At 37.0% G+C, this 115343-nt stretch carries 120 protein-coding genes, 1 pseudogene and 1 other annotated feature (2 of these 122 only partly in view); of the genes and pseudogenes, 92 read left to right on the forward strand and 29 right to left on the reverse strand.

Going from position 1 to position 115343, the window contains the following annotated elements; genetic code table 11:
• The 5 genes from ACOZIR_RS10060 to ACOZIR_RS10080 all read left to right on the forward strand — a co-directional run.
• Positions 1 to 661, forward strand: the 3' end of a protein-coding gene (locus ACOZIR_RS10060; RefSeq protein ID WP_045295042.1) for an FAD-linked oxidase C-terminal domain-containing protein. It extends 791 nt beyond the left edge of the window; the window shows 661 of its 1452 coding nt (coding positions 792-1452); the start codon falls outside the window, past its left edge; it ends in the stop codon at positions 659 to 661.
• 170 nt (positions 662 to 831) lie between these two features.
• Entirely contained in the window at positions 832 to 3009 is a 2178-nt protein-coding gene (locus ACOZIR_RS10065; RefSeq protein ID WP_045295040.1) for a malate synthase G, read from the forward strand.
• A gap of 108 nt (positions 3010 to 3117) precedes the next feature.
• Positions 3118 to 3894 carry a fumarylacetoacetate hydrolase family protein gene (locus ACOZIR_RS10070; RefSeq protein ID WP_421535561.1) on the forward strand — a complete coding sequence of 259 codons (777 nt, stop codon included), beginning with the start codon at positions 3118 to 3120 and terminating at the stop codon, positions 3892 to 3894.
• Between the two features lie 53 nt (positions 3895 to 3947).
• Entirely contained in the window at positions 3948 to 4742 is a 795-nt protein-coding gene (locus ACOZIR_RS10075) for an IclR family transcriptional regulator (protein ID WP_034268928.1), read from the forward strand.
• 143 nt (positions 4743 to 4885) lie between these two features.
• Positions 4886 to 6118 carry an aminopeptidase gene (locus tag ACOZIR_RS10080; RefSeq protein WP_045295036.1) on the forward strand — a complete coding sequence of 411 codons (1233 nt, stop codon included), beginning with the start codon at positions 4886 to 4888 and terminating at the stop codon, positions 6116 to 6118.
• A 60-nt stretch (positions 6119 to 6178) separates the two neighbouring features.
• On the opposite strand, the gene ACOZIR_RS10085 is transcribed toward ACOZIR_RS10080, so the two are convergent.
• Positions 6179 to 7303, reverse strand: a complete 1125-nt coding sequence (locus tag ACOZIR_RS10085) for a tyrosine-type recombinase/integrase (protein WP_409405288.1) — start codon at positions 7301 to 7303, stop codon at positions 6179 to 6181.
• Between the two features lie 980 nt (positions 7304 to 8283).
• Between ACOZIR_RS10085 and ACOZIR_RS10090 the strand changes: the two genes are divergently transcribed.
• Together ACOZIR_RS10090 and ACOZIR_RS10095 are read left to right on the forward strand one after the other, a co-directional pair.
• Positions 8284 to 8568, forward strand: a complete 285-nt coding sequence (locus tag ACOZIR_RS10090; RefSeq protein WP_421535562.1) for an HNH endonuclease — start codon at positions 8284 to 8286, stop codon at positions 8566 to 8568.
• On the forward strand, positions 8555 to 9901 hold the full coding sequence (locus ACOZIR_RS10095; protein ID WP_409405286.1) for a recombinase family protein: 1347 nt from the start codon (positions 8555 to 8557) through the stop codon (positions 9899 to 9901). Before ACOZIR_RS10090 ends, ACOZIR_RS10095 begins: the two co-directional genes overlap by 14 nt.
• A 98-nt stretch (positions 9902 to 9999) precedes the next feature.
• On the opposite strand, the gene ACOZIR_RS10100 is transcribed toward ACOZIR_RS10095, so the two are convergent.
• Entirely contained in the window at positions 10000 to 10644 is a 645-nt protein-coding gene (locus tag ACOZIR_RS10100; RefSeq protein ID WP_409405285.1) for a helix-turn-helix domain-containing protein, read from the reverse strand.
• A 444-nt stretch (positions 10645 to 11088) separates the two neighbouring features.
• Here ACOZIR_RS10100 and ACOZIR_RS10105 point away from each other — a divergent pair, with 444 nt between their 5' ends.
• Entirely contained in the window at positions 11089 to 11460 is a 372-nt protein-coding gene (locus ACOZIR_RS10105; RefSeq protein WP_409405284.1) for a hypothetical protein, read from the forward strand.
• 279 nt (positions 11461 to 11739) lie between these two features.
• Entirely contained in the window at positions 11740 to 12537 is a 798-nt protein-coding gene (locus tag ACOZIR_RS10110; RefSeq protein ID WP_421535563.1) for a helix-turn-helix domain-containing protein, read from the forward strand.
• A 322-nt stretch (positions 12538 to 12859) separates the two neighbouring features.
• Here ACOZIR_RS10110 and ACOZIR_RS10115 read toward each other — a convergent pair whose 3' ends face one another.
• Positions 12860 to 13426 (reverse strand): restriction endonuclease, encoded by a 567-nt coding sequence (locus ACOZIR_RS10115; protein ID WP_409405282.1) that lies wholly within the window; start codon positions 13424 to 13426, stop codon positions 12860 to 12862.
• 416 nt (positions 13427 to 13842) lie between these two features.
• Here ACOZIR_RS10115 and ACOZIR_RS10120 point away from each other — a divergent pair, with 416 nt between their 5' ends.
• The 6 genes from ACOZIR_RS10120 (at position 13843) to ACOZIR_RS10145 (ending at position 19825) form a co-directional block, all read left to right on the forward strand.
• Complete coding sequence (locus ACOZIR_RS10120) at positions 13843 to 14208, forward strand: hypothetical protein (RefSeq protein ID WP_409405281.1); 366 nt, start codon at positions 13843 to 13845, stop codon at positions 14206 to 14208.
• 222 nt (positions 14209 to 14430) lie between these two features.
• On the forward strand, positions 14431 to 15675 hold the full coding sequence (locus ACOZIR_RS10125) for a DUF4365 domain-containing protein (protein WP_409405280.1): 1245 nt from the start codon (positions 14431 to 14433) through the stop codon (positions 15673 to 15675).
• Between the two features lie 339 nt (positions 15676 to 16014).
• Positions 16015 to 17271 (forward strand): hypothetical protein, encoded by a 1257-nt coding sequence (locus tag ACOZIR_RS10130; protein WP_409405279.1) that lies wholly within the window; start codon positions 16015 to 16017, stop codon positions 17269 to 17271.
• A gap of 386 nt (positions 17272 to 17657) precedes the next feature.
• Positions 17658 to 18509 (forward strand): hypothetical protein, encoded by an 852-nt coding sequence (locus ACOZIR_RS10135; protein ID WP_409405278.1) that lies wholly within the window; start codon positions 17658 to 17660, stop codon positions 18507 to 18509.
• 40 nt (positions 18510 to 18549) lie between these two features.
• Positions 18550 to 19401 carry a hypothetical protein gene (locus ACOZIR_RS10140; RefSeq protein WP_409405277.1) on the forward strand — a complete coding sequence of 284 codons (852 nt, stop codon included), beginning with the start codon at positions 18550 to 18552 and terminating at the stop codon, positions 19399 to 19401.
• A gap of 76 nt (positions 19402 to 19477) precedes the next feature.
• Positions 19478 to 19825, forward strand: a complete 348-nt coding sequence (locus ACOZIR_RS10145; protein WP_409405276.1) for a DUF2513 domain-containing protein — start codon at positions 19478 to 19480, stop codon at positions 19823 to 19825.
• A 461-nt stretch (positions 19826 to 20286) separates the two neighbouring features.
• On the opposite strand, the gene ACOZIR_RS10150 is transcribed toward ACOZIR_RS10145, so the two are convergent.
• Positions 20287 to 22347 carry a hypothetical protein gene (locus ACOZIR_RS10150; RefSeq protein WP_409405275.1) on the reverse strand — a complete coding sequence of 687 codons (2061 nt, stop codon included), beginning with the start codon at positions 22345 to 22347 and terminating at the stop codon, positions 20287 to 20289.
• 491 nt (positions 22348 to 22838) lie between these two features.
• Between ACOZIR_RS10150 and ACOZIR_RS10155 the strand changes: the two are divergent.
• Positions 22839 to 22955, forward strand: a pseudogene (locus ACOZIR_RS10155) (aminopeptidase); the annotation flags it as partial.
• 140 nt (positions 22956 to 23095) lie between these two features.
• Here the strand turns inward: ACOZIR_RS10155 and ACOZIR_RS10160 are convergent.
• Positions 23096 to 23476: a DUF4183 domain-containing protein gene (locus tag ACOZIR_RS10160; protein ID WP_045292351.1), complete on the reverse strand. Its 381-nt coding sequence runs from the start codon at positions 23474 to 23476 to the stop codon at positions 23096 to 23098.
• A 134-nt stretch (positions 23477 to 23610) separates the two neighbouring features.
• Between ACOZIR_RS10160 and ACOZIR_RS10165 the strand changes: the two genes are divergently transcribed.
• Positions 23611 to 23973, forward strand: a complete 363-nt coding sequence (locus ACOZIR_RS10165; RefSeq protein WP_421535564.1) for a DUF4183 domain-containing protein — start codon at positions 23611 to 23613, stop codon at positions 23971 to 23973.
• 57 nt (positions 23974 to 24030) lie between these two features.
• Here ACOZIR_RS10165 and ACOZIR_RS10170 read toward each other — a convergent pair whose 3' ends face one another.
• Both ACOZIR_RS10170 and ACOZIR_RS10175 read right to left on the reverse strand, forming a co-directional pair.
• Positions 24031 to 24165 (reverse strand): hypothetical protein, encoded by a 135-nt coding sequence (locus ACOZIR_RS10170; RefSeq protein ID WP_013083673.1) that lies wholly within the window; start codon positions 24163 to 24165, stop codon positions 24031 to 24033.
• An 80-nt stretch (positions 24166 to 24245) separates the two neighbouring features.
• Positions 24246 to 24737, reverse strand: coding sequence for a hypothetical protein (locus ACOZIR_RS10175; RefSeq protein WP_028409022.1), 492 nt, complete (start codon positions 24735 to 24737; stop codon positions 24246 to 24248).
• Between the two features lie 407 nt (positions 24738 to 25144).
• On the opposite strand from ACOZIR_RS10175, the gene ACOZIR_RS10180 reads away from it, so the two are divergent.
• The 3 genes from ACOZIR_RS10180 to ACOZIR_RS10190 all read left to right on the forward strand — a co-directional run bounded on the left by ACOZIR_RS10180 (position 25145) and on the right by ACOZIR_RS10190 (position 27340).
• Positions 25145 to 25564: a hypothetical protein gene (locus tag ACOZIR_RS10180; RefSeq protein WP_014459592.1), complete on the forward strand. Its 420-nt coding sequence runs from the start codon at positions 25145 to 25147 to the stop codon at positions 25562 to 25564.
• A gap of 72 nt (positions 25565 to 25636) precedes the next feature.
• On the forward strand, positions 25637 to 26635 hold the full coding sequence (locus ACOZIR_RS10185; protein ID WP_045292350.1) for a hypothetical protein: 999 nt from the start codon (positions 25637 to 25639) through the stop codon (positions 26633 to 26635).
• A gap of 126 nt (positions 26636 to 26761) precedes the next feature.
• A complete protein-coding gene (locus ACOZIR_RS10190) occupies positions 26762 to 27340 on the forward strand; it encodes an HAD-IA family hydrolase (RefSeq protein ID WP_045292348.1) in 579 nt (192 codons plus the stop codon).
• Between the two features lie 2 nt (positions 27341 to 27342).
• On the opposite strand, the gene ACOZIR_RS10195 is transcribed toward ACOZIR_RS10190, so the two are convergent.
• The 3 genes from ACOZIR_RS10195 to ACOZIR_RS10205 form a co-directional block, all read right to left on the reverse strand.
• Positions 27343 to 27939, reverse strand: a complete 597-nt coding sequence (locus tag ACOZIR_RS10195) for a mechanosensitive ion channel family protein (RefSeq protein WP_310878547.1) — start codon at positions 27937 to 27939, stop codon at positions 27343 to 27345.
• 846 nt (positions 27940 to 28785) lie between these two features.
• Positions 28786 to 29808 (reverse strand): hypothetical protein, encoded by a 1023-nt coding sequence (locus ACOZIR_RS10200; protein WP_045292346.1) that lies wholly within the window; start codon positions 29806 to 29808, stop codon positions 28786 to 28788.
• A 969-nt stretch (positions 29809 to 30777) separates the two neighbouring features.
• Entirely contained in the window at positions 30778 to 32241 is a 1464-nt protein-coding gene (locus ACOZIR_RS10205) for a hypothetical protein (protein WP_045292344.1), read from the reverse strand.
• Between the two features lie 327 nt (positions 32242 to 32568).
• Here ACOZIR_RS10205 and ACOZIR_RS10210 point away from each other — a divergent pair, with 327 nt between their 5' ends.
• From ACOZIR_RS10210 to ACOZIR_RS10230, 5 genes are all read left to right on the forward strand, one after another.
• The gene (locus tag ACOZIR_RS10210; RefSeq protein ID WP_045292341.1) at positions 32569 to 33450 is read left to right on the forward strand and encodes an HAD family hydrolase; all 882 of its coding nucleotides are present in this window, start codon (positions 32569 to 32571) and stop codon (positions 33448 to 33450) included.
• A 591-nt stretch (positions 33451 to 34041) separates the two neighbouring features.
• Positions 34042 to 34866, forward strand: a complete 825-nt coding sequence (locus ACOZIR_RS10215) for a pyruvate, water dikinase regulatory protein (RefSeq protein WP_045292339.1) — start codon at positions 34042 to 34044, stop codon at positions 34864 to 34866.
• Positions 34867 to 34986: 120 nt separating this feature from the next.
• Positions 34987 to 36489 (forward strand): malate:quinone oxidoreductase, encoded by a 1503-nt coding sequence (locus ACOZIR_RS10220; protein WP_310878551.1) that lies wholly within the window; start codon positions 34987 to 34989, stop codon positions 36487 to 36489.
• A 250-nt stretch (positions 36490 to 36739) separates the two neighbouring features.
• A complete protein-coding gene (locus ACOZIR_RS10225; RefSeq protein WP_045292335.1) occupies positions 36740 to 37399 on the forward strand; it encodes a 2OG-Fe(II) oxygenase in 660 nt (219 codons plus the stop codon).
• Between the two features lie 417 nt (positions 37400 to 37816).
• A complete protein-coding gene (locus ACOZIR_RS10230) occupies positions 37817 to 38641 on the forward strand; it encodes a thermonuclease family protein (protein WP_421535565.1) in 825 nt (274 codons plus the stop codon).
• Between the two features lie 66 nt (positions 38642 to 38707).
• Here the strand turns inward: ACOZIR_RS10230 and ACOZIR_RS10235 are convergent, their stop codons facing one another.
• Positions 38708 to 38851, reverse strand: coding sequence for a hypothetical protein (locus ACOZIR_RS10235; protein ID WP_170836760.1), 144 nt, complete (start codon positions 38849 to 38851; stop codon positions 38708 to 38710).
• A gap of 159 nt (positions 38852 to 39010) precedes the next feature.
• On the opposite strand from ACOZIR_RS10235, the gene ACOZIR_RS10240 reads away from it, so the two are divergent.
• From ACOZIR_RS10240 to ACOZIR_RS10280, 9 genes are all read left to right on the forward strand, one after another.
• Positions 39011 to 39565 carry a GNAT family N-acetyltransferase gene (locus ACOZIR_RS10240; protein WP_013057535.1) on the forward strand — a complete coding sequence of 185 codons (555 nt, stop codon included), beginning with the start codon at positions 39011 to 39013 and terminating at the stop codon, positions 39563 to 39565.
• A 197-nt stretch (positions 39566 to 39762) separates the two neighbouring features.
• Entirely contained in the window at positions 39763 to 40323 is a 561-nt protein-coding gene (locus ACOZIR_RS10245; protein ID WP_045292331.1) for a hypothetical protein, read from the forward strand.
• Between the two features lie 199 nt (positions 40324 to 40522).
• Positions 40523 to 41353, forward strand: coding sequence for a YitT family protein (locus ACOZIR_RS10250; protein WP_045292330.1), 831 nt, complete (start codon positions 40523 to 40525; stop codon positions 41351 to 41353).
• Positions 41354 to 41631: 278 nt separating this feature from the next.
• Positions 41632 to 42042: a DUF4395 domain-containing protein gene (locus tag ACOZIR_RS10255; protein WP_340142135.1), complete on the forward strand. Its 411-nt coding sequence runs from the start codon at positions 41632 to 41634 to the stop codon at positions 42040 to 42042.
• A gap of 234 nt (positions 42043 to 42276) precedes the next feature.
• The gene (nikA, locus tag ACOZIR_RS10260) at positions 42277 to 43800 is read left to right on the forward strand and encodes a nickel ABC transporter substrate-binding protein (RefSeq protein WP_340141983.1); all 1524 of its coding nucleotides are present in this window, start codon (positions 42277 to 42279) and stop codon (positions 43798 to 43800) included.
• A gap of 2 nt (positions 43801 to 43802) precedes the next feature.
• Positions 43803 to 44744, forward strand: a complete 942-nt coding sequence (gene nikB / locus ACOZIR_RS10265; RefSeq protein WP_045292326.1) for a nickel ABC transporter permease — start codon at positions 43803 to 43805, stop codon at positions 44742 to 44744.
• A complete protein-coding gene (nikC, locus tag ACOZIR_RS10270) occupies positions 44741 to 45547 on the forward strand; it encodes a nickel transporter permease (protein WP_045292324.1) in 807 nt (268 codons plus the stop codon). The genes nikB and nikC overlap by 4 nt, the downstream gene beginning before the upstream one ends.
• Before the next feature lie 5 nt (positions 45548 to 45552).
• Positions 45553 to 46350: an ABC transporter ATP-binding protein gene (locus tag ACOZIR_RS10275; RefSeq protein WP_045292322.1), complete on the forward strand. Its 798-nt coding sequence runs from the start codon at positions 45553 to 45555 to the stop codon at positions 46348 to 46350.
• Positions 46351 to 46359: 9 nt separating this feature from the next.
• Positions 46360 to 47130, forward strand: a complete 771-nt coding sequence (locus ACOZIR_RS10280) for an ABC transporter ATP-binding protein (protein WP_045292320.1) — start codon at positions 46360 to 46362, stop codon at positions 47128 to 47130.
• Positions 47131 to 47174: 44 nt separating this feature from the next.
• On the opposite strand, the gene ACOZIR_RS10285 is transcribed toward ACOZIR_RS10280, so the two are convergent.
• Positions 47175 to 47471, reverse strand: a complete 297-nt coding sequence (locus tag ACOZIR_RS10285; protein WP_045292318.1) for a hypothetical protein — start codon at positions 47469 to 47471, stop codon at positions 47175 to 47177.
• A gap of 133 nt (positions 47472 to 47604) precedes the next feature.
• Here ACOZIR_RS10285 and ACOZIR_RS10290 point away from each other — a divergent pair, with 133 nt between their 5' ends.
• On the forward strand, positions 47605 to 48120 hold the full coding sequence (locus ACOZIR_RS10290) for a hypothetical protein (RefSeq protein ID WP_045292316.1): 516 nt from the start codon (positions 47605 to 47607) through the stop codon (positions 48118 to 48120).
• Between the two features lie 38 nt (positions 48121 to 48158).
• Here the strand turns inward: ACOZIR_RS10290 and ACOZIR_RS10295 are convergent, their stop codons facing one another.
• Entirely contained in the window at positions 48159 to 49478 is a 1320-nt protein-coding gene (locus ACOZIR_RS10295; protein WP_237758453.1) for a DUF2254 domain-containing protein, read from the reverse strand.
• A 173-nt stretch (positions 49479 to 49651) separates the two neighbouring features.
• Here ACOZIR_RS10295 and ACOZIR_RS10300 point away from each other — a divergent pair, with 173 nt between their 5' ends.
• Positions 49652 to 50098, forward strand: coding sequence for a DUF4385 domain-containing protein (locus ACOZIR_RS10300; protein WP_045292313.1), 447 nt, complete (start codon positions 49652 to 49654; stop codon positions 50096 to 50098).
• Here ACOZIR_RS10300 and ACOZIR_RS10305 read toward each other — a convergent pair whose 3' ends face one another.
• The gene (locus ACOZIR_RS10305; protein WP_045292312.1) at positions 50099 to 51412 is read right to left on the reverse strand and encodes a hemolysin family protein; all 1314 of its coding nucleotides are present in this window, start codon (positions 51410 to 51412) and stop codon (positions 50099 to 50101) included.
• Positions 51413 to 51681: 269 nt separating this feature from the next.
• Between ACOZIR_RS10305 and ACOZIR_RS10310 the strand changes: the two genes are divergently transcribed.
• From ACOZIR_RS10310 to ACOZIR_RS10320, 3 genes are all read left to right on the forward strand, one after another.
• On the forward strand, positions 51682 to 53715 hold the full coding sequence (locus ACOZIR_RS10310) for a Na+/H+ antiporter (RefSeq protein WP_045292311.1): 2034 nt from the start codon (positions 51682 to 51684) through the stop codon (positions 53713 to 53715).
• A gap of 193 nt (positions 53716 to 53908) precedes the next feature.
• Positions 53909 to 54109, forward strand: a complete 201-nt coding sequence (locus ACOZIR_RS10315; RefSeq protein ID WP_045292309.1) for a hypothetical protein — start codon at positions 53909 to 53911, stop codon at positions 54107 to 54109.
• A gap of 92 nt (positions 54110 to 54201) precedes the next feature.
• Positions 54202 to 54747: a spore coat protein gene (locus ACOZIR_RS10320; protein WP_237758452.1), complete on the forward strand. Its 546-nt coding sequence runs from the start codon at positions 54202 to 54204 to the stop codon at positions 54745 to 54747.
• A gap of 117 nt (positions 54748 to 54864) precedes the next feature.
• On the opposite strand, the gene ACOZIR_RS10325 is transcribed toward ACOZIR_RS10320, so the two are convergent.
• Positions 54865 to 55401 carry a histidine phosphatase family protein gene (locus ACOZIR_RS10325; protein ID WP_045292307.1) on the reverse strand — a complete coding sequence of 179 codons (537 nt, stop codon included), beginning with the start codon at positions 55399 to 55401 and terminating at the stop codon, positions 54865 to 54867.
• 263 nt (positions 55402 to 55664) lie between these two features.
• On the opposite strand from ACOZIR_RS10325, the gene ACOZIR_RS10330 reads away from it, so the two are divergent.
• Positions 55665 to 56546 carry a M23 family metallopeptidase gene (locus ACOZIR_RS10330; RefSeq protein WP_045292305.1) on the forward strand — a complete coding sequence of 294 codons (882 nt, stop codon included), beginning with the start codon at positions 55665 to 55667 and terminating at the stop codon, positions 56544 to 56546.
• Positions 56547 to 56575: 29 nt separating this feature from the next.
• Here ACOZIR_RS10330 and ACOZIR_RS10335 read toward each other — a convergent pair whose 3' ends face one another.
• Positions 56576 to 57034: a hypothetical protein gene (locus ACOZIR_RS10335; protein WP_045292303.1), complete on the reverse strand. Its 459-nt coding sequence runs from the start codon at positions 57032 to 57034 to the stop codon at positions 56576 to 56578.
• Between the two features lie 199 nt (positions 57035 to 57233).
• Between ACOZIR_RS10335 and ACOZIR_RS10340 the strand changes: the two genes are divergently transcribed.
• The 4 genes from ACOZIR_RS10340 to ACOZIR_RS10355 all read left to right on the forward strand — a co-directional run bounded on the left by ACOZIR_RS10340 (position 57234) and on the right by ACOZIR_RS10355 (position 60169).
• A complete protein-coding gene (locus ACOZIR_RS10340; RefSeq protein ID WP_272946327.1) occupies positions 57234 to 57878 on the forward strand; it encodes a GntR family transcriptional regulator in 645 nt (214 codons plus the stop codon).
• Positions 57879 to 57957: 79 nt separating this feature from the next.
• Entirely contained in the window at positions 57958 to 58989 is a 1032-nt protein-coding gene (locus ACOZIR_RS10345) for a zinc-dependent alcohol dehydrogenase (protein ID WP_045292299.1), read from the forward strand.
• Positions 58986 to 59747 (forward strand): glucose 1-dehydrogenase, encoded by a 762-nt coding sequence (locus ACOZIR_RS10350; RefSeq protein ID WP_034268851.1) that lies wholly within the window; start codon positions 58986 to 58988, stop codon positions 59745 to 59747. The genes ACOZIR_RS10345 and ACOZIR_RS10350 overlap by 4 nt, the downstream gene beginning before the upstream one ends.
• 62 nt (positions 59748 to 59809) lie before the next feature.
• Complete coding sequence (locus ACOZIR_RS10355; protein WP_045292294.1) at positions 59810 to 60169, forward strand: hypothetical protein; 360 nt, start codon at positions 59810 to 59812, stop codon at positions 60167 to 60169.
• Between the two features lie 43 nt (positions 60170 to 60212).
• Here the strand turns inward: ACOZIR_RS10355 and ACOZIR_RS10360 are convergent, their stop codons facing one another.
• Positions 60213 to 60443 (reverse strand): hypothetical protein, encoded by a 231-nt coding sequence (locus ACOZIR_RS10360; RefSeq protein WP_013057513.1) that lies wholly within the window; start codon positions 60441 to 60443, stop codon positions 60213 to 60215.
• 254 nt (positions 60444 to 60697) lie between these two features.
• Between ACOZIR_RS10360 and ACOZIR_RS10365 the strand changes: the two genes are divergently transcribed.
• Positions 60698 to 61210, forward strand: a complete 513-nt coding sequence (locus tag ACOZIR_RS10365) for a topology modulation protein (RefSeq protein WP_045292292.1) — start codon at positions 60698 to 60700, stop codon at positions 61208 to 61210.
• Between the two features lie 78 nt (positions 61211 to 61288).
• Here the strand turns inward: ACOZIR_RS10365 and ACOZIR_RS10370 are convergent, their stop codons facing one another.
• Both ACOZIR_RS10370 and ACOZIR_RS10375 read right to left on the reverse strand, forming a co-directional pair.
• Positions 61289 to 61960: a VOC family protein gene (locus ACOZIR_RS10370; protein ID WP_045292290.1), complete on the reverse strand. Its 672-nt coding sequence runs from the start codon at positions 61958 to 61960 to the stop codon at positions 61289 to 61291.
• A 39-nt stretch (positions 61961 to 61999) separates the two neighbouring features.
• Positions 62000 to 62401 carry a hypothetical protein gene (locus ACOZIR_RS10375; RefSeq protein WP_045292288.1) on the reverse strand — a complete coding sequence of 134 codons (402 nt, stop codon included), beginning with the start codon at positions 62399 to 62401 and terminating at the stop codon, positions 62000 to 62002.
• Between the two features lie 129 nt (positions 62402 to 62530).
• Between ACOZIR_RS10375 and ACOZIR_RS10380 the strand changes: the two genes are divergently transcribed.
• Positions 62531 to 63763 carry an MFS transporter gene (locus ACOZIR_RS10380; RefSeq protein WP_045292286.1) on the forward strand — a complete coding sequence of 411 codons (1233 nt, stop codon included), beginning with the start codon at positions 62531 to 62533 and terminating at the stop codon, positions 63761 to 63763.
• A gap of 201 nt (positions 63764 to 63964) precedes the next feature.
• Here ACOZIR_RS10380 and ACOZIR_RS10385 read toward each other — a convergent pair whose 3' ends face one another.
• Both ACOZIR_RS10385 and ACOZIR_RS10390 read right to left on the reverse strand, forming a co-directional pair.
• Positions 63965 to 64876, reverse strand: a complete 912-nt coding sequence (locus tag ACOZIR_RS10385) for a DMT family transporter (protein WP_045292285.1) — start codon at positions 64874 to 64876, stop codon at positions 63965 to 63967.
• 167 nt (positions 64877 to 65043) lie between these two features.
• Positions 65044 to 65190, reverse strand: coding sequence for a hypothetical protein (locus ACOZIR_RS10390; RefSeq protein WP_169746664.1), 147 nt, complete (start codon positions 65188 to 65190; stop codon positions 65044 to 65046).
• A 216-nt stretch (positions 65191 to 65406) separates the two neighbouring features.
• On the opposite strand from ACOZIR_RS10390, the gene ACOZIR_RS10395 reads away from it, so the two are divergent.
• Together ACOZIR_RS10395 and ACOZIR_RS10400 are read left to right on the forward strand one after the other, a co-directional pair.
• Positions 65407 to 66297 carry a LysR family transcriptional regulator gene (locus ACOZIR_RS10395; RefSeq protein ID WP_045292284.1) on the forward strand — a complete coding sequence of 297 codons (891 nt, stop codon included), beginning with the start codon at positions 65407 to 65409 and terminating at the stop codon, positions 66295 to 66297.
• A gap of 85 nt (positions 66298 to 66382) precedes the next feature.
• Positions 66383 to 67555, forward strand: a complete 1173-nt coding sequence (locus ACOZIR_RS10400) for an iron-containing alcohol dehydrogenase (protein ID WP_045292283.1) — start codon at positions 66383 to 66385, stop codon at positions 67553 to 67555.
• A 36-nt stretch (positions 67556 to 67591) separates the two neighbouring features.
• Here the strand turns inward: ACOZIR_RS10400 and ACOZIR_RS10405 are convergent, their stop codons facing one another.
• The gene (locus ACOZIR_RS10405) at positions 67592 to 67924 is read right to left on the reverse strand and encodes a hypothetical protein (RefSeq protein ID WP_045292281.1); all 333 of its coding nucleotides are present in this window, start codon (positions 67922 to 67924) and stop codon (positions 67592 to 67594) included.
• Positions 67925 to 68122: 198 nt separating this feature from the next.
• On the opposite strand from ACOZIR_RS10405, the gene ACOZIR_RS10410 reads away from it, so the two are divergent.
• The 7 genes from ACOZIR_RS10410 (at position 68123) to ACOZIR_RS10440 (ending at position 74659) form a co-directional block, all read left to right on the forward strand.
• The gene (locus ACOZIR_RS10410; RefSeq protein ID WP_421535566.1) at positions 68123 to 69160 is read left to right on the forward strand and encodes an EAL domain-containing protein; all 1038 of its coding nucleotides are present in this window, start codon (positions 68123 to 68125) and stop codon (positions 69158 to 69160) included.
• Positions 69161 to 69332: 172 nt separating this feature from the next.
• Positions 69333 to 70577: a YeeE/YedE family protein gene (locus tag ACOZIR_RS10415; RefSeq protein ID WP_045292280.1), complete on the forward strand. Its 1245-nt coding sequence runs from the start codon at positions 69333 to 69335 to the stop codon at positions 70575 to 70577.
• A 313-nt stretch (positions 70578 to 70890) separates the two neighbouring features.
• Positions 70891 to 71997, forward strand: coding sequence for a CapA family protein (locus tag ACOZIR_RS10420; RefSeq protein WP_045292279.1), 1107 nt, complete (start codon positions 70891 to 70893; stop codon positions 71995 to 71997).
• 92 nt (positions 71998 to 72089) lie between these two features.
• Entirely contained in the window at positions 72090 to 72275 is a 186-nt protein-coding gene (locus ACOZIR_RS10425; protein WP_045292278.1) for a DUF4083 family protein, read from the forward strand.
• 101 nt (positions 72276 to 72376) lie between these two features.
• Positions 72377 to 72610, forward strand: a complete 234-nt coding sequence (locus tag ACOZIR_RS10430; RefSeq protein ID WP_045292277.1) for a hypothetical protein — start codon at positions 72377 to 72379, stop codon at positions 72608 to 72610.
• Positions 72611 to 72714: 104 nt separating this feature from the next.
• On the forward strand, positions 72715 to 73200 hold the full coding sequence (locus ACOZIR_RS10435) for a GNAT family N-acetyltransferase (protein ID WP_034651113.1): 486 nt from the start codon (positions 72715 to 72717) through the stop codon (positions 73198 to 73200).
• Positions 73201 to 73327: 127 nt separating this feature from the next.
• Positions 73328 to 74659: a TIGR00366 family protein gene (locus tag ACOZIR_RS10440; RefSeq protein ID WP_045292275.1), complete on the forward strand. Its 1332-nt coding sequence runs from the start codon at positions 73328 to 73330 to the stop codon at positions 74657 to 74659.
• A 60-nt stretch (positions 74660 to 74719) separates the two neighbouring features.
• On the opposite strand, the gene ACOZIR_RS10445 is transcribed toward ACOZIR_RS10440, so the two are convergent.
• Positions 74720 to 75568 (reverse strand): SDR family oxidoreductase, encoded by an 849-nt coding sequence (locus ACOZIR_RS10445; protein ID WP_045292273.1) that lies wholly within the window; start codon positions 75566 to 75568, stop codon positions 74720 to 74722.
• Between the two features lie 224 nt (positions 75569 to 75792).
• Here ACOZIR_RS10445 and ACOZIR_RS10450 point away from each other — a divergent pair, with 224 nt between their 5' ends.
• The 3 genes from ACOZIR_RS10450 to ACOZIR_RS10460 all read left to right on the forward strand — a co-directional run bounded on the left by ACOZIR_RS10450 (position 75793) and on the right by ACOZIR_RS10460 (position 78936).
• Complete coding sequence (locus ACOZIR_RS10450; protein WP_013057494.1) at positions 75793 to 76755, forward strand: carbohydrate ABC transporter permease; 963 nt, start codon at positions 75793 to 75795, stop codon at positions 76753 to 76755.
• On the forward strand, positions 76755 to 77582 hold the full coding sequence (locus ACOZIR_RS10455) for a carbohydrate ABC transporter permease (RefSeq protein ID WP_013057493.1): 828 nt from the start codon (positions 76755 to 76757) through the stop codon (positions 77580 to 77582). The genes ACOZIR_RS10450 and ACOZIR_RS10455 overlap by 1 nt, the downstream gene beginning before the upstream one ends.
• 70 nt (positions 77583 to 77652) lie before the next feature.
• Positions 77653 to 78936 carry an ABC transporter substrate-binding protein gene (locus ACOZIR_RS10460; protein WP_045292271.1) on the forward strand — a complete coding sequence of 428 codons (1284 nt, stop codon included), beginning with the start codon at positions 77653 to 77655 and terminating at the stop codon, positions 78934 to 78936.
• 82 nt (positions 78937 to 79018) lie between these two features.
• Here ACOZIR_RS10460 and ACOZIR_RS10465 read toward each other — a convergent pair whose 3' ends face one another.
• A complete protein-coding gene (locus tag ACOZIR_RS10465; protein WP_014459650.1) occupies positions 79019 to 79342 on the reverse strand; it encodes a YnfA family protein in 324 nt (107 codons plus the stop codon).
• A 308-nt stretch (positions 79343 to 79650) separates the two neighbouring features.
• Between ACOZIR_RS10465 and ACOZIR_RS10470 the strand changes: the two genes are divergently transcribed.
• Entirely contained in the window at positions 79651 to 80637 is a 987-nt protein-coding gene (locus ACOZIR_RS10470; protein ID WP_045292269.1) for an MBL fold metallo-hydrolase, read from the forward strand.
• Between the two features lie 43 nt (positions 80638 to 80680).
• Here ACOZIR_RS10470 and htpX read toward each other — a convergent pair whose 3' ends face one another.
• Complete coding sequence (htpX, locus tag ACOZIR_RS10475; RefSeq protein ID WP_045292267.1) at positions 80681 to 81553, reverse strand: protease HtpX; 873 nt, start codon at positions 81551 to 81553, stop codon at positions 80681 to 80683.
• A gap of 252 nt (positions 81554 to 81805) precedes the next feature.
• Between htpX and ACOZIR_RS10480 the strand changes: the two genes are divergently transcribed.
• Together ACOZIR_RS10480 and ACOZIR_RS10485 are read left to right on the forward strand one after the other, a co-directional pair.
• Entirely contained in the window at positions 81806 to 82144 is a 339-nt protein-coding gene (locus ACOZIR_RS10480) for a PadR family transcriptional regulator (protein ID WP_028408974.1), read from the forward strand.
• Positions 82134 to 82811 carry a DUF1129 family protein gene (locus ACOZIR_RS10485; RefSeq protein ID WP_045292264.1) on the forward strand — a complete coding sequence of 226 codons (678 nt, stop codon included), beginning with the start codon at positions 82134 to 82136 and terminating at the stop codon, positions 82809 to 82811. The genes ACOZIR_RS10480 and ACOZIR_RS10485 overlap by 11 nt, the downstream gene beginning before the upstream one ends.
• Positions 82812 to 82991: 180 nt before the next feature.
• Here ACOZIR_RS10485 and plsY read toward each other — a convergent pair whose 3' ends face one another.
• Positions 82992 to 83579, reverse strand: coding sequence for a glycerol-3-phosphate 1-O-acyltransferase PlsY (plsY, locus tag ACOZIR_RS10490; RefSeq protein ID WP_045292261.1), 588 nt, complete (start codon positions 83577 to 83579; stop codon positions 82992 to 82994).
• 466 nt (positions 83580 to 84045) lie between these two features.
• Here plsY and ACOZIR_RS10495 point away from each other — a divergent pair, with 466 nt between their 5' ends.
• From ACOZIR_RS10495 to ACOZIR_RS10565, 15 genes are all read left to right on the forward strand, one after another.
• On the forward strand, positions 84046 to 84234 hold the full coding sequence (locus ACOZIR_RS10495) for a hypothetical protein (protein WP_225049418.1): 189 nt from the start codon (positions 84046 to 84048) through the stop codon (positions 84232 to 84234).
• A 305-nt stretch (positions 84235 to 84539) separates the two neighbouring features.
• Positions 84540 to 84851 (forward strand): hypothetical protein, encoded by a 312-nt coding sequence (locus ACOZIR_RS10500; protein WP_013057484.1) that lies wholly within the window; start codon positions 84540 to 84542, stop codon positions 84849 to 84851.
• A gap of 365 nt (positions 84852 to 85216) precedes the next feature.
• Positions 85217 to 85543: a nucleoside triphosphate pyrophosphohydrolase gene (locus ACOZIR_RS10505; RefSeq protein ID WP_045292260.1), complete on the forward strand. Its 327-nt coding sequence runs from the start codon at positions 85217 to 85219 to the stop codon at positions 85541 to 85543.
• Positions 85544 to 85581: 38 nt separating this feature from the next.
• Positions 85582 to 86556, forward strand: a complete 975-nt coding sequence (locus ACOZIR_RS10510) for an HNH endonuclease (protein ID WP_045292259.1) — start codon at positions 85582 to 85584, stop codon at positions 86554 to 86556.
• Between the two features lie 132 nt (positions 86557 to 86688).
• Positions 86689 to 87639: a sugar-binding transcriptional regulator gene (locus tag ACOZIR_RS10515; protein WP_045292257.1), complete on the forward strand. Its 951-nt coding sequence runs from the start codon at positions 86689 to 86691 to the stop codon at positions 87637 to 87639.
• A gap of 5 nt (positions 87640 to 87644) precedes the next feature.
• Positions 87645 to 87857 carry a hypothetical protein gene (locus ACOZIR_RS10520; RefSeq protein ID WP_237758449.1) on the forward strand — a complete coding sequence of 71 codons (213 nt, stop codon included), beginning with the start codon at positions 87645 to 87647 and terminating at the stop codon, positions 87855 to 87857.
• Between the two features lie 250 nt (positions 87858 to 88107).
• The gene (locus ACOZIR_RS10525) at positions 88108 to 89409 is read left to right on the forward strand and encodes a pyrimidine-nucleoside phosphorylase (protein WP_016764541.1); all 1302 of its coding nucleotides are present in this window, start codon (positions 88108 to 88110) and stop codon (positions 89407 to 89409) included.
• Positions 89410 to 89430: 21 nt separating this feature from the next.
• A complete protein-coding gene (deoC, locus tag ACOZIR_RS10530; protein ID WP_045292255.1) occupies positions 89431 to 90105 on the forward strand; it encodes a deoxyribose-phosphate aldolase in 675 nt (224 codons plus the stop codon).
• A 59-nt stretch (positions 90106 to 90164) separates the two neighbouring features.
• Positions 90165 to 90563, forward strand: coding sequence for a cytidine deaminase (locus tag ACOZIR_RS10535; RefSeq protein WP_013057475.1), 399 nt, complete (start codon positions 90165 to 90167; stop codon positions 90561 to 90563).
• Positions 90564 to 90582: 19 nt separating this feature from the next.
• Positions 90583 to 91764, forward strand: coding sequence for a NupC/NupG family nucleoside CNT transporter (locus ACOZIR_RS10540; protein ID WP_028408959.1), 1182 nt, complete (start codon positions 90583 to 90585; stop codon positions 91762 to 91764).
• A gap of 148 nt (positions 91765 to 91912) precedes the next feature.
• On the forward strand, positions 91913 to 92527 hold the full coding sequence (locus ACOZIR_RS10545; RefSeq protein WP_025751370.1) for an AmiS/UreI family transporter: 615 nt from the start codon (positions 91913 to 91915) through the stop codon (positions 92525 to 92527).
• A gap of 41 nt (positions 92528 to 92568) precedes the next feature.
• Positions 92569 to 92813 (forward strand) — a binding site (T-box leader).
• A 67-nt stretch (positions 92814 to 92880) separates the two neighbouring features.
• A complete protein-coding gene (locus ACOZIR_RS10550; RefSeq protein ID WP_421535567.1) occupies positions 92881 to 94110 on the forward strand; it encodes an MFS transporter in 1230 nt (409 codons plus the stop codon).
• 84 nt (positions 94111 to 94194) lie between these two features.
• Positions 94195 to 94611, forward strand: coding sequence for a DUF4275 family protein (locus ACOZIR_RS10555; protein ID WP_328120558.1), 417 nt, complete (start codon positions 94195 to 94197; stop codon positions 94609 to 94611).
• Positions 94612 to 94883: 272 nt separating this feature from the next.
• Positions 94884 to 95231 carry a DUF805 domain-containing protein gene (locus ACOZIR_RS10560; RefSeq protein WP_028408956.1) on the forward strand — a complete coding sequence of 116 codons (348 nt, stop codon included), beginning with the start codon at positions 94884 to 94886 and terminating at the stop codon, positions 95229 to 95231.
• A gap of 51 nt (positions 95232 to 95282) precedes the next feature.
• A complete protein-coding gene (locus tag ACOZIR_RS10565; protein ID WP_328120528.1) occupies positions 95283 to 95639 on the forward strand; it encodes a DUF805 domain-containing protein in 357 nt (118 codons plus the stop codon).
• A 330-nt stretch (positions 95640 to 95969) separates the two neighbouring features.
• Here ACOZIR_RS10565 and ACOZIR_RS10570 read toward each other — a convergent pair whose 3' ends face one another.
• Positions 95970 to 97034 carry an LLM class flavin-dependent oxidoreductase gene (locus tag ACOZIR_RS10570; RefSeq protein WP_045292246.1) on the reverse strand — a complete coding sequence of 355 codons (1065 nt, stop codon included), beginning with the start codon at positions 97032 to 97034 and terminating at the stop codon, positions 95970 to 95972.
• 319 nt (positions 97035 to 97353) lie between these two features.
• Here ACOZIR_RS10570 and ACOZIR_RS10575 point away from each other — a divergent pair, with 319 nt between their 5' ends.
• From ACOZIR_RS10575 to ACOZIR_RS10600, 6 genes are all read left to right on the forward strand, one after another.
• Positions 97354 to 98166 (forward strand): amino acid ABC transporter substrate-binding protein, encoded by an 813-nt coding sequence (locus tag ACOZIR_RS10575; protein WP_045292244.1) that lies wholly within the window; start codon positions 97354 to 97356, stop codon positions 98164 to 98166.
• A 150-nt stretch (positions 98167 to 98316) separates the two neighbouring features.
• A complete protein-coding gene (locus ACOZIR_RS10580) occupies positions 98317 to 99126 on the forward strand; it encodes a hypothetical protein (RefSeq protein WP_045292243.1) in 810 nt (269 codons plus the stop codon).
• Between the two features lie 181 nt (positions 99127 to 99307).
• Positions 99308 to 100219 (forward strand): NAD(P)/FAD-dependent oxidoreductase, encoded by a 912-nt coding sequence (locus ACOZIR_RS10585; protein WP_045292241.1) that lies wholly within the window; start codon positions 99308 to 99310, stop codon positions 100217 to 100219.
• 116 nt (positions 100220 to 100335) lie between these two features.
• Positions 100336 to 100614 (forward strand): hypothetical protein, encoded by a 279-nt coding sequence (locus ACOZIR_RS10590; protein ID WP_028412968.1) that lies wholly within the window; start codon positions 100336 to 100338, stop codon positions 100612 to 100614.
• A 252-nt stretch (positions 100615 to 100866) separates the two neighbouring features.
• Entirely contained in the window at positions 100867 to 101868 is a 1002-nt protein-coding gene (locus ACOZIR_RS10595) for a DUF3231 family protein (RefSeq protein WP_045292238.1), read from the forward strand.
• 161 nt (positions 101869 to 102029) lie between these two features.
• Positions 102030 to 102377 carry a DUF805 domain-containing protein gene (locus ACOZIR_RS10600; RefSeq protein WP_045292237.1) on the forward strand — a complete coding sequence of 116 codons (348 nt, stop codon included), beginning with the start codon at positions 102030 to 102032 and terminating at the stop codon, positions 102375 to 102377.
• A gap of 32 nt (positions 102378 to 102409) precedes the next feature.
• Here the strand turns inward: ACOZIR_RS10600 and ACOZIR_RS10605 are convergent, their stop codons facing one another.
• Positions 102410 to 103594, reverse strand: coding sequence for an iron-containing alcohol dehydrogenase (locus tag ACOZIR_RS10605; protein ID WP_421535568.1), 1185 nt, complete (start codon positions 103592 to 103594; stop codon positions 102410 to 102412).
• A gap of 157 nt (positions 103595 to 103751) precedes the next feature.
• Between ACOZIR_RS10605 and ACOZIR_RS10610 the strand changes: the two genes are divergently transcribed.
• The 5 genes from ACOZIR_RS10610 (at position 103752) to ACOZIR_RS10630 (ending at position 109050) form a co-directional block, all read left to right on the forward strand.
• Positions 103752 to 104852: a sugar diacid recognition domain-containing protein gene (locus ACOZIR_RS10610; RefSeq protein ID WP_340142000.1), complete on the forward strand. Its 1101-nt coding sequence runs from the start codon at positions 103752 to 103754 to the stop codon at positions 104850 to 104852.
• Between the two features lie 126 nt (positions 104853 to 104978).
• Complete coding sequence (locus ACOZIR_RS10615) at positions 104979 to 106247, forward strand: GntP family permease (protein WP_045292233.1); 1269 nt, start codon at positions 104979 to 104981, stop codon at positions 106245 to 106247.
• 20 nt (positions 106248 to 106267) lie between these two features.
• Positions 106268 to 107404 carry a glycerate kinase gene (locus ACOZIR_RS10620; RefSeq protein ID WP_421535569.1) on the forward strand — a complete coding sequence of 379 codons (1137 nt, stop codon included), beginning with the start codon at positions 106268 to 106270 and terminating at the stop codon, positions 107402 to 107404.
• Between the two features lie 369 nt (positions 107405 to 107773).
• Complete coding sequence (locus ACOZIR_RS10625) at positions 107774 to 108334, forward strand: LPXTG cell wall anchor domain-containing protein (protein WP_310878582.1); 561 nt, start codon at positions 107774 to 107776, stop codon at positions 108332 to 108334.
• Positions 108335 to 108396: 62 nt separating this feature from the next.
• On the forward strand, positions 108397 to 109050 hold the full coding sequence (locus ACOZIR_RS10630) for a class D sortase (protein ID WP_310878583.1): 654 nt from the start codon (positions 108397 to 108399) through the stop codon (positions 109048 to 109050).
• A gap of 261 nt (positions 109051 to 109311) precedes the next feature.
• Here the strand turns inward: ACOZIR_RS10630 and ACOZIR_RS10635 are convergent, their stop codons facing one another.
• Positions 109312 to 110067, reverse strand: coding sequence for a hypothetical protein (locus ACOZIR_RS10635; RefSeq protein WP_421535570.1), 756 nt, complete (start codon positions 110065 to 110067; stop codon positions 109312 to 109314).
• 333 nt (positions 110068 to 110400) lie between these two features.
• Here ACOZIR_RS10635 and ACOZIR_RS10640 point away from each other — a divergent pair, with 333 nt between their 5' ends.
• The 5 genes from ACOZIR_RS10640 to ACOZIR_RS10660 all read left to right on the forward strand — a co-directional run.
• Positions 110401 to 111435: a LacI family DNA-binding transcriptional regulator gene (locus tag ACOZIR_RS10640; protein ID WP_310878585.1), complete on the forward strand. Its 1035-nt coding sequence runs from the start codon at positions 110401 to 110403 to the stop codon at positions 111433 to 111435.
• A 311-nt stretch (positions 111436 to 111746) separates the two neighbouring features.
• Complete coding sequence (locus tag ACOZIR_RS10645) at positions 111747 to 113006, forward strand: ABC transporter substrate-binding protein (RefSeq protein WP_025751562.1); 1260 nt, start codon at positions 111747 to 111749, stop codon at positions 113004 to 113006.
• A gap of 89 nt (positions 113007 to 113095) precedes the next feature.
• Positions 113096 to 114028: a carbohydrate ABC transporter permease gene (locus tag ACOZIR_RS10650; RefSeq protein ID WP_016766148.1), complete on the forward strand. Its 933-nt coding sequence runs from the start codon at positions 113096 to 113098 to the stop codon at positions 114026 to 114028.
• Positions 114028 to 114858 carry a carbohydrate ABC transporter permease gene (locus ACOZIR_RS10655; protein ID WP_045292225.1) on the forward strand — a complete coding sequence of 277 codons (831 nt, stop codon included), beginning with the start codon at positions 114028 to 114030 and terminating at the stop codon, positions 114856 to 114858. Before ACOZIR_RS10650 ends, ACOZIR_RS10655 begins: the two co-directional genes overlap by 1 nt.
• Positions 114859 to 114884: 26 nt before the next feature.
• A protein-coding gene (locus ACOZIR_RS10660; RefSeq protein ID WP_045292224.1) for an alpha-glucosidase/alpha-galactosidase crosses the window boundary here: on the forward strand, positions 114885 to 115343 show its start. The gene runs 864 nt beyond the window's last position; the window shows 459 of its 1323 coding nt (coding positions 1-459); it begins with the start codon at positions 114885 to 114887; its stop codon lies off the right edge, out of view.

Raw genomic sequence — 115343 nt, forward strand, 5'->3', positions numbered from 1 at the left:
AGGAGTGGAAGCTGCTGCGTTTCCAGTCGGACACCCTAGAGATATTGAAGCTCTTTTATTAATTGAAGTAGACGGCATTTCAGCCGGTATCGAAGAGCAAATCCTTCGTATTTTAGACGTATGCAAAAAACAAAACGTACGGGAAGTGAAAGTAGCTGAAAGTGAAGAAGAGCGCGCCAGATGGTGGGCAAATCGGAAGACAGGATTTGGGGCGATGGGAGCTATATCCCCTGACTACCTCGTACAAGACGGGGTTATTCCAAGAAGTAAACTGCCTCAAGTGCTGAAGCGAATCAACAAAATTAGCGAAGAAGCAGGTCTTCGTATTGCCAATATTTTTCACGCTGGAGACGGGAACTTGCATCCGCTTGTATTATTTGATGCTAGAAAGCCAGGGGAAACTGAAAAAGCACTCGAAGCCGGAAGCGCATGTTTGCAAGTATGTGCAGAAGTAGGAGGAACGATTACCGGGGAACACGGTGTGGGCATTGAAAAAAAAGAAGAAATGCGATTTGTTTTTAATGAAGATGAAATTCAAGCACAAACGAATATACGAGAAGTATTTAATCCTAAAAATCTATTAAATGCAGGAAAGCTTTTTCCAAGTCCGAGCCGCTGCGCTGAAGTCAAAAAAGAAAAGAAAAAAGTGGGATATTTTTAGAAAATTCTTGAAAATATATTCGCTCGATGATATGATTTTTTTAACAAAAATAAAACGCTGTTTTGTAATAAGAAACAGCACCGCATATGTTCGTCTTAACCATTGTGGCAAAAAGAATTGAAAGCGCGTCCAAATTTAAAATGTAAAAGAATAAGAGGAGGAAACAGACGGTGACAAACTACAAACAAGTTGGAAATCTGAAAGTAGCTCCAGTTCTCTATCAATTTATTAATGAGGAAGCTCTTCCGGGCAGCGGCCTAAGTACAGAACAGTTTTGGTCTGATTTTGAAGCGTTAGTAACCGAGTTAACACCCGTAAATAAACGTTTGTTAGAAAAGCGTGATCAGCTGCAAGCTCAAATTAATGCGTGGCATCAAGAAAATCCTGACGGTGACTTTAACGAATACAAGTCGTTTTTAACGAAAATTGGCTATTTAGAAGACAAGGCAGAAGATTTTCTTATTGGTACAGAAGGAGTAGATAGCGAAATTGCCTATCAAGCGGGACCGCAGCTTGTTGTACCAGTGAATAACGCTCGGTATGCTATCAACGCTGCTAATGCACGCTGGGGAAGTCTCTATGATGCACTTTACGGCACTGATGCAATCAGTGAAGAAAATGGAGCTTCGCGCACAAGTTCTTATAATCCAATTCGAGGAGAAAAAGTTATTGCGTTTGCGAAGAGTTTTCTTGATGAAGTTATTCCGCTCGTTCAGTCTTCTCATGCAGAAGTGGTTCAGTACAGTCTTGAAAATGGAAAGCTTGTCGCTCAATTAAACGATGGCAGTTTAACAGAGTTACAGGAAGAAGATAAATTTGTAGGGTATCAAGGAGAAGAAAAAAGCCCTGATGCTCTTTTATTCAAAAACAACGGCCTGCATTTTGAAGTTCAAATTGATCGTACGGATTCGATTGGTAAAACAGACGATGCGGGTGTAAAAGATATTTTAATGGAAGCAGCTCTTACGACGATTATGGACTGTGAAGATTCAGTAGCGGCAGTAGACGCAGAAGACAAAGTAGATGTTTACCGCAACTGGCTGGGATTAATGAAAGGTGATTTGACGTCTACTTTTAAAAAAGGAAGTCAAAACATGACAAGGCGTTTAAATCCAGACCGTACCTATATTTCTCCCGACAAGGAAAAGATTTCACTGTCTGGCCGTTCACTTATGTTTGTTCGAAACGTTGGGCATTTAATGACAAACAGCGCTGTTTTAGATCGAAATGGCAACGAAATCTATGAAGGTATTTTAGACAGCGTAATTACTAGTTTAATTGCCAAACACACTTTGCTTAAAAACGGTACGTATCAAAATTCTAAAAAGAGCTCTATCTATATCGTTAAACCGAAAATGCACGGCTCCAAAGAAGTAGCTTTTGCCAACACGTTATTTAATTCAATTGAAGATATGCTAGGGCTTGAGCGTCATACAATTAAAATCGGCGTAATGGATGAAGAGCGCCGTACAACGCTTAATTTAAAAGCGTGCATCAAAGAAGTAAAAGACCGAGTGGCGTTTATTAATACTGGATTCTTGGATCGAACAGGTGACGAAATTCACACTTCTATGGAAGCAGGCGCCGTTATCCGTAAAAATGATATGAAGGCGTCTAAATGGCTTCAAGGCTACGAACAGTCTAATGTAAATGTAGGGTTAGCAAGCGGGTTCCAAGGCCGCGCTCAAATCGGAAAAGGCATGTGGGCAATGCCGGATATGATGGCCGAAATGCTTAAGCAAAAAGTGGGGCATTTAAAAGCAGGAGCGAATACGGCATGGGTGCCTTCACCGACTGCAGCGACGCTCCATGCTCTTCACTACCATCAAATTGATGTAAGAGATGTTCAAAATGAATTGCTTACTCAGTCTACCGATCTACGAGATGATATTTTGCAAATTCCTGTGGCAGAAAAACCAAATTGGAGCAAAGATGAAATCCAGCAGGAGCTAGACAACAACGCTCAAGGAATACTTGGCTATGTAGTAAGATGGGTCGACCAAGGAGTAGGGTGCTCAAAAGTACCGGATATTAATAATGTAGGGCTGATGGAAGACCGGGCAACGCTTCGTATTTCCAGTCAGCACGTAGCCAACTGGCTTCATCATGGAATTTGTACAAAAGAACAAGTAACGGAAACGCTAAAGCGAATGGCAAAAGTAGTAGATCAACAAAATGAAAATGATCCTCTGTATCAGCCAATGTCATCGAACTACAGCACATCTATTGCTTTTCAGGCAGCCTGCGATTTAGTATTTCAAGGCTATGATCAGCCAAACGGCTATACGGAGCCGATTTTACACCGCCGCCGTATCGAAGCAAAGGCAAAAGCAGCTATAAAACAGTAAAAAAAAACGGCCTGTCAGCATAGAGATGGCAGGCTGTACTTACATCTTAAGAACCTGACTACCTACGATCCTTATTAAAACACAGCAAATGGGAAAAGGAGTTATGTCATGAAATTTGTAAGGTTCGCTGTACAAGATAGCCGTCATACAGGTGTACTAAAAGAGGATGCGATCAGCGTTATTGAAGGAAATATATTTGAGAAATGGAACTATACAGGACAGACTTTTTCAGTAAATGAAGTAAAGCTTTTGGCTCCTTTAGAGCCGAATCAAATTATTGGAATAGGCGCAAATTATGCAGCCGCAAAGTCGGAGCTTCCAAAGGAAATGCCTTCTATTCCTGTCTTCTTTTTTAAGCCCACATCTTCTGTGATTGGTCCAAACGAAGACATTGTTATTCCAACTGCCATTAAGCACGTTAAGTTTGAATCCGAGCTTGCGGTTGTTATTGGAAAAGAGGCAAAGAACATCGCAAAAGAAGACGTACGGGATTATATATTTGGGTATACAATTGGAAACGATGTAACGGCTCCGGATTATTTTCATGAAGACGGGCACTGGACCATTGGAAAATCCTTTGATTCGTTTACGCCTCTTGGACCCGTAATCGAAACGGAGCTTGATTTTAAGTCAATTCACGTAAAAGCGTTTTTAAATGGCGTTGAAAAACAAAACAGCTCGACAGATTTAATGATTATTTCTGTTGGAGAAATGATCGCTTACCTATCTACTGTTATGACCCATAAGCCGGGAGATGTGGTTTTAACAGGAAGTCCGGTCGGCGCGGAACTGGTGAGCGCAAACGATGTTATTGAATGCACCATCGGAGAAATTGGAACTCTCCAAAATCCATTTGTTGCAGAGAAAGAACGTGTAAACGTATAAAAGTGATAAAAAAATGCCCGGCAGTAAAATGACACATAGAGGAGAGAAGAAAAATGGAGAGAGAAAATATGGTTAAGTCTGTAAGCCGGGCATTGGATATTGTCACAATTGTCAGCATGGAAAGAGAAGGGGTAGGAGTCACAGAAATTGCAAAGCAAATGGACATTAATAAAAGCTCCGTATACCGTATTCTAACTACTCTTGCTCAGTATGGGTATATTGAACAAGATCAAGAAAGCGGGCGGTACAAGCTTGGGTATAAGTTTTTAGAAGTAAGTTCAAAGCTTTTAGATTCTATTGATTTACGGACAGAAGCAAAGCCGTTTTTGCAAGAACTTGAAAGTGAAACAAATGAAGTTATTCATCTTGTTGTCTACGATCAAGGTGAAGTAGTGTATATTGAAAAATTAGAAGGAAATCAGACGCTGCGCATGCATTCAAAAGTGGGGAAAAGAGCACCAATGCATTGCACCTCCGTTGGTAAAGCTATCCTAGCTTTTTTACCGCTTAACACGGTAACAAGCATTCTTGAAAGAAAAGGCTTACCAGCTCATACCGATCACACCATTACAGATGAAGAAAGCTTTCTTCGAGAACTTTCAGAAGTGAAACAAAAGGGATATGCGCTGGATTTAGAAGAAAATGAATATGGAATTACCTGCATTGCAGCGCCTATTTTTGATCACCTTGGTCAAGTCGTCGCTGCAGTCAGTATTTCTGGTGCTACGATGCGTATGACAAATGAGCGCTTAACATATCTTCAAGAACGCATGGTTGATATAGGCAAGAACATTTCGGAGCGGCTCGGCTACAAAACTGAATCTGTGAAAGACAAAAGTTTGTTCTGATTCTTAGAGAACAAACTTTTGCTATATAATAATCTATAAAATAACGTAATTATATTATGTAAACTATAAGTTAGGATTTTTAATTGGCGTTTTATTCATGATACAATGAAGTTGTTAGAATATATACGTAAAGGAGATAAATTATGGAACAGTTTGAGCGCAATATTGAAAAGTACGCCGAGCTGGCTGTAAAAGTCGGTGTAAACATTCAAAAAGGGCAAGTATTAAATATTAATGCCGATATTTCTTCCGCTGATTTTGTTCGTGAAATTGCGAAAAAAGCGTACGAAGCTGGAGCAAAGTCTGTTGATGTAGACTGGCATGACGATCATTTAGTTCGTTTGAAATATGAAAAAGCGGATGAATCTGTATTTAATGAATTTCCTGCTTGGAAAGCTCAAGCAAGAGAAGAGCTTGTGAAAAACGGAGGCGCTGTTTTATCTGTAATTTCAAGCGGTCCTGACTTACTAAAAGGAGTAGACGGCAAACGTATTGCTGCGTTCCAAAAAGTAAGCGGAAAAGCAATGAAAAAATTCCGTGAAGCAATCCAATCCGATAAAATCAGCTGGTCCATTGTAGCTGTTCCTTCAAAAGACTGGGCAGCTAAAGTATTTCCTGACGTTCCAGAAGAACAGCAGCAAGAAAAACTGTGGGAAGCTATTTTTAAATCCGTGCGCGTAGACCAGGAAGATCCAGTGGCCGCATGGGAAGAGCATAATGCTTCATTACATACAAAAGTAGACATTTTAAATGAAAAGAAATTTTCTAAGCTTCACTATAAAGCGCCAGGAACAGATTTAACAATTGAGCTTCCTGACAAACATATTTGGGTTGGCGCAGGCAGTGTGAATGAAGACGGCAACTCGTTCATGGCCAATATGCCAACAGAAGAAGTATTCACACTTCCGAAAAAAGACGGCGTAAATGGTCAAGTAACGAGCACAAAACCGCTTAGCTACGCAGGAAACTTAATTGAAAACTTCACGCTAACATTTGAAAACGGAAAAATTGTTGATGTAAAAGCAGAAGAAGGCGAAGAAACGTTAAAGCACTTAATTGAAACAGATGAAGGTGCCAAATACTTAGGCGAAGTAGCCTTAGTACCGCATCAATCGCCAATCTCTCAGTCAAACATCATTTTCTACAACACGCTGTTTGACGAAAATGCATCCAACCATTTAGCCATCGGCAGCTCGTATTCCTTCTGTTTAGAAGGCGGAAAAACGATGTCTAAAGAAGAGCTATCACAAAACGGAGCAAACGACAGCATCACCCACGTTGACTTCATGATTGGCTCAGCTGAAATGGACATCGACGGCATCAAAGCTGACGGTACAAGCGAGCCTGTGTTTAGAAAAGGGAACTGGGCGTTTTGATTTAAACCTTGATGTAATAGGGTTTTAACCACCTTAACCTTCTGATTGGTCACAAGCTGGTCACATATTAACGAATAAGGTATTCAATTTATCAGCCACTTCTTGTTGCATACTCGGCAAGACGTGGCTGTATTGATTTAATGTGATTTGAATGGAAGAGTGTCCAACACGTTCAGAGATAACTTTCACATTCACATTTTGCTGAATCAACATGGTTACATGCGTATGACGTAAATCATGAAATCGTATCACAGGTAGTCCAAGTTTTTTAGCATGATTCTTAAACCTCTTCGATAAAGTAGATGAATCTAAAGGGTTACCGAACTTTGTACAGTTTACTAAGTCATAATCGTTATAATCCGTACCTTGTTTAAGTTTGTTAGATAATACTTTCTTACGTTCTTTTTTCAATTGATTAACGAGCATATCAGGAATATGAATAGAACGTACACCAGACGCTGTTTTAGCCCCTACCTTAAGTTCTTTTGCATACCCGTCATAGATTTGTCTAATGTAGATAACTTGTTTTTCAAAATCAATATCTCTCCATCGTAGCCCTAGGATTTCTCCTTTTCGCATTCCAGTGAGCAAAGCCATAAGAACAATTGTGTAATATCTATTTTGCTTAGCATGAGCAATGTAGTAATTTACTTGCTTCAAGTCCCAAATGCTCATTTCAGACTTTACTTCTCTTGGTATATTCACGTGTATTAATGGATTCTCAGAGATGAGCTTTAAACCATGTGCCTTCTTCATAAGCTGATTCATTAAGAATAAAAGCTTCCGAATAGAATTGTGACTAAGAGAAGAATCTGCTACCAAACTGTTAGTGAACTTTTGAAGAACGATTGGATTTAAATCTTGTAGCTTATAATGACCTAACTTAGGTTTAAGGTGATTTCGATATAAGCACTGATGGTTCTTTAGTGTACTTTTAGCTAGCTGAGTCTGTCTTTCTATAAACCATTCCTTTATAAAGCTGTCTAAATCAATAAGCTGTGGCTCTATAAAAGTACCTAAGTTCAACTCATTTAGTACAACCGCTAAAGCTTTTTCTGCTTCTTTTTTCGTTGTAAAACCACGTTTTTTCTTTTGTCTTCGTTTACCTGTTAGTTCGTCTCTACCAATATCTACTATGAAATAATATTTACCTGTTATTTTATCTTTTTTTATACTTCCTTGCATCTTAAGAGCCTCCTGTATTGCTCTTAAGCTTATAAAATTAAAGGCTTTCTACTAGTATTTTATCATATATGTACTAGAAATAGAAAAAGAGAAAGAGAAGCGGTTAATCAATGAAGTATTATCTTGGCTCTAAGTGAAGATACGGAGGGAATAAGCAAGAGTAATGAATACTAACTTTATAAAGTACCAAATATAAAAATCATCGTAGCATTTCTTTTCCTGTAAATAGGGACAGAGGGGGGGTGTTTTCCACATTTTTGAGATGCTCTTTAGACGTAGAAAGGTATAGCACCTATATCTACACGGTATGACATAAAAGCATAATCCGACACGATAAGTAATCTTAACACATTCACATATATAATCTATTTATTTTATCCATAACACCCTAAATAGTAATTCTAAATAAATAATTAGGTTAAAGAATATTCGCTATTGCATTATTAGAAACGGAAAGATGACTAAAGAAGAAAACGATAGAAATTAGATTAATATCCAATTTAGGGTTAGAAATGGAAAGAGGTTTCCTTTACTCATAATAGTATATTATAATAATTTTATCCAACAGAGACATTTTTAAAATAATAAGATATGTTAAACATAATTATTGACATAAAAGTTATTGCAATAATTATGTTTAACTGTTATATTTTGACATTTTGTACACTTATGTTATTATAATATATGAATTCGAATTCGACTTTTATTATGGAGAGTGATAGTTTATCAATGAATATTGTAAATTATATAAAACTTGTTCTATTTGTAGAAGAGTGAGGTATCACTCAAGGTTTGTTTCTAACGGTCGAGATAAAAGCCATAGAAAGTCTTATTGTCACGATTGTAAATACTTTAAAAAAATTGGCTCTAAGGATATCTTCAATACTAATAAATTAAGAAAGTCTAACATAAAAGTTACAGTAAAAATCAGATCAAAAAAAAGGGTATTTTATAACGTTACGTATGAGCAAGCTATAAACATGGTAAAAGAAAAAAAAGCTGGAATTGTAAATGATACATGTATTCACCAATTTGATTTGAGAGATGTCGTACTAAAAAAGTATAAGCATATTTGTCAGTATTGTGGTGTAAAGGGAAATACCATAGATCATGTAGTTCCTCGTTCAAAGGGGGGTAAGACTGAATTAGAAAACTTAGTGTGTGCTTGTGATAATTGTAACAAAGAAAAAGGAAATCTTTATTTAGAAGATTTTCTGAATATTAAGAATGTATTATTAGGAGTAGAGGGAAATGAAGAAAATTGAATTTACTGAGCAAATTTTAAACCAAATCCAAATTGATTATAATTCTGGTAAAAGTGTTCAAGAGATTGCCTCGTCTCTGAGTTGTTCCAAAAAACTTATCTATAAAAAACTTCACGACATGAATATTACTCTATCAGGAAGAAGAATAAACTTACCCTACGAATTATTAGAGAAGATAAAGAGAGATTATCATTTAGAAAACAAAACTATAAAGGAGATTGCTGAAGAAAATAATTTATCTATGAAGGTTGTAATAACTAGGTTAAAGGAAATGAATGTCCCCCTTCGAAAAGGCGGAGCAAAAATAAAATATACTTGTAACGAGAGCTATTTTGATATTATTGATACTTCGGAGAAAGCATATTGGCTAGGGTTCATTTATGCTGATGGATGCGTAAGTAGAAATCATGGAAACTATATCTTTCAACTTTCTTTGAAAGCTAGTGATTATGGACATTTAAAGAAATTTTTAAAACATATTGAGTCAAATCACTTAATTTATGAAGGGATGAGTGTAAGTGAAAAAATAGGCAATTTTCCGTATGCCAGATTTCAATTCTATAGCAGTCCAAAATTGTGTAAACGTTTAATAGAATTAGGAGCTACAGAAAGAAAATCATTAACACTTCAATTCCCTTCGAATGATATCTTGCCAAATAAGTTTCTTAGTCATTTCATTAGAGGTTTTTATGATGGTGATGGATGTATAAGTTCAACTAAAAGAGGCACACACAGCACTCCAAGTGACAACATTTATGTGGTTACATTTACAGGAACAGCTGATATGTTAGTGGCAATAAAAAGACATTTGCCACTTACTAGAGAAATTGAAGTTAAACCACACGGTGATAATGTATACGAATTAAGAATAAACGGTCAGCAGCAAATTAAGAAGGTGTTAGAGTACCTATATACAGATGCAGAAGTATTTCTTGATAGAAAAAAAGAATCTTTTGAAGAATTTTTAAAATATTTGAAGCAAGTGGAATTGTATAAAAACTATGTAGTTCTTACAAGAGAACAAGCTGAGATAATTAATTTGATTTTTGAAAAATATTTAACTCTTAACACTATAAGTAACGTTAAAAAATTTTTAAATCAGAATGGTTATCGTACATTTAGGGGCAATCTATTTTCACAGCGAGGGATATGCAATATATTAAGAAATAAATCATATAAAGGAGAAGTTCTTGTCCAAGGAAAACTTAAAAATATAGTAAAGACTAATGTTTTTGATAGTGTTCAAAATCAACTGGATAAAAATAGAGATGATGTCGTACTTCGAACCAGAAATATGGTGCAATACATGAAAAATAAAAAGAAACATATCTAAAGATTGTACTGTGTATGAAAAGAGAAAATGAAGAGCAGTTAACATAACTGCTCTTTCAAATGAAAAAGGAAAATATATCACCCTAATTTAGTTTTGTTTCATATAATTTCTTCTTTGGCTATTTTTAGTATTTTTTCTTTACTTTCCTTACTTAGTGTACTTAAATCATTCTCGAGCAACCCTACAAAAAAGTTGAAATTTTCTCTATTCTTCCGCATTGATATTAGTAAAAAATGTAAATTTTGAATAACAGGTTCAAAAGTCTGTGCATTATTATTTATATTAAATGAAAGTTCCATCTTAATTTCTTCATTTTTCTTCTCAAGATTTTTAATTAATTCTATCATCCATTCGCTCTCAAATATCTTTTCATTATAAGCTAATTTGTTTTCTTTATCTTCTTGATCACTACCTGGAGTTTTTTGTTTCTGCGATAACAATTCTTCAATTTCTGCCGCCCTCTTTTCCTCCCAATTAGCAACTTCTTGTGCTTCAGATTCAATTCTTTTTGGAGATTTGATCTGATAAAAATTGTATAAAAAGTCCTCAATATTGCCCTCTGTAAATTCTAAATGCTTCAGTATGTCGTAAGCTGTATTATAATCTGGTTTTTTAATTAATCCTCTCTCCAATTGAGAAATATATGTTTCTGCTTTTCCAATCAGGCGAGATAACTCTCTAGAACCGATGTTTTTCTTTGTTCTCAATGCTTTAATATCTTTACCAAAATTATTAACATTCATATCTATAGCTCCTCAAATAAACAAATTGAATTGTAATATACGTAAATTATAACAAAAAAATGTAATATAAAACTGTCTTTTGTAAATTAAATAAGAATAAATCATTTACACTGTAGCATAAACATGCTACACTTCTTAAGTAAAGAAATTAAGCAACCCTATCTACACCTATACAGTATTAAAAATTCCGATACGATAAGAATAAAAGCCGCATTACTTATAGGTGAAAATAGTTATTACCCTTACTTTATATATATTTTGTCGATAAGTAAAAGTCATTAATCGAAATAAGCAAAGAGTCTTAAAAATGTATAAAGTATATTTTAAACTACAAAAATCACTTTAAAATGTATTGTGAATTCAATATAAAACGTGAAAAAACATGCATGCTACAAAATAAAACTAATAAAAGCTCATAGGCATGAATGAGTAAAAGGAGACTATATGAAACTATTAGAAGAACTTACTACTATGGAAGAAATGGTGCAAGCATTACAAGAGAACAGTATTAAGTATAACTGTAAAATAACAGGCTTTGAAGTTCAAAAAGACACCTATATAAAGAACGATGTTTGTGTAACGTGGTGGGACTACCGTGGTCGTCAAGAGCCAGCAGATATGGTGATAACTTGTTCTAGTCAAGAAGAGCAAGAACATGTTTATGCTAATTGGTGGCTAGCGATTGAGAAAGCTGGTGGCAAGACAAGAAAGGCTTACGAAGAAGAGAAAGAAGAAGCGGCTAAACGTCATATTGAGTGGAAAGAGAGTACAGAGAAAAAGGAACTTGATGAATGGTTTAGGGCTTTGGGAATATAATTAATAATTAATTATAAAAGTAGTAGTGCAGAATAATCACCACCTTAGTGAAAAAGTTGCACTAGGAGTAGTGAAAAAAATGTAAAAGGGTAGTGTGAAATTTGCCCAATATAAGAGAAATTAAATTAGAGGAATAGATAAGAGGATAACTAAACAGGGTCGCTAACGCTTCTAGTCGCTTCGCTCCTTTCTCTTTTATCTCTCTATTTCAAACATGGCATTATTAAGGGAGGCATTCGTTATGACTCAATAAAACTTAGCAGAAATGAGGTCATAACAATGGGAAAATCAACAGTAGGATTTATTAAGTTTAACGTGAGTTTAATGAATGATTATGGGTTAAAGGTAGGAGAAACACTTGTATACGGCGCATTAGTTTCGTTTAGAAATATGAGTATTCAATCCAATACGAAAGATGAACAAGGTCACGTATACGCTTATCCTCCTATCTCAAGTATTGCGAACATTACAGGGCAATCAGAAAGAAGCGTTAAGAGTCATATTCAAGTATTAGAACAAAAAGAATTGATGACTGTCAAAAGGTCATACAAAAAAGGTAGTAAAGAGAAAAATGTAAATCATTACTATCTTAATACTGAGGTTTTAAAAGCCTATTCCTCGGCTGATGCAGCTGCGTTGGTCAAAACTACTAAAGTAAAAAATATTAATACAAAAGAAACATCTAAAAAAACAAGACAAGAAGTGTCCATCGCTGATGCTGAAATTGAAAAATGGTTCACTCATTATCAAGGTGAACACAATAGTAATTCAGCCAAGAAACTAAATCAATTAACTGAGAAATATGGATCAAAAACCGTTGTAAAAGCTATTCATAATGCAATGGAAAATGTTAATATTAACACTCTACTTCAAGGTTCAACAGGTCTTATATTAAGTAGGTTAAATTATGAAAACTTAGAAGATGCAAGGCTACAATTAAAGAATGAGAAAGAAAAGCAAGAACAGTTTTTAAACCAGCCGCTTCCACCCAAACTTGATTATACAGCAGGCTTAAAACGTAAAGAGAGAGAGCGCCCGAAGAATAACGGCATTCATATAACTGAATTGCTTGGATAGTTATTATAAGAAGTAATGACCAGAGATAACTCAGACTTGGGTTATCTCATTTTTTATATTTTAGGCTGTCTTTTACGATAAACATCAAACACAATTTCTCTCTTTCCAAACGTAGCATATGCATTTAGGTGTAGGTTACTGCACAAATACTATCACAATGCTGAAGGCGAATATTTCTGTATCAATTTTTCACTTCGTAGCAGATGGCTTCTTACACATTAGAATTCCAAATATAGTCTCACAGCTCTTAATATGTCTGCTACTTTAAGTACAAAAGCATCGAATGAGGATGCTTTTAGTAGTTTCATTATGTAATTATAGGCTAACCGATCTGTGTTCTATTTTTCTCTTTCACCATCCAATTAACTAACTGGTCTCTGTCGATTAACTTAACATCATTGGAAATTGCTAAATTTATAGCTGGGGCAGTAAAATAATTATTAGTAATAACCCAACATTCATTAACACCATAATAATTTTTTGCTGACGAAATTTCCTGTACTGCTTTTATCCCAACTTTTTTACTATAGCGTTTTGCTTGTACTGCTATCTTAATGCCATTGGCAGCTAAAATAAGGTCTGCCCCATAATCTCCAGATGCTTGTGTTTGTTGTACATTATAGCCCATAGCTTTTAGTAATATTGCTAAGTAGTCTTCGAATGCTCTGCCATTCATTAAATCGACTTGGTAAATGCCAGATTGTAAGAGTTCTTTTTCATATTCGCTTTGTCTTTTATTATTAGCTTTAATTCTAAAGTCTATTGTTATGATAGCGATAATTGCCAATGGGATAAGGAATATTATATTGTCAGGGTCAAACAATATGACATTTACAGTAAAAATAAATGTTATAAATGCAAGAAATATAAGCACAACTTTCCATACCATAAAACTCAGCCTCCTTCATATAGTTTTTAAGTCAAGTTTTAATTATAGCACATATAAACCTGGTCAAAAGTAGTATGATTAATACTTGCGTATCTGCAACAAGAAAAACTGTTTTTTATTGCAATAAGGAATAAGATTAAAGTACGAAAATATAGCTGATACAAGCTCACAGACACTCAGAATTGCTCTGGGTTGCTCGTGTTGGTGTAAGATAATGAAGATCGGTAAACTACTAGATGCGTTATTAATAATAGGAAATATATTGGAGAGAGTTGGAGAGAGCAAAGAAAGAATAGCTAAAAAAAGACGAAGCTGTTCTTACATAATGGGAAATATATGAAGAATTAGTCTATAATATGGAGAGAGTCACGCTTAGAGACTTGCAAAGTTATAATAAATATCGGAGGTCATTTAAAATGGTTAATTATATATTTGATGGAAAGAAGTCTACGTTTAAAAATGACATTGGAGAAGCAATAATTGATTTTAAAAAGGTAAGCAAAAGTCGAGTTGATATAAAAGTTGAAATGAAGCACTACTCGACAAACACTAATGCAACTTATAAAAAATATATTGCGTTAAAAGATGACAAAAATTTGCAGCACTATCCAATTAAAGAATTTGTAGTACAAGGCATAAATGTAGGTGAGTACAATACTATCAAGAAATATTTTACATATCTATTAGGAGAAGAAGGTTACAAGAAATTCAAAGATAACTTTTTAAATGAATACTCAATACGCAAGGCTATGGAGCTGAACAGATTTATGGGAAGAGACTAATAACAGAGATTATAATATTATAGCTGTCTATCTATTAATTATAAAATTTATGTAAACTAAAAGTATTTACAGTGAATAAATCCTATAAACGCTTTATGTTTATCTTATTGAGTGATAACTAATAAAATTTCGATTTTATTAGTTAAAGGAATTATTTATGAATATATCAATGAAAAAATGTTGTACAATTAATTAAAGAAACTTAGGAGAAGAGGTAAAAAGATGTTATCACAGTATACAGACGAGCAGCAAATGGAGGATTTGTCTAGAAATTATATAGAAAGGTTTTTTATTAAGAAAGGATGGAAGTTTAGAAAAAATGATTTGGATAATGATATTGACTTTGAAGTAGAAATTTTTAATAACAATATAACAACTGTAAAGTTTTTCAAAGCTCAATTAAAGTCTGAGAAAGATCCAGATATATCAGTTCATAAAAAAATTGTAAGATATGATTGTCCTGTGAAATTTTTGCGTTTTGCAGAAATATGTGACTTTCCAGTATTTATTTTTCTTTATGATGGTAGCGGGAATGAGAAAGGATATTGGTTATGGGTTCAAGATTATATATTTAAGCACCTAGATAGTGATAGTCCTAATTGGAGAAATCAAACAAAAGCCAGATTAAAGTTCAAACTTGTAGATGAAGTAACAGAGGATCGGAGCTTTTATGATCAACTGGAAGATATAAGCAATAAGGGTATTAACGAAATGATTCAAAGAGGGAAAATTGGGAATGTTAAAGATTTTTACTATACTATGAAAGAGGATGAGGATTCTAGAAATTCTTATTTGACGTTACAAAGAAAAATTTTGGTTGATTATTCGATTTCAACTTCAAAAGAAGCTATGAAACAATTAATTAATGACTCGTATAAAGATTTAATACATAAATATGAAGCCATTTTTACGGATTACTATAATGATATACGACAACTAAATTTTGGGTCACCATTTTGCCGTACAATTACTAATTCTGATAATATAAATAGTGAGGATTTTGGTGTGTTATTAGACTCCAATGATTCGTATGAAAATGTATCAATAGAATGGATTGACAGTCATACAGCAATGTTACATTTGATAAAATCAAAAGAAGTTGGAAAATCAGAATTTTTAAATTATTCTCAAAGACAAAGGAAACTGATAAATGAATTTGCGAAGCAATTCTTTAATCTCTTGAACAATTTAGACTCTGGTAAAACTAACAAAGAAGATTTTATTAAAAATGTTAAAAACATAAAGGCTTATGAACATAATTTCAATGATATTGAAAATGTTTACTTTAAGGAGGATGGCTATCCTCCAAACGACTGTATTGAGTTAAGAAATGTTTTAAATAATACTGTCTTTAATTTTGGAACAGTAATCTATAATATTGATGATATTAATTCTGAAAATGTTAGAGAGGGTCTAAAAATTATAAAAGAACAATTAAAATCGTTGAATGAGATACTTAATCAATAGTTTAGGGAAAGTCACTTTAGTGGCTTTTTTTATTGTATAGAAGAAATGAATTCCTATTATACAATATACTAGAGTGCTACAGATTGTCATACAATTGTTAACTTATGAATGTTGCTATACGGGAGGGTATTCATTTAACAAATACAGTACTAACAAGGGTTTTCGTATACTTGTCTTATCAAAAAAATTAGGTAAATCGTTTTTAAAAAGATGCTGTGATTCGACAAACTCTTTATTTTTTAATATTCTCTAAAAAATTTTAATAATCTCCATGTAAACATATACCATATAGTGCTAAAATCAATAGGAAAATGTAATTATGGGAGAGTGTAAGTGTGTATGAAAATTCCATTCGAAAATTGGTTAATTAAACAAAATATTTCTGTACAAGCAAGCGAATTATTCAAAGAGGCAATCTTATGTTATAAATCTTCTGCATACAGAGCCTCGCTGTTATTCTCTTATTTGACTTTCCAAACAATCCTTAAAGACAGGATTTTAGGAGCAAAAAAGCCGAGCGCACTACCTCAAAGCCTTTGGGATTCAATACAAAAGGATCTCCTTAATGATGATATTTGGGAAAGTAAATTATTGGAGACAGTAAATAGAAAGAAGCCCGCAGAAATATTCCTACTTAGTGAAGAGGTTAGAAAGCAGTATGAATACTGGAAGGATCGAAGAAATGATTGCGCTCATGCTAAAGGTAATCAAATTAGTTACCAGCATGTTGAAGTATTCTGGCTTTTTATTGAATCAAATCTAGCAAAGTTTGTAGTTAATGGAGGAAAAGAATCACTTATTGAAGAAATTAAAGTTCATTTTGATTGGAACTTAACCCCTAGAAATGCTGACTATACAAAGATAATTGAATCTATTACTACAGTAGTAGAAAAACCTGAGCATAATGAATTTCTTCAAAATATTTATGATTATTTTAAGAATAAGAATATATTAACTGACGATACTGTTCTAAGTTTTTGGGCATCTCTGCTAAAAATTGAGGGCGAGTTCTCTAATAGTACAGTGAGATTTTTAGTTGATAAGGGTTCATTCATATTAGAATTATTAATGGCTGAACCAATCCTGGTCGTTTATTTTGGGGATGAAAAACAGTTTATACGCTCTCTTTGGAAAGAGAAGTTTTGGAACTCTTATAAAGTTTACCCATTATTTATTACGATGTTGAGAAATAAGCTGATACCTGAGGAGGAGTTAAGAGAGGCTATTGAAAGGGTTTCAGCAGTCGTAAATGACACACATTTCTTCCGAGTAGAACAAGTGGATGTTGTTTCATTACAGGAGAGTGGATTCTTTGAAATATTTGAGGATTTAGCATTTGGTGATTACAGAAAGATACAAAGCTTTGATTGGGCAAGGGAGAATAAGCATATTATCTGTCTTTATCTGAAAATATATGGACTAAATAGTGATAGAGTTAGCGTTCTTAATGATACATTTAATGCAAAACATATACCTTGGAAATTAGGTGATGCTATAAAAGAATTATTTGAGGAGAGACCTTCAATAAAAGAATCATACATTAAACTAAATGAAGATATAGGTGGGGATCTTCCAGAAAGTTTAGGTTTCAATTAACCTTCTGGAAAATATGATCGCTAGACAGGTCATGAAACCCTGCTGATACTAAAATACCTAAAATAGATAATCTTGGTAGCCAATCATTTTACTAACATTAAAAATCCTATCTCCTTATGGAAGGTAGGATTTTTTGATGAAATATGTCTTAGTGCCTTTCTTGGTGGTCAACGTAGTTTGATATCAATTGTAATTACAATAAGGAATAACTAGCTGTTTTATGCTTTTAATAATATATCGATTTCATTAAGATTATATATTTATAACATTCTATTATTAACTAAAAGAGCGTATTTTATATTGAAACTTTTTGACTATAAAAAGTAATAAAGTTACATTTATTGTTTCTATTATAGTATATTAGATCTTAAAAAGGGGTTTTATGGTTGAAAAAGAAAATGTTACATATATTCTCAATAGTTATAATCAGTAGTAGTTTATTAATTTCATGCAGCAATAGCACTGGTACTAAGCAAGTTGAATCTATGAAAGAAAAACAAAAAGGTAAAGTAATTTCAATACAAAGAGAAATCAAACAGGCTAAGAAATATATTAGAGATAAAGAATATTCTAAGGTTAACGATTTAAGCACCGAAGTATATAATCAGAATGAAAAAGTAAATAAAGATCAATACGAAGAATTTAAGGTATTAGATAGTATTGCCAGTGTGTTTAGTTCAAATTTAACTTATGTTAAATCATCAAACATCAGCGACATCCCAGTGAATTATAAAGGCGAGTTTAAAGCTCAATTAAATCGAGAAAGAGAAGCATTAAAGAAATCTCTAATTAATGACCTTGCAAAAAAAGACTTTAAAACTAATAACTATACTTATACCAAGGCTTATCAACCAGAATATTATTTGTCGTTATACTTTACAAGTATGAAAAATTATAAAATGGAAGAGTATACTTATGCCTACGACATCATTAAAAAGATACCTAATACCTATAAAGGAAAATATGCAGAAGATATAGAAATTGCAAAAGCCCAAATTAAAAGAAAGTCGGATGACGTGACAGACGATTGGGATGCTCGGGAAAAACAAGAAAAAATTCAAAATACTAATCCTCAAATTGGAATGACAAAGGAAGAAGTAATAAATGCTACTCGATGGGGTAAGCCTAATGAAGTTAATCGTACCACTACTCAATATGGAATCGAAGAACAATGGATTTACAGTGGTTATCGTTACCTATATTTTGAAGATGGTAAATTAACTGTGATCCAAGATTGAGAAAATTTGTTGCATTCTAGGGTGAAAAGGAGCTATTTGATTGGCTAGTAAAATACTGAGATTAATTCTAACAATTATAATATGTAGTAGCTTTTTGATTTCGTGTAATAACGGCGATAAGGAAGTTAGTGGCACAAAAGAGATGGTTTCAATACAAAAAGAAATTAATCAAGCTCAAAAATATATAAGCAATAAAGAATATTTTAAAGTTGAAGGTCTTAAAAGTCAGATATACGAAAAAGATGGAAAGATAGATTCTAAGGATGAACAGAAATTTGAAGAACTATATAGTATATCGAAGTTGTTGTCAGAAGATGAGATCTTCTCCAAAACATCTAACCTATCTAATCTTCCTACCGATTACGATGGAGAATTTTCGAAAGAAGTGAAGGAAAGTAGAGAACAACTGAAACAATCACTAATTAAGGATATTCAAAACAAAAACTTTGTAACAAATGATTATAATTATACAAAAGAATATCAACCTGAATATTACTTATCTTTATATATGAGTGCGATGAGTAATTTTGAAGACGAAGATTACAAACATGCTTACAATAACATTGAAAAAATCCCAAATGATTATAACGGACAATTCGCAGAAGAAATTAGTTTAGCAAGAAAGAAATTAAAAGAACGATATGAAGTTGATAAAGAAGAAACAGAAAAGAGTAACGAAATACTGACAGACGCTCAAAAACAGTATGAACTTCAACGTACAAAACCTCAAATAGGTATGACTGAAGAAGAGGTTATTGATAAAACTGGATGGGGTAAGCCTGACGATATTAACCGTACAACCACAGAATACGGTGTAGAAGAGCAATGGATTTATACTTTATATGGTTATGTTTACTTCGAAGATGGGAAGGTTACTGCAATTCAAGAATGAAAAAACTTGTTATAAAATAATAATTATAAAAGTTGGAATTCCATTGGCATTTCAAACGGAAGGTGGAGGATTATAAATGGAAAGAAGTATGGACTTAATTAGAGAAATTTTAATCTATGTAAAGAATGAAGCTGATGATTTACATGCATTTACAATTGAAGTGGATGGATATGAAAAAAAATTAATCGAATATAATACTAGGTTACTGGGGAAAGAAGGTTATCTAGAAGGACGCTTTAATGGTGACAGATGTACAGTCCATGCTCTCACTTGGAAAGGTCACGACTTCTTAGATAATGCAATGAATGATAACATCTGGAATAAAACTAAGCAGATCGTGAAGGAAAAAGGGGGATCAGTTTCATTTGCCATTTTGACGGATTTAATTAAACAAGTAGCTTCAAGTCAATTTAATCTTAAGTAGCTTTTTTTAAGAAGAGGAGAATTCTGTAAAAATATTAGCTGGCAGCGGTAGGAGACAATCAAGAATTATGAAGCAAATGAAGCTGAAACGTGGGCTGAAGAAGAAAAAACCAATCCCAAAGCAGGTGAACTACCAAAATGAAATAGTGAACCTCGTGTGAATAATTAAACTCAGTGGAATGAAATGACGCCAGAATAACACGAATAATTACAGGGAAAAAATCTAAGCGATTTAAATGGAAGGTATACCGTATGATGAAAACGGAAATGTCGTTGAACAAAGAATGAGCAATTATTTTGAAAGATTAACTTGCATAATAAAAAAAGAAGTTCACATACTAGTGAACTTCTTTTTTTATTATAGGGGAATTTTTTTCTTTCAGTAATAATTTATACAAAAAAGAAAAATGAAAACTTAAATTAACAGATTGAGCTTAAAGATAATAAGGCAAGTACAGTTTTTTATTTACAAGAGGGACACCATTTTCCTTTCTTAGTAACCATATAAGGAGTAGCCTCCCAAGTGTGCTGGTACTCACATTGCCAAAGTAGTTTAGTATCTATATTAATATATATCTTAGATAGGCATTTGCCGTTTTTAGAATGAGCAAACCTCTGCATATCCTCAATAGTTTTCTTTGTGTTTCCTGCACAATGGGGACACCAAGTGCCATTCTTAATGTTAGAAGGCTTTGCATTCCAAATGTGACCGCTACTGCATTTCCATGTCAGACTTGTATTCGCATTTATATAGGTATTAGATAAACATGTTCCGTTTCTAGCACTTGCAAGTACTTGCATATCTTTAAGTGTTAGCTTATTAGTACCACAATCAGGACACCATATTCCTCTTTTGATTTCTCTAGCTCTCGCATTCCACACATGCCCTTTTTCACACTGCCATTGCATTTTTGTATTATTATCAACATATACTTCCGAAAGGCACTGACCTTTCTTTTTTCGGGCGAGTTTTTTCATTTCTTCAATAGTAAGTTTTCTGTTTTCTCTAGAACATCGAGGACACCATTTTCCCTGCTTCACATTATCCCCAGACATCTCCCACACATGCTCTTTACCGCACATCCATGTCAACTTAGTTTTTGCATTAATATATACACTTGATAAACATTTACCGCCTTTTTCTTCTGCCAAACTCTTCATATGCTCTATGGAAGATCTTAACTTAAGACCAGTAGATTTATATGCACATTTTCTACACCATTTTCCAGCCATAATGTTTGCAGGACTCGCATTCCAAATATGCCCATTTTCACATTTAAATGTTAAATTTTGATGTGAACCATTGTACTCTTGAGACAACAATTTACCTTTGCGTTTTTCTGCTAAATTCTTCAGTTCAATTAATTTAGTATTAACTGTGTAAAAATCTTTAAGTAGTATAGAAACATCTACGTTATCGCAGACGGTCATTATTCCAAAAGATTCAAGGGAATTGACTAAAAATTTCACCTTTACCTCATCTGTGTTAAGAGTATAAGGAATATCAATTAATTTAATACCTGCTTTTTTACAAGCGTCTTTTTTCGCTTTATCTCTTTGTATTTGAGAATCGAGAGCCTGTTCATTTCTATGAAAAAACTTAACAAATTCGTAGTGTTGCTTTCCTTGATACTCAAATGCAATGTTTAACTTATCACAATAACCATCTAGCTCAATCGAATTGGGTAGTATATTTCTTGTTTTAGGGAATGGATAGCCAGTAAGTTTTTTAAGTATGAATCTACATTTATCTTCATTATAGTTGGTCCGACATTTTGGACACCACTTTCCTGCACGTACGTTATTATAGTTTGCTTCAAAGGTATGCCCATTACTACATTCCCATTTTAGTTTGCGGTGAGCGTTGTGATATTCTGTTGAGAGTAGTTTTCCTTTTCTTTTTAGAGCTACTTCTCTAATCTCCTCAATATTTTTCTTCTTTATACCAGCACAATCAGGACACCAGCTTCCTTTTAGAATTTGATTTGCTTCTGTACTCCAAATATGCCCCTTTTCACATTTAAATGTTAAGGTGCTACGAGTTGTAGAATAATCTTTTGAGAGGCAAACACCTTTTTTAGCACGAGATATAGTTTGAATATCTTCTAAGCCATACCTTTTTCTATTTTCGTTTGCCTTTTTTCTTCCACAACTAGGACACCAATGTCCTACTATTATGTTGCTGGCAGCTGATTTCCAGATGTGTCCATTGCCGCATTTCCATTTCAAAGGTAAGTTTCTATTAATATACTCAAGAGATAAGCATTCTCCACCATTCCTTTTAGCTAACTCTTCCATATCTTTTATATTGTATTTACGAAACCTTTTGGAGAGAGTTTGTTTAGTACATTCAGGACACCAAGAACCTTTTAATAATGCTTCGTAATTTTTTTCGAAAATGTGGTTTTCTTTACATATAAATTTTAGCTTAATTTTTGTATTTTTGTATTCCTTGGATAAACATTTACCATTAAGATCTTTCGCCGTTTTCTTTACATCTTCCAGTTCATATTTTCTCACCATTTGTTTTTCTCCTTGGTTACATAAAATATATGAATCCACAACTTTACTATTCATATCAAATTTAACAAACTTTATGAGGCTAAAACCCAATTTTACTTTGACAGTTTAACCTTAAGATAGACATGTTAAATAGAGAGTATCCAGCAAAAAGTTAAAACGATATTAAAGAATCTCCTCTTATTTAAATTCAAAAGAAATACTTATATATCTTTAATACCTACAGGTGAATTTGATGGAAAACTTCACTTTGAAATATTGGTTATCAGATAAACGCCATTACTTATTTTTGGTAATTTAACAGTATTATATCACTAGTATAAATTGAATTTCCTTAAAAGTAGAGATGAAGTTTAAAGAATTTCTCTTTACTGCTGAAAATAACAAACAAAATGGGTTGATAAGGAAACCTTTAGTAACAAGCTTAAGAGCATAAAATTTGTGGTCACACAGTGGTCACGGATTGGTCACAGAACCCTAATTTTCCACTCTAAAACGACAGCATCACCCACGTTGACTTCATGATTGGCTCAGCTGAAATGGACATCGACGGCATTAAAGCTGACGGTACAAGCGAGCCTGTGTTTAGAAAAGGGAACTGGGCGTTTTGAATTAAATAAATAACAATAATAAAAGCTTCTGCGCTACATCCGCAGAAGCTTTTATTGTGATCACTAAATTTCTGTAAAACTGAGATTTTATATATCTTACACGCGATTACGCTTTAAAATAAAACGGTAGCAAGTTATTTTTAAGTTTGTACATCAGTTGTAGAATCAGGAGCAAAGTTAACAACTTCCAAAACTATAGGAGAACCTGTTAAAACGCTAGATCCTGCAGGAACAGTAATAGCTAAAGAACCGACACCCGTGGCTCCTGGCGTATATGTGGAAAGGCCAGCCATTTGTAAAACGCCGTTGATATACACATTGTAATAGCTGTTATCCGTAGCTAAAGCTGGAAGTGCAGTAGCCGCGCCACCTGTATCACCAAAAAAGTCAGCGGCATCTATTGTTAAAGTAGTTGCACCCGTAGTTGTAGCAGTTGCTGTATAAAAGAAACGTGAGACGGTTGGGCTGGCTGTTACAGTGGTAGCAGCGGCTATAGCGAGTTTCATAATTTGAAGAGGCATAAATGTGTTACCTCCTTTCATGTTCTATCCTTCAATATATGCATTTGTTCCTTCTGAGGAATAGGTTTAATGGCATAAATTTAATTCTTAAAGACTATAACTAAACTAAGTACATCTGTGAAGGAGAGTCTTTCTTGAAAAAAAAATCTTACGGCTGCGATAAGTATGCACCTTCTTGTTCAACACCTTTTATTAAGCTTCCCATGTTGCCTCAGCAGGAATTTAGGTATATATTCCCGAAAAAAGTTCGCATCTTTGAATACTATACCGTAGCCGGAGGCAGCAAGCGCATCTTTACAGATCAAGATGCGTTAAAAAAATATGGCACTCAGCGTATATTGGATCCTGAGAGCTACTCATACAGTAATCTATTCATAAACGGTGTGTTGCAGCCTTCCTCCAATTACAGCGTCCAAAAAGGACTTCTTATCATTAACACAGAGGATATTCCTTTAGAAAAATCACCCGTGATTTTACAAATGATTAAAGTAATCTAACTTTCAACCACAAAATGCGAAGTACACATGCCTGGAAATAAAAAAACAAGGTGAACGTTAGTCAGTTCCACCTTGCTGTGATTCTTCTTTTTTAACCGGAGCGTCACGCTTGAACATGTGATAGTAGGTAAACCCCAAGCATAGAGCGCCGGCGATTGAACAAAAATATTGCAAAAAACGGACGAAATCCATTGGAATGACCTCCCATTTTCAGTTTCGCTTCTAGTATGTACAGGGAAGTGAAATAATATGTGAAAAAGGGAGGTTTTCTCTTATAGTTCGTATGGTTCTTGAAGAGTAAGGTAAGGCTGCTGATCTTCAAGACCAAGACGCTTATTTAATTGTCTTTTCATTAAATCGTACTGGTAGATGAGGTGAAATTGATTTTTTTTCGGTGTTTCACAGCGAATGTAGGTTTCTTGCCCGTTCTTGTCTGTGAAATGAATGGTTAACTCACCGAAATAGCGTTGAACAGGAGCTCCGTGAAGGCCTTTTTCATTTTTGACAACCTTTGAAAATTCTGCTCGTTGAATACGGTTAAATGGAATAATAGCTACTTGATTGATAACAAGACGCTGATCGTACATGTCAATTTTAGATATGGAAATTTGATTAATTCCTTCTGCAAATTTAACATGCCCGTTTACAGAAACAAGCGGTTTGCGATCCTCAGGATCAACAGCGCCTTGAGGTCGCTTAATGACGTAGAAGCTAGCTACGCCAAGTGCTACGATACCAACCACAACAATAAGTGCAAACATCATTTTGCATTCCACCTCCTGAGTATAGATGTGTAATCTGAATTTAACAGCAAGCTGTTTCAGTTGCCATATTGCCTCAACAATGAGGGTAGAGAAAAGCAGTTCGGCAGTTCATTATAAGTATATACATACGTTCGACAATATGGTGTGATATTCCTTCTTATTATGACTTTTTTACGACAAAATGGGCAAAACTCTTTTCGAAAATGAAGCAAATCAGTTACAATTTAAGGATAAGGTACCAAATTTCTTTTCTGTCTCAAAAAAGTGCAGAAAAGCGTAAAAAATTCTAGGTACTTTCTCATATTTTTACTATTTTTATAGAATTTATTCCAATTTCTAATCCTTTATCGTGTATAATCTCTTGTGTGCAGCATGATATACATAAAGGTGTAAGGAGGCACAGTTCATTGTCTTTATCAGCAAAAAAGATATTATTATTAGTTTTAGTAGTTATATGTTTAGTGTTAGTTGTGATGCAATTCATAAATCGATCAGCAGAGCCGACTTCTGAACAGGCCCAAGAAACACTGAGTAAGCTTCCTGAACAAGAAACCGTTAAAGAAAAAGCGAAAGGCGACGAGGAAGCGCACAAATATCGAGTGTATTATATTACTATTGAAAAAATCGAAAATGGTACATACAGCGGAACAACAAAAGAAGGAACGGGCATTAAATTTTCCGATAAAAATTTAAATGAACCGATTCCAAGCAATTTGAAAAAAGGGGATATCGTTAAAGCATACTTTGATCTGGAATATAGCACGAAAGGTCTAGTCAAAGTAGAAAAGGTAGACGAGATACCCGATGATGACGAGAGCTCAAGTTAATTGAGCTCTTTTTTTGTATTTTACGAATGTGGTAAAATATTGAATACATAGACACGGTATAGGGGGAAGAAGATGATAGCAGCAATTATAGTAGGAGCGGTAATTCTTTTAGCTTTGATTATCAAAAGAATTGCAAAGTCGAGAGGATTTTGCTTGTATAAAGAGGAGCTTCCAGATGAGCTCGGAATACATAGAGATAAAGAGTTTGAAGATATTGTTCATTCACTAGAAGATTCTTTACCGATAGCCTATGTTCAGCAAGTGAAACAGCGTATGAAAGGGAAAAATACAAAAGACGATGAAGTGGAATGGACGTTTTTTGAGATGAAGCGCTACTTTTTATTAAATGCAGTCATCAAAGACGTACCGATGTTTAGTGCAAAAGTGGATGAAGTATGGCATGAAATGATTATGTTTACAGTAGATTATGAGCGTTTTACAGACCTTTTTTTCAGCCGCTTTTTGCATCACCAGCCAAATCTAGAGACAACTCCATCCCCACAGCCGGATAAGCGAGCGTTCTTTGATTGGATGTATGCTCATTTGTTTGACATAACGGGTAACAGCCGACTGCTTTGGGGGAAATTTTTTCAGCATCCGCTTGATAAAAGTACGCTTCAAGATTTTCAAAGGTTATCAGAAGATGAATTACTAGATCGCTATTTTTTAAGAAACGGCAAATGGGAAAAACAACAGAGGCACTTGATTCAAACGTTAAAAGAAGAAATCACTGCTGCTCAAAAAAGAAAAAAAGCAGGCGGATCAACTTACTTTAAAAAAACGGCTAAAAAAGGAAATGTATCAAACGAACTTCTTCTTCAAGGCTTTGTTTTTTATTCTCTCTACAAAGCCACCAATTTTTCAAGTCATATGAATGAACTGCTGCTATATAAAAAGACGATGTATGGGGGAGATACAGCTTCCTACAGCGGCTATAGCTGTTCAAGCCCGTGGGAAGACAACCGTCATCATCACCACGATGGAGGTCACCACCATCATGACAGCGGCAGCAGCTGTTCGAGTTCAAACTGCAGCAGTTCTAGCTGCGGGAGCGGATGCAGCAGCAGCTAGTACAGTAAAAAACTCGTATAAAGAGAGTTTTTTTACTGTAAATGCAACGATGATAAAAAGGTTAACTGACAAGCAATGAAAAATTTGGTATAATCGTTACGTTTTTAAAAAGGAGAGACAGCGAAAATGAATATTTTATGGGACTTTGATGGAACCATCTTTGATACCTATCCGACTATTGTGAAAGCATTCAAAGAATTACTAACAGATCCAACGATTTCAGAAGATGATATTTTAAAACAAATGAAAATATCTTCTGATGTAGCAATTAAGCATTTTGATATTGAAAAGTCTTTGTTTGATAATCACTTCCATGTGCTCGAACAAAAAATCAACCCTAAAGATAAGCCTGCTTTTCCTCACGTGGAAGACGTACTGAGCTTTGCCAATACAAATGTAATTGTTACGCACAAGTCTAGACAGTCTACGCTTGATATCCTGGCATTTTTTAATATGGAGCACTACTTTACGGAGATTATTACAAAGGATGATGGCTACAAGCGAAAGCCTGATAGCGGCGCTTATGCATATCTTCACGATAAGTATCAGCTCGATTTAGTGATTGGAGATCGCGAGCTCGATTTAAAACCTGCCCGTGAACTGGGAATTAAAACATGTGCATTTCAAAATGACGATATTGAAGCAGATTATCACCTTACATCATATGATCAATTCTTTACAACTGTCGTAAATAAAAACTCGTGAAGCTATTCTTCACGAGTTTTTATTTGTTCAGGTGTATGTATTTCGGGAATTTCACCGAGCGTGTAGTTCGCTACTTTTGTAATGTTACTATTAGCAAAAAAATAAAACTCTCCGTCGACTCCGCGAATTTTTGTCGTGCGCAATCCAATTTCTTCAACAGTTCCTTTCGTATCATTTATAGATACGTGATCTCCTACTGAGAATTGATCTTCAAATAGAATAAAAAACCCGTTTAAAATATCTTTAATCAAATTCTGTGCACCTAAGCCTGTAATAAACCCTGCTACGCTAATACCAGCTAAAAGTGCTTTCATATTAATTCCAATTGCCTCTAAAGACGTAATAAGCACAATAAAATACACAACGTACATGACAATGCTCAGACAAAGTTTTTTCAGCGTTATTTCTTTTCGTTCGTTGTACCTCAGCAGCTTAGTTTTAAATCTGAAATCAAAGATTTTGTTAATTATACTGCGAGCAAACCGGATAACGATTTGAGCAATGATAAAAATCAAGATAATCTTTATGATTACTTCACTAATGTCAATCCATTTACCGGTGTTAAATAAAGTTTGATGTATCCACTGTATGTATTTCATGACTAAGTCCCTTTCTTGCTTTATAAAATTTTCTCTACTGAATAGTATAATTTATTTTTAAAAATATACTACTAAAATTTACTAAGGTAAGTTTGAACGATTATATGGTTTTATTTTAATTTATTTTAATTTTGTATATGTAATGAAAACTCCATAATTTAGAAAAAGAGAAATCCTCAAGCATAGAGATTTTTAAAACATTTCTTTATACAAATATTAAATAAAAACTTATAGCAGATATTAGTATAGATCTTATTAGCAAACATTATATACAGATATTAGAGAAAGAAAAACCCTCTAAAAACCCTATGATATCAAGGGTTAGAGAGAAAATAACTTTTCAAAAAATATCTCTGTGGAAAATAGACCTTTTTTGTGAACAGCATCCTTTAGTCAAAGGATGTATTTTATCGTAGTAGATATGGAATCTATTTTATTTACTATGTTTATTCTTTTATAATAGATGGATTTTAAAACCAATGGTATGAAGATTGCTGTTAAAAGTATGGATTATTTCCACTGTGGATAAATATGGTCGCATCAAAGAGTAAATAATCTGGAAATCACCGTCAATAAAAGAATAGAGAGGATGGTTTTATTAATAAATAGGATGATATAAAGTTTATTGATTATGTTTTTTTTCTTTTGTGGATAAATATGAAGGTGTTTTTGAGTAATATTCCGTAGTTATACACAAGAAATATCATTTATTTGAACTCATTTCGTTTATATAGGTAGGATAATGGAATTGGAGAGTTGTAGAAATGGATGTTTGTTTGCACCATTTGCACAAAAAAGAGAAAAGAAGTGAAAGAAAACAAAAAAAAGGCATGCCAAATAAGCCCCTTATGAAGCTGTAAGTTCGGCAGGGACTTGATCTTGAAGATTTTTTGAAAGCTCTTTTCGAATGAGCGTACGGATTTTTCCACCGTAATTTTCAACGACTTGAGCATCATGGCTGAAGAAGGCCTGTTCAATCAGAGAATAAAGGGCAGACTTCACTCGTTCAATACCATATTCAAAAGAAAGCTGAACCAAATCAGTAATGTCTTCGTTTTGGAATGAAGACATCAAAGTTCCTGTAGAATCTGTGCTGTGTCCAGATAATTTTACAAAAGTCTCTTCAATAGCATTTCGAATCGCCGTGTTATATTGCTCTTTCTTTTCTTGTTTCGACATCTTGCCATTTTTCGCGCCGTCTTTTAAAACAAAGAAAATAGTAGATCCTTGAACAACGGTTTTAAATGCACTCGTCTGCGTTTCAGCTATTTTCTGCATCATGCCTTTGTAGTGAGTATATTTCGGGGTGAAAATTTTATAGTCATTAAAGCTAATTTTTGAAGTGTTTTCTTCAGGATTAAACTGACGCTTAATCGTATCATTGTCATAAACCAATTCTTTGCGCAGCTCTAAACGAAGGGCATTTACGTTTTCAATTAAAATAAGCTCTTCAAAGCGAGTATATTCTAGTTCCATAAACCCAAAGCCGTTTTCTTCAAAATATTGAGGATAGGGAACAATACAAATATTGATTCCCTTGCCGCTGCGAGAATAAGAAATTAATTCTGTTTCTGCTAATACTACATTGTTGTTGCGAACTGTTCGAACCGTACAATTCAAAGCAGCTGCAATCTCTTTTTCAGAAACATCACAAATAATACCTCTTTCATCAACGTGAAGGAAGTGATAAAAAATTAATTGTGAAATTTGAGATTTAGATAAACGATGATGTTCCGCCACCGTTTTGATTGTAGGGTTCCCATGAGCGTCTAGGTCCATGTGATCTTCAATATCTTTATATTTTTCTACGGTGCTAGACAATTGGCGAATAATTTGTTTTCCAATTTTCGCAAATTCTTTTTTTATCATGAGAATCCCTCCAATCTATTTCATATCTACATTAATTTATTAGGTTAAAATAACAAAGAATACCTTGTGAAAATTATATCAATAAGAAACAGAATCGCAAACGAACGAGTAGTACGCGAAAAACGGCAAAAGGTTCAAAGAATGCTGTCATATCAAGGGATTCAGAGTATATGTTTTTTAGTACGCGAAAAACGGCAAAAGCAAGCAAGCGCCGGTAGAACAGTGTTTGTTACAATCAGTAAAAATCAAAAAAAACTTTATGCGTTTTAGTACGTCAAAAACGGCAAAAGGCTCAATATAGTACGCCAAAAACAGCAAAAGTGAAGAGTGGTACGCCAAAAACAGCAAAAGTTATCTTTATTCACCTAAAAAAAGGTAAAAAAATAGCTTCTATGATTGTTGGAAATAACACAACAAATTTTATTGGTACGCTAAAAACGGCAAAAGGTATTTTTAGTACGTTAAAAACGGCAAAAAAAGCGTAGTAGTACGTCAAAAACAGTAAAAGTTTTTGTTTGGTACGCCAAAAATGGCAAAAGCTTTACATAGGTTTCAAAAAAAATAAAAAATGTGGTTTGAAAGGGTAATAACTAAGGGAAAACCAACGTTTAGTACGCAGAAAACGGCAAAAGTAGTGGAGGAGTACGTCCAAAACGGCAAAAGGTAGGATTGTTTTACGGGAAAAAGAGAAAAATTAACAATTTATATGGAATAATTAGCAAATGAAACGAATTTAGTACGTCAAAAACGGCAAAAGAAGCAAAGTGGTACGTCAAAAACAGCAAAAGACGGTAATTAGTACGCGGAAAACGGCAAAAGCATCGGAGGAATACGTCAAAAACGGCAAAAGCTTTTGTTTAGTACGTTAAAAATGACAAAACTTCCAAACTATGAAATAAAAATAGAGGGAGATTTTGTATCAAAAAGACGAAAATGGCAAAATGTCAAATAAAAAAGGAAGGGAATGATTTACCCTTCCAATGTTTCTCTATGTTCTCCTCCAAAATAGTCTTGAATTTCATAATTTTGAAGAGGAATAAAAGAGATTTCAAATCCTTGAAGTTTTTGCTGGTAATTTTGTATCAGTACTTGATTGCTAACAAATTCTGCTAGAGATTCATTAATTAATTTTAGGTTTACATCAATTTTCTTTGAACGAAAACGAACTTTTGAAGCAAAATATTGATACGGATAAAAATGAGTGTAAGACTTTTCTTGTAAATAACAATCTAAACGCTCTTTTTGAAATGCATAAAGCAGTAAAGAAGAAAGCGAGTTATCTTTAAACTTTTTAATAACATCACTGTAAATTTGTACAAACTGCTGATTTAAAAAGCCTTGATGCGTATCATCGCTAAATACAATCGTTGCATATCGTCTGCCCGTTACTTCATCGGTTTCAATAACAGCCTTTTGGAAGAAGTTGATCGCAAATTTTGTATCTCTGGAATTTTTCTTCTTTGCTACACCTTCTACGTGATATCTGGCAATTTTCATAATGCGGGCTTCAACCGCTTCGTAGTTTTTTACACCTTTTGAATTATAAATTTCTTTAACAATATCCGCTAAATCAAGCGTCACCGTTTTTTCTTTATAAAACATCTCATCGCGCTGTGAAAGGGCAAACTGGATAATTTGAGAATCTTTCGGATCTAATACCATATTTCGCTTGGAAAGAACCGTTTGATTATCATTCACAGGGATAATGGTACGAATGAAATATTCTTCATCAACTTTATAGTCATTATATAAAACGACTTCTTGGGAGTTTGTTTTAACTTCCATATTGGTTTTAAGAGAATGACTTTCATTTGAGAAGATAGGGGCCTCTACCCACGAATTTAATCGTTTATCAATCCAGTTGCTTAAATTTCCATTGTATTTTTCTAATATGATTTCAGCAATTAAAAAAGTAAAGTCCGTGTGAAATGCTTTCTCTATTTGATAATTCATTTTTGAATCTAAATAAGGAAAATCAGTAATGTTTGTTTTTTTGCTTTTAGCCCATGCTTCTACTTCTTTTAACTTTATCTTTAAAATATCTTCAGGTTTTTCCACGCCAAACAGCTTTTTTAAATGTTCGGTATCCACTTTTTTATCCATCACTTTTTTTGCTAATTCAATGTCTTCAAAAATAGGATTAGGCTTTTCTGCTTTAATATCTTTTTTTAACGTTTGCAGCCAGTTTTTCTTATTTGATTGCCTTCTTTTATAAGCCGGATTTCTTATTTCCTTAGGGTTTATTAATTTATTCTCTAAAACAAACGTATCTTGCAATATATTTAAAATGTAGTCTTCTATAAAATCTTTTTCATTCGAAAAAAACGAATGAGAATCATATAAAAAGTCTATGCACTTTGCTTTGATATTGTCATCGATCGCATCGCTGATTTGTTTAATAAGGTAAGGAGAAAAATTGGATGGTTCGTTCATGTTGACCTCCTCTGTATGTATTTAATCTGTAACAATCTTATTATATCTTTTTTGAACGATACTCTAAAGGCTAAAAGGAAAATTCGTTTTTGTGACTGCTGTTTTATATCAAATTAGCCTAACTGACTATCAGTACATATAAAGGCTTATTGCAAATATAAAATGCTTTCTTTATAGCGCTTGTATAATATAAGTAGATACTTTAGATGTAAGGAGAGTATTATAGTAGTTTTATAAAAGAGAAAAGCAAAGTACATTCATTGAGTTTGAAAATGGAAAAGTTTATACTTGCCAAGTACACTCTTTTTACAAATAGGGGGAATAAGTATGTTGTTAAAACCTAAAGCAATTTTTTTAGATATGGACGGTACGATATTAAATCGCTCCAACAAAGTAAGTATTCAAACAAAAGAAATCGTTGACGAATTACGAAAACAGGGAATTTTTGTTTTTATCGCTACGGGAAGAGCGTTTGATGAAATAGAAGAGTTAGTTCCTGAAGGCTTTCAAGTAGACGGATTTATCACATCAAATGGTATGGCAGGATACGTAGGAAAAGAATCAGTCTTTCAGCATTCGCTTTCACTTCAATTGGTGGAAACTATTATTGAAAAAGCAAGAGCGAACAAGGTATACTATGAGCTTTTCCCGTATGGCACACCTCGCGTGACGTTAAAACAAGATCAGTCATATGTGGAAAATGAAATTAGAGATCCAAAGCCAGACAGTGTGGAAATTAACGAGTGGCTTTCTCGTAAACAAGCGATTAAAGAAGAAATTGACTGGAAAGATTCTGTAGAGGGAAGTGAATTTTCGAAATTCTATTTCTTTGCAAGAACGCATGAGCATATCAATAAATGGAAAGAAAAGCTTGAAAAACTTAAGCAAGAAACAGACTTTACAACTTCTACTTCATCTAAACACAATGTCGAAGTGATGGTTGCAAACGTAAATAAAGCAACAGGAATTCAGCAAATGCTAAAACATTTTAATTTGCCCGAGCAAGACATTTTAGCGATTGGCGACAGCAACAATGATTTGCCAATGTTTCAGTTTGCTAGCTATGCTGTAGCGATGAAAAATGCGCCGGATCACATTAAAGAAATTGTGGATGACATAACGGAATTTAACTGTGACGAAAACGGCGTATATCATTATCTTTCTAAATTTTTATTGCAAAAATCTACTAATAGTACGCCCGTTTTATAAGAATTAATGAATGAATTGCCGAAGCAAAAAGCAACGGTGAGATAGAACCAACTATTCAAAACATCGTCGTTTAGGCGGTGTTTTTAGTATATATAAGGTCAAAAGTAAACCGTTCATTATTATTAGTTATAGCACTCTTAGCTAAAAAGAATAGATGAGATTAAACCTTCTATAATGTTCTTTTTCAAATCATGTTATAAATAAATATAACTATCCTCGTGTCTACCTTTATAAAACGCCGCTCAGCGAGGTGAGTCTCATCATCTAAAAGCATAAATCCTTTTAACATTTAAACTTTTTCTTTCTTCAAACTTTTTATAAAATGCTGAGAAAAGGGATTGTATCTAAGTATATTTAATGCTAATATAACATTTAATGAAAATAGTATAACATATTTAATTTTATTTTATAATTAGTATGACATAAATGTTGGATTCAATCGTTTTTTTGAAGTGTTTATAATCACATTGTCCAGAATATTAGTCCATTCATTACCAATAAAATATGTACCTTGCAAGCTGCCAAATGATAGTTGAACAAAAAATGCTAGCGTTATTAAACTATTAAAACCAAAGAATAGGAAGATTTAATGTGAATAAAAGAAAAATTGTCTATATAGTTTCCGACTCAGTAGGTGAAACGGCTGAGCTGATGGTAAAAGCAGTTTTAACTCAATTTAGTGGAGAAGATATTGAAATTCAAAATACTTCTTACGTAGAAGATGAGGGAAATATTGATAATATCATTGCTGAAGCAAGGTATAATGAGGCCATCATTGCGTATACCATTGTCATCCCACCTTTAAAACAGTATCTTGACCAAAAGGCACAAGAAGAAGGAATTGTAGCCATTGATTTAATGACTCCTCTTATGAGTGCCTTTAGCCAAACCTTTAATAAGGAACCTAATCTTCAACCGAGATTAACGAGAAAATTAGACGATAACTATTTTCGAAGAGTAGAAGCAGTTGAATTCGCTGTTAAGTATGATGATGGACAAGACTTCAGAGGTATCAAGCGAGCAGATCTAGTGTTGATTGGTGTTTCGAGAACATCTAAGACGCCACTTTCTATGTATTTAGCTCATAAAAGTCTTAAAGTAGCGAATATACCGTTAGTTCCAGAAGTAACGCCTCCTGATGAACTTTTTACTATTCCGAAAAATAAATGTATTGGTTTAGTTATTACACCAGATAAGCTCAATGAAATCCGAAAAGAACGATTAAAAAATTTAGGTTTAGCGTCTCAAGCCAATTATGCCAATGTAGATCGAATCCTTGAAGAGCTGGACTATGCTGAGAAAATTATGAAGCGCATTGGCTGTCCTATTGTTAATGTTTCAGGTAAAGCGGTTGAAGAAACCGCTGAAGTGATATTGAGCATGTTAAAAAAAGACAAGATAAAAGGGTATGTATAAAAACTGTTGCTATGTAAGACAGCTAACTTGTCAGACATGCTTAATCTATAGAGAGTCAGGTAGAACAGGCCTGTTGCTAAAAGGCGCTTTTTGAAAATATAAAAGATAAGGAAGATTGTGATGAGCAATGTATATAAAAAAACAGACGTTATCTTAATTGGGGCCGGAGTTATGAGCGCAACGCTGGGATCTTTACTAAAAGAGCTGGCGCCGGAATGGGACATTACAGTATTTGAGAAACTCGCAGATGCAGGAGAAGAAAGCTCGAATGAATGGAATAATGCAGGGACTGGTCACGCTGCACTATGCGAGTTGAACTATACATCTGAACAAGCTGACGGATCTATAGATATTACAAAAGCGGTGCGAATTAATGAACAGTTTCAGCTTTCAAGACAGTTTTGGTCGTATCTTGTAAGCAGTAATTTAATTCATAATCCGCGAGAGTTTATTATGCCAATCCCTCATATGAGTTTCGTACAAGGAGAAAAGAATGTATCTTTTCTAAAAAAGCGTTTTGAAGCGCTATCAAATAATCCGTTGTTTCAAGGAATGGAGTATTCGGACCATCCTGAAAAGCTAAAAGAATGGATGCCGCTTGTCATGAAAGGCCGTACATCCCCTGAAGCAATTGCGGCAACTAAAATAGACTCGGGGACGGACGTGAACTTTGGGGCTTTAACTCGTATGTTGTTTACACATCTAAAGAGTAAAAGCGTAGGAATTAACTACAACCACAGCGTTGAAAATCTGACACGCACCGCAGACGGCCTGTGGGAAGTAAAAGTACATGATATTCATAGCGGTAAACAGGAATATCACACGGCGAAATTTGTTTTTATCGGAGGAGGAGGCGGAAGTCTGTCTTTACTCCAAAAAACGGGTATTCCTGAGTCCAAACATATTGGAGGGTTCCCGGTAAGCGGATTATTTATGGTATGTAATAATCCCCAAGTTATAGAGCAGCATCATGGGAAAGTGTACGGGAAAGCGAAGGTTGGTGCTCCGCCAATGTCGGTTCCGCACCTTGATACACGCTATATCGACCGCAAAAAAACACTGCTGTTTGGACCTTTTGCCGGATTTTCACCAAAGTTCTTAAAAACGGGTTCAAATCTGGATTTACTCAGTTCTGTAAAACCGAATAATATTTTGACGATGTTAGCAGCAGGCGTCAAAGAGATGGGCTTAACAAAATACCTGATTCAGCAGGTGCTGTTGTCAAATGAAAAGCGTATGGAAGAGCTTCGCGAGTTTATTCCAAATGCAAAAAGTGAAGACTGGGATATCGTCGTAGCGGGTCAGCGTGTACAGATAATCAAAGATACGGAAGCCGGAGGTAAAGGCACTCTCCAATTTGGTACAGAAGTTGTGAGTTCAGCTGATGGTTCCGTCGCTGCATTGCTCGGGGCTTCGCCAGGTGCTTCGACTGCTGTTTACGTCATGCTTGAAGTGCTAGAAAAATGTTTCCCGCAGAATATGAAGAAATGGGAACCAAAAATAAAAGAAATGATTCCTTCTTACGGCTTGTCTCTGGTAGAAAATCCAGCGCTTTTTAACGAAATTCATGCTTCTACAGCACAAACGCTTGATTTAAGCAAAAAAGAACTTGTGTACCGATGATTTTAGGCGGCCTTTGACACGTATGCTTTAGATGAAAAGAATTTTTCAGGCTGCTTTATAAACTGTTTAAAATATAAGTGAAATCTATAAGAAAAAATGAAGGAGCTCCGTTATATTGCGGGCTTCTTTTTATTTATTTCCTTTACTAGCAGAATTTACTTCGTATACATGATATAATTCTTATTAGTAAGCGTTTACATATAATGAAGTGAAGAAGTGGAAAATAGCTATTTCGAGGAGCCGATAAAAGATGATTCTAACTAATACATCTTTACTAACAAAAGAACAAACGATTTTTAGCCATTCAGGGAATAAAATTAAATTAGAAGATAGAGAGATTGATATTGTTGCTCGATTTGAAGAGCCTCTCGTTCTAGTTTTAGGAAATGTTCTAAGTAACGAAGAATGTGATGAACTTATACAGCTATCTAAAGATAAAATGCAGCGATCAAAAATTGGCGCTGCACGTGAAGTAAACAGTATTCGAACGAGCAGCGGCATGTTTTTTGAAGAAAGCGAAAATGAGCTTGTACATCAAATTGAAAGAAGACTTTCTAAGATAATGGGACCGTCTATTGAATATGCTGAAGGCCTTCAAGTTTTAAAATACTTGCCTGATCAAGAATACAAAGCACATCACGACTATTTCACTTCTGCAAGTAAAGCATCTAAAAATAACCGTATTAGTACATTGGTTATGTACTTAAATGATGTCGAAGAAGGAGGAGAAACTTATTTTCCTAAGCTGGGTCTTTCCGTATCTCCGGCAAAAGGAATGGCCGTGTACTTTGAATATTTTTATAGTGACGCTGAACTTAATGACCGTACTCTCCACGGTGGAGCTCCTGTTATAAAAGGAGAAAAGTGGGTCGCTACCCAGTGGATGCGCAAACAAAAAATTCGATCGTAAAAACAAAGGTTTGAAGAGTCCTATTAGCTATCGTTAGTGAGGGCTCTTATTTATGTTACAAAAAAATAGCAAGCATGTTAGTCAGTTATTATATTGAAATATTCACACTTATTCTATTTGTGCAGCTATTCCTTATTCTTATAAGCCGGTAGACGATAAATGTATTTGTAGTGTAAAATATCCTCATGATTAAAAATCTGGATACACGAAAACGAAAAATGTGTTCGTGAGATAAAAATAAAATAGATGCTATTTAAAATATAGATGCTATTTAAAATGATGACTTTAAAACAGGCTGCGCGAAAAACTCGTGAAAGGATTTTCACGAGTTTTTGTTTTTAGGTGATTTACACTATTTATAAAATCATTTTACTTTTATATAGTAGATAGGGAATGTGTTAAAGGAGGACCCGGGTTTTGAAAGAAATAAAAGCAATTATTTACAGCATGATCGCGATGTTTATGCTGCTTCTTACTGGATGCAGCGATGAGCAGGCAAGTCATTCAAGCACATCTTCTACCGATACAAAACAAGCAGTTCAAGTAGAAGATTCATCAGATCAAGAAGAAGATCATAGTCCTTCTAAAGCAAGTCGTGAAGATGTAGTAGGTGAGGCAGCTACGGTAGAAAGAGTGGTGGATGGCGATACGTTTAAAGTAAAAATGCTGAACGGAAAGACGGATCGCGTACGACTACTTCTTGTCGATACCCCGGAGACAAAGCATCCCAAACTAGGCGTACAGCCCTTTGGTCCAGAAGCATCTGCTTACACGAAAAAAAGGCTAGAAGGGCAGGAAATCACTCTTGAATTTGATGTGCAAGAACGTGATCAATATGGACGGTTACTTGCGTATGTATGGATAGATAATGAGCTATATAATGAAGAGCTGCTAGCAAAAGGGTTAGCCCGCGTAGCAGTATTTCCGCCTAATACAAAGTACGTAGATGAATTTAAGAAAATACAGGAGCAGGCTCGAAAAAGCGAAAAAGGCATCTGGAGTATTGAAAACTATGCCCAAGAAAAAGGCTATAACACGGATGCTGTAAAAAATCAGTCCTCTTCTAATCAAAAAGATACCCAATCTGCCACAAGCTGTGAAGGTAAAATAAAAGGAAATCAAAACTCCAAAATTTATCACGTGCCAACCGGGGCGCACTACAATCAAACTATGAATAACGTCATTTGGTTCTGTACTGAAAAAGATGCACAAGAAGCAGGATACAAAAAGACAAAGAACTAACAAAGAAATTCAGTAATTGCTGAGTTTCTTTTTTTATGAGCTCACTAAAGGTTTGTATAGGAGTAGCTAAATACCATCCAACAAAGAGCGGCCGATCCGTATAAGAAGACGCAGTGGCCATATGAGCAGCTGAGGCACTTGAAAAAGAATTTCTGCTAAAACTCCCCATCCACTCATTGTATTATCTTTCTGCTGACGGCGTTTTTTCATAGTCATCATCCATTCATTTGAAAATATACATTAATTATACAATGAAAGGAAGATTAGGAGTTAATTTTTTCTTTCTTTTCTTTTTCGTGTTAAAGTAGATAGGTAAGAAGTTTTGCTACAAATAACGCAAGCGAAGAGAATAAAGGGAGTTTGAAAATCGTGAAAATAAGGAAAGCAAGAAAAGAAGATGCTTCTGCTGTAACGGAATTACTTTATGACATGCTTGGCAGTATTGCACGCTCTCATACGGCGGCTACAACGAATGAAGAAGCGCTTTTAAGACTTAAAGCGTTTATTCTTTCTGAGAAGAATCGCTATAGCTATCATCATATTACAGTCGCAGAAGTCGATGAGAAGGTAGTTGGACTTATGCTTTGCTACGAAGGAAGTATGTTACAAACGCTTTATGAACCAGTTAAGCGTTTTGTACGTGCTAAACTTAATAATCCAGCGTGGGAAATTGATATAGAAACTGAACATGGAGATTATTATATTGACTCTCTATGTGTAGATGAAGCTTACCGCGGAAAAGGGATAGGAACGGCTCTTTTAAATGTAGCCAAGCAAGAAGCCAAAAAGCGTAAGATGTTTTTATCGTTAAACGTTGAATATAATAACGTAGAAGCAAAAAAATTGTATCAGCGTATAGGCTTTCAAGAGCATAAAACCATTTTTATTGATAAAAAACCATTTTTTTATATGAAGACTGCCTGATCATCTTTACGGTAGTATTTTTTGTGATAAAATGGATATATAAGTAAAATAATAAGAACCAACAGCTCAGCACTCTTGCTGAGCTTTCCTGTAAATCGCGTAAACGTATCAAAATGGAAAGAATCCTACATCCAATGGACCATAAGCAAGCGGTCATGAAAGTATGTTTGCTGATGTGCCACATGAAAGGAGCGTGCATGAACATCAGAGATCTTCCGTTTAATATGAGTTATCGATTTAATGAACAGCTTCGAGAAGTTCCGGTTAACCCACACCAAATGAAGCAGGGAATTATCTATTTAAAGAAACGAGCTCTTGAAGAAGAAGATGAGTGTGCCGCTGCTAAAACATATGGACATATTGGTGTATATGAGCGCATACTTGGAGAATTAACGAGCAGTGAAAGACACTTGCAGCTGGCCATTTATCTATATGACCGACATGCTGATACAATAGGTGAATTTTTGAATACGATCCGACTTGGACATACATATCACTGGCAAGAACAGTGGGATAAAGCGAATGAAACGTTTCAGCTACTCATTGAACAATTAAAAGCGGATGAAGACCTTCACATATATGAAGACTTTGTCTATCAGCATTATGGAAAATGTTTACTTGATCAGCGGATTGTTTCCAGAGCACATCACTATTTTCAACGCGCGTTAGAAATTCGATTGAAAAAAGGCGATAAAGAATTGATTGAGTCGACTAATTCCTGCATCCGTCTTTGCTTAAATAAATTAAAACATTCCTAGTATACATAAAAGATAAATGACTCATAGCCTTGGTTACACATAATGCATAAACTTTCCGTTTGACAAACGTATGTGAACATATTATAGTCATACATGGCAATTTAAGAATACGTAATATAAAAACTAAACATAAGCGTCTCTTCTCTTTTGGAGAAGGGGCTTTTTTATGTGAATTTTTATGTCGAGGAGGGTTTAATCGATGAGTAAAACAGTAAAAGATGTCATCTTTTTATTAATAGGTTCGTTTGTATTTTCACTTGCCGTTAACATGTTTGTCATTCCAATAGGACTAGGTGAAGGCGGCGTTACGGGTATATCCATTATTTTATATTATACAACGCATCTTTCAACGGGCGTCACTAACTTTATTCTAAACGGTATCTTGCTTATCGTAGGGTATAAATTTTTAGAGAAAAAAACGATCGTCTATACGATGATTACGATTATCGCTACATCTATTTTTCTTCACGTAACTGAAGGCTGGAGTCTTCATCTTCATGAAGAGCTCATTGGCATGGTTTTTGCCGGTGTACTGCTAGGCGTTGGAATTGGGATGATTTTGCGCGTTGGTGGAACAACAGCAGGTTCAGCCATTATTGCTCGAATTCTAAATAAGTTTTTAAACTGGAAAGTCAGTCATGCACTTTTAATGGTTGATTTACTGGTGGTATTAGCTTCTTATTTTATTATTGGAATCGAAAAGCTGCTATTTACGATCGTCATGCTTTATATTACAACAAAAGTAATTGACTTCGTTATTGAAGGATTCGATGCCAAAAAGGCCGTTACCGTTATTTCAAGCAACAAAAATGAAGTAGCAGATCAAATCAATGAACAGCTTGATCGGGGAGTAACGATTCTAAACGGTCGAGGGAACTATACAAAAGAATCAAAAGAAATCTTGTATGTGGTCATTAATAAACAAGAGCTTCTTAAACTTAAAAAGCTGATTAAAAAAATTGATGATGAAGCATTTGTGATTGTACACGATGTACGAGATGTAATTGGAAAAGGCTTTCTAAGCGCATAATGCTGTGGTTCTTGGCAATTTTTTCTGACGTTGGTGTTCTCCGGAAAAGTATGATATAAGTGTGTCTAGAGACAATTCAATATACGAAAGGAAGAACCCATATGCGTAATAAAAGGCATGTAAAGCGTCTTCTTCAACGTCGAATTCGTTCTTTACGATACGTTGTCTTGATTTTATTTACGATACTGATCTTAAAGTACGTTAGTGAAATTATGTAACTTTTTTGTATGAGTCTTATCGCTCATTTGGAGTGCTTTTTCTTTCAATTCAGTAAACCAATTTGTATAATAGGTTTTGTTCAGCTTAATCAACTCTTTATCGTTATAACGGTTTTGATCGCTTTACTTGCGGCAAAGTGGCTTTTACTTTTGCCTTTTCTCGTTGGAGTAGTCACACTTGCAACAAAGCGGAATCCCGTAATTATGTCAGGGAAAAAGCTTCTCAAAAAGCCTGCTTCTTCTTATCAAATGGAAGACCGGGATCAGCAGCTTTTTAATCAATGGATTGCAACGATATGTATGGGAGTTGCTTTCATTTCATTTTTAATGGGTTATACGCTTGTCGGCTATGTATTTAGTATAATGGTGATTCTTGCTGCAGGTGTAGCACTGATGGGGTATTGTATAGGCTGCACGATTCGTTATCGATATATGATGTGGAAATATAAAAGAAAAAAACACGCTGCATAAACAAAGCCTCGAGAAGGCTTTGTTTTTTTATGCTCATTTGTATACGTTATCAATAAATTCAATCATCATAACAGGTGTTAGAGCACCTGTATCCTTTAAAAACCTTTGTTGACAAAGTAAGGTAAACAAATTAAACTTTTTATGATAATAATAATCGTTACGATTTAAAGGAGGGAAAGTATAGTTAGAGACAGTACATAAAAAAGGATAGCTTTTAATAAAGGAAGGGTTTATATGAGAAAAAAGATAAGTCTGCTATGCTTAACGCTTGCTACGATAGGTATGCTAGCGGCATGTTCGAGTAAATCCGCGAGTACCGGACAAGAGAGTGAAACGAAATCACTTACTTTTGTATCGAATTTTCCAAGTGACACGCTCGATCCGCAGCTAAATTACACAACTGTACGAGCCGGCATTGCGGAAACACTAGTCAAAGTGAATGAGCAATTACAGATTGAACCATGGCTCGCAAAGAAATGGAAAACAGAAGATAATGGAACGACCTGGATATTTGAGATTAGAGACGGGATTACGTTTCAAAATGGCAAAGTTCTGAATGCTGAAGCCGTGAAACATTCGTTAGAAAGAACGATAAAAGAAAACGAAGCAATGAAAAGTGCACTTAAAATGAAAGAAATGAAAGCCAGTGGCCAAATCTTGACCATTATAACAACAGAGCCCCTTGCCACGCTGCCTTCTGAACTTGTTCATCCAAACACGGCAATTATCGATGTAGATACTTCAGATATAAAAAGTAAACCAGTGGGAACGGGACCATTTGAAGTAGTTTCGTTTAAACCGGATAATGAAATGAAAGTAAAAAAATACAAAGAATACTGGGGCGGGGAACCAAAATTGGATGAAGTTGTGTTAACATTTAATGATGATGAAAATGCACGAACGTCCGCTTTGCAATCGGGTGAAGCTGATATTGTATATCGTCCGGCAATTGAAAGCTTAAATACATTAAAACAAGATTCGTCTATTGTAGTAGATATACAGCCGAGCCTCAGAAATCAAATGCTTTTCTATAATTCAAAGCAAGAAGCATTTAAAGATAAAAATGTGAGAAAAGCGTTTGATGTATTACTGAATCCAAAAGATGTTGTGGACACAGCGCTTGCAGGTCAAGGGTCACCAGCAAAAGGTCCATTTTTAAAGAGTTTGGATTTTTCTAACAATCAAAAAACGAAAATCTATGGACCAAGTGAAGCTCAAAAATATTTAGAAAAAGCCGGTTATATACTCAAGGATGGAAAAGCAATAAAAAATGGGAAACAGCTTTCTTTTAAGCTTGTTACATATCCTTATCGTCCGGAACTGCCTTTAATGTCACAAATGCTTCAGTCAGAAGCAAAAAAGATTGGCGTAAAAATAGATATTCAACAAGTTGAGAATATGGACGAGTATATGACAACAAAAGATGATTGGGGAATCGTTACATACAGTCTAGTAACGGCGCCTCGAGGAGACGCAGGATATTTCTTTAATGCTCTTTATATGGAGGGAGGAGCATTTAATGTAGGACATTTTCATGAACCAGCATTAACTTCCATTATTAATGCACTTAATAAAACGGTTGAGCAAAAACAGCGCAATAAGTTAGCGAGACAAGCCGGAGAAATAGTAGAAAAGGAAACGCTGCATTCTTCGATTGTTCACCCGAACAATTTTGTAGCCTATAAAGACAATGTGAAAAATTGGGTTACAACCAAAAGTGAATACTATGTGATAACAAAGGATTTAGATGTGAAGTAGATATGAAATTAATTGGTAAAAGAATAATAGAATTACTCATCTTTTTAGTTATCCTATCGTTTCTCAGCTTTGTTTTAATGAAACTAGCTCCAGGAGATCCGGTTAAGCAAATGCTTCGCGTAGACGACGTGGCAGTGTCTGAGGAACAAATAAATAGTTTGAGAACAGAGCTAGGGTTTAATGAACCCGTATATATTCAATATGTAAAATGGCTGACGCGTTTTTTTCAGTTTGATTTAGGGTCTTCGTATATGACAAAAGAGCCTGTCATCGATGAATTGGTAGAGAAGTTTCCGGCTACGCTGCGCTTGACGGTTGCATCTTTGGTTGTGATGCTGTTAATAGCTGTGCCGCTCGGAACGCTATCAGCACTATATCCAAATAAGTGGATTGATTACCTCAGCAGAAGTATTTCCTTACTTGGAGCGTCTATTCCAAGCTTTTGGCTCGGTCTTTTGTTTATACAGCTGTTCTCTGTACGCCTTCAATGGCTTCCTTCAATGGGTACAGGCACAGCAGCTCATCTTGTGCTGCCTTCTTTAACGCTTGGTTTTGCCATGTCCGCTGTGTATATGCGAATGATTAGAGCTAGTCTGCTAGAAGGATTGAAACAAGATTTTGTACGATCTGCTCGAGCAAGAGGAATCAGTGAAAGCCGCATTTTTATTTTCCATGCGTTTCGGTATAGCTTAACACCCATCCTTACCATTTTAGGGACGAGCTTAGGCAGTTTGCTTGGAGGAACAGTGATTATTGAAGTGCTTTTTGCTTATCCTGGAATCGGAAAATTAGTTATTGATGCGATTATGAATCGTGATTATCCTGTGATTCAAGGGTATATTTTGTGGATGGGCCTGTTTGTTGTTTTAATTAATTCACTTGTGGATTTGAGCTACAAATATGTAAATCCCCAGCTCTATGTAAAGGGAGGGGATAAAACGTGAAAAAGCCGCAGCTTCCTTTTGTAGTAATAAGCGTTTGTGGTATTGCGCTTATTTTAGTTTGTCTGTTTGGAAGTCAGCTAACACCAATGGATCCCACACAAGTCAATATGCAAGACCGGCTTCAAAAAGCCACCAGTGATCACTGGCTAGGGACTGATCACTTAGGCAGAGATCTTTTTTCACGAATCGTAGCTGGAGCTCAGACTACGATCGGAACTAGTTTTCTTGTCTTAGCACTTTCTCTTTTGATTGGAGTCCCGGTTGGTTTAATTTCAGGATATATTGGAGGAAAAATAGACCGCTTTTTAATGAGAATTGTAGATGCTTTTTTAGCTTTTCCTGATTATATTGCAGCCATCGTCTTAAGCGGGCTGTTAGGGCCCGGATTAGTTAACTTAATTGCTGCGATGGTTATTGTAAAGTGGGTTAGTTATGCAAGGGTAGTGCGCAGTATTGTGCTTCAAGAAAAGTCAAAAGAATATGTGCTGGTTGCTAAATTAAACGGAGTGGGAGCAGTTTCCTTAATCTTGCGCCATTTTCTTCCCCATGTGGGAGGACATATTCTTGTTCTTGCTACGCTGGATATAGGGAAAATTATTTTAATGATGGCTTCATTATCCTATATTGGATTAGGGACTCAGCCGCCTACTCCTGAATGGGGAACGATGCTAAATGAAGGCAGGGCCTACTTTTACAATGCTCCCCAGCTAATGTTCATACCAGGCGCAGCGATTATTTTATTTGTGCTGACGTTTACAGCTTTAGGTGAATATATTCGAGGAAAATATCAGGTTAATCAGTAAAAGAGGTGATTGTCATCGTTTTAGAAGTAAAACATCTAGCCATTCATAATAAAACAAAACAAATTGTAAAAGACGTTTCTTTTACAATCGAACAAGGACAGTGGATGGCGCTCGTTGGAGAAAGCGGAAGCGGGAAAAGCATCACTGCTGCTTCGATAGGAGGACTGCTGCCTTCAGGTGTAACGCTTAAAGGAGGCTCTATTACCTTTAAGCAGAAAGGAGAGGCGCCTATCCTTGGAAAAGATATTTCGTATATCTTTCAAGACTATCGAAGTGCTTTTACGCCTTTTTTAACAATTGGAAAGCAGTTTGATGAAACGATTCGTACACATAGTAGGCTGTCTAAAAAAGACAGGAAAGCCGCCATTTTTCAGGCTTTAAAAGCTGTGAATTTACCTGATGAACGAGTGTATAAAAGCTATGCTGCTCAGCTGAGCGGAGGACAGCTTCAGCGAGCAGCGATTGCTTTAGCGCTGCTGATGAAGCCTGCCTTGATTATCGCAGATGAACCAACTACGGCTTTAGACAGCGTGGCAGCAGCTGAAGTTCTTCAGCTGCTGTATAAGCTGAAAGAAGAAGCAGGCTGTGCCATTTTTTTTATTACCCATGACTTGCGTCATGTGCGGAAATATGCGGACCGGGCAGCCATTATGCTAGCAGGAGAAATCGTGGAAGAAAACAGTATCGAATCTCTGCTTCACGCTCCGCATCACTTTTACACAAAAAAACTGTTTAACGCCATTCCTTCTTTACAGAAAACGCCTGATCGATTGTTAGATACGCAGAAAAAAGTGTTGATATAGGAGTAAAATATGAAAGAAAAAAGTATATTACGCGTCACGCAGCTTGTGAAACAGTATAAAGACGTCACAGCACTGAATAATGTTTCTCTGCATATCGATAAAGGGGAATGTGTAGGGATTGTCGGAGAAAGTGGAAGCGGAAAAAGTACGCTTGTAAAAAGCGTGCTAAGGTTAGCAGAAATTCAGCAGGGAGAAGTATGGTTTGCAGAGAAACCTCTTCACCGGTTAAAAGGGAAAAAACTGCAGCAAGCTCGTCTAGGCATGCAAGTGGTATTTCAAAACCCCGCGGCTTCTTTTAATCCGAAAGTGAAAATCATCGATTCTTTGCTCGAGCCTTTGCGGCAGCAGCGAACCGTTCCTTCATTTTTATCTCATGTGAGCAGAAATGAAAAAGAAATCGCTTTTTATTTGTTAGAAAAAGTCGGGATTAGCGCAGAATATGCGTTGAACTATCCTCATGAACTCAGCGGAGGACAGCTTCAGCGTGTAGCGATTGCGCGTGCCATTAGCGTAGGTCCGTCTCTGGTACTGTTAGACGAACCAACAGCGAGCCTTGATGTTACGGTACAGGCAAAGATTTTAAATTTATTAAGAGATTTGCAGGAGACGTTTCAGCTGTCTTATCTTTTTATTTCACATGATTTAGCAGCAGTAAAATTTATGAGCAGTCGCATGATGGTTATGCAGCAAGGCGAGGTTATCGATCAATTTGACCGTGCACAGCTATTTGATAAAAACAGGCATCCCTATACAAAAAAGCTTGTGCGTTTATTTGAATAGAAAATAAACGCACAAGCTTTCTTATAAATGAGAATGAGACAAAGTCACGGACGCGGCGGTGGAGTATGCATATGGATAAAGTGATAGCCTGCTTGGCAAAGCATGATAAAACTAATGGTGAGTACAACGAGAGGAATTAGCTTGTTTCTTCCTCGTTCTTCATATAGTCCGGCTGCGCTTAACAGGAAGCCAATAGTAGCTAAAGGAGGAGAGGCGCGAAAGAATAGATCTGCAGCGGTAAACCCTTGGTTTGTATATTTATAATAAAAAAATAGACCCGTAATCAATAACAATAGTCCAATCCAAAACAGCGTAAGTTTTCCAAAAAGGGTTTTAGGCACTGTGTTTTCACTCCTTCTGTCAGTCAAGTACCATAAAATACTAGCATAAAACGTTCTGGTTTGCATTAGAGAAAAAGAACTTGAATGATACAATATATGTAAAAAAATAGGCTTGAAGTAGGGGGCATGAAGTATGCAAAACGCTCCATGTAAAAAAATACATAGCGTTGGATCTGTTGAAAGTGGAAAAACAGTTCTTGCCCGGTTATTGTCCCATAAATTAAAAGTTCCTCACTACGAACTTGATAATATTATGTGGGAACGAACACATGAAGGAGATAAAAGAAGAAGTGAAGAAGATAGAAAGAAGTGTTTATATCACATTGCATCTTCAAAGGAATGGATCATAGAAGGTGTATACTATACATGGGTAAATGAAAGTTTTAATGGAGCGGACCTTATTATTTTTCTTGATACCCATTATCTGAAAAGAATATGGTTTATTATCAAAAGGTATGTTCTGCAAAAAGCTAAAATAGAAAAAGCAAATTACGCACCGACGTTTTCTATTTTCATTAAAATGTTTCAGTGGAATGCGAATTTTGAAAAGCAAAGTAAACCTGAAATTTTGCATATCCTTCGTACTTCATATAACGATAAACTCATAATAGTGAAAAAGAGAGAAGAGATAGAGCACTTTATATGCTAAGAAAACGCCGCTCAGTTGATGAGCGGCGTTTGTTGTTTTTATTCTATCAGCATAGACGCGCATTTCTTTTCACAAGCTTTTGCAAGGTTTTTGAGAAGCAGATTAAGAAACTCTTTGTCCATTTTAAGCCACTCTTCTTTTTGCAGCCCTTCTACAATATAGGAAGAAAAAACCCACACGTCGTTTTTGATGGCAGAGCGATTTGTTTCAGCGATTACGGTTAATGCCTTAATGACAGCAGACATCACGGAAACATCTTCTTTTCCATAATGACGAATTTGATAGAACGCTTTGTACAAATAATCCATAAAAGAAGGTTTTTCTAGCAGCACTCGAATGCGTCCTTCTTCATCGCAATAATAAGGAGAAGAAGAATAGCTTTGTCCGAGTTTGATAAACACTTGCGTGAGCTGTTCAATGCAGTTAATAGCTGTTTCAGGATCATTAATAGCTGGTGAAATAGCTCTTAATGCAATTTCACTTATTTTCTGAATACCTAATTTTACGTCTTGAATCGATTCTTGATCATTTGTAATAAACAAGCAATGAAGAAATTTTTCACGTTCTAACGTTTGGTTATGATTGATCACCGTTAACAGCGGCATGTCTGCTTCTACATACTCACCGGGTGCTTTTTCGAGTTTAACAATGACATTTAGTTTAGATGCTAGTGCTGTTAAGTGATTGAGTTCGATATATTGAATATATCCTTGTCTGTTACTTTTAATTTGCAGTGTGTTTTCACTATCAAAATCAAGCTGTTTGTCATTCTTTGAATGGGGGTGGCTTTGTTGTTCTAGCCGTCTCTCTTCAATGGTAAGCATCGTTTTTTTGGCAATGTTTGAAATTAAATTCCCGACTTTAATCCAGTTGATGACGTGGTGAATCAAAAACACAAACATCCCTAAGCAAATGAATGCTACCATGATGGCTAAGGAAGGAACAATAAAGGTATTGCTGACTTGGTTGCTGCGAACTTGAATGAGCAGTACAAGCACGTATACGTATCCACCGATAAAAGTTCCAAGCACGCGCTGAGTTTTTGCATCTGTATTAAAATTCTGAATCGTTCTAGGAGAAAACTGACCTACAAACGTAGTCAGTACCACTAAAACAGAAGAAAAGGTAATCGTCGTCATCGTTAATAAGGAATTTGATACTGAACTCAAAATAGTATGAGCAAGCTCTTTATCCGTTAGAAACACAGAAGGAACTAACTTTAACCACTGTTTGTGAGCTGTTAAATATCGATCTGAAAATGTACTAATAGTGGCTAAAACAAAAGCAACAATTCCGTATATAGAAGGAGTAATCCAAAAATTGGCTTTTATTCGATTTTGCTGTAGCTTTATTGACATAACGAAATCTCCCGTATCATGATTTAATAAGTTCGGACTTCTTTTAGCATGGAGAAAAAAGTTAGTCATACTTATCCACCTATTATTACCCGCATCTGCATGTGAAAAACTTCTTTAAGAAAAGTTTTATCATTCATTTGTAAAGGGTAGAGATCAAAAAGGAGGGGAGAGCCGTGGCATTTGATTACTCACTTGACTTTGAACATATCGATTTTAGAAAATATCCTGAAAAGTATAGAGTAGGAAAAGGAGAACAAGGAGTTCTCCTTGTTGAGCCATATAAAAGTGAAATTCTTCCTCATTGGCGTTTTCGAACACCTGACATTGCTGAGGAATCCGCGGAGGCCATCTATCAGCTTTTTTTAACCTACAAAGAAAAAAGCGATTTTGTTGGAATGGATATGGCCCGGAAATTTCTCCAAATGGGATACACGCGATCCAGGCGCTACGCGAACTACAAAGGCGGAAAGAAATACAGCAAAGACGGAGAGCGTAACGAACGGCAAATTGATGAACAAAAAGCAGAATCGGCGGCTATTTTTATGGAAAAATGGAAGGAGGTACGAGAGAATAAAGAGTACTTGCAATTGAAAAAAGAGCATCAAAAAAAGTACGGATAATCAGCTGGAATCCGTACTTTTTTCCTTTGTTATTTCGATTCGTTTAATATGGTGATGTTCAATATCAATGACTTTAAATGAAAAACTTTCGTTTGTGATGCTATCACCTTTAGCGAGATCAAACTTTTCGGTCAGCATCCAGCCGCCAATGGTATCAACATCTTCTTGTTCAATATTTGTTCCGAGTAAATCATTTACTTCTTCAATCAACACCTTCGCATCTAGTACGTAGTGATTTTCATCAATTTTGTGTACGTCGGGTATTTCATCATCATCAAATTCATCACGAATTTCACCAACAATTTCTTCTAAAATGTCTTCTACTGTTACAAGCCCTGTTGTTCCTCCGTACTCATCTATTAAGATGGCCATGTGAATTCTGTCCCTTTGAATCTTAAGCAATAAGTCGTAAATGGCGATGGAATCAATGACTTGAATGATGGGTTTCATATACGTTTGTACGGTGCGTGATTTAATATCATCTTCTTTTATGTAATCCGCTAATATTTCTTTAATATTAACTAATCCCACCACTTGATCTTTGTTTCCATCTACAACTACCGGATAGCGAGTATATTGCTCTACTCTAGCCATTTTTAAGAATTCTTCTATCGTTTCATCTGCTGATACGCTCACAACTTCTGTACGAGGCACCATGATTTCTTTAGCCGTACGATTATCAAATTCAAAAATATTATTCATGAACTTAAATTCCGATTGATTAATTTCACCGCTCTCATAGCTTTCAGATAAAATAATTCTAAGTTCTTCTTCACTATGAGCTACTTCATTTTCAGAAGCTGGCTTCAGGCCGAATAATCCGACAACGCCTCTTGCTGAGTGGTTTAAAAGCCAAATAAATGGATAAAGTAACTTAGAAAAAAGAATAAGAGGACGGGAAAATAACAGCGTCACTTGTTCGGCTTTTTGAATCGCCACTGTTTTGGGCGCAAGTTCTCCAGCTACCACATTTAAAAATGTGACAATCGAAAAAGCAAGAACAAAAGATATGACATGCGAAAGTGATGTAGCAAAAGGAAGCATGTCAATAAGAGGCTCTAATAAATGACCTACCGTAGGTTCACCTATCCAGCCTAGACCGAGTGCAGTAACCGTAATTCCCAGCTGTGTGGCTGAAAGATAACCATCTAAATTTGATACTACTTTTTTTGCTGCTAAAGCGTTCCGGTTTCCTTCTTCAATTAACTGGTCGATTCTAGTCGACCGTACCCTAATGACGGCAAATTCCGTTGCAACAAAAAAGGCTGTTAATATGATTAATACGATGAATAAAATGACATTTACTGTTTCCAAATTTATCTCCTTACCCCGTTGAAACGGATAAGGGAACACCTCCCTTTTAAAAGTTTGATGAGCTGATTTATATGGTAAATAAAGAATATCATGTATACTGTTCCCTTAATATCAGCAGAAATAAACTTACTGAAAAGAAAGAACACTTTTTAATAACCCACAACATTTTTTGGCAGAAAAAGCGTAAACTAAACACTATAAAATGAATGAAAAGAGATAGCGTGATACCTTTAAAACGATGTAAATAGAAGTAGGAGTCGATTGTTTTTATGGAATTTTTTCTGACGATATTAGTCTTATTGGCTTTGATTGGTCTATCTAATATCATTAATCATTTTGTACCATTTATTCCTGTTCCCTTAGTTCAAATAGCTTTGGGAGCAGGGCTTGCTATCTTGCCATTTGGTGGAGATGTACATTTGGAGCCTGAGTTATTTTTTATTTTATTTATTGCCCCGCTATTATTTAATGATGGGAAAAACGTGTCAAGAGCTGCTCTTTGGAAGCTTCGTACACCTATTTTATTGCTAGCGCTGGGACTGGTTTTTGTAACGGTGGCAGTAGGAGGGTATCTAATCAATTGGCTCATCCCTTCCATTCCATTACCGGCGGCATTTGCACTAGCCGCTATTTTGTCCCCAACAGATGTAGTGGCTGTTGGAGCTATGGCGAGCCGAGTAAAGCTGCCTAAGCGAATTATGCATTTGCTTGAAGGCGAAGGGCTGATGAATGATGCTTCTGGTCTTGTAGCGTTTCAAGTAGCAGTAGCTGCTACCGTAACGGGCGTCTTTTCGATAGTAGATGCTACATTTCAGTTCCTTTGGGTAGCACTGGGCGGTTTGTTTGTAGGAGCATTTATCGCTTTTCTGATTATTAGACTGCGTGTACTTGTTCGACGTTTAGGAATGGAAGATATTACGATTCATATGTTAATACAAATTTTAACTCCATTTGTTGTCTTCTACATTGCTGAACACTTTCATTTATCAGGAATCTTGGCAGTTGTAGCAGGCGGCATTGTGCATGCGATTGAGCGCGATCGAGAGGAATCACCTAACCAGCAGCTTAAAGTAGTATCAAAAAGTACTTGGACGGTTATTTTATATTTGTTAAATGGCTTGGTGTTTGTACTGCTTGGTCTGCAAATACCAAAAGTAGCGAAAGCAATTATTCAAGATCCAAACTTTAATAATGGACAAGTGCTTCTTTATATTTTGATTATTACTGTCTTTTTGCTTGTACTACGATTTATTTGGGTGATGGTGTCATGGTCAGTAGGCTGGTATTACAAAAATAACAAGCACCTCAAACCTGAGCCCCGGTCTATTGGAATTATTACGGTTTCAGGTGTACGAGGAGCTGTTACGTTAGCCGGAGCGTTTTCGATTCCTTATACGCTTGATAACGGCAGTGATTTTCCAGAACGCTCTTTGATTATTTTTCTAGCAGCAGGTGTTATATTGTTAACCTTAGTTGCGGCAAGTATTCTTTTACCCGTCATTGCGAAAACAGAAAAGGCGCAGAAGAAGCCTGAGCGCAATACAAAAGAGGTCAAAGCCCGCATTAAAGTGCACAAAGCTGCTATTCAGCGGTTAAAAAGAGAAATGACCGAGGAAAATCGTGGAGCAGCTCTTTCATTAATTTCAACGTATAATACAACAATCAATAACATCATTGTTAAAACTCATCCTTTAGAAGCCTCTGAAAACAAACAGTATGAAGAAGAAATTCGATTGCTGGCTCTTCAGGCCAAGGGAAAATTGGTGGAAAAGCTATTAAAAGAGGAAAAAATAGACCGTGAGACAGCGTATATTTGTTTGGAACATACGCACAAGCTTGAAATGGCTGTAACCAATCGTGTAAGGTACAAATTATTGGTAAGCTGGATGAGGTTTAAAAAAGTTTTATTATTACTAGTCCGAATTTTTTCACCGAATAAGCAGGCGTTAAGAAAACAAAGCCTGCGCAGAAGAAGCAAAGTGAACAAAGTACGTATTCAAATGATTGAAGAAGCGATAAAGGTCATTAAAGAAAATATGAACGAAGAAAATCGAATGATTTCACTTGCTATTATTAGTGAATACCATAGATCTATGGCGAGACTTAGAAAAGAGAGTACCGAGTATAATTCACGCAAACGTAAAAAAACAACGAGAGATTTATGTTATAAAGCGTTTCATACCGAGCGGGAAACGGTGCAAGAGCTTTATGAAAAAGGAGAAATCACACGTGAAATCGCTCATAATATTCGAAAAGATATCGCTTTGCGTGAAGCATTAACAATTGAAGAAAATGGTTATTAAAAAGTCGCTGAGACTGATCTCTGCGACTTTTTAATGTGCTTATAAATATGATCTTTTATCTTAATTAAAGCTTGTACAAAAAATGTGTGCTTGTCCGCTGTCATCAGTCTATACGAATTGTTTTAAATTACATATATTGTTAACAGGTGAGCAACTTCACCTCACAATCTTTCTAACAGGAGTGGATATTTATATGAGCAATTTACGCAAAGTAATCGCTTCAGCTTTTAACAGTGATCAGACAAGCCGTGTTGCTGATGCTTTAATCTCTGATGTACTAAAAAAGTATGGTGTTTCAGAAGATTCTCTAAGAAATTTATCCCCTGAGCAAAAACAAAAAATTAAGCAAATTGTTGCTGAGCTTCAGTCGAAAGTCAATAATACACTCAAGTAAAAACGTTAGTGATCAGAAGGGTATAAAGTGGTTTTTATTAAGAAAATCATGTGGATTTGCAAAAAACAAAAACTTTTAGAAGGGTGATTGATATGAGTAAATACTACAGTTATTACAATCCTGAAGATGATGCGTATTATATGAAAAAAGACGATGCAGGAGCAGAAGGTTATTTTAAAGGTAAAAAGAAAAGAAAAGAAACAAAATGCGGAGGATCTGGATGGAGTGCATTGGAAGGCTCTAGCCATCCGGCGTTCAACGCTGTTAGAGAAAATCAAGTAGCGAAACAAAAAGAAGAAACTGTTCAATATTCTGAAGAAACTATTTTTGTCTGTGATTCTGCAGATGTTGAAGTAAATACAACAAGTATCAAAGCAGCTTTATCTGTCCAAGCGGCACTGCAAGCAGCAATTGTTCTTGTTTTAACAATTGCGATTGGAAGCAGCGCAGAAGCAGAGTCAATTGCACAAGAGTTATTCCAAAAATCTTCTATCAAACAAATTAATAGACAGCGCACAGTCATTAAAAATTCACGAAATGTAAAGGTAACTGTATCAGACACTGAAATTGCAATCAACATTCAAGTATTAATTGAGCTATTACTTGCTCTGTTAGTAGAGTTAGAAATCCAGCTATAAGCATAAGCCTTTTATCTTTTGTGTAGAGAAGCGTAGACAAGCCTATGGGCTGTCTACGCTTTTTTCTTTTTTTTAAAATTGGCTGTTAAATGAAACGGTTCGAAATGATGAAAAATTTTATTTCTTCTCAAATAAATAAAGCTTTCCGTTAACAGCAATATCAAACCGAGGTCCTTTAAAGCCGCGTTTTATAAGTTCTTTACGCATAAACTTCATAATGCCTCCGTGGCTGACAATCAGCAAATCATCTTCTGACTCGGAAATAGCGCGATCTAGCACTGCTGCTACTTTTCTCTTAGTCTCAGTCATATCTTTACGAACTTGCTTGTTGATGAGTCCGGACATGCGAAACAGTAATGCCCAGAGGATAAAAGGAAGTTTGAATTTTAATGGAATAATAGGCATAGGTATTTCTCTAAGTTCCGGAAGAAGAGTGATCTCCTGTTTATAAATATGCTTTGCCGTTTTGTGTGCTCGCGGCATATCGCTTGAAAAACAGCGTTTCCATTCGATATTATTCAAATCAGTCTCTCCATACGTAATATCTGATTCATCATATTCCTGAAACCAAGCCACTAGTTCATCCGTAGATAAGCGGTGGTTTTCTGGAAGCCCTTTGTTTACTTTGTAATGACGTACTAATGCTACTTTCATTGTGAAATCTCCTTAAAATTTAAGCGCCAAAAACACTTACTCGGCGCAGCTTGATTTTCTTATTTAACGTTATTTTCATCATGCTGCACCTCCTTTCAAATATTTGTAAAATAAGTATAAAATGGATTGAGAAAATTGTAAATACGGTATAGAGGAAGATTTTGAGATAGAATAATTGGAAAATGAAACCTTTTTATAAAATAAAACGTATTACTTATAGATAATTCAAACAAATTGAAATACATATAAAAGGGTGGATTAAAATGATGGATACAGAGAGAAAAGTGAATATCAGAGAAGAGTTTGGAACTTTATTTTCAGAAGGGGATTTTCAGAAGCTTTATGATTGTGTAAGCGAAGAATTTAAACGTCAAGTTTCGCTTCAGCAATTTTTGGAGCAGAGCAAATTGGTTAATCAAGGAGAACAGTTCTACAGACTAGAAACAAATCTTTATTTAACCCCTCAAATTGAGCAGTTTATTTGGATAAATTCTACGCAGACAAAAGCCATCAGCGTTATGTTTGATGAACATACCATTATACAAGCACTTGTGATTGCTCCTATAGAATCATTTCCAAAGAGAGAGCGATGGAGTACAAACAAATATACGATGCCGATTCAAAGTGAATGGTTTGTCTATTGGGGAGGAAAGCATGAGGTGCTGAACTATCACCATCCAGTCGAAAACCAAAGGTATGCGTATGATTTAGTCGTGCGAAAAGGAAAGCAAAGCTATAAAAATGATGGAATGAAAAACGAAGATTACTATGCATATGGAAAAAAGGTTGTAGCTCCGCTTGAAGGAGTCGTTATCGCAGCAGCTGATGGGCAAGAAGATAATGAAATTGGACACACGAATAGAAAAAATCCTTTAGGGAATCACGTTATCATTGAGCATGAAGGAAAAGAATACAGTGTGCTTGCACATTTGAAGAAAGGGTCGGTTTCTGTAAAAAAAGGAGACGTGGTTCGTAAAGGAACGCTGCTCGGAAGGTGTGGAAATTCTGGGAATTCATCCGAACCTCACATTCATTTTCACGTTATGGATGCCGCTGACATCGAAACGTCAAAAAGTTTGCGAATTCAGTTTCATGCGGCTATTGAACCGATTCGCGGAGATACAGTTATTCCATTTTTCTATTGATTAAAAGCCATAGCGTTTGCTGTGGCTTTTTATGCAGGGCTTTCCTCAAATATAAAGTCAAGCAGCCGTTGAAACAAGTAAAGGATAATAGCTACCGTAGTCATGACAAGGAAAAGCCCAAAATGACTGATATCATACAAATTATAAAGCCCGATTTTAGCGAGAAAAGGAACAATAACATAACCATGAATCAAATCCAAAATAATGTTAACAAGTATGTACAAGATAAACCCGGGATACGTAAGGTAAAAGACAAAGATCGTAATCACAATATGAAGGCAATAAATCGTTGCTCCCATGCTAGTAAGAAAAAATACGTTTTCTTGAACCGTCCACCAGTGCATTTTTTCCGCTACTTGATAGGCGATTGTCATCATTAATGCAGCAAATAATCCTACAGTAAAAAATCGTTTAACACGCTGTTTATCGAGCAGCAGCAGTAAAAACCATGGAATAACAAGAATCCCCCATAATATCATTTGATTCATTCATCTTCCCACCTTTTATTTATCAGTATTTCTTAGTGTAAGAAAGAATTGTAAAAATATACATTTTAAAAAGAAAACGTTTACAATTAGGTTTCTTATCTATATACTAAATCTTGAATACTTGTATACAAGTTGGCTAAGGAAGTGATGACACATTAAAAAGGTAACCTACCCGGAAAGATGGCTTCGCGGAGCGTCGCTGGGAGAACAAGTTGTAAGCCAATTAAGAATTCAAATTATGAGCGGCGAGCTGAAGAAAGGAACCATCCTATCGGAAAATCAGCTCTCGGCAGAGTTTGGAATGAGTCGATCTCCTATAAGAGAAGCACTGCGGGTCCTTTCAAACGAAGGGCTCATTGAATTGCAGCGAATGGGAGCAGTTGTTATTGGTTTAACAACTAGGGATTTAAACGAACTGTACGATGTTCGTCTGCTTTTAGAACATTTTGTTTTAGAACGTTTATCTGAAGTTGACCATGATTCGCTTATTAAAAAGCTTGAGCAAAGCATTGATCAAATGAACATGGCAGCTAAATACGATGACTATGTAGAATTTGCTTATCAAGATTTGCGGTTTCATGAGCTCGTGATTATTGAAGCAGACCACAAGCGGATATTAAAATTGTGGGAAAGCATCCGTGAAATTATTTTAGCTGCTCTTTTAATTACTACTGAAAAAAGATTTCGAGATGATAAAGCAGCTGTGCTCCCACTGATAAAGCAGCATCATGAAATGATTAAAGCATTAAAGTCTCAAAATACAGAACGTATTCAAGATGAAGTGAAGCGTCACTTTGAAGACACGCGAAATACGATAACAGCTTCACTTTTGAATGAAGCATAAAAAAGGGATAAAGGATTCAAAATGTTTTTGGACCTTTTTATTTTTATCTTGTCGACAAGTATACAAAGGGGATGGAGAAATGAAAGCAGGTGTCTATGTTTCAGAAACAAAAGCCGTTATGCAGGAAAAAGCGAAACCGGTTATAAAAGAAGGAGAAGCGCTGGTAAAAGTATCTCATGCTGGAATTTGCGGAACGGATATGATGATTTATTTTGGAAAACACCCTAGAGCACAAGCACCACTCACTATGGGACATGAATTCAGCGGAGTTATAGAAGAGATTCAAGGGGAAACGAAATTTTCTTTAGGTGACCGCGTAGCAGTTGAACCTACGCTTAGCTGCAGAATTTGCGAAGCCTGTGTAAGAGGACAGTTTCATGTTTGTAAGAAGTTAAAATTAATTGGCATTGATCAAGATGGAGGGTTCGCGCAGCACGTGGCTGTTCCAATTCATCGCCTTCACCTCTTACCAGAGAAACTGTCTAGCGCGCATGCTGCTCTTGCAGAACCTGTAGCGGTTGCCGTACATACAGTGCGACGCTCGCGGTTGAAAGTAGGAGACCAAGCTGTCATTTTAGGGGCAGGACCTATTGGACTGCTGATCGGAATGATTGCGAAACGAGCAGGAGCAAAAAAAGTAATGATTTCAGATATTAGTTCTTATCGCTTAACTAAGGCGAAAGAACTTGGCTTTATACCAATTGATGCAGCGAAAAGAGACGTCGTAAAAGAAGTGCGTTTGCTTACGAATAGCGTCGGTGCAGACGTTGTATTTGAAGTAGCCGGAAATCAAATTACAGCAAAACAAATGGTTGAAACAAGCCGTATTCAAGGAGAGATTGTGGTGGTGAGCGTATACAAAAGCGCTCCAGAAGTAGATTTAGCAGCGATGCACTTTAAGGAAATTTCATTAACTACAACGAGATGTTATACAAAGGAAGATTTTCAGACGGCTATTGATTTACTGGCAAACGGTGAAATAGCAGCAGATTCTTTAATTTCTCATAAACTGCAGCTTGAAGATATTCAAGCGGGGTTTGAGCTTATGCAGCGGCCTGATGAATCACTTAAGGTTTTATTTGCACCAAACGGAGAGGAGAATGAACAATGACAGTAGATTTGTTTTCTTTAGATGGTAAAGTAGCAGCAATTACAGGAGCAACAAGAGGAATTGGAAGATCAATGGCGATTGCTTTGGCAGAAGCAGGTTCGGACATTGCTCTGCTGCAGCGATCAAAGGAATTTCTTGGAGTAAAAGAAGAAATTGAACGGCTCGGAAGAAAATGTTTTATTGTTAATTGTGATCTAGAAAATGCTTCTCAAGTAAGCGAAGCGATCTCATCGGTTGTTGCTTATTTTGGCAAGCTCGATATTTTAGTGAACAACGCGGGCATTCAAAGACGTTCACCCGCTGTAGATTTTGCAGAAGAAGATTGGGACGCTGTTATGAATGTTAATTTAAAAACCGTATGGCTGTTATGTCAGCAGGCGGGCCGCCAAATGCTTAAACAAGGAAGCGGAAAAATCATTAATATGGCATCTTTGCTTTCTTACCAAGGAGGTATTACCGTTCCAGCCTATGCTGCAGCAAAAGGCGGAGTTGCTCAGCTTACAAAAGCTTTGTCTAATGAATGGGCAGCAAAAGGCGTAAATGTTAATGGAATTGTACCAGGGTACATTGCCACTGATATGAATGAAGCACTTATTAACGATGAAACGCGCAGCAGACAAATCATTGAACGTATTCCTGCAGGCAGATGGGGACAGGCAGATGATTTTAAAGGAGCGGTTGTCTTTTTAGCATCTGATGCGTCTGCTTATATTCATGGACACTTGCTTGCCGTAGACGGAGGATGGTTAGGAAGATAACGCATGAACCAATAAATCTTTTCATATCATGAACAAACTCGATTAAAAGGAGCGTTCATGATATGAAAGTGTGGATATTGAATGTTGGGATTGCGGTCACAGTGCTGACAACTGCTTGGGCGGTGTATACAAAGCCTGAAGAGGAAGAGATTTCGCTATTTTCTTACGATCAGCCTTCTATAGTTGTTCAAAAAGAAAGCACAGGCTTTGAAAAAGCGTTAAAAGCTTTTTTGACGCAGCATGGTTTTCAAGAAGTTAGAGTGCTGAATGACTATGCGGAAGCTCAAGTTCTGGTTCTTCTGCCCGCCGAACAACTTTCTTCCTATAAGAAGAAGGAGATTCAGAAAGTCGTAAATCAACTTGCCAAGCAGTATCACGTTAATCCTAATGTAGTTAATGTTCAGTTATATGAAAAAAAGTAAAAGCCTTTTAGAAAGGGGAATCCCCCTCTATAAAAGGCTTTTTTTACTCTTTTTTCTTCTCTTGTTCAGCGAGCTCTTCTTGTCTTTTAAAATGTGATTTTCCTAACGCATACACAAAACTAAAAAACAAAGGGAGTAAAATAGTCAACAGCACAAGGCGAGTAAGCATATCGCCCAAGTCATTTCTCGTTAAGTAAATATTAATAGCTGCAATGACAATATAAATAAAAATCCCGAGGTTTCGTAAAAATCTCTTTAGCATAGATGCATTCATTTTTTTCACCTTACTTTTATATACTCACATTTAAGGTAAAGGAAACGATTAATAAAAGCAACCTATTTACTATAAAGCAAGAAGGAATACAGAAATTTATGATGAATGTTTATATGTTATCTGAAAACTACGGAAATAAAGATGCTAACATGAAGCTGCTTTATACAGCAGTCCGTTTTGATTACACCGAGTCAGCTACAAACAGTTGCCTTCTCTTCAATTAGCTTTAGTTTTTAAAAAGGTAAGGTGATGAGATGAAAAGAGTGCTGGTAATGGGCGTTTCTCCAGGAGTAGGAAAGTCCACATTTGCCAAAAAATTAGGGGAAAAGCTTGATTTAGAAGTACATCATTTAGACAGCCTGTATTGGCAGCCGGGCTGGAAGGAAAGAGACAATGATAGTTTTAGAGAATTGCAGGAGCACATTGTAAAAAAAGACAGCTGGATTATCGACGGGAACTACAGCAATTCGTATGACCTGCGAGTGAAGCGTGCAGATACCATCATTTATTTAGAGCTGCCGCTAATCGTTTGTGTGTACCGAGTAATAAAGCGGAGGATTGTATATGCAAGAAAAACGCGTGAAGATATGGCAAAAGGATGCCCTGAAAAAGTAGATTGGTCATTTTTTACGTTTATTCTTACTACGTACCGAGAACGGCAAAAAAAGATGAGAAACCGGTTTAAAAAACTTAAAAAAGATGAGGAATGCAAGGTTTTTATGCTGATGAACAGAAAGGACATCGAGAGCTATATACAAAACCTATAGGTGGAGTACGAGCTGAATTTTGAACAAAAACAGCCACGTAACAAGTTCGCTTGTTACGTGGCTTTATTGAAAAAACAATCATTCTTGCGTAATATTCAACATTCCTTCTTCGTCGAGCGCAAGCGTTAGAGAATGATTAACCTTCACCGTTAATGGATGAACTTCAGAGTCTCGGTCCGAAAAAAACCACCGTCTTTTAGGCGCCCCTACAAGAAAAAATGCACTGCCGCTTCCTAAAAAGTTAAAGGTTTCGTTTAACGGTCTGCTGTTGCGCACGGTGATACGGGAGTTAATAAGCTGTGTCCCTACAGAGCGGACATGAGGCGTTGTCAAGTTGATTTCTCCTATGCTTAAAAGCGACTTAGAAGAAAAGGGGTCGTTGGATGGCGGGCAGTCTGAATGTCTTGAAATGTATTCAACAATATTATGAGCAGGATCTTCAAAATAAAACGAATGAGCATCAAATGCTTCAAAATAAATCTCATCTTTCTTCTCTTCTGTATTGAGGAAGACTCTTTGAGTAGCCCATTGTTTCGCTTCCATAAAGCGGTTTGCTGGAACATTAAAAGCAAAATGGTAAAAGGGCTTTGTATGTAGAGCACTTTCTTTAAAAGTGAGCTCACTTTCACCAACTTTAATGGAAAAAGAACGCGGTGAAGCGGTGGTTAATGGGAAATCGAGAAAATCTACATAAAAATCCTTCATTTCGTCCAGTAGGTGAGTGTACAGGACAGCCTGATTAATAATCATAAACCATTCCTCCTCGTTTAAACGTTGTCTAAAACGGTATTACACAAATCTTTCGCTCTCTTTTTGATTACTGCTTTTCCAGTAAAGCTGAAAAGAGCCTTTATGCTCAGAGCCTACAAAATTAATACGATATCTCCTCGTTTTTTCAGGTGTTAAATAAAGAGAGTTATTAGTCATTTCAAAAAAACGTGTCTGTTTTGGATCTTCTACGTACAGGGACAGGTCTCCGCTTTTGGTGTTTTTAGATAGCGTAAAAGCGTAGGTTACGCCTTTTTTGAGTTTAATACTCCTGGAGTAGCGGCCCGTAAAGCTGTCGTATTCGCCAAAGAAAACCTCACTTCGTTCCTTTTTTATTTTGCCTCCTACAATTTGATTTTCCTGACCGTTAAAGTTAATAAGTAAAAAAGCGATAAGAACAATAAGAAAACTATATTTAAACATAAAAACCTCCATCTACTAAATTATAGATAGTTTTGGATTTCGTCAAATAGTGTTATAGTTTAAAAAGGGAAAAATTAACAAAAAAGTATTATCCCTTTACATGTTACGTCTAACAGAAAGGAGAAAAAATTGACTCAGCGTTTTTATTTTTTAGCAGCAAGTCAAGTAACCACAAATGTAGGTTTTGTTCTTTATACAATGGCCCTCACTTCCTATATAAATCACAACACTGGTTCAACAGCTCTTGCATCAATGATTACAATGACGAGCTTACTTGCTCGCTTCCTTAGTGGCCTTAGCGTACCTTTACTAGCCGATACATATAAATCTATTCATATTATGCGGGCTGTACAGGTTATACAAATAGGAATGCTCGCTGGATTGTATATGCTATTCACACAAGAATTTACAGTCACAGTACTAGCGATGTGTTTTGTCATTGTTGGGATCATTTCTTTTTTTAACGGCTTTTTTTTCATTTTCAAAACGTCGGTTGTCCGCAGCTTAGTAAGTGATAGCCAAAGAATGCAGGCGAACAGTTTGCTTTCAACAATTGACCAAACCTTTCTATTTGCAGGGTGGTCCCTTGGTGGTTTCGTTTTGTCTTTAACGGGGGTCACTTATTCTCTATTTATAACGGCAGGTCTTTTATTGTTCTCGTTTGTTTGCTTATTGTTTATAAAAGAAGCCCATACGCACAAGCAACCAGAAAAGCGAAGCGTGGTAAAGCTGATGGAAGGATGGCGTTTTTTATGGATACATAAACGCATCAGAGCACTCGTTATAATGGACATAATTGAATCACTCGTTGGAACCATTTGGATTGGAGCTATTACTCTTTCTTTTGTGAAAGAAGTGCTTGGAAAAGGAGAAGCATGGTGGGGATATATAAACGGTGCATATTATGTCGGAAGCATAGTCGGAGGAATTATCGTGTATCGAATGTCTTCTATAGTAAAAGGAAGGCTTTTGCTTCTTATGTTCGCAGGCTCAATTGGTTATGCTGTTTTAACCGGTTTTTATGGTCTAGTAACGAACCCGTATCTAGCTTTAATACTTTTGATAATGATGGGTCCTGCCTATCAGCTTCGAGATGTAGCTCAGGAAACCATTTATCAAAATATCTGCAGCAATGGGATGCTTCCTAAAGTAATAGCGGCAAAATCAACTCTTGTACAGGGTGCGTTTATTCTTTCTATCGCGTTTGTAGGTACAGTAGCCGACTTCTTTGGGGTGAGGTTTGTATATCTATTTGCAAGCTTCCTATTGCTGGTAACGTCTCTCATAGGTATTGCAGTATTAGTTCATAACAAGCAGTCTGTCGAAACAAAATCACCTGTTGAACGGAGAGAGAATATATGAAGATCATCAGGCTAACGTACCTTGGGGAGCATGATATAAAAGAGTTGTTAAATGAAGCTAACAATCGTTTTATTCAATTAGATCAGTAAAATTTCATAAGAATAACGCTCAGGAAAAGCCTGAGCGTTATTCGCTGTCATCTATAGTGTGGATTTACTATTAAAATAGCTTTTAGCAATTTCTCCGCATCCGCTACTAATTTTAGTTTGCTTTTTTAAGTTTGAGAGCTGTTTTAGGAGCAGGGCTTTTTTTAACAATATACAAACCGCTAAAAATAATAAGTCCTCCAAGCAGCTGCATGGAATTGATGGTTTCTCCAATGGCTACAGCAGCAAAAACAACGGCGAACAAAGGAATGACATACATGTAAACCATTACTTTTGTAGATCCAATTTTTCCAATTCCTACATACCACATTACCAGCCCGTACACCGTCACGAACAGAACAGAGTATGCCAGAGAGCTCCAGCTGCCTATATCTGTTGGCCAGATAAGCGTTTGATAGGTGAAAAGACAGTAGACAGTAAGCGGAATAGCTCCGATTAAAGCAGACCAGGCAGTCACGCGTAAAGCAGAATATTTTACGACTAAAGGTTTTGCTAAAATTGGATACCAGCCCCACGCAATGGCCGCTACAATCCCCATGATGTTTCCAAACCATGCAAGCTGCGACAGCGCATGACTAGAGTGACCAAACAGCAGTACAAACGCAGCCCCGAAAAAAGCAAGCACAGAGCCTAGCTGCGTTTTTAATGAAAAAGCTTCATGCTTATATAATATAGCTAAGATTCCTGTGAAAATAGGAGACATCGAAATAAGTAAAGAAGCATTAGTAGCTGTCGTATACTTAACGGATACCATAAACAGCGTTTGATAGAGCGTAACCCCTACTATACTGACCGCTATTAAACGTCCCCAGTCTTTTTTTTCGATACGAATGCCTCGCTCTATGATTCCTGTAATAAGTAAAAGAATAGGAGCAACCATTATAAAACGCAGCGCGCTAAATTGGATGGAAGACATATGAGCAACTCCAAATTTTCCGATTGTATAATTGGCTCCCCAAATTAACGCAACGGATAATAATATCCATTCCAGCCAGCCTTTTTTCATGTCATCACCTCAGGTAAATATATAAATTAAATAAGTGCGGATATCCTTAGTTACAAAGTATACAGGAAGAAATTGTGTAAAAGGCCAGCCAATTCAGCTATTTTTATCTCATCCACTTGTTTATAATACAAACAAAAACGCAGCTGCATTGGCTGCGTTCACCGCGGTTATCCGCATTCTTCTACCTCATCTAACCGTACAAGTTCCACTTTAAAAGAATGATTAACCGGTCGAATTTCACAGTATCCTGAATCATATACGTGAATCAGTACAAAGCGTTTTCCTTTATAGAGCACTTCTTTATAATCTATCACAACATACACCCTTTCTTTTTATAGTTTTTTTAAATTCTATGAACAAAAAACGGTGTAATTGCCTGAAATAAAAAGAATCTTTAGGGACTATAAAATTGCTTGGCAAAACGAGTTCGCTTATACTGTACTTTGATTCTATTTACGTATAGGTTCTGATTAAGAACAGCTTTAGCATATGGATAACGAAACAAAACAGCAGCACATAAGGAGCAGCATATGGATATTAACTATTTATATACATTCAAAGAAGTAGCGAAGTGGGGGAGCTATACACGAACGGGTGAGGAATTAGGGTATGCTCAGTCAAGCGTTACCACTCATATAAAAAAATTAGAGGGTCATTACGGTCAAAAACTATTTGAACGAACAGGACAAAAAATGAAGCTGACTCAGCCTGGTGAAGAATTGCTTTATTATGTGAATCAAGTAACTGAGTTATTAAATGAAGCAAAAGAGCGTCTTACTACGAACGAAGATGCAAGAGGCACGGTTTCGATAGGGACCGTGGAGTCGTTGGCCGCTTATTTTATTACACCGTATATTAGGGAATTAAAAAAGCAGCACCCTTCTCTAAAGATTATGCTAGAAGCGGGTTTATGTCCAAATTTAACACAAGGAATTATTGACGGAAAGTATGACGTAGCCGTTTTGCTTGATCGCCTTCAAACCTCTTCAAATTTAGAAGTGATTCCTATTCGAAAAGAAAACATGGTTATGATTGCTTCGCCTTCTCATTCTTTTAGTGAAAAAAACAACGTTGTAATGGAAGAGTTTGAAGGGGAAACCATCATTTTAACGGAGAGAGGCTGCCCTTATCGTACGCTTTTAGAAGAGATGATGCGCAGCAGAGGTATTCATATGCAATCGGTGATTTCATTTAGCAGTCTTGAAGCGATTAAACAGTGCGTAGCGGATAATTTAGGTATTGCTCTTGTACCAGAAATAGCGGTAAAACAAGAGATTGAAAGCGGAAAATTGATTAAAATCCCGGTTGATCATGAAGAATTTTATCTTTATTCACAGCTCATATTTAAAAAGAAAAAATGGCTGACAGCACCTATTCAACAATTTATTTCACTTATACAAGAAGGTTATCAAAAATATTGATAATAGATATAGAGAATCTTCAATAATGATGAAGCTGCTTTCGTGCTACACTTTTTATAAGAAATGAAAACTAGAGGTGTAGAACATGAATATATTTTTGCAGCACAATCCTACAAAATTATACTTTGGAAAAAATCAAATTACGAAACTATCGCAAGAGCTTGCTTCTTATCAAAAACAAGTAAACGTTCTGTTAGTATACGGTGGAGGAAGTATCAAACGAAATGGGGTATACGACGAAGTGAAAGCTGAACTTCAGTCTATTAACGCAGTTGTTCACGAGCTGTCTGGTGTAGAACCGAACCCTCGTTTGACTACGGTTGCTAAAGGCGTTGACATATGTAAAAAAGAAAACATTGATTTTCTCTTAGCCGTTGGGGGAGGAAGCGTGATCGATTGTACAAAAGCTATCGCAGCTGGAGCCGTGTATGAAGGGAATACATGGGACTTAATTACACGTAAAAAAGAGATTACAGGTGCTCTTCCTTTTGGAACGGTCTTAACACTTGCGGCAACAGGATCTGAAATGAATTCAACTTCTGTCATTACAAATTGGGAAACAAAAGAAAAGCTAGGATGGACGTCTTCTCACGTATTTCCCGTCTTTTCTATCTTAGATCCGGCGTACACGTTTTCAGTGCCGCGCGACCAAACCGTCTATGGAATTGTCGACAGTATGTCGCATGCGCTTGAACACTATTTTCATCGCACAGGAAATACGCCGATGATCGATGGCTTTATTGAATCATTGCTAAGAACGGCTGTACAAGAAGGTCCTAAGCTTCTTGAAGACCTTAGTTCTTATCAGTATCGTGAAACAATGATGTATATCAGCACGACGGCGTTTAACGGAAGCTTAGCAAACGGAGCGGATGGAGGAGACTGGGCTACTCATCGTATTGAACATGCTCTGTCGGCCGTGTATGATATTCCCCACGGAGGCGGCCTTGCTATCTTGTTCCCTAATTGGCTAGAGCATGTGTTAAAAGAAGATCCTTCTCGTGTAAAACAACTGGCTGTAAACGTATTTGGCATCAATCCAGAAGGAAAAAGCGATGAAGAAACAGCAATGGAAGGTGCAAAAGCGCTCCGTACTTTCTGGAATGACTTAGGAGCCCCGAACTGTTTGCGTGACTATGATATTGATGATTCTGAATTTGATGCTATTGTTGAAAAGACGTTTGTAAAACCAGGTGTTGGTATTTATAAAGAGCTTGATTATGCAAGCGTTCGAGATATTCTAGAAAGATCCAAATAAAAAGACGAGCTGCCTGCTCGTCTTTTTTATATGTACTTAATAATCCATTAGAAAATAAAGAAAGAGAAAAAAGCACAGCAAGATGCAGCCTGCTCCTACCGTTATTTCGGAAAAGCCTTGAATAAACGTATTTTTGGGAATGCCTCCTTCATTTTGCAGCTGAAATACGCGTTTTCTTTTGCGCTCATGAACGATTACCAACGAACCAAAAGCAACCGATAATAATGTAAAGAGCGGCACCACGATTAAAAACAGCTTGATAGAATACGCCCAGTACGATATATACAGCATATAATACATTACTCCGGTACTTAAGGCGAAGAGTGTTAAAGACAATAGAAACCACTTAGTAAAACGGTTTTTGCTCATGAATCATTCACTTCCTTATAGCAAGTTCTTCGTATAATCTAGACAATAAAAGCCGTCTATCATTTTACCAAAACTTTTTGATGCATTCTATTTTAAAGGGAAAATAGGGTTTGCAAATTTCTTAAAAGTGGTATAGTTCCTAGAACTATACATGTATACATACAAAAACCTGATGATAAATGAGGGAGAAGATGAGCTATGGGCTGCGACGCGTGTCTGCCAATTAGGACAGGATATACGGTTTCTTTTCAGAAATCAAACGATGTAAAGGAATTGGAAAAATACTTTAAAGATATTTCTCAAAATCAATGGAAGAGTCTTGGAGAAGATATGTTCTGGATGAGAGAAGATACCTTTTGGAGTTTTATGGATTATGTTCATCAGCATTTAGACCCTCGGCATGTGCGGGCTGTAGAAGCCAAGCAGCGGACCCCGTTTGAAAACCTGCCGCGCATGGAGCCAATCATCGCTTTCCAAAAAATGAAAGATGCCTTGTGGATTGATGAGCTGATTGAAGACAAGCGAATTTGCTCGTATTATCAGCCGATTGTATCGGTTGATCATGAACGCGTGCATATCGTTGGCCACGAAATTTTATCAAGAGGATTAGAAGAAGACGGAAGTATTATACCTCCTTTTAAAATGTTTGAAGCTGCTCAAATAAGAAATAAAACCTTCGCTCTTGACCGAGCCTGCCGCTTAGAAGCTGTAAAAAATGCTAGTATTATTGATCATCAGCTGATTTTTATCAACTTTATTCCTACAGCAATATATAACCCTGAGCATTGCTTAGCATCTACATTTACATTAATTAAAGAATTGAATATAAAGCCCGAGCAAATTGTATTTGAAGTGATTGAAACGGAGGATGTTCAAGATATTGAGCATTTGAAAAACATTTTGAATTATTATCGCTCCCACGGATTTAAATATGCTTTAGATGACGTAGGAGTTGGCTATAATACGCTGAATCGGCTTTTAGAAGTGGAGCCTGACGTCGTGAAATTAGCATTTGAATTCACAAACGGAGTCAGTAAGAATGAGAAACAGAAAAAAGTGGCTCAAGAGATGTTAGCTATCACCCATAGAATGGGGGCGCAGGCTCTTGCAGAAGGGGTAGAAACAGAAGAAGATTTAAAATGCCTGATAGAGATGGGGTATGATTTGTTTCAAGGGTATTATTTTGCAAAGCCTAATCCTAAACCGTTAAAAGAGATTCATTCTATTTACGTTTAGCAGCGAAAAGCAGAAGAACAGAAACTTCTGCTTTTTGTATGAATGAAAGTAAGAATACTCAAAAAATAAACAATTCACTTTCATTTTGCTAAATAGTTTACAGAGAAAGGGAAGTGCTATAAGATGATAAATATTAATTCTTAGTATTTCTATCAGAAAAGGAGTGGATGATGTGGCACAAACGTTGCACTCATCATATAAATCAAAGCCAACTACTGTTGTAACAGAATTAAGCCCTATGCAAAAGCCGTTATTTGCAGGAGGGGTTATAGCAGCGGTTATTTTACTTCTAGCGATTGTGCTAACGACTGATTGGACGCAAGGTGTGTTATTTACTATCGGTCTAGCACTGGGAATGACGCTTCTGTACGCACGTTTTGGCTTTACATCAGCATTTCGCCGACTCGTATCTGTCGGCAACGTTCAAGGCTTGCAAGCGCATATGCTTATGCTAGCGATTGCGTCAACGCTGTTTGCTATTATTTTAAGTACAGGCTTTAGCTTTACAGGGGTAACGCCAAAAGGATATGTTTCACCTGTAGGAGTCAGCGTGATAGTTGGTTCGTTTATGTTTGGAATTGGCATGCAGCTAGGAAATGGATGTGCCTCAGGAACGCTGTATTCGTTAGGCGGTGGCTCTTCTTCCATGATTTTAACGCTTTTAGCTTTTATTGTAGGCTCTATGTTCGGGGCGTATCATTTGCCATTTTGGCAAAAACAACCTTCGCTTCCTCCTATTTCATTAGCTGAATCGACAGGCCTTGGTTATTTTGGTGCTTGGATTGTACAGCTTATCGCGTTTGCAGCGATTTACTGGATTACGATTCAAATTGCCAAAAAGAAAAATCCGCCTATGATGAAGCAGCTTCCTACGACAAAAGGGTGGAAAAAGATCATTCGCGGCTCTTGGCCTCTATTCACCGCAGCGGCTGTGCTGGCTGTATTAAATGCATTTACGCTTGCTGTAAGAGGAAATCCTTGGGGTATTACTTCTGCCTTTGCTTTATGGGGCGGAAAAGCAATGATGGCAGCTGGGATAGATGTATCAAGCTGGGGATTTTTCCAAGGAGCAAATGGAGAAGCGCTAACGCAAAGTGTGCTAGCAGACTCTACTAGCGTGTTGAATTTTGGGATCATCCTAGGCGCTTTCATTTCAGCGACGGCGCAAGGAACGTTCAAACCAGGAAAGATTAAACCCGGCGTTGCAGGAGCAGCTGTTGTTGGGGGCCTTTTAATGGGATATGGTGCTCGACTTGCCTTTGGCTGTAACATCGGCGCTTACTTTGGCGGCATTGCTTCATTTAGTCTTCACGGATGGGTATGGATGGTTATGGCGATGCTTGGCACAGGCTTAGCACTATTTATCCGCCCGTTATTTGGACTCAAAAACCCTAAATCTAATGATTCGATTTGTTAAGTTTAGATAAAACCTTCTTTGCATGAGCAAAGGAGGTTTTTATTTTAGTTGATGTTTGGAATCGCTCTGCTATTTTGTGAATCACTTGAAGTTTAGTACAGTTCATCAGTTTTCTCCGCAGCGTTTGCGCTACTTTTCTTTTAGTCAAAAACTCTTGTTCTAACCCAAAAAGAATATAAAAATTTCCTTTTTTTATAAAAATTTCACTTATTTTGCCGATATAACAGGAGAATTGTATGTATTTGGCGAAATAAGCAGTAAACACCAAGTCCAGACACAGTTATCAAAACGTAAAAAGGGGTTTTAACGTTACATGAACAAGTATTTAAAAAAAGCTGTTATTTATGGAAGTTTGTGTTTTTTATTGGGAGCGTGCGGAGGAGCGGGAGAACAAACCTCTTCTGAGCCGCAGAAAAAAGAAGAAACAGTAAAGTCTAAAGAAGAAGCGAGTAAAAAAGAGAAAAAAGACGCAATCAATACAACCATTAAAGTTAGCGCAGCGGGAGATTTTACCTTAGGAAACGATGAAAGCTTTGGGTACGATTCTACCTTTAACGACGTAGCGGCAAGAAATGGCCTGCCGTATTTTACGCAAAATGTAAAATCGATCTTTGAGCAAGATGACTTAACAACGGTTAATTTAGAAACAACGCTGACAACAGCGACCGAAAAAGCAAGTAAAACATTTCGTTTTAAAGGCGATCCTTCTTTTGTGAATATTTTAAAACAAGGAAGTATTGAAACCGTTAACTTAGCTAATAATCATACGCATGATTATTTACAGCAAGGATATGATGATACACGAGAAAACTTAAAGAAAAGCGGAATAGGCTATTTTGGCTATGAAGATACATATATCACAACGGTAAAAGGAGTCAAAGTAGGATTGCTTGGATATCCGGGCTGGGATGATACAAAAGAAATAAGAAGTCAGATTAAAGACGGAATTAAGTCTTTAAAAGAGAAAGGTGCCAAAATTATCATTGTGCATTTCCACTGGGGATCTGAGCGACACTATGTTCCTGATACAGCGCAGCAAGCATTGGCGAAGTATACAATTGATAACGGAGCAGATTTGATTTTAGGTCATCACCCTCACGTTGTTCAAGGAATTGAAGAATACAAAAATAAATTTATTGTCTATAGCTTAGGAAACTTTATGTTTGGCGGAAACAAAAATCCAAGTGATAAGGACACATTTGTATTTCAGCAGACGTTTACGATTAAAGATGGAAAGCTAACGACGAATAAAGACATCAACGTCATTCCATTCCGTATTTCTTCCACAACGGCGCGAAACGACTACCGACCTACGCCTTTAACAGGAGCAGAGAAGAACCGGGTGAAAAATAAACTGATTGATGTTTCCAATCAAATCAAACAGGAAAAGTGGACGGTTTATGATGAAGATAGTAAATGAAGCTCTCAGCACTGAGAGCTTTTTTTATAAAATAAAGCGATATACATCCAAATAAATGATATAATGTAAAAAAATAGATTAAAGGTGGAACTATGGTTAATATAGGTGATATTATTTTTCAAATTCTTATGCTGCTGATCCTTATAGGAGGAGCAGGAGTTATTATCGCATTTATTATAGGCTTAAAAAGATTGATTCAAAAGCAGGGAGTAAATGAAAAAAGGCTTCAGAGAATGGAACAAAAATTAGATGATATGCTGAAAAATAAAGAGTCATGACTATACAGAAGTACTGTTAACACATCAGTGCTTCTGCACTTGACAATTTATAAAAAAGCAGTAAGATATGTATACATCGTTTATATAGGGAGGAACGTTACATGGCAAAGTCAAAAGCAAAAAAAATGCGTGATAAAATGACGCGTGAAGGAAAGCGAAATCCAGAATTAAACCGCAGTCTGTTTGTATTTGCAGACATGGAAACGCGCAAAACCAAAACAAAGCAGGAAAAACTTCAGCACCAGCACACAAAACATAAAAAACGATTATCAGACGGAGTGTACAGTACCGGAGATGATCGTTTTTTTATTGCGTTTCATACATCTACAAGATGAAAAAAGAGCCTTTTGACTATCCATCTTCACTTTGCCTCAAACATTTTTACTGTAAACTTTCAGAAAAAACCCTTATGATAGGAAAAGAAGGAGATGAACTAAGAATGCTTACGATTGAAAAAGTACCTAAAAGCCAAGCGGGCGTTTTGCAAAATTTGTATTCTCTTTATCTCCACGATTTATCTGCGTATACGCCTTCTTTAGATATTCGCGAAGATGGAGCTTTCCACTTTGAAGAGCTGCCGCTGTTTTGGAAAGTAGAAGGCCTCTCGCCATACTTTATTAAAGTAGATGATAAGCTGACGGGCTTTTTTTTACTTCTTGAACAGCCCGCACTTCAGCAAGAAGCAGATTACTGCATCAATGATTTTTTTATTTTAAACAAATACCGAGGGCAGGGCATTGCTTCCAAAACGGTAAAAGACATTTTCTCTCATCGAAAAGGAACGTATATGATTATTGAGCTTGCAGGCAATAAGCGAGCTATTTCATTTTGGAAACATATTTATGAAAGCTTACATATTTCCTTTCAAGAAAAGAAAATTGAACTTGACGGAGAGCCAACTCTTATTCAAACCTTTAGTGTGTAAAACCTTTCTGAAAAACAGAAGGGTTTTTTATTTAAACTAAATATTAACAATTTTCAACAAATTATGTATAATTAAAGATGCTTGTCGACATTTATTCACAGGAGTATTCCTGTAAAGGAGGAGTAAAATGAAAGCGTTATCTAATTTCTTTACGGCGCTTGTGCAGCGCTTTTTACCTGATCCGTTTGTATTTGCTTTAATCTTGACGCTGATTTTATTTGTATCAGGTATTGTTTTTACTCCTCACGGGCCGATTGAGATGGTTCAGTTTTGGGGAAGCGGTTTTTGGAATCTCCTAGCATTTGCGATGCAAATGAGCTTAGTGCTTGTCACAGGGCATGCGCTTGCCAGCTCGCCGCTTGTAAAAAAGTGGCTTGTGAACATAGCACTGTTAGCCAAAACTCCGGCGCAAGGGGTAATTCTGGTCACGCTCGGCGCAGCTATGGCCTGTATGATTAACTGGGGGTTTGGCTTAATTGTAGGTGCGCTGTTTGCGAAAGAAGTAGCGAAACGCGTGCCGGGATCTGATTATCGGTTTTTAATTGCCTGTGCTTACATAGGGTTTTTAACATGGCACGGAGGCTTGTCAGGTTCGATTCCTCTTGTCGCTGCTACACCTGGAAACCCAATGGAAAAAACGGCTGGACTTATTCCGCTGTCAGACACGATTTTTACAGGGTACAACTTATTTATTACTCTCGGATTATTAATTGTCCTTCCTATTATGACAAGACTGATGATGCCGACGGGAAAAGAAGTGGTAGAAATTGATCCAAGACTATTGGCAGAAGATGAAATGGCTCCGGCTACAGTTGTTGAGACAACTTCTTCTAAGCCAACATTTGCTGTACGCATGGAGAACAGCAGGTTTTTAAGTCTAACAATTGCGCTTCTTGGGTATTCATATTTAATTTATTATTTTGCTGCAAACGGTTTTAAAATGGATATTAACACAGTGAATTTATTGTTTTTTACGACGGGTATTTTGCTTCACCGCACGCCTTTATCCTATATGAATGCCGTTTCTAATGCCGCGAAAGGAACCGCTGGGATTGTGATTCAATTTCCATTCTACGCAGGTATTCAAGGCATGATGGAGCTATCAGGCCTAGGCGGTAAGCTAACAAATGCCTTTATCTCGATTTCAAATGAAACGACATTTCCATTTCTCGCGTTTTTAAGTTCCGGCGTTGTGAACTTTTTTGTTCCGTCGGGAGGAGGACACTGGGTTGTCCAAGGACCTTTTATTATGCCGGCAGCTGAACAGCTCGGCGTAGATCCGGGAGTCGCCGCAATGGCCATTGCTTACGGAGAAGCCTGGATGAATATGGCTCAGCCGTTTTGGGCACTGCCTGCACTAGCTATCGCAGGGCTCGGAGCACGCGATATAATGGGCTACTGCGTGACGACCTTAATTGTATCAGGCTTTATTTTTGCTATAGGACTAACGTTTTTCTAATACGAAAAGGTCAGCTGAAAAGCTGACCTTTTTCATTACTTTCTTCTTTCCTAAGCGTATCTATCTACTTTCTAAGCCAACTTCGCGTGCACTCCAGTTCCAGAATTCTTCTGCAAGCCGTTCATTTTTTGCTCTTGAAGAAGGGGGTGTAACGCGTTTTTTATAAAAGTAAGCGCCGCTAATATGCGTCACTTCAGGACTGTCTGCTAAATAAATAGCTGTTTCGGCACCTTCAAGAGGTGTTAAAAAGAAAGGGCGAAGCAAGGCGTGAACGCTTTTTCCAAAACCCGTTTGACGATTAACGCCGATAGCGGTAGAGACTGCACCGGGGTGTAGGCAATTTACGGTTACAGAAGTATCTTTTAGCTTTTTACTTAAATGGACCGTAAATAAATTATTCGCTAATTTAGACTGAGAGTATCCTCGCCATATTCCGAATCCTGTTGTTAAGTGAGGGTTGCTGAAGTCTATTTTTCCAGCTTTATGAGCACCGGACCCAACGTTTATAATGCGTCCTTGCTGAGATTTTTTCAGCGGATCTAAAAGTAAATTAGTTAATAAAAAGTGACCCAAATGATTGACACCAAGCATCATTTCAAATCCATCTTGTGTTGTTTCCCGCTTAATTGTTACCACGCCTGCGTTATTAATCAGCACATCAAGTACACTGTAGCGAGACGTAAAGTCTTCACTGAAAGCCCGGATACTGTCAAGAGAACCTAGGTCACATGTCATAAGAGATATAGAATCCGATCCGCTTTGACGCTTCGCTTCTTCTAAAGCCGTATTTCCTCTTTCTTCATTTCGGCATACCATAATGACTTCGAATCCTTTTTTAGCTAGTTCAATCGTTGTGGCCAGGCCCATTCCAGAATTGGCACCCGTAATTAACGCTCGTTTGGCTGTCATGCGTATGTTCCTCCCAACTACATCTTTTTTCTAGTGTATAAGATAAGAAGATACGTCGTCCACTTCTAGCTTTTCTTTCATGCATAATTTTAAAAAATGCGTGAAATGTGCACAGGGGAGAAAATGTTGCACAAAGGTCAATATTTTACACCCTACTCGTCAATTAAAGCGGTTTCATAAATAACGGATTTCGTTAAAATAAGACATAGGGAGGTGCTAGTAAGATGAATAGCCAAAGTAAATTACAGGAGACAGAATATGTTCCTTTAGAGCAAGAACTTAAAAGAGAACCATCCATTAATACGAAAAAACGTAAAAATTTGAAAAATGTAGGTTTATTTGCTCTATTTGTAGGGCCCGCACTTTTAGCGTTTTGTGTGATTGTACTTATACCATTTTTTACAGGGATTTATTACTCATTTACAGACTGGAACGGAGTAAACGGCACGATTAACTGGGTGGGACTTGATAACTTTAAGTACTTGTTCACCGAAGATAAGCAGTTTCAGCAGTCGTTTTGGATCACAACAAAATATACGGTCGTTGCGATTATCTTAACGAACGTGGTCGGATTCGTGTTAGCGATCCTTGTTACTCAAATGTTAAAAACACGAAACATTTTACGTACGGTTTTCTTTATGCCGAATTTAATTGGCGGACTTTTACTAGGATTTGTATGGCAGTTCATTTTTGTAAAGGGATTTGCATCTATCGGACAAATCACGGGGATTTCTCTTTTTGAACTTCCTTGGTTGGGAGACGCAAAAACAGCATTTTGGGGCATCGTGATTGTAAGTGTATGGCAAGGAGCAGGCTATATCATGCTTATTTACACAGCAGCACTGCAAAACGTACCGCAAGAGCTAATTGAAGCAGCAAAAATTGACGGAGCAAGCAGATGGCAAATTCTTCGTCACATCACAATTCCAATGGTAGCACCGGCAGTAACGGTTTGTTTATTCTTAACGATTTCATGGTCATTCAAAGTATTTGATGTCAACTTATCATTAACAAACGGTGGTCCATTCAAATCAACAGAAATGTTAGCGCTTAACATTTATACAGAAGCATTCGTGAATAACAGATACGGTCTAGGTGAAGCAAAAGCCTTAATTTTCTTCATCGTCGTAGCAGCGATTACAATTATTCAAGTAACATACACCAAGAAGAAGGAGGTTGAATCGTAATGGGAAACAAATATACGAGCAAAACCTTTATTGTTGAAATTTTAGCGGTCCTGCTTGGACTGGTGTTCTTGGTTCCATTTTATTACGTGCTTTCAAACTCACTGAAGTCATTTGCAGAAATTTTATCAAACACATCGGCGCTGCCGACAACGATTCAGTTTCAAAACTTTGTCAATGCATTCAACCAAATGAATTACTTAAAAGTGCTTAGCAACTCGTTAATCATTACGGTTATCAGTAACGCAGTTCTAGTAATCTTCTGTTCAATGGCAGCTTACATGCTGGTTCGAACAAAGAAAAAAATCAGCAGCATTATCTTTATGGCATTCGTAGCAGCAATGGTTATTCCGTTTCAATCTATTATGATTCCTCTTGTAAAAGTAGCAGGAAACTTAAATCTGTTAAACAGTATTTGGGGTATTGTGATCATGTACTTAGGTTTCGGTTCGGGTATGACGATCTTCTTATACCACGGATTTATTAAAGGAATTCCAGTCGAGCTAGAAGAAGCGGCAATCATCGACGGATGCTCACGTCTAGGCGTATTTTGGAGAATTGTATTCCCGTTATTAAAGCCAATTACAGTAACCGTCGTTATCTTAAACAGCCTGTGGATTTGGAATGACTTCTTACTTCCGTCTCTTGTTCTGCAAGATCCTGAGCTAAGAACGATTCCGCTTGCGACATTCTTCTTCTTTGGTCAGTATACAAAGCAGTGGGATTTAGCACTAGCAGCACTTGTAATCAGTATTATCCCGCTATTAATCTTCTTCTTTGCAATGCAAAAACACATTGTTAAAGGAATTACAAGCGGTTCAATTAAATAATAGAAGCGGCAACAGGGCTGGTTTTGAGGCTGAGGCGTCAAAACCGGCAGCAAATAGGGAGGAACAGAAAATGGCATTCAAAATGAAAAAGTGGCCTTTAGCAGTAGGTGTTTTATCGGCTACGCTTTTATTTTCAACCGCATGTTCAAACGAAAGCGCATCTGGTAATAAAAAAAGCGGCGGAGATCAAGTAGTAGTAGATGTATTTCAAGGAAAAGTAGAAATTGCAGACCAGCTAAAAGCTCTAACTGATCAATATACGAAAGAACATCCAAACGTAAAGTTTAATATCCAAACGGTTGGTGGAGGAGCTGACGGTGCAGCAGCTTTAAAAGCGCAGTTTGCGTCGGGAAATGCACCTGACCTTTTCACAAACGGCGGATATCAAGAGGCGAAAACGTGGAAAAATAAATTAGAAGATTTATCGGATCAGCCTTGGATTGATGACGCATACGAAAACACACTTACACCAATTACGATGGACGGTAAAGTATATGGACAGCCGATCAGTCTCGAAGGCTATGGATTTACATATAACAAAAAACTGTTCAAAAAAGCAGGCATTAAAGAACTTCCAAAAACATATTCAGAATTAGAAGCAGCGGCTAAAAAGCTAAAAGCTGCCGGCATTACGCCATTTTCTATCGGCTACGGCGAGTGGTGGGTGCTTGGAAACCACGGCTTAAACATTCCATTTGCCAGTCAAAAAGATCCGGATGCATTTATTAAAGGATTAAATGACGGCAGTACGAAAATTGCAGGAAACGAGCAGTTCAAACAGTATGTAAAGCTGCTTGATTTAACAGTGAAATATGGAAACAAAAATCCGTTAACGACGGACTACAACACGCAAGTAACGAAATTTGCGACCGGTGAAGCAGCGATGATTCAGCAAGGAAACTGGATTCAGCCAATGCTTGATAAAATTACGCCGAACATGGATGTAGGTATTCTACCTATGCCGTTAAGCGATGATGCAGCTGTATCTGACAAGCTTGCAATCGACGTTCCAAGCAACTGGGTTATTCACAAACAAGCACCAGCGGCAGATAAAAAAGCGGCAAAAGACTTCTTAAACTGGATGGTTACATCTAAAGAAGGTCAAAAAGCGCTAGTAGAAGACTTCAAGTACATTCCAGCCTTTAAGTCAATTGAAGCAAAAGACATCGGACCTTTAGGTGAAGAGCTTCTTAAATATTCAAAGGATCAAAAAACGCTTCCTTGGGAGTGGACAAAATTCCCTGAAGGCGTAACGCAAAAATTTGGAGCGGATGTACAAGAATACATCGGCGGCCAAACATCTGAAGATGAGCTGTTAAAATCACTAGATAAAAGATGGGCTGAGTTGAAGTAATTGAAAAGACAACATAACTGTATCTATATAAAAAATAAAAGGCGGCAGAATCTATGGGTTCTGCCGCTTTCTGTGTTATCACTTAACTTCTTGGCCAAAGCATAACCGCTACGCCAATCAGACACACAAGTCCGCCAATCCAATCGTATGTATCGGGCATTTTTTTATCAACCCACCACGCCCAAAACAGGCTTAAAACAATAAAAATACCGCCGTAAGCTGCATATACACGTCCAAAGTCGGGGAACGACTGCCACGTAGCAATAACGCCGTACAGCACCAAAGCAATACCGCCCAGAAGCCCTAACCAGCTCGAAGCTCCTTCGCGCAGCCACTGCCAAATCAGATAGCCTCCGCCAATTTCAGCAAGGCCCGCTAAGATAAAAAGAAAAATTGCTTTAATCATAACCTATACTCCTTATATCATCATTTCGTCTCTTTATTCTATCTTACTTTTTTCATTTGATGAACTTTTCGTTTGCTTTAAATAAGTACACTGGAAAGCATTCCTTTATCAATTTGTCTTCAAACCTGCTAAACTATTAATAGTATGAGTTTATATAAAATGTTTGTACGAGTACAAAGAGCTATGTAATGACTGCTGCTCAGCGTACTTTTACAAGTAGAAGTTAGCAGGAAATAGACTATCTAAAAGAATAAGACGTTTAACAGTATAAAAAAGTAAAAAGAATGCAGATATAGGGGTTTGGTAAAATGAGTTTAGATCATAAAGTGATACGCATTGAGCTGCCTACACCATTTCCAATTGGACCAGTGAATGTGTTTTTATTAAAAGCAGACAAGTTAACGTTAATTGATGCAGGTATGAAAACAAAAGAAGCGTGGGACGTTTTTGAAGAGGCACTACGTAAAGAAGGATATAAAGTAACAGATATTGAACAAGTTATTCTGACTCATCAGCATCCGGATCACACTGGATTTTTAGAATGGCTGCCGAGTGATATACCTGTTTACGGTCATAAGCTTGTGGAGCCTTGGATTTACCAAGATGAAGAGTTTGTTCAGCAGCATAATGAGTTATATCGTAATTTTCTTATGGAGTTTGGAGTTAGTGATGATGTAATGGGAAAATGGCTTCGTAAAGCAACGGCTGCAATTCAAGTATATTCACCTAAAGGTCAGAAGCTAACGGGTTATTTAAAAGAAGGAGATACACTTCCGTATGCGAGTGAGTGGGAAGTGATTGAAGCACCGGGACATTCTTTGAGTCAGCTAATGTTTTACAATCGCAAAGAAAAGGTCGCGTTTGGCGGAGATCATATTTTGCCAAAAGTCCCGTCAAACCCGTATTTAGAACCAACCATTCAAAACCCTAAGCCAACGCCGCTATTGGACTACTTGGCGTCTCTTGAAAAAACGTTGAACTACGACATTGATTTGATTTATAGCGGACATGGTGAACCGCTTAGTGACATTCATTCTTTAATTATGGAACGTATTCAAAAGCAGCATAAATGGGCGCTGCGCGTGTTACAAGCGATGGGGAAAGGAAAGAAAACAACGCTTGAAGTCAGCGCTGCTTTTTTTCCGGATATGTATCAAAAAGCACCTGACTTTATTTTCTCAGAAGTGTACGGCCAGCTTACGTATTTAAAGAAAGAAGGCTACGTTGAATTAACAAAAAATGAAGAAGGCGTCTTGCTGTGGGAAGCTACACGCGTGCTTGCTCATCAGTCATAACATAACAAAACCAGCTTCTTTACAGAAGCTGGTTTCCTTTTGCTTATAGTGAATGCAAGCGCTCAATGCGTTTTTCAAGCGGCGGGTGAGTAGAAAATAAGCGTGAGAATTTTTCTTTACCGCTAATTTTAAAAGCGGCAATTGATTTTTGACGGTCATCTACTAATGAAGTAGTATGACGAAGCGATTCTAACGCATAAATCATTTTTTCCTTGCCGCCGAGTTTAGCAGCAAGCTCATCGGCTTTGAATTCCCGTCTTCTTGAATGCCAGAAAATAATTGGGCTGCTTAAGATACTAAAGAGAATCTCAAATACAATCGATGTAAGGAAATAGACAACCATCGCAAACTCTTCTCGCACAAAGTTTGACACCGCTTTGGCTACTAAACGAGAGAAGAAAATAACGAATGTGTTTAATACTCCTTGCAGTAGCGTAGTTGTGACCATATCACCGCTTTTAATATGCGCTATTTCATGAGCGATAACGCCGCTGATGGCATCGCGGTCCATTCGTTCAAGCATTCCGCTTGAAACGGCAACAAGCGAGCGTCTTTTACTTGGCCCCGTTGCAAACGCGTTAACTTCCGCTGAATGATAAATTCCGACCTGAGGCATTTTTCTTAATCCTGCCACAGATGCAAGTCGGTGAGTTTCTTCTAAAACAAATCGTTCATATTCACCTTGAGGGGAACGTTCATCAATAACTTGAACACCCATCATCCACTTTGCCATTAAGCGTGACATCATAAGAGAAATAATCGCGCCGCTGAAGCCGGCAATGACGCTAAATGCCAGCAGGCCGCCGTAACCGCTGCTTCCCATATAGCTTTGAACACCTAATAAAGATGTAATCGTTGTGATTGTGATTAATACTAAAATATTAACGAAAATAAACAGTGAAATTCGTTTTAGCACAAGTCTTCCTCCTTTAACTAATACGTGCATGATAGGTATACGGTTAGTAGAGAGGAAAGGTTTCATTTATTTATTCAAATTTACTAAAAAGATTACTATGGTTAAGTGGTTTAATAAAAAAAGTAAATAAATGGTTGAATACTTACCATAAATAGGTTATTATGAGTGATGTAAAGCTATCTTGTCTTGCAAGGTAGCTTTACTTTAAAAATGTATCTTGTATAACAAGATAGTGAAAAGGAAGAAATCGATATGTCTTTGAGAAGTCAATTGTTAAAAGGAATTTTAGAAGGGTGTATCTTATCAATCATTCAAAAAGAAACGGTTTATGGCTATGAGCTATCCCAGAAGCTTCAACAATATGGATTAAATGATGTGAGTGAAGGTTCGATTTACCCAATTTTACTACGTCTTCAAAAGGAGGGATTAATAAAGGGAGAAATGAAAGCATCGCCTTCGGGTCCTAAACGAAAGTACTATCATCTTACGGCATCTGGTGAGAGCGCATTATGTGAAATCCAAGAGGAATGGATCAACATTCAAAACCCTGTAAATAAATTGTTGAATAGGAGTTTTTACGATGAACGCTAAGGAATTAATTAAATTAAATAATAAGAAGCGAAAAGAGCTGACCAAGGAAAATGAAGAGTACTATGATAATATGCTTGTTTACATTCGAACGAGTGTGTCAGTTTCTGAACAGCAGGCTGAAGAGTTATTGATGGAGCTTTTAGATCACCTTATTGATGCACAAGCGGAAGGGAAGCGTGCTGAAGAGGTGTTTGGAGAGAACCTTAAGACGTACTGTGATGAAATGATTAAACAGTTACCTAAAGAACCCTTAAAAAGCACTGCTTTTTTTATAAGCTTTTTATTGTTACAGCTAGCAAGCTTGATGGCTATAGTAAGCGGGATAGGAAATATCGTTGTACATTATGTTAAGGATAGCAGCCAGACTGTTTATATCGGAACAGCAATCGTCACTTTTGTTATTGTTGCAGCTATTATTTCTCTTGATGTTTTTCTGCTTTTAAAATGGATACAAAAATCTGTTTACAAAATTACGAATAAGATTAAGGACTTTTTTCTACTCTTTGTCTTAATTTTTATTTCTCTTGCAGGGATGGTTTTTTTACCAAAGCTTATTCCACCTTTTGGCTATGTAATAGAAGGTGGAGGCTTCTTATATTTAGCTGCTGGTGCCGTAACACTCATCGTTTTAAGGTGGTTAAATAGTAAATATCAAATTACAAAATGAGATATAGGAAGCGGCAAAATGTATTGTTTAGTCTATAATCAAGAGCATTTTTTAAGAAATTTCATAATTTACGTCTATCTTGGGACAAGGCGTACTAAAATAATAAAAAAAGGTGTTCAACTCATGAACACCTTTTTGGTAAACATATTTAAAGATTACTAGTCAATAACTTCATGACGTTTAAAAATTAACCTTAGGCTCTGTACCTAACTTAATGCGTTTAAAGTTCTTTATGTGCTTCCACGTAATGAAAATAAAAATAATAGCTGCAAATACCATTAATATTACATCACCTACATAGATTGATGCTAAAAAGGCAACCAATGCGCCAATAGGTGAAGATAAGGATACGTATTTAGAAATTTTGAGAGAAATTAAAAAAGCAAGAATCCCTAGAATGAAAGCTAATGGTGAAAATGCAAGGAATACACCAGCGGCAGTCGCTACAGATTTTCCTCCTTTAAACTTTGCAAAAATCGGATAACTATGTCCGAGAATAGCGATAAACCCAGGGACAAGCATATGCAAGTGACTATTCATCATAAGCGGTAAACAGACAGCTAGCGAGCCTTTTGCTATATCGCCGATCAATACTATAATACCTGCTTTCTTTCCTAAAGTACGAAAGGTGTTAGTGGCTCCTAAGTTACCGCTTCCGTGCTTGCGAACATCGGTTTTGTAAAAGCCCTTTCCAATCACTAAAGCAAAAGGAATTGACCCAATTAAATAAGCTAATAAGATAATTATAGCGTTTGTTAATACGTTCATTATTGGCACCTCAAATTGTGTTGTTAGTATTCATTAAAATATACATGCGGTAAAAGCAGTCTTTTGTATGGCTAAAGGCTTCTAGTTTTTTCGGTGGAGTTTTTGTAAATTCGATTGACTTTCTAGTGGGACAACCCAATGCTTTTTAGTATGTTAAGATATTTTTGAACTTTTAAACCTTAATACGTATTAGTATAGATTGATATGTCTATTATAAATATGTAAAAAGAAGAACAGAGGAGAAACGAAAAGGCAAAAACAAAAAACTTGTAATACAATTTTAAAAATATAACATAAATATTTAAAGGTTAAAAGATATTTTGGGTATATTGTAGTAGAAAAAAGCGTTTTGATCATTTTTTTATGAAAAACAAGACAAAAAAATTAACAAATCAAAAAAAATATAATAAAATGTAAAACAGTGTTTCGAAATATTAACTTCTTAAAGTTGAAAGGGGTTCTGCACTTGTTGTGGACAGATATCAAAGAACGAGAAGTAGTTATGTACAAAAACTGCCAGGCGAAAATTTTAGAAAAAAAGGTGCCGAATAAAATAGTCGTTCGAAATCTAGAATTCCCGGAAAAAGGCGATTGGATATCAGCCGAGCTTGATTTTGAGGCTGTTGAAAAATTTGAGAAGAGTCGAGAACACTAATACTAAAAACATTTTATAATACTTTTATTTGGTATAGAAGAAAAAGCCGAGCTTACATTTTGAGTTCGGCTTTTTTGTTGATGTTTACTTCGTTCTCTTTACGAAGACCTCCTCGTTATTACATGTAAAACGACCCTTTTCTTCTCATTCATTTTTCACTATTAAACTATTTCTACATAAAAACTTATTTTCATTCGGGACTATAAGCTTATTTTTAACGCGCGTATTTTTGCCACTTTTTTCATATACAAACGTTCAGAAACAAAACTTCTGTGCATACATTGAAGACAAAGGGGGAGGATACAATGGGAAAAGCAAGTCGTATATTGAAATGGGTCAGCGGAGGATTGGAGGCCCTTTGGGGGATTCCACTTCTAGGTGGCACCTTGGTTATAAGCCTAGCCTATACGCCGCTTATTCTAATGCTTGCATTGCATATCGTAGGTTTAGTATTTGCGATTAAAACAAACAAAGTTCGGACAGGGCATATCATGGGAATTGTCTGTTCAGCTATCGCGTGGATTCCGGTTGTCGGCATGATCATGCATATTTTAACGGCTATTTTTTTACTGATAGAAGCAGCCAAAGATAACGAGCCGTCTGAAGACGCAGCATAAAAGAAGAGCCGCCTGATTTTTAGGTGGTTTTTTGTATTTATTAACAAAGACCTGTATGCTCTCTTGTTTTGGAAAATCCTTTTTATGTTAGAATATTAGAAGTATTTTCCAAAAAAAGGGGGTAAACACAATAGATAAAGCAAATCAAAAGAAGAACAGATTTCTTGCCGCAGGAGTTATATTAGCCGCTCTTGTAAGCTTTATATTTTTACTATGGAGTATAGGCTGGGTAATTCCAAATGCAATGAGTGTCAGCGGCTATAAAGGTAAAGAAACGTTTATTGATTTAAATGTGTTTAACGGAAATCAAGCAGAATTTGAAAGATACTAGTTTACTAGAAAGGTAAGAGATGGAGGAAAAAATAATGCCTACTTATAACAAGCTAGTGCGAGATAAAATTCCTACGATTATTGAACAAAGCGGAAAAACCTTCAAATCACGCGTGCTGCAGCGAGAGGAATATCAAAATGAGCTGATAAAAAAAGCAAAAGAAGAGCTTCGAGAATACATAGAAGCCCCAACGCATCAAGAGGCCATTGAAGAACTCGCAGATTTACTGGAAGTGATGCACGCGCTAGCAGCTGTGCACGGAGCAACGCCAGAGCAGCTGGAGAAAGTGCGTGAGGAGAAGGCCAAGGAGCGCGGGAAGTTTGATGATCGGATTTATTTAGTGGAAACAGAGGAAGCGTAGTTTGGTGGTCCAATAGTGGAGGGAGTGAGCGTTGGAAGGTGAGTTTTAATTTAAAAGTAGGAGAAATAAAAAAAGCTTATTTAACAGAACAAGAAATTTGGAAGGTCATTAATCAATTTTTCGCTAATGGTCACTTTACCACAACCTATAAATACGGTTTACTGAAGGCTTTAATTGAAAACCTATATAACGTTGACAATCAGTTAGTCCTCACGTTTGATCAAGTGTATTTTTCATTTGCTAAAATATATTGGAATTTGGTTATTCATCATGATTTAAATCAATTAAATACGTCCAATAGACAAGCTGGAATTCAAAAAGAGTTAAAGGAATTTCAGTTAATGCATGGTGTCCCCAATAAAGTAGTATTTGATCGTTTGCCAAGTAATCTTCAATTGCAGTTAGTAGAAAGAACTAAAAAAGTGGGGGCAAGGTATGTAGTAGGGGCGTTATACGGAGATATGGAAGGTTCTATTTATGAGTTTGATAAAAGAACAGAATACATAAAGTTTAATAGCAGTATGTATATTTTTTTACAAAAATATAGACAAATTGTTACTCATTTAACCAATTATCATTTGGCAAAATTTTTAGAAAAGCATAATGACAAAAATAAGTTGGAAGATGTCTTGTTGAAAGTGGAAAATATATCAAAACGCGAATCGCTGCATGCATTCTATAATATACTTTGGAAATATGAAACAAAAGAATGTTTTTATTGTGGGAAAGTTCTTTCTGCTAAACGCATCGCTACGCATGTAGATCATTTTATTCCATGGAGTTATATCCAATCAGATAATATGTGGAATTTGGTGTTAAGCTGTCAAAGTTGCAACACAAAAAAGAGCAATAAACTTGCTAAGAGCTTATACCTTGAGAAGATGTTTGTTCGTAATGAGAATCTTAAATTAACAGCAGTTCACAATGATTTTAACTATTATTCGGAGCGTAAGTTAGAATCTCTTTATAAGTATGCTGGAATGAATGGATACGTAGAAAACTGGTCTCCTTAAACCCGAGTATTTCTCTTTTCATCTCAGTTACAAAATCCCCTCTTGAAATTTTGTTCACCAAACAAGTAAACTAAAGACATAAGTTTGGTAAAATTGGGATAAGAAATTCACGAGGTAAGGGAGAACAAGTCGATGGAGATGGATCAAGAGAAATTTAATAAGGTGATTGAAGCGGCAAGGATGTATTATATTCTTGATTATAATCAAAGTGAAATTGCAAAAAAGCTTGGTGTATCAAGGCCTACGGTTTCTCGATTGCTGCAGACAGCAAAAGAAGAAGGCATTGTTCAAATTAAAATTGTGGATTCATCTATCAATAGTGAAAAATTGTCTTCTCAGCTTGAACATAAATTCAATCTAAAAAAAGCAATCGTCACACCGGTGCCTCAATATGAAAATCACATTATTAAAAGTCATCTAGGCGTGGCAGCGGCTGACTATCTCTATGACATCGTAAAAGATGGAGATATTATTGGGGTGACGTGGGGAACAACTCTTTATCAAGTGGCCATCGATTTAAAACAAAAGTATGTGAATGACGTGCAGGTTGTGCAGTTAAAAGGCGGAGTAAGCCATTCGGAAACGAGCACATATGCTTCTGAAATTATGTACTTATTTGGAAAGGCATACAACACGCCTCCTATGCATCTTCCTCTGCCTGTGATTGTCGATCATGTGGTAGTCAAAAAAGCAATGGAAACGGACCGTCATATTAAGCGCATTTTAGATTTAGGCAAGCAAGCCAACATTGCCGTCTTTACTACGGGACCCATTAAAACCGATTCGCTGCTTTTTCAGCTTGGCTACTTTTCCGAACAAGATGTAGAGATGATTTCCTCCCGAGCAGTAGGAGACATTTGTTCACGTTTTTTTGATAAAGATGGACAAATTTGCAATGAAAGCCTGGACGAACGGACGCTTGGACTTGATTTGGAAGAGCTGAAGAAGAAAGAGTACGCCATTTTAGTAGCCGGCGGAGATCAGAAAATCGACAGCATTTACGGAGCGCTGCAAGGGAAATTTGCAAATGTGCTCGTTACGGATCAGTTCACGGCGCGCTTTTTATTAGATAAACAAGAGTAAAGGAGATGAAGACGCTGTTTTTTCAAGAGCAAAAGCTTCATCGGGTTGAAATAGTAGAAGATATTGTATCTTATTCTGCGTCATCTCTGCAGGCACAGCGAAACCGGTATCCTTTTCAAGGGGACGTTTCAAAAGACGGAGTGATTGCCAAAGGAACCACGGGCTATATCATTAAGGAATTGAACGATTTACGCCGCCTGATCAGCCATACGTATTAATTCCTTATAAAAAGGTAAAGAATAAGTACCGAATCATGTTGTCATTTGTGATAAAAGCTGAAAAATAAGGGAAGACTTCCGAGTGCGGAAGTCTTTTTTTATTCACTAAAACAGCAGCTATAAATATTTTTGAACAAATGTAAATATATCTGTTTACAATTGTTCAAAGCTATTATATAGTAAGGGTGTAAGTTGTTGAAAACGTTTTAGTGGATGCACAATATGCAGATACTTTTAGGGGGAAAACGTCATGAGAATGGTTGACTTAATTGAAAAAAAACGTAATGGACATGAATTAAATAAAGCAGAAATCGATTTTATTATCGAAGGTTATACAAAAGGGGATTTACCTGATTATCAGCTATCGGCATTTGCGATGGCGATTTACTTTCAAGGAATGACGCAGGAAGAACGCGTAAATTTAACGCAAGCAATGGTTGAATCAGGAGATCAAATCGACTTATCAAAAATTGAAGGTATTAAAGTAGACAAACACAGCACAGGCGGCGTAGGTGATACAACAACACTTGTATTAGGACCTTTAGTAGCTGCGGTTGATGTACCGGTTGCTAAAATGTCTGGCCGCGGCTTAGGACATACTGGCGGTACGATTGATAAACTTGAAGCAGTGCCTGGCTTCCACGTTGAAATTACAAACGAAGAATTTATTCGTTTAGTAAATACAAATAAAATTGCCGTTATCGGTCAAAGCGGAGACTTAACGCCAGCGGATAAAAAGCTTTATGCGCTTCGTGATGTAACAGCAACAGTTGATTCGATTCCGTTAATTGCAAGCTCAATTATGAGTAAGAAAATTGCAGCTGGAGCAGATGCTATTTGCTTGGATGTAAAAACGGGGAACGGCGCATTTATGAAAAAGCTTGAAGACGCTGAAGAATTAGCAAAAGCAATGGTTGAAATCGGAAAAGGCGTAGGCCGAAACACAAAAGCAATCATCTCAGATATGAGCCAGCCTCTAGGATTTGCGGTTGGTAATGCGCTTGAAGTGAAAGAAGCTATCGACACGTTAAAAGGCGAAGGTCCTGAAGATTTAACAGAGCTTTGCTTAACATTAGGAAGTCACATGGTTGTACTTGCTGAAAAAGCAAGCAGCTTAGATGAAGCGCGTGCAATGCTTCAAGAAGTAATTAAAAACGGAAAAGCATTAGAATCGTTCAAAACATTCTTAAGCGCACAAGGCGGAGACGCTTCTGTGGCAGACGATCCTTCTAAATTACCGGATGCAGCGCACAAAATTGAAGTGCCAGCAAAAGAAGATGGCTACATTTCAGAAATCGTTGCAGAAAAAATCGGCGTAGCGGCAATGAAGCTAGGTGCAGGACGTGCAACAAAAGAATCTGAAATCGACTTAGCAGTTGGTATTATGTTAAATAAAAAAGTTGGCGACCAAGTGAAAAAAGGCGACTCTCTTGTTACCATCCACAGCAATAGTGAAGATGTACAGGAAGTAATGGATATCGTTTATGATTCTTACAGCACGGTCGCTGAAAAAGTGGAAGCTCCAACGTTAATTTATAAAGAAATTCATTAAGAGACAGAGAGGAAGAACAAAATGAGTCAAAACATTACGGGTATTATTGATCATACATTATTAAAAGCAGATGCAACAGAAGAGCAAGTTACGGTTTTAGCACAAGAAGCAAAAGAATATTCATTCGCTTCAGTTTGCGTAAATCCAACGTGGGTAAAAAAAGCAGCTGAATTATTAAAAGATGCTCCAGAAGTAAAAGTGTGTACGGTAATTGGCTTTCCTCTTGGAGCTACGACTTCAGCAGTAAAAGCATTTGAAACAACAAATGCAATCGAAAATGGTGCAGATGAAGTAGATATGGTAATCAATATCGGCGCGTTAAAAGATAAAAATTATGACTTAGTGCAAAGCGACATTCAAGCAGTAGTCGATGCTGCAAAAGGCAAAGCGCTAGTAAAAGTAATTATTGAAACGGCTCTTTTAACAGACGAAGAAAAAGCAACAGTTTCTGAGCTAGCTGTAAAAGCTGGAGCTGATTTTGTTAAAACGTCAACAGGCTTCTCTACAGGAGGCGCAACGGTAGAAGACGTAGCGCTTATGAGAAAAACGGTTGGACCAGATGTAGGTGTAAAAGCTTCTGGCGGCGTTCGCGGCTTAGAAGATGCAAAAGCAATGATTGAAGCTGGTGCAACACGTATTGGTGCAAGCTCTGGCGTATCAATTGCAAAAGGTCAATTAAGCAACTCTGATTATTAATAAATGACAGCAGGTTAGTACTAGCTAACCTGCTGTAAACTAAGCAAAGGATGATGACGGTGGAGCCAAAACAATTAATAGATGAAGCAATTGCAGCAAGCAAACAAGCACATGTACCGTATTCTCATTTTCATGTTGGTGCAGCTCTTTTAACAACTGATGGGAAGATTTATCGTGGATGTAATATTGAAAACGCTTCCTATGGATTGACGAACTGCGCTGAGCGAACGGCTATTTTTAAAGCTGTTTCAGAAGGGGACAAGCAGTTTTCAGCTATCGCAGTTGTAGGAGATACGGACGGCCCAATTTCTCCTTGCGGCGCATGCAGACAAGTATTAGCTGAGTTCTGTGATGATCACACACAAATTATCTTAGCAAACTTAAAAGGAGATTTTGTGATTACCAACATCAACGAAATCTTACCGGGCTATTTTTCATCAAAAGACTTACAAAAATAAGTAAGCAGTGGAGGATACTATGAAATATTTAATTGGCATCTTAGGATTACTCGTTGTCTTTGGATTAGCATATCTTGCAAGTAATAACCGTAAAGAAATCAAATACAAACCAATCGTTATTATGGTTGTGATTCAAGTTCTTTTATCAGCTTTACTTCTAAACACGAAGTTTGGCTTGATTATTATCAATGCGATTGCCAGCGTTTTCGGAAAGCTGCTTTCATACGCAAATGAAGGAGTAGAGTTCGTATTTGGCGGAATCGCGAATAAAGGATCAATGCCGTTTTTCTTAAACGTGCTGCTTCCTATCGTTTTTATCTCTGTCTTGATTGGGATTTTACAGCACTTTAAAATTCTTCCGTTCATTATGAAATGGATTGGCTTAGTTCTCAGCAAGATTAACGGAATGGGAAAATTAGAGTCTTATAACGCAGTAGCTTCTGCGATTGTAGGTCAGTCAGAAGTATTTATTACTGTTAAAAAGCAACTAGACAAACTGCCGCCAAACCGTTTATATACGCTTTGTGCATCAGCTATGTCGACTGTTTCAATGTCAATTGTCGGTGCTTATATGACAATGATTGAACCAAAATATGTAGTAACAGCAATTGTGATTAACTTATTTGGTGGATTTATTATTTCTTCTATCATTAACCCTTACACAGTAACGGATCAAGAAGATATTTTAGAAGTACAAACTGGTCATAAACAAACGTTCTTCGAAATGCTTGGCGAATACATTATGGATGGATTTAAAGTAGCGATTATCGTAGGTGCGATGTTGATTGGTTTCGTTGCGCTGATGGCTGCGATTGATAACGTGTTTGAAATGTTATTTGGTCTATCGTTCCAGCATCTGCTTGGCTATGTGTTTGCACCGTTTGCATTCATCATGGGTGTTCCTGCTTCAGAAGTTGTGGCAGCGGGTGGAATTATGGCAACAAAACTTGTAACAAATGAATTTGTGGCAATGATGAGCCTGTCGGATATGGCTTCAACATTCAGTGCTAAAACGCTTGGAATTGTATCTGTATTCTTAGTATCATTTGCTAACTTCTCATCAATTGGAATCGTGTCAGGAGCTGTTAAAGGCTTAAGCGAAAAGCAAGGAAATACAGTAGCGCGCTTTGGTCTTCGTTTACTGTACGGAGCTACGCTTGTAAGCGTACTGTCAGCGATTGTTGTCAGCTTCATTTTATAAGTGTAATAGAAACAGAAAGAAAAGCAGTTTCCTTTTTAAAAGGAAGTGCTTTTTCTTTTTTACATGTAAACCATAGCTCCGCGCATCCTAAAGAAAAACATCGACACAGAGGAGGACAAGAAAAGCTGGGGGCTTTTCTTACTGAAAAATGGATCAAATTGGACTGTTGCTGTCAGGTGCAGCTTTATTTTTAAATGGACTGATGCTGCTTGGAAAAGCAGATGAAAAAAATGTAGGCGTATTTAACTTATTTGTTGGAGCTTTTCAAGTTATTGTTCCGTTTTATTTAATTATTACGTCAGATCAAAGCAACTGGATTTTATATGAAAGAACGGCAATCTTTTTATTTGGCCTTACGTATTTATATGTAGGCGTGACAGTATTAAAAGGAATGCAGGGAACAGGGCTTGGCTATTACTCACTTTGGGTATCGATTATCGCTTTAGTATACGTTACGGTTTCTCTTGTTCACTATCATGACGTCGTAAACGCTATTACATGGATTCTTTGGTCGTTTTTATGGTTTTTATTTTACGTGCTTAACACGAGCAAAAAAGATGTATCTGCATATGTGGGGAAAGTGGCGATTGTCCAGTCGTGGGTGACCTTAACAATTCCAGCGCTGTTTTCACTAACAGGTGTATGGGGAAATAAAGATATGTACAATATGTGGGGAATCGTGCTGGTAGCTTCCATCATTTATTTTGTATATCTAGGATACCGACTATTCTTTTCTCAGCCGCAAAAAATGATTTTAAAATAAGCATTTACAAAAAATAGATAATAATGGTAAGATGTTAGAAATTAAATGCCGTGAAGAGAAAAGTAGACAGCATGTATTCTTAGCAGAGAGCTCCGGAAGCTGAAAAGGAGCAAGAAAAACGCTGTTGAAGCAAGCCTCTGAGCAGCGCATTGGATCTAACGTGATAGTGCGACGGCTGCTTCCGTTACAAAGCTAGAGTATAAGCGCAAGCCGTACTCGATAAGGTTTATATGGCGACATATGAACAAACTAGGGTGGCACCGCGATTCAAAATCTCGCCCCTAAGACACATGTCTTGGGGGTGGGATTTTTTTATTGGCAAAAATCAATAATGGAGCGGAGGCCTTTCTTTTATGAAAAATAAGCTGTTGTCTTGGAAATACCCGTGTTTATTGCTGTTTGGAATTGGCACTAGTAATATTGGCGACTGGATTTATTTGATCGCTTTAAATGTAACGATGCTTGATATGACGAATTCGCCGCTTGCGGTTTCGGGGCTATACATGATAAAGCCGCTTGCTGCGCTGTGTACAAATATATGGTCTGGAAGCTTAATTGATCGGATGAACAAACGGAAGCTTATGATATTTTTGGATTGGATGCGTGCCGGGATTATTGCGTGCCTTCCGTTTTTCTCATCCATACTGATCATTTATGTGCTGGTATTTATCATTAGTATGGCAAGTTCGATGTTTCGTCCGGCATCGATGGTCTATATCACAAAGCTTATTCCAACTGAAAAGCGAAAAAGATTTAATTCACTGCGCAGTTTGATTGACTCAGGAGGCTTTCTTCTTGGTCCGGCCGCAGCCGGTGCGTTATTTATGATTGGAACGCCTGCGTTTGCCATTTATGCCAATGCTGCAGCGCTGGTATTGTCAGGGGTGGTTACTTTGTTTATGCCGAACCTGGATACAAAAACAGAAGTTAAAGAAAATAAGCTCTCTGTAAATACCATTCGAGAAGATTGGAAAGTGGTGTTTCACTTCAGTAGAGCCAACAGATACATTATCACCATTTATGTATTATTCAGCTTCTTAATGGTCATGGCCACGGCAATTGATTCTCTTGAAGTTTCATTTGCAACAAATGTCATTCATTTGTCCGAAAGCGAATACGGATTTTTATTAAGCGTAGCAGGCGCTGGCATTATGATTGGCGCAGTTGTGAATACACTGTTTGCTAAGAAGCTGGCGACGAACTTTCTAATAGGCGCCGGCAGTGTAGGAGTGTCGCTTGGCTATTTGCTGTATGCGAGTTCTTCTTCTTTTCAAACCATGGGCACAGGATTTTTTAGCTTATCCTTTGCGTTAGCTTTTGCAAGTGCAGGTTTTCAAACCTTTTATCAAAACAGCATTCCCGTTGACATGATGGGGCGAGTAGGAAGCATATATGGCCTGCTTGAGTCACTGCTGATCATTATCATGACTTTTTTATGCGGCATGGCTGCGCACATCTTTTCGATTCAAGGAGCTGTAATTGGTGGAAGTCTGATCATGCTTTTAAGTACGGTTGTATTGTTGTTGTGCACGTTAAAGCCGGCGTTTTATAAAATAAGTTTAGTCAAAAAACAAGGAATCTAACGCATAGGTACTAATGGACAAATAAGTTAAGAAGCCGATAACAAGAAATGAATACAGAATAAAGGATGGAAAAGCCTAGTGAAAATGAAAGATGCGTTAAAGAAAAAAGGAATGTTTGTTAAAAAATTATCGAATCAAGGTGAATTCTTCCGGAAGCGGTGGGAGAATGAATTTGCAGATGCTTTAAGCGCATCGCAAAAAAGGACAATTTATATGGATGAATTTTTGTGGCATGCGTTTAGCTATGAAAAGCTCCCTTGCTTGCAAGGGGAACAAGCGGTTCAAGCGTTTGAGCACCAAGTTAAGAACGACTGTTATTTGTTGTTTGAATATGATGAACGAGTGCTGCAGCTATCTAAATGTAAGCATTTAACAAGCACTGATTTAAGTGGGAATACAAACATGTATTTAGAAGATTTATATGTGGTTGATAAAGATTTTACGTGGACTTATGTGATTACCCATGAAAGCTCATGTGGACCTTACTTTTACCGAACATAATAAAGATAGAGCCTGCCGTGTTTATTAATACGGCATTTTTTGTTATAAAAAAACATCTTATTAATTAAAAGTAATTATAGTAATTAAATGGTTTTTTTGTCTGAAATTATTGGGTATTTATTACTAACTATTATCCATCTCTCTCCTATATCTATATTACCATTTGGTTTTTTTTCAAAAAATAGGATATGAAATTAATTTTTTGTATGCTAAGGTAATTACTGCTAGTAAGCTTGTCTTACAAAATTTGTTTTGAAAAAGGAGGTTTTTATATGAAGTGGTATTTACATGTACTAAAAAATTATGCAACGTTTCAAGGAAGAGCAACACGTAAAGAGTATTGGATGTTTGTCTTATTTAATTTTATTATATGGTGTGTGCTTTCAGCTATTGAACTTATAACAGATATGCCTCCGTTTTTGCGTATAGTTTATCTTGTTGCAGTCTTTATTCCATCTCTTGCTGTGACGGCACGCCGACTGCATGACATAGGAAGAAGCGGTTGGTGGCAGCTCATTAGTATTATTCCGATTGCCGGAGCTATTTGTCTATTAATTCTTCTTTGTCTACGAAGTGAGTCGCAGTTAAACCGATTTGATGTACCTAATAAAGTTGCGTAGGACTTAAACGGTTAGGTAGTTTAATTTAATAAACAAAGAGAGGGTTTAAAAATGTACTGGTATATAAAAGCGTTAAAAAATTACGCGACGTTTCAAGGAAGAGCAACGCGTACGGAATATTGGATGTTTACATTATTTGCTTATATCTTTATGATTATTCCATATATCTTGGTTTTTATCGATTCACTTTCGGTATTTGGAGTTATTTTAGTATTACTTTACGGAGCAGCAATGATTCTGCCTTCACTTGCAGTCACTGTTCGCCGACTGCATGATACAGGAAGAAGCGGCTGGTGGTATTTAATTAACTTTGTTCCAGTTATCGGAGGCATTTGGCTGCTCATCTTACTTTGTCAAAGAAGCGAAGTAATAGCCAATATTTACGACACAGACACGCAGGCGTCTTAATCAGAGTAGTTTATTAGTTTAAAAAGTGAGTAAACTATACGTGCGAATTGTATCTAAATTAAAAAGAGGTTGGGACAAAAGTAATTTAGTTGAAGGGAAATCCGAACTAATTGAGATTCTTGATGGAGAATCCAATTAGTTCGGATTTTTTCATAGTGTGATGGTGAACGTAAATTTTATGTGTATAGGTTCTTCTAGCAGTTGATTGGAGCGCAAGCGACGAGGAGGCTCATCGGACGCCCGCGGAAAGCGAAGCCTTGCACGGAAATCAACGGCGGTGTCATAAGCGGTTCAGCTCATGTATCTCATTTGTTCGTCTTTAGGTTGGATTCATTTCGTTATGTCCTGGCCTCTTTTTTCATTTTCCCACACGCTGCTGGGAATTTCTTTTCGAAGAACAGGTGCAATATCACGTGCAAAACGCTCTAGCTGTTCGCGCTGCTCTGCTTCGCTTAGACCGTCTACGCTGATGCTCAGCACTTCGTTTCCATAAGCATGGTGATAGTCTATTATTTTTTCAATGATTTGCTCTGGGCTTCCTACTAAAGCAGGGCCGTGTTGAACGATGTCTTCTAGTGACGTGAATGGCGATTGATTATGCTTCGCTGCTTCTGTATTGCTAAATGCGTTATAGTATGGACGATAGCGGCGAATCGCTTCTTCCGTTGTATCAGAAATATATAGGCTGCTAGCCCCCGAACCGATGATGGCCTTGCGTGGGTCATGGCCATAATAAGCAAAACGTTCCCGGTAGTGGTCAATCAGCGCTTTATATTTAGCCTGAGGGTGAAAGGAATTGGATGAAAATAGCGGCTCTCCATATTTAGCTGCCAGTTCTGTAGACAGCGTGCTTGACGCGCTTCCATGCCAAACGGGAATAGAAGGCTGAAACGGCCGAGGCTGAGTCGTAACGTTAGTTAAAGGCGGACGATAACGGCCGCTCCACGTGACATTTTCTTCTGTCCAAAGCTGTTTTAAAAGAGCGTATCTTTCAGCAAGAGACTCCCATTGTTCTTCTTCTGTAATGCCAAAAAGCGGATAATGACGGGGATCATTGCCTTTTCCAATAATCAGTTCAAGACGTCCACCCGACAGGTGATCAAGCGTTGCGTAATCTTCAGCTACTCGTACAGGATCTAAAATGCTTAGAACGGTAACGGTAGTAAGAAGACGAATGTGCGACGTTTTAGCAGCGATTGCACTTAAAACAACGGGAGGAGAAGAAGACAAAAAAGGAGCTCCGTGTCTTTCGCCGACTCCGTAAGCATCAAAACCTAATTTTTCTGCCAGCACTGCTTGATTTAACACATGCTGAAACTTTTCTTGAGCAGTTAATGTTTCTCCAGTAACCGGGTTCTGGATATTTTGAATAAGACTAAATAAAGCAAATTTCATACGTTTTACCTCCAAAAGATAAAATGCTGGACGACAATAAAAAAAGCAAACGTACACATATTGTCGTGTCCATTTGCCTCCAGTTGACTGGTAGATATGTAGTTTTATTGTTTTATTAGTTGTATCTTAAGCGGTAAACACTGAGCTGTCAAGATAATCTTTTTTCTAAAACCTACTTGATTTATCGGTTAACTAGTATTATGATGTGAATAATCTTACACGAATAAGCCCACTGGTTAACCAGAGGCTCTTGATGAAGCAGATACTTTATCAAGAGCCTCTTTTTATTACATAATAGAGGGATTCAGGGGAGGAACGCATGAAAAAATATTGGCTGTTTTTACTTTCAATTGTAGTAGCTGTGAGCGTGGCAGGATGCGGAACAAACGCATCTTCAAGTGCAGGAGAAAAGAAAGAAAAAGATGTTCAAACGATTGTTGTTGGAACGGGCACTCAGTTTCCTAACATTTGCTTTATTGATGATAAAGGCAAACTGACCGGCTATGATGTAGAAGTAGTAAGAGCGATCGACAAAGAGTTAAAGGATTATAAATTTGAATTTAAAACAATGGAATTTTCAAATCTGCTTCTTAGCTTAGAAAGCAATAAGATTGATATGATTGCTCATAACATGGCTCAGAACGCTGAGCGAAAGAAAAAGTTTTTATTTAATGATGAAACATATAATTATTCTCCGCTTTATGTAACAGTTCCTAAAACTCGAAATGATATTCATTCATTAAAGGATTTAGAAGGGAAAAAAATGATTGTAGGAGCTACAAGCAATGCGGCTGTCTATCTAGACAAATACAATAAAAAACACGGTAATAAAATCGATGTAGTTTACGCCGGTCAAGGTGCGGATGATGCTACCACTCAATTAAAAACAGGCCGAGCAGATGCTACGCTTGCGACGCCATTTTCTATCGACTTTAGCAATCAAGCGCTGAAATTTCAGCAAAAAACGGTTGGAGATATTGTGATTAATTCAAAAGTGTATTTTATGTTTAACAAAAAAGACGAAAAGTTAAAGTCGGAAGTTGATCAGGCGATTAAAAAGCTGAAAAAAGACGGTACGTTAAAAAAACTCAGCACAAAATGGCTAGGAAAAGACTATACCGTGCAAAATTGACTATAGCAAAAAAGCAGCTGCCCATACAGCTGCTTTTTTGTATGATATAAATCCAATAGATAGAAGAAACGATCTGCAAAGAAAACAAAAAGTAGTGTATAGTAGAGCTATAAGTACTATAAAAGCAGGACCGCAGTAGGAGGCAATTCATTGATTACGGATTTACAGCGCGGAGATTTCTTTCAAAAAGGACATCGTTATCGCAGAAAACAAATTCATAAGCTTTATAAAGGACAGGAACAAAGCGAAATATCAACGCCAAAAGCGCATCCATATATTTTTATTTTCACAAAAGAAAGCGGAAGTGAATACGGAACGGGACACGGATGGAATAAAGATAAAACCGCTTTTTTCTATACGGGAGAAGGCCAAAGAGGATCCATGCAGCTCATTAAAGGCAATAAAGCGCTTCGTGAACATTTTTTATCAGAAAAAGCCGTTTATTTGTTTCACTACGTGGAGCCGGGAGTGGTCGAGTTTGTTGATGAAGTGACGTATATCAATCATCAACTAGAAATTATGTGGGACTCAGACGGAGAGCTTCGTGAAGCGATTATTTTTGAACTTGAGCGAAATCCCGTGATTGAGGAAAAAGCAGCAAAGTTGGATGTTTCACTTTATTCGACTGAACAGCTTCGTCATATGGCGTTAGGGAAAGAAAAAAAGACAAGTGTTTATGAGCAAACGGCAGCTCTTAAACAATATGTTCACAAACGCGCAGCTGGTATTTGTGAAGCCTGCGGAGAAAACGCGCCGTTTATCGCAAAAGATGGAAGCTCCTTTTTGCAAATGTACTATCTTTCAAAGCTATCAGAGAGCGGACTCGCTAAGCCAATGGACGCTGCAGCACTATGTCCCAACTGTCATAGCCGTCTACGCTACGGGAAAGATAGGGAAGTATATAAAGAAGAGCTGATTACTAAAATTAATGAAAAAGAAGCAGGAAAGAAAAATGAGTAATATCGTCTTTTTTCATTTTATAAAAAACCGTCTCTAGGCAGGGCAGCTGCCGAGGCGGTTTTTTGTATGTAGAATGACTTCAAAAAATAAAGACAATAAAGCGTATAAAAATAATAAAAAAACAGATAATGAAAAACTGAAGCTTTCGTTTAGAAAATAGTAAAAGCTGGGGTGATGTGCTGTGGGAGACAAGTATGACTGCGTCATTATAGGTGGAGGAATTGCAGGACTTCAAGCCGCAATTCAGCTGGGAAGATATAAACGCAGTGTATTGGTTATTGATTCAAACGACGGACGTTCCAATCTCTGCAAAAATTATCAAAATATATTGGGATGGCCTGAGGGAATAAGCGGGCAAACTCTAAGAGAAACGGGAAGGCAGCAAGCAAAAAGCTACGGCATTCAATTTGCAGAAGAGCGTGTCCTTCAGTGTGAAAAAGAAATAGATGGGTTTAATGTCATCACAAACTCTGCGAACTACGAAGCAGCTACTTTACTGTTTGCGACCGGAGTCGTAGACCGGATTCCTTCTGAACTTCAGCAAGAGCTATATCCTTGTATGGGAACAACCGTATATGTATGTCCCGACTGCGATGGATATGAAGTAAATAATAGAAGGGTATTAGTACTAGGGTCAGGAAAAACAGGAGCCAGTTTATCTCTTACGTTAACATATTGGACAAATAACATTATGTACATTAATCACGACAAAAAAGAAATTGGACCTTTAGCAGATACCTTGATGCAAAAGGGAATTACCTATAAAGAAGCGGCAATAAAAAAAGTCATAGCTGAAGCAGAAATGTTAAAAGGCGTCATCCTCGAAAACAATGAATTTATTTATGGAGAGAGAGGTTTTTTAGCGTTCGGAGGAAATAAAGTTCGAACAGAGTTAGCGCATGAGCTCGGAGCAGAGCTTCTAGAAAATCAGCACATTATCGTAAATCCGCGTACAAAAGAAACAAATGTTTCAAACGTGTGGGCAGCAGGAGACATTGTGGCTCATTCTGAACAAGTTACGGTAGCGATGGGAGAAGGTTTACAAGCCGCTATTTGGATACACAAACGCTTGTTAGAGCTTTATGAAAAATAATTGTTTTTTTTATAAAAAAAGTTAAGATTGCATGTTTTGTTTCCTTTTTGTTAGGGAACTGGAAATAAAAGAGAGATAAAAAATGATTAAAAATGAGGAGAAGGAGTGGCAAAAAAGTGGTATATAGTCAAGCAGTAAGAAAACCTGAGTTTCAACAAGCGGAATCGGAAGGGTTAAATGAAGCCATTCACGAGTACATAACTCGTCGTACACGTCACAATGCACCGGTTGTGGATGCGCTTCGATATATTATGACCATTGAACATAAACATGAACGCATGCAGGTAGCAGCAGAACTGTTTGGAACAGCTATCCAGCGTGTAAAAGATCAAGATATTATTCAATATCTAAAAAAGTGCGGAAGCTACAAAAGAATTTCTGATACGACGGAATAAAACCGTTTTCTTTGAAAAAGCGCCTTGAATGGAAAGGGGCTTTTTTTGTTTGCTCCATTTAAAAGCAAGGAGAAATACATAGAATTCTTCCAGTTTGTGCATAGTAAATGAAGCAGAATTAATTGAGGAAGAGACAGAGTTTTGTATCTGATTACGTGAATGAACGTTAAAGTAGAATACAACCTTCACTTGTACAGATGCCGACTTTTGAATAAATAGAGCTCTATGTATCTCTAGCAGGAGGTTTAGTTTATGAGTCAAGAAATACCCTTAAGTTCAAGTGAAATTGCTACTCTTTGGATGACCTATCAGCAAAAGACAATGATTCGAAGGATTTTAGAATATTTTATTGTTCAGGCAGAAGATGACAAGGCGAAAGAAATTATGCAAGATACGCATATGCAAGTGGTGAACTATATTGAAGATATCAAAACGATTCTAAAAAATGAAGGGGCAGCCATACCGGTAGGATACACGGAAAAAGACGTAAATGTCGGTGTTCCTAAGCTTTATGATAAAATGTTTGATATTATGTTTCTTCGCCTTTTAAAAGAAATTAGCATGGGGCTACATACGCTTCATTTAACCATGTCCTACAGAAAAGACATGATCTCTCTATATAAAGAGCTTACCGCTTTCACGCAAAGTGGCTATGACAAATGTGTAGATTATCTTCAGGAAAAAAACGTGCTTCCAAGGCCTCCAGCTGTTTCAGTACCTAAAACAGTGAAGTTTGCTGAAGGCACAGATTACATGAATGGAATCCATTTATTTTCGAGTAAACGGGCATTAAATACTGTAGAGGTAGCACATATTTATTATGCAATTGAAAGCAACATTTTTGGTATGCAAATGATCACGGGGTTTGCTCAAGTAGCAAATGAACCTGAAGTGAAGAAGTATTTTGTAAAAGGAAAAGAGCTGGCTAAAAAAGTTGTAAGTGATTATAGTAAAATTCTTCTGGAGAGTGATATTCAGACGCCTGCGACGTGGGGTGCGAAAGCGACCGAGTCAAAAGTAGCACCTTTTTCGGATAAACTAATGATGTACTGCGTGAGTTTATTTTGCAGTTTTGGACTAGGAAGCAACGCTTTAGGCACTGCGTTTAGTTTGCGTGGAGATCTTCCTCTTACACTTGTCAGTACGGCCAAAGACATTTTAACATACGGGCAAGACGGGGGGAAAATCATGGCCAAAAACGGATGGCTTGAGGAACCGCCAAGTATGGAAGACCGAAATGATTTGATTAAATAGAAAAAGCATAATGCATGAAGAAAACTTCTTTTTTTAAAGAAGTTTTTTCTTTTGGATAAAAAAATGCCGTTATTTGTTCATTTAACGGTTTGTTTTTTGAATAAAAAGGATACATAAACTATAAATTTACAATTATATGATAAAAAAGGAGGATGTTGCAGATGAAATGGTACATAAAGGTGTTAAAAAATTACGGGGTATTTTCTGGTCGAGCAAGCCGAACTGAATACTGGATGTTTGTGTTAGTTAACTTTGTTATTTCATTTATTTTGTCTTTGATACAGTTCATTATTGATAAGCCTCTTTTTCTGCCTGTAATCTACTCGTTATTGATTGCAGTCCCTTCGTTAGCGGTAGGAGCAAGAAGGCTCCACGATACGGGAAAAAGCGGATGGTGGCAGCTCATTACATTGGTTCCACTCATTGGAGGTATTTGGCTAATTGTTTTATTCTGCCAGCCTAGCGATCCAAAAGAGAATCGTTTTGGTACAACGGCCAAAGCAGCATAAATAGAACTCCCCCTTATATAAGGGGGAGTTTTTTAGTGCATAGGTTCTACTATAGTTCCATCATAAGCAGATTGGTAAATAGCTCGTATGTCTTTTTCATGAAGAGGCAAAGGACTGCGAGCGAGAATTCGTTTTTGCTGGACACCATCTTCTGTCAACTTTTGAAGGGCATTTTCTGGAATTTCAAATCCGCGAAGAGTCTGAGGAATTCCGACGTCTTTGACAAGTGACTGCAGTTGTTTTACACACTGATAAGAAGCTTTCTCTTCTGATAAAGAAGTAGCGTTTCCGCCTAGTGCTTCAAAAATATCCCGCATCTTTGTCACGCAGCTGCTGCGGATATAGCCCATAACGTATGGAAGCAGTATGGCATTTGATTCACCGTGAGAAATGTGAAACTGTCCGCCTAACGGATATGCAAGTGCATGAACCCCAGCAACACCGGCGTTAAAAAAAGCAAGACCTGCTAAATAGCTTCCGTAGCTCATCTGAGTTCGCGCTTCTTTATCTTTGCCATCTTCTACAGCTGCTCTTAAAGAAGAGCTGATCATGCGTATAGCCTTTAGGGCTAAGGCGTCCGTTGCTGGATTTGCATTCACCGATACATAAGCCTCAACGGCATGAGTTAATGCATCAATCCCTGTAGCCGCCGGTACTTTAGAAGGAACGCTCAGCGTAAGCTCGGGATCTACAATCGCGGCGTCCGCAAGCAAATGATCATGGGTCACAACGTCTTTGCTGCTTTCAAGAGATAATACAGAAATATTCGTTACTTCTGAGCCTGTGCCGGAAGTAGTGGGAATTAAAATTTTTGGAAGTCCTTTTTCCGTAATTTGTTTCGTGCCAGTTAAGTTTAAGTATTCTTCTACAGCTCCGTCATGAACGGCTAAAACGGCCGTAAGTTTTGCTAAATCTAATGCGCTCCCCCCGCCAACTCCAATGACTAAATCAAATTTTCGGCTTTTTGCGTAAGATACGAGTTTTTCACCAAGCGCTAAAGGCGGCTCTGGTGCCGTATCTGCATATACATCTACTTCGTATCCATTTTGGATAAGAGGAGCACTCACTTTATCTACAAGTCCAATGTCTTTTAACACGGGATCTGTGACGATTAAAATATGAGCAGGGTGATATTTTTTTACTTCCGGAAGCAGTTGTTGAAGTGATCCCCATCCTGTGTAACTGAGAGGGGTGAAAACTAGTTTTGACACAGTCATTCTTTCGTCCTCCTGTAGGTACTGTTTTGGTGGCGATTTCAAAGATGTGGTTTTGCTTCTACGTATATTATAATGAAGTATCGTAAATTTTTCATTGAATGCAAATTAGCTGTCACGAAAAAAATGAGCTTTACTTGATAGAGGCAAAGGATGGGGAATGTTGAGATACGTAACAAAAGAATTAGCTCAGAAAATTGTGTGTAGAACAATGGAGATTATTGATTGCAACATTAACGTAATGAACGAAAAAGGAGTCATTATTGGTTCGGGTGACAAAAATCGAATGGATCAAATCCACGAAGGAGCGTTGATGGTATTAAAAAACGGCAGTTCCTACGAAATTAATCAGCAGCAGGCTGACTCGCTGCGCGGAGCCAAACCAGGCGTGAATTTGCCTATTTTCTTTAACGGAGAAATTGTTGGGGTTGTGGGATTAACAGGACTGCCAGAGCAGATTCGTAATTACGGAAAGCTCGTGCGTATGGCTGCTGAAATGATTTTTCAAGAAATGATTTTAATAGAGGAAATTCAGTGGGATGAACGATTAAAAGAAGAGGTGGTTCATCAGCTTCTTCAACAAGAAGAGCCGCTTGATTCCTTATTTTTTGAACGAGCGAATCGGTTTAATATTAACCTATACCTTCCAAGAATGGCACTAATTATTAAAGCTGAAAATCGCCATGAAGTTATGAAGGTTGTAAAGAAATACATAGCTAATAATGATCTATACGCTATGCTTCCAGACGGAGTGGTTCTATTAAAATCTATAGAAGCCGGCAGCGCTAGCAGCTATGCTGAACAGCTGGAAAAGCAGCTTCGTGCGTCTGATTGCCTTTATAAGTTATCTGCAGGATCTGTTCAAGCTGATTTTAAAGGCCTTCATATATCGTATCAGCAGGCGAAAGATACGCTTTCGGTTGGTTCAAAGCTTCATCCAGAAGCTGATTTCTACTGCTATTCGGATTATCAAATTCCCGTACTGTTACGTCAACGCGCCGGTTTTCAAGAAAATCATGATCTGTTGCAATACTATGAAAAGCTTAAGGAATATGATAAGAAAAAAGAGCTTATCGAAACGTTAACGATCTACATAGAAGAAAATGGCGAAGGAAGCACGGCAGCTAAAAAGCTTTTTATTCATCGAAATACGCTAAGCTACCGTTTAGATAAAATTCAAGATATCACGGGAAAAGATCCAAGGAAAGTAAAAGACCTTCTTGAACTATATGTAGCAATGCTGCTATCTAAAATTTCATAATTGTGCACGTGCATAAAAGATCTTGCGATAGTAAGGTCTTTTTTTGTTGAAATGACTAATGAAAGAATTAAAGGTAGCGCTTACAATTAGCATTGGGGATAGAAGAAACAAGAAAGGGGATGCTTTATGGACGTTCAAGTAAGCGCATTAGGCGCGATTTGTGCATTAGTAATTGCCATTATATTAATTCTAAAGAAAGTGGCTCCTGCATACGGAATGATAGCCGGAGCTTTAATAGGAGGACTGATTGGCGGAGTTAATATTGCTGATACCGTTACTTTAATGATTGAAGGAGCGCAAGGCATCATTCCCGCAGTGCTGCGGATTCTTGCAGCTGGGGTATTAGCCGGCGTATTAATAGAATCAGGTGCTGCAGCGGTTATAGCAGAAACCATTGTGAAAAAACTCGGGGAAACAAAAGCACTTTTAGCTCTAGCGCTAGCCACACTTATTCTAACCACAGTAGGCGTGTTTGTTGATGTGGCTGTGATCACAGCAGCCCCTATTGCTTTAGCGATTGCTAAACGTACGGGTATGTCAAAGCCAGCTATTTTATTAGCGATGATTGGAGGAGGAAAGGCAGGAAATTTAATGTCTCCTAATCCTAACGCCATTGCTGCTTCAGATGCATTTAATATTCCGCTTACATCCGTGATGGCTGCAGGAATTATTCCTGCTATATTTGGCGTAACGGCTACTTATATAGTAGCCAAACGATTAGTGAAAAAAGGAACAATGGTTCAAATTGAAGAAATAGATACAGTGGATGCAAGCAGCTTGCCGCTGTTTTTAACGGCCATCATAGCACCAATTGTTACCATCGTGCTACTGGCGCTGCGCCCGCTTTTTGATCTTAATATTGATCCGATGGTTGCTCTTCCTGCAGGAGGGATTGTTGGTGCCATTGTGATGAAAAAAGGAAAACAGCTTAATACATATGCTATTTCTGGATTAGGGAAAATGTCAGGTGTAGCCATTATGCTTCTCGGAACTGGGACACTAGCAGGAATTATTGCTAACTCTCAGCTAAAAGACGTGATTATTCAAGGCTTGTCTGCCATTGGATTGCCAGCTTATGTTTTAGCTCCGGTTTCAGGTATTTTTATGTCAGCGGCAACCGCTTCGACAACGGCAGGAACAGCAGTCGCAAGCCAAGTTTTTGGCTCGACGATTTTAGAGCTGGGCGTTTCTGCTTTAGCCGGTGCTGCTATGGTTCATGCCGGAGCGACCGTACTTGATCACCTCCCGCACGGAAGCTTTTTCCACGCAACGGGCGGAAGTGTAAACATGAAAATAAAAGAACGCTTAAAATTAATCCCTTACGAATCGCTTATTGGACTCATTATGGCAATTGTATCCACGCTTATATTTGGTGTATTAAAGCTATACGGGTAAAAACAAAAAGGAGTGTTTCTATGAAAATTGTGATTGCACCTGATTCATTTAAAGAAAGCTTAACGGCTTTGCGCGTTTGTGAAGCGGTTGAAAAAGGAATAAAAATTCATTTTCCTAACGCGGAGATTAGTAAAGTACCTATGGCAGACGGTGGAGAAGGAACTGTTCAGTCGCTTGTAGACGCAACGGATGGAGAGGTTATACAAGCGCGAGTAACTGGACCGTTAGGGAAAGAGGTGAAAGCTTTTTACGGAATTCTTGGAGACGGCAAAACGGCTGTTATTGAAATGGCAGCCGCTTCAGGCCTTCATCATGTCCCTGTCGATAAACGCAATCCGCTTGTCACAACAACGCGAGGAACCGGCGAGCTCATTCTTAAAGCGTTAGATCACAAAGTGAAGCATATCATTATTGGCATCGGAGGAAGTGCTACAAATGATGGAGGAGCCGGTATGGCAAAAGCTTTAGGGGCAAAGCTTCTTAATACTAACGGAGCAGAAATAAAAGAAGGAGGCGGCAGTTTAAACCAGTTAGCTGCTATTGATCTTACAAACTTCGATTCTCGGCTTGCTGAAGTCAAAGTAGAAGTTGCGTGCGACGTAGACAATCCGTTAACGGGTGCAACCGGAGCATCTGCGGTATTTGGCCCTCAAAAAGGTGCAACTCCTGATATGGTTAAACAGCTTGACCGTAATCTAGCTCATTACGCAGCGGTTATTGAAAAAGAAATGGATATTCATATTCAGAACGTTCCTGGTGCGGGAGCGGCAGGAGGGCTTGGCGGCGGCCTGCTGGCATTTTTATCTGCGGAGTTAAAGCCAGGTGTAGACATTGTCATTGAAGCAACTCAGCTAGAAAGCTATATTAAAAATGCCGATCTTGTCATTACCGGTGAAGGAAGAATAGATGGTCAAACCATTTACGGAAAAACACCCATTGGCGTAGCCAAAACAGCAAAAAAGCATAGCGTTCCGGTGATAGCGATAGCAGGGAGCATTGGAGTGGGAAGCGAAGCTGTGTATGAACACGGTATCAATGCGTTATTTAGTATTGTTCCAGGAATTGTTTCGCTTTCTGAGGCACTTGAAAAAGCGAGTGAAAATGTTGAGCGAACAGCAGGTAGCTTGGCATCTATAATGCGATTGACAATGAAATGAAAACTCATGTACCCTATTTAAAATATCTTTGGAACAAAAAAGATTAAGTAAATATTAAGTAAATATAGTTATAGATAATGGAATTCTCCTTACCGTCTTCAAATGCTAGAAGAATTTTTAGTTTGTAATAAATCATAAGCACATTGTATAAATGGACAAAAAATCAATAAGGAAATATAAAACTTATTTGGAATTATTAACATGAGGCAAAATGTATAAAGTTAATAACATTATCGTGAAAAATAGGGATATATGAAGGATATAGGGAAAATATGGACGTTAACCCAATAAAATGTTGAAATTGGTAGAAAAAGATTTTAATATGAAGTTGTTAGCAAATCTGACACACAAATATTGGGGGTAGAAGAAGTGAAAAAAGTAACATTTGCTTTGGCGGCAGCGTTAACATTTGGGGGAATTGGTACTGTAGCAACTACAGCATCAGCAGAATCAAACGGTTTGGATAAAGACTGTTCTGATTTTTCATCTTATGATGAAGTAGTAAACTACTGGAATTCAAAAGGATACACAGCAACAAACGATCCTGAGCGCTTAGACGGATGGGGTAATAAAGTAGACGATGGTATTCCTTGCGAAGCTCCATCGGGATATGATACTTCTAAAATCAATGGCATTGCTAAGAAAGAAGAATCTACTTCAGAAGACACAACTAAAGAAGAGACTACTACAGAACAAACTAGTGAAGAGCAACCTGCAAAAGAAGAATCCGCTACTGACGATTCAACTAAACAAGAAGCTGTTACTAAAGAAGATAACTCTTCTTCAGAGCAAAAAGCTACTGGTGACAAAAAAGAAGGCGAAGAGCTTCCTGAAACGGCAAGTAATAACCCACTTGGTGTAGCAGCCGGTTTAGCTGTTGCGACTGCTGGTATAGTAGTATTTACTCGTCGAAAAAATTCAAAAGCATAATATACTAGATATATTGAATAGGGACGGGATTATTCCTGTCTCTTTTTTATAGAGGTGATCTTATGAGAGTTTTGGGCATATGTCTTTTTGTTGTAGGTATTTCAGTGGCGAGTTACTCTTTCTTTGAATGGAAGGTGGGAAAGTCATCGTCAGAAGTCCTTTCTCAAAAAGAAATAAAGCATTATGAAACAAAGGAAAAAGAAGATGTAGGTCAAAAATTTTTAAAAGCTAATCAAGACAAATCACCTAGCAATATGAATTTAGCACAAGCTGAAAAAAAATCTCCCGAAAAAATGAAAGAATATGATTATAAAAAGGGTCAAAAAATTGCTAATCTTGTTATTCCTAACTTGAAATTAAGATATTCAGTATACTGGGGAACGGATGCAGATACTTTAAAAAGAGGTGTAGGGATGTTTGTGAGTGACTTAACTACTAGCCCAAAGGGAATGGGACACACAGTATTAAGCGGGCACCGAGACACCGTATTTACAAGGCTAGGTGAGCTTAAAATAGGTGACAGTCTAATTGTCGAGTTTGATAACAAGCTTTACGAATACCAAATTAATAAAATTTGGATTACAGATAAAGAAGATCGGAGAGTCATTGTTCCTAAAGATCAGCCTATACTTACACTAACAACTTGCTATCCATTTGACATGATTGGAAAAGCACCTGATCGCTACATTATTCAAGCTAAAATGATAGAAAACTAAAAGCGATATACCTATTAGGGGTAAGTCGCTTTTAATTTTGTCTAAAAATTTTTTTGAACCTGGACAACTTCTAATATAATTATTTTTTTGTGAAAAAATACAATTGTAGCCCTATCCCCAAGGAAAATAAAAAATTTCCCTCAATTGTAAGACTTCTTGATAAAGGTTCTAAGTATCGATGTTTCTCGTTCTTTTGTCGTAAATAGAATTCTATGAAACCCAAGTGACGTTGCTTTTTTAGTTATGTCATGTGCTTTGTTTTTAACTCTTTCTTTTTACAGCCCACCCCTCAATAATTTCCATAAATTCACTTAGGTGTTCTTCAAATATCCGTTTTCGATGTCCGTTTGCTCCAGATGGATGAGGAAAGCCAAATAAATACGTATGCCGAGAAAACAAAGGTTCACCCGAAAGTTTTCTTAAAACATTTTCAACTGCTTTTCCTAGCGGAACGATTAAGCACGGATTCTTTATTTTGTTCAATTCCTGTGGAAACACTTCAAAAGCATAGTGCGAAAGAAGCGCTGAGCGTTCAATTGGGGGCTGATGACCCGTATAGTTTTTTCCTTTGTAAAATACGGGATATTTCAGTACGGACGTTGTATGCAGCATATCTCGCTGTGAAGCAAATAAATCAGCGGCACTGTCCATACCGATCGCTTTTTGAACGCCGCATCGATTTAACATGTCTATTAAATTTACTCTCATCGTTCCGCTAAAGCTAGCGGCTTTTTTTGTTTCGTACAGTACTTGTTCAAGCGGATGATGATGGGACAGGCTGGAAACACATTGTTTAAAAGCGGTTTTCATTTGAAACCAGCCTGGTGTGATGCCGGCAATAATAATATGAGCGTCCGGATTTATGTAATCGTTATGGGGCGAGTAGTACATGCTTAGTTCATGTTCTTGTCCGATTAAAAAGTCTTTTTGCAACAGCTGTTCTTTCGTGAAATTCATATTATGCAATTGTTGAAGGGCAGGCAGACATTGTTGAAAATAAGAATGTTGGCTAATCATAGGCTCTCTCTTTCCTTATCAGTATTTCTCCTTTTATTTTCCCCAACAAACCGTTTTATATCAAATATGAACAAATTCTTACGAAAATTAATGTTTACTAAAAGTTTACTTAAGTTTTAGTGCGGTGTGATAAAGACAAAGTAGTAATAGCGGCTTTTTTGTCATTTTAACGGTGGGACTAACAAAAGAAATGAAGAATTTTGGGGAATATTTTAATAAATTTACTGAAATTTTAAAATTATTTATTGAAAGCGTTTTATTAATGTGCTATTCTTCCAATATAAGAGATAAATATTTAGTAAAAATAGAAGATTATAATAGAGAGGTAAAAAGATGGCAACTTTAAAAGATATAGCGGCGTACGCTAATGTTTCCAGTTCAACCGTATCCAGAGTACTAAATAATGATCATACGCTTTCTGTATCTGAGGTTACTCGTGAGCGCATTCTTCATGCAGCCAAGGAGCTGCAATATACGCCTGTGAAGATACGAAAAGGAACGGCAAACGGAAAAGACATAGAAGCTCCAAGGATAGGTATTATTTTTGCTCAATCCCTTGAAGAAGAGCTAGTAGACCCTTTTTTCTCTTCTATTCGCCATGGAATAGAGAGTGAATGCGCAGAAAAAGAAATTTTTACAGTAAAGTCATTTAGACTAAAAGGTATGAAGCAAGAAGAGCTGCTGCAGGATCTTGATGGAGTAATTGTAGTGGGAAGAGTTAGTCCAGAAACGGTTCAAGAAGTGAGCAATCATTTAGATACTATTGTTTTTATCAATCACAAAGCGGATGAGGATTTGTACGATTCGGTCAGGATTGATTTTGAGAAAGCTACTAAACATGCATTAAATCATTTATTTGACCTCGGTTATAAAAGAATTGGCTATATCGGAGGGACAGAAAGAGAACATTATATCAATGGAAGTTCTATTATTGAAGATCAGCGTCAAACGGTTTTTGAACGCGTTATGCATGAAAAAGGCCTGCTCGATTCTGAGAAAGTTTATGTCGGCGAATATTCAATGAATGAAGGATATGAGCTGATGGGACAAGCGATTAAGCAAGGAAATCTTCCTGAGGCATTTTTTATCGCAAGTGATGCAATGGCGATAGGAGCAATGCGTGCCTTGCAGCAATCAAATATAAAGGTTCCTGAAGACGTAGCGATTGTAAGCTTTGATGATGTGGATGTCGCAGCATTTGCGAGCACGCCGCTCACCACGGTTAAAGTATATACCGAAGAAATGGGAAGGCAGGCTGTTAAAATGCTAGTAGATCGGCTAAGCGGCAGGTCTATTCCTTTAAAAGTCATGGTGCCGACTAAATTAATTTACCGTGAAAGCTGTGGAGCTTTACTCAAGAAGCAGTAACCTAAAAGCTATAACTCGAAAGGGGGTGATAAAAAAGCAGAATTCATACATAAAGAGTGGTAAGGGGGAAGAAAAATAGAAAAAATCATAAAAAAAGCAGGCTAAAAAGCCCTAGAAACTACATACTTATTGGCAGATAAGTATGTAAATGAAAAAGCTTTTTCATCTCTAGGACTCTTTGAACCTTTGTAAAAGTATAGGATTAAATTATAAGTGACTTTATTTCGTTGTGCAATGAATTTGTCTATGATTAAAATACTGAATATTCAGTTATTTATAACTTAATAGAGTATGAGGAGGAAAGAAGATAAATGAAAAAGCTTACGTATCTTTTCGTTCTATTACTAGTCTTTTCTGTTGTGGCAGCGGGCTGCGGAAATAAAGAAGCGGCAACAGGCGGAAATGGGAAAACAACGTTAACGCTTTTTTCTACGATGAGTAATAAAGGCGAGAGAAAAGCGCTTCAAAACGCAATTGCAGAGTTTGAAAAACAAAATCCAGATATTAAAATTGATGCGAATTTTCCGGGTAACGGCTATGAAGATATGCTTCGTGTGAAAATGGGTGCAAATGATATGCCGGATTTATTTGATACGCACGGCTGGTCTCAGCTTCGCTACGGGGAGTATGTAGCAGATTTAAAAGATATGGATTGGGTTCAGCATTTGGATCCGGCGCTAAATCAAATTTTAAAAGATAAAAGCGGCAAAGTGTATGCGTATCCTTTAAATCAAGCAAAAGACGGAATTAGCTATAATGCGACGCTGTTAGAAAAATACGGAATAAAGCCTCCTAATACAATGGATGAATTTATAACAGCATTAGAAACAGTAAAAAAGAAGAGCAAAGGAGAAGTAGCGCCTCTATGGATCCCAGGAGGGGAAAATGGCAATATTGCTCAAGTGTTTGATCAGCTGGCTACACCTCAGCTTATTACAGCAAAAAATAAGAACTACGCTAAGCAGTTGGAAAAAGGGACATTCAATTGGTCAAACTACACGCCGCTAGCAGAAACAATGGCAGAAATGAAGAAAAAAGGGCTGCTGAATGAAGATGTATTAACCGCAAAAGTATCTCAAGCAACGGAATTAATGGCTCAAAATAAAATTGCTTTCACATTTGTGGGCGGATCTCTTGGACCGGATGCAACAGAATTAAATCCTGAAGTAAAAGTAGGAACGGTACCGGTGCCTGCTATTCATAAAGGGGGCACGCAAAGCTGGATTGGCGGAGAGCGCTTTACCCTTGCTGCGTGGAAGGATTCTAAGCACCTTAAAGAAGCGAAAAAATTTATTGAATTTGTGTCACAGCCGGAAGTTGCCAAAAAGATTGCCGAAGGAACGTCTTCAGCATCGGCTCTGACAAACAATAAAACCCAAAACTACTACTCTGAATACTACGATAAGTATAGCGATATTAAAGTTGAGCCATACTTCGACCGGAAGTATTTACCGAGCGGCATGTGGGCAGTGATGTCTTCTACAGGTCAAGAATTGCTAGCGGGAAGTTTAACGCCAAAGCAATTATCAAAAGAGATGGAAAAAGAGTACAAGCGTCTCAGTAAACAATAAAATAGTGTGCAAAAGTTCCTTGTTCGCTAAGAAGCAGGGAGATAGGTTTCTGCTTCTTTTCAACACAAGCTGAAATAGGAGTGAACACGATGAATGAATTAGTCAGGAAAGAGCCGGTTTCTGTAGTAAGAGATACGGAAAAACGAAAGAAAAAATTAAAAACAGAGTCCTCTTTATGGTGGATGTACCTTCCCGGCTTAGTAATTATCACCGTTTTTATTATCTATCCTTTTATTAACGGAATTAGACTTTCCTTTACTAATTGGAATGGATTTTCACAAACGTACGATTGGATTGGGCTCCAGCAGTATAAACGTTTGCTTGCAGATCCAACGACCTGGCTTGTGATAAAAAATACGCTGCTCTACGGAATAGGCAGTACAATTTTCCAAAACATTATTGGCTTGTTATACGCTTTGCTTCTGAATCAAAGCATTAAAATGAAAGCTGTAACAAGAACAATTGTCTATCTTCCAGTTATTATCAGCCCAATTATTATGGGGTATATCTGGTACTTCTTTTTTGCCTACCAAGGAGGCGCTTTAAATGACCTTCTTGTATTTTTAGGCTTTGAGAAAATTAATGCTTTGGGAACTCCAGAGCTTAACTCTTGGATTATCGTGTTCGTCAATACGTATCAATTCGTTGGAATTGCGATGATTATTTATTTAGCGGGGCTGCAAAGTATTTCAAAAGATTATTACGAGGCAGCGCAGCTTGACGGAGCATCGGCTCTTCAGCAGTTTAAAAACATCACGCTTCCACTGCTTATGCCTTCGATTACAATTAACGTCGTTTTAAATATTATCGGAGGTTTAAAATTGTTTGACGTCATTGTTGCGCTGACAGGAGGAGGGCCTGGAGATGCATCGCAGTCGATGTCTACTTTTATGTATGACTTATATTTTAGAAGACAAGACGCCGGCTATGCAGCAACTCAAGGTGTGTGCATGGCGCTCATTATTTTAGTCATTAGCTTATCAGCACTTGTGTACTTTAAACGAAAGGAGACAGAAGCGTGATGGACTATACAAATAAACGGAAAAAACGATTTTTTACCTTTCTAGCTCTTTGTATAACTCTCGTTCATATTGTCCCTTTTTATATTCTAGTTACGACTTCTTTAAAAGCAACCGGGGATTTTAGTTCCAAATGGGTATTTCCAAAAAGCATACACCTTGAAAATTTCACAGCGGCTTGGGAGCAAGCGAATTTAGGCAGTTCTTTTATGAATACGTTTATCATTACGTTCGTTTCGGCGGTTCTGCTTATTGTTTTAGGATCAATGGCTGCGTATCCTCTAGCGCGCCGCCAGACGAAACTAAATAAGTACGTCTATTTTATCTTTATCGCCGTGATGGTAATACCGCCTCTAACAGCGTTAGTTCCGCTGTACAAAATGGTTGTGAATATGGGGATGATGAACACGTACCAAATTGCTATTTTAAACAATGTTGCAGCATTTTTGCCGCTAACGATCTTTTTGTATGCGAGCTTCATTCGCTCCACTATTTCTAAAGAGCTCGAGGAAGCAGCAAGAATTGACGGGGCCGGCACGTTAACGATTTTCTTTAAAATCGTATTTCCGCTGCTAAAGCCTGTTACTGCATCCATTTTAATTATTGCCAGCGTCTATATTTGGAACGACTATCAGTTTGCAATTTTCTTCCTTCAAGATAAGGAAATGCATACATTAACCGTTACGTTAGCAAGCTTTTTTGCCGAAAATCAAAATAATCTTAGCTTAGTAGGAGCGGCTGCGATTATTGCGATGCTTCCAATGACCATTTTATTTTTAGTGCTACAAAAATACTTTATTGCAGGGCTTTCATCAGGATCTGTAAAAGGATAAAACCAATACGAGGAAGGAAGATGACGATGTCTAAAATCACATTTATCGGAGCGGGAAGTACAGTTTTTGCAAAAAATATTTTAGGAGACTGCATGTTTGTGCCTGCTTTAGCTGGCTTTGAATTTGCGCTATACGATATAGATGCTGAGCGTTTAAGAGATTCGGAAAATATGCTAAACAATCTAAAAGAAAACTATAAATTGAATATTACGGTTAAAGCCTATTTGAACCGCAGAGAAGCTTTAACAGGAGCAAAGTACGTGATTAACGCCATTCAAGTAGGGGGTTATAAACCGAGCACCGTCATTGATTTTGAAATTCCTAAAAAATACGGCTTGCGTCAGACGATTGGAGATACAGTAGGAATTGGAGGAATCTTCAGATCACTGCGCACGATTCCTGTGCTGTTTGATTTTGCAAAAGATATTGAAGAAGTATGTCCAGATGCGCTGTTTTTAAATTACACCAATCCAATGGCAACACTA

The organism is Priestia sp. D3YE.R1, from assembly GCF_049199565.1.
In the GTDB taxonomy this organism is placed as follows: Bacteria; Bacillota; Bacilli; order Bacillales; family Bacillaceae_H; genus Priestia; species Priestia aryabhattai.

Bases quoted from the DNA above. Each gene is read 5' to 3' on its own strand.
- deoC (WP_045292255.1), top strand. From the start codon at position 89,431: ATGAGTCAAAACATTACGGGTATTATTGATCATACATTATTAAAAGCA.
- ACOZIR_RS10195 (WP_310878547.1), bottom strand. From the start codon at position 27,939: ATGAAATACATACAGTGGATACATCAAACTTTATTTAACACCGGTAAA.
- ACOZIR_RS10640 (WP_310878585.1), top strand. From the start codon at position 110,401: ATGGCAACTTTAAAAGATATAGCGGCGTACGCTAATGTTTCCAGTTCA.
- ACOZIR_RS10485 (WP_045292264.1), top strand. From the start codon at position 82,134: ATGAACGCTAAGGAATTAATTAAATTAAATAATAAGAAGCGAAAAGAG.
- ACOZIR_RS10540 (WP_028408959.1), top strand. From the start codon at position 90,583: ATGAAATATTTAATTGGCATCTTAGGATTACTCGTTGTCTTTGGATTA.
- nikB (WP_045292326.1), top strand. From the start codon at position 43,803: ATGAAATTAATTGGTAAAAGAATAATAGAATTACTCATCTTTTTAGTT.
- ACOZIR_RS10405 (WP_045292281.1), bottom strand. From the start codon at position 67,924: ATGAGCAAAAACCGTTTTACTAAGTGGTTTCTATTGTCTTTAACACTC.
- ACOZIR_RS10365 (WP_045292292.1), top strand. From the start codon at position 60,698: ATGAAAAGAGTGCTGGTAATGGGCGTTTCTCCAGGAGTAGGAAAGTCC.
- ACOZIR_RS10220 (WP_310878551.1), top strand. From the start codon at position 34,987: ATGAGCAATGTATATAAAAAAACAGACGTTATCTTAATTGGGGCCGGA.
- ACOZIR_RS10455 (WP_013057493.1), top strand. From the start codon at position 76,755: ATGGGAAACAAATATACGAGCAAAACCTTTATTGTTGAAATTTTAGCG.
- ACOZIR_RS10360 (WP_013057513.1), bottom strand. From the start codon at position 60,443: ATGAATGCATCTATGCTAAAGAGATTTTTACGAAACCTCGGGATTTTT.
- ACOZIR_RS10145 (WP_409405276.1), top strand. From the start codon at position 19,478: ATGGAAAGAAGTATGGACTTAATTAGAGAAATTTTAATCTATGTAAAG.
- ACOZIR_RS10410 (WP_421535566.1), top strand. From the start codon at position 68,123: ATGGGCTGCGACGCGTGTCTGCCAATTAGGACAGGATATACGGTTTCT.
- ACOZIR_RS10315 (WP_045292309.1), top strand. From the start codon at position 53,909: ATGAGCAATTTACGCAAAGTAATCGCTTCAGCTTTTAACAGTGATCAG.
- ACOZIR_RS10235 (WP_170836760.1), bottom strand. From the start codon at position 38,851: ATGAAAAAACGCCGTCAGCAGAAAGATAATACAATGAGTGGATGGGGA.
- ACOZIR_RS10570 (WP_045292246.1), bottom strand. From the start codon at position 97,034: ATGAAATTTGCTTTATTTAGTCTTATTCAAAATATCCAGAACCCGGTT.
- ACOZIR_RS10445 (WP_045292273.1), bottom strand. From the start codon at position 75,568: ATGACAGCCAAACGAGCGTTAATTACGGGTGCCAATTCTGGAATGGGC.
- ACOZIR_RS10290 (WP_045292316.1), top strand. From the start codon at position 47,605: ATGCAAAACGCTCCATGTAAAAAAATACATAGCGTTGGATCTGTTGAA.
- ACOZIR_RS10120 (WP_409405281.1), top strand. From the start codon at position 13,843: ATGGTTAATTATATATTTGATGGAAAGAAGTCTACGTTTAAAAATGAC.
- ACOZIR_RS10345 (WP_045292299.1), top strand. From the start codon at position 57,958: ATGAAAGCAGGTGTCTATGTTTCAGAAACAAAAGCCGTTATGCAGGAA.
- ACOZIR_RS10555 (WP_328120558.1), top strand. From the start codon at position 94,195: ATGAAAGATGCGTTAAAGAAAAAAGGAATGTTTGTTAAAAAATTATCG.
- ACOZIR_RS10650 (WP_016766148.1), top strand. From the start codon at position 113,096: ATGAATGAATTAGTCAGGAAAGAGCCGGTTTCTGTAGTAAGAGATACG.
- ACOZIR_RS10250 (WP_045292330.1), top strand. From the start codon at position 40,523: ATGAGTAAAACAGTAAAAGATGTCATCTTTTTATTAATAGGTTCGTTT.
- ACOZIR_RS10080 (WP_045295036.1), top strand. From the start codon at position 4,886: ATGGAACAGTTTGAGCGCAATATTGAAAAGTACGCCGAGCTGGCTGTA.
- ACOZIR_RS10505 (WP_045292260.1), top strand. From the start codon at position 85,217: ATGCCTACTTATAACAAGCTAGTGCGAGATAAAATTCCTACGATTATT.
- ACOZIR_RS10280 (WP_045292320.1), top strand. From the start codon at position 46,360: ATGAAAGAAAAAAGTATATTACGCGTCACGCAGCTTGTGAAACAGTAT.
- ACOZIR_RS10440 (WP_045292275.1), top strand. From the start codon at position 73,328: ATGAAAGCGTTATCTAATTTCTTTACGGCGCTTGTGCAGCGCTTTTTA.
- ACOZIR_RS10615 (WP_045292233.1), top strand. From the start codon at position 104,979: ATGGACGTTCAAGTAAGCGCATTAGGCGCGATTTGTGCATTAGTAATT.
- ACOZIR_RS10465 (WP_014459650.1), bottom strand. From the start codon at position 79,342: ATGATTAAAGCAATTTTTCTTTTTATCTTAGCGGGCCTTGCTGAAATT.
- ACOZIR_RS10130 (WP_409405279.1), top strand. From the start codon at position 16,015: ATGAAAATTCCATTCGAAAATTGGTTAATTAAACAAAATATTTCTGTA.
- ACOZIR_RS10355 (WP_045292294.1), top strand. From the start codon at position 59,810: ATGAAAGTGTGGATATTGAATGTTGGGATTGCGGTCACAGTGCTGACA.
- ACOZIR_RS10430 (WP_045292277.1), top strand. From the start codon at position 72,377: ATGGCAAAGTCAAAAGCAAAAAAAATGCGTGATAAAATGACGCGTGAA.
- ACOZIR_RS10425 (WP_045292278.1), top strand. From the start codon at position 72,090: ATGGTTAATATAGGTGATATTATTTTTCAAATTCTTATGCTGCTGATC.
- nikA (WP_340141983.1), top strand. From the start codon at position 42,277: ATGAGAAAAAAGATAAGTCTGCTATGCTTAACGCTTGCTACGATAGGT.
- ACOZIR_RS10480 (WP_028408974.1), top strand. From the start codon at position 81,806: ATGTCTTTGAGAAGTCAATTGTTAAAAGGAATTTTAGAAGGGTGTATC.
- ACOZIR_RS10090 (WP_421535562.1), top strand. From the start codon at position 8,284: ATGGTAAAAGAAAAAAAAGCTGGAATTGTAAATGATACATGTATTCAC.
- ACOZIR_RS10350 (WP_034268851.1), top strand. From the start codon at position 58,986: ATGACAGTAGATTTGTTTTCTTTAGATGGTAAAGTAGCAGCAATTACA.
- ACOZIR_RS10400 (WP_045292283.1), top strand. From the start codon at position 66,383: ATGAATATATTTTTGCAGCACAATCCTACAAAATTATACTTTGGAAAA.
- ACOZIR_RS10320 (WP_237758452.1), top strand. From the start codon at position 54,202: ATGAGTAAATACTACAGTTATTACAATCCTGAAGATGATGCGTATTAT.
- ACOZIR_RS10385 (WP_045292285.1), bottom strand. From the start codon at position 64,876: ATGAAAAAAGGCTGGCTGGAATGGATATTATTATCCGTTGCGTTAATT.
- ACOZIR_RS10395 (WP_045292284.1), top strand. From the start codon at position 65,407: ATGGATATTAACTATTTATATACATTCAAAGAAGTAGCGAAGTGGGGG.
- ACOZIR_RS10085 (WP_409405288.1), bottom strand. From the start codon at position 7,303: ATGCAAGGAAGTATAAAAAAAGATAAAATAACAGGTAAATATTATTTC.
- ACOZIR_RS10200 (WP_045292346.1), bottom strand. From the start codon at position 29,808: ATGATAAAAAAAGAATTTGCGAAAATTGGAAAACAAATTATTCGCCAA.
- ACOZIR_RS10175 (WP_028409022.1), bottom strand. From the start codon at position 24,737: ATGATGTTTGCACTTATTGTTGTGGTTGGTATCGTAGCACTTGGCGTA.
- ACOZIR_RS10610 (WP_340142000.1), top strand. From the start codon at position 103,752: ATGTTGAGATACGTAACAAAAGAATTAGCTCAGAAAATTGTGTGTAGA.
- ACOZIR_RS10630 (WP_310878583.1), top strand. From the start codon at position 108,397: ATGAGAGTTTTGGGCATATGTCTTTTTGTTGTAGGTATTTCAGTGGCG.
- ACOZIR_RS10525 (WP_016764541.1), top strand. From the start codon at position 88,108: ATGAGAATGGTTGACTTAATTGAAAAAAAACGTAATGGACATGAATTA.
- plsY (WP_045292261.1), bottom strand. From the start codon at position 83,579: ATGAACGTATTAACAAACGCTATAATTATCTTATTAGCTTATTTAATT.
- ACOZIR_RS10575 (WP_045292244.1), top strand. From the start codon at position 97,354: ATGAAAAAATATTGGCTGTTTTTACTTTCAATTGTAGTAGCTGTGAGC.
- ACOZIR_RS10545 (WP_025751370.1), top strand. From the start codon at position 91,913: ATGGATCAAATTGGACTGTTGCTGTCAGGTGCAGCTTTATTTTTAAAT.
- ACOZIR_RS10070 (WP_421535561.1), top strand. From the start codon at position 3,118: ATGAAATTTGTAAGGTTCGCTGTACAAGATAGCCGTCATACAGGTGTA.
- ACOZIR_RS10110 (WP_421535563.1), top strand. From the start codon at position 11,740: ATGGGAAAATCAACAGTAGGATTTATTAAGTTTAACGTGAGTTTAATG.
- ACOZIR_RS10335 (WP_045292303.1), bottom strand. From the start codon at position 57,034: ATGAATCAAATGATATTATGGGGGATTCTTGTTATTCCATGGTTTTTA.
- ACOZIR_RS10160 (WP_045292351.1), bottom strand. From the start codon at position 23,476: ATGCCTCTTCAAATTATGAAACTCGCTATAGCCGCTGCTACCACTGTA.
- ACOZIR_RS10075 (WP_034268928.1), top strand. From the start codon at position 3,948: ATGGAGAGAGAAAATATGGTTAAGTCTGTAAGCCGGGCATTGGATATT.
- ACOZIR_RS10225 (WP_045292335.1), top strand. From the start codon at position 36,740: ATGATTCTAACTAATACATCTTTACTAACAAAAGAACAAACGATTTTT.
- ACOZIR_RS10325 (WP_045292307.1), bottom strand. From the start codon at position 55,401: ATGAAAGTAGCATTAGTACGTCATTACAAAGTAAACAAAGGGCTTCCA.
- ACOZIR_RS10520 (WP_237758449.1), top strand. From the start codon at position 87,645: ATGAAGACGCTGTTTTTTCAAGAGCAAAAGCTTCATCGGGTTGAAATA.
- ACOZIR_RS10210 (WP_045292341.1), top strand. From the start codon at position 32,569: ATGTTGTTAAAACCTAAAGCAATTTTTTTAGATATGGACGGTACGATA.
- ACOZIR_RS10450 (WP_013057494.1), top strand. From the start codon at position 75,793: ATGAATAGCCAAAGTAAATTACAGGAGACAGAATATGTTCCTTTAGAG.
- ACOZIR_RS10375 (WP_045292288.1), bottom strand. From the start codon at position 62,401: ATGTTTAAATATAGTTTTCTTATTGTTCTTATCGCTTTTTTACTTATT.
- ACOZIR_RS10105 (WP_409405284.1), top strand. From the start codon at position 11,089: ATGAAACTATTAGAAGAACTTACTACTATGGAAGAAATGGTGCAAGCA.
- ACOZIR_RS10515 (WP_045292257.1), top strand. From the start codon at position 86,689: ATGGAGATGGATCAAGAGAAATTTAATAAGGTGATTGAAGCGGCAAGG.
- ACOZIR_RS10460 (WP_045292271.1), top strand. From the start codon at position 77,653: ATGGCATTCAAAATGAAAAAGTGGCCTTTAGCAGTAGGTGTTTTATCG.
- ACOZIR_RS10565 (WP_328120528.1), top strand. From the start codon at position 95,283: ATGTACTGGTATATAAAAGCGTTAAAAAATTACGCGACGTTTCAAGGA.
- ACOZIR_RS10100 (WP_409405285.1), bottom strand. From the start codon at position 10,644: ATGAATGTTAATAATTTTGGTAAAGATATTAAAGCATTGAGAACAAAG.
- ACOZIR_RS10330 (WP_045292305.1), top strand. From the start codon at position 55,665: ATGATGGATACAGAGAGAAAAGTGAATATCAGAGAAGAGTTTGGAACT.
- ACOZIR_RS10655 (WP_045292225.1), top strand. From the start codon at position 114,028: ATGGACTATACAAATAAACGGAAAAAACGATTTTTTACCTTTCTAGCT.
- ACOZIR_RS10470 (WP_045292269.1), top strand. From the start codon at position 79,651: ATGAGTTTAGATCATAAAGTGATACGCATTGAGCTGCCTACACCATTT.
- ACOZIR_RS10170 (WP_013083673.1), bottom strand. From the start codon at position 24,165: ATGGATTTCGTCCGTTTTTTGCAATATTTTTGTTCAATCGCCGGCGCT.
- ACOZIR_RS10310 (WP_045292311.1), top strand. From the start codon at position 51,682: ATGGAATTTTTTCTGACGATATTAGTCTTATTGGCTTTGATTGGTCTA.
- ACOZIR_RS10185 (WP_045292350.1), top strand. From the start codon at position 25,637: ATGATAGCAGCAATTATAGTAGGAGCGGTAATTCTTTTAGCTTTGATT.
- ACOZIR_RS10600 (WP_045292237.1), top strand. From the start codon at position 102,030: ATGAAATGGTACATAAAGGTGTTAAAAAATTACGGGGTATTTTCTGGT.
- ACOZIR_RS10125 (WP_409405280.1), top strand. From the start codon at position 14,431: ATGTTATCACAGTATACAGACGAGCAGCAAATGGAGGATTTGTCTAGA.
- ACOZIR_RS10205 (WP_045292344.1), bottom strand. From the start codon at position 32,241: ATGAACGAACCATCCAATTTTTCTCCTTACCTTATTAAACAAATCAGC.
- ACOZIR_RS10095 (WP_409405286.1), top strand. From the start codon at position 8,555: ATGAAGAAAATTGAATTTACTGAGCAAATTTTAAACCAAATCCAAATT.
- ACOZIR_RS10560 (WP_028408956.1), top strand. From the start codon at position 94,884: ATGAAGTGGTATTTACATGTACTAAAAAATTATGCAACGTTTCAAGGA.
- ACOZIR_RS10595 (WP_045292238.1), top strand. From the start codon at position 100,867: ATGAGTCAAGAAATACCCTTAAGTTCAAGTGAAATTGCTACTCTTTGG.
- ACOZIR_RS10150 (WP_409405275.1), bottom strand. From the start codon at position 22,347: ATGGTGAGAAAATATGAACTGGAAGATGTAAAGAAAACGGCGAAAGAT.
- ACOZIR_RS10295 (WP_237758453.1), bottom strand. From the start codon at position 49,478: ATGTCAATAAAGCTACAGCAAAATCGAATAAAAGCCAATTTTTGGATT.
- ACOZIR_RS10500 (WP_013057484.1), top strand. From the start codon at position 84,540: ATGGGAAAAGCAAGTCGTATATTGAAATGGGTCAGCGGAGGATTGGAG.
- ACOZIR_RS10605 (WP_421535568.1), bottom strand. From the start codon at position 103,594: ATGACTGTGTCAAAACTAGTTTTCACCCCTCTCAGTTACACAGGATGG.
- ACOZIR_RS10115 (WP_409405282.1), bottom strand. From the start codon at position 13,426: ATGGTATGGAAAGTTGTGCTTATATTTCTTGCATTTATAACATTTATT.
- ACOZIR_RS10245 (WP_045292331.1), top strand. From the start codon at position 39,763: ATGAACATCAGAGATCTTCCGTTTAATATGAGTTATCGATTTAATGAA.
- ACOZIR_RS10420 (WP_045292279.1), top strand. From the start codon at position 70,891: ATGAACAAGTATTTAAAAAAAGCTGTTATTTATGGAAGTTTGTGTTTT.
- ACOZIR_RS10370 (WP_045292290.1), bottom strand. From the start codon at position 61,960: ATGATTATTAATCAGGCTGTCCTGTACACTCACCTACTGGACGAAATG.
- ACOZIR_RS10190 (WP_045292348.1), top strand. From the start codon at position 26,762: ATGAATATTTTATGGGACTTTGATGGAACCATCTTTGATACCTATCCG.
- ACOZIR_RS10645 (WP_025751562.1), top strand. From the start codon at position 111,747: ATGAAAAAGCTTACGTATCTTTTCGTTCTATTACTAGTCTTTTCTGTT.
- ACOZIR_RS10635 (WP_421535570.1), bottom strand. From the start codon at position 110,067: ATGATTAGCCAACATTCTTATTTTCAACAATGTCTGCCTGCCCTTCAA.
- ACOZIR_RS10435 (WP_034651113.1), top strand. From the start codon at position 72,715: ATGCTTACGATTGAAAAAGTACCTAAAAGCCAAGCGGGCGTTTTGCAA.
- ACOZIR_RS10550 (WP_421535567.1), top strand. From the start codon at position 92,881: ATGAAAAATAAGCTGTTGTCTTGGAAATACCCGTGTTTATTGCTGTTT.
- ACOZIR_RS10620 (WP_421535569.1), top strand. From the start codon at position 106,268: ATGAAAATTGTGATTGCACCTGATTCATTTAAAGAAAGCTTAACGGCT.